Consider the following 115343-nt stretch of genomic DNA (forward strand, 5'->3'; position numbering starts at 1 on the left):
CGGCGCCTACGCCCGCGCCACCGCGTCGCTCGCCGGCAGCACGTCCCCGGCCGACAGCAGCTCACCGGCGACCTGGAGGAGCGCCGCCCGCTTCTCCTCCGGCGGCTCCGGGAACTCGCGCGAGGCGAACGTGCCGAAGTAGACGGTGAAGAGCGCGCCGATCGCGCGGATCCGATCGACCAGGCCGGCGTCGTCGTCGCTGAGCAGCCCGCTCATGGCGTGCATCCGGGTCTTGAAGCTCTCGCCCACGCTCAGCGCCCGCAGCGCGGCCTGGTTCTCCTGCATGAACCGGATGATCTGCTCGGCGTCGACGAGCGCGTCGGTGAGGCGGCCGAGCATCTCCATCCTGGTCTCGGCGGTGCGCGGCTGCGTCTCCGCCCAGGCGATCAGGTCGTCCATCGGCGCGGTGAGGCGCTCGACGAGCGCGACGACGATGTCCTCTTTGGTCTTGAAGTGGTAGTAGAGAGCCGCCTTGGTAACCTCGAGCCGCTCGGCGATCTCGCGGAGCGAGGTCTGGTCGTAACCGCTGTCGAGGAAGAGTTCGAGCGCGACGTCCTGAATGCGCTGGCGCGTGTCCGTGCGGCGCGTCTGCGTCTTGGCCACCGTCAGCCTCCTGCCGTTCCGGGCCGAGACTCCAGTCTAACTTACTTGACGGCCGGTTAGTTTGTGATCTGCGCCCCTACCTCGGTGATCATGCCGTCGTTCAGATCCAGCACCCGGTCGGCCACGTCCAGCAGCGCCCGGTCGTGCGTGGCGACCAGCACGGTCACGCCCTCGCTCCGCGACACCGCCCGCAGCAGCGGCATGATCGCCCCGGCCGTCTCCGAGTCGAGCTGGCCGGTCGGCTCGTCGGCCAGCACCAGCCGGGGCCTGGCCGCCAGCGCGCGGGCGATCGCGACCCGCTGCTGCTGGCCGCCCGACAGCTCGTACGGCCGCTGCGCCGCGTGCTCCTCCAGGCCGACCAGCCTCAGCAGGACGCGGACCCGCTCGTCACGCTCGGACGGGGCCATCCGGGCCAGCCGCAGCGGCACCTCCACGTTCTCGGCGGCCGACAGCACCGGGATCAGCCCGAACGACTGGAAGACGAAGCCGATCACCTCCCGGCGCAGCCGCAGCCGGTCGTCCTCGGCCATCCCGTTCACCTCGCGCCCGGCGATCCGGACCGTACCCGCGTCCGGGGCGTCCAGGCCGCCGATCAGGTTGAGCAGGGTGGACTTGCCCGATCCCGAACGTCCCCGGATCGCGACCAGCTCGCCCGTGCTCGCGGTGAACGAGACGCCGCGCAGCGCCGCCACCTCGATCCGTCCCGTCCGGTAGGTGCGGGTCAGCCCCTCGACCGCGACCATCGGCTGCTCATCCATCGCCGTCCTCCCCTTCCGCCTCGCCCGGCCCCGACCCGGGCTCGGGTCCGCGGCGGCGGCCGGGCTCGCGGCGGCGGTCGGGCCAGACGCCGACGTGGTCGTTCTCCAGCTCCAGCCGCACGCGGTCCCGCATGTCCAGCGCCTCGGTGAAGTCGCGCGGAAGCTGCACGCGCCCGGCCCGGTCCAGCACCGCGTACTCCTCGCTGACCCGGGTGCCGTCGGTGTCGTCGCGGCGCCGGATCTCGCTGCTGGTGCGCCCGTCGCGGATGCCGACCGTGCGGTCCACCTGCTCGGACACCTGCGCGTCGTGGGTCACCACGACCGTGGTGGTGCCGAGCTCGGCGTTCACCCGGCGCAGCGCGTCGAAGACCTCGGCGGCGGTCGCGGTGTCGAGCTCGCCCGTCGGCTCGTCGGCGAGCACGACCTGCGGCTCGCACGCCACCGCGACCGCGATGGCGATCCGCTGCTGCTGCCCGCCCGACAGCTCGCCCGGACGGCGGCGCGCGCAGTCGCCCACGCCGAGCATGTCCAGGAGCTCGGCGGCCCGCGCGGCACGGGCCCGCCTCGAACGACCGCCGAAGCGCATCGGCAGCTCGACGTTCTGCTCGGCGCTGAGGTAGGGCAGCAGGTTGCGCGAGGTCTGCTGCCAGACGAAGCCGACCCGTTCGCGGCGGAACTGCAGCCGCTGCCGGGACTTCATGGTGAGCAGGTCTGCCCCGGCCACCCGCGCCACCCCGGCGGTCGGCACGTCCAGGCCGGACAGGATGTTGAGGAGCGTGGACTTGCCCGAGCCCGAGGCCCCGACGATGGCCACCATCTCGCCCGCCCCGACGAGCAGGTCCAGTCCCTGGAGCGCGACGACCTCGATGCCGTCGGTCTTGTAGATGCGGACCAGGTTGTCGCACACGATGTGGGCGTCCGCGCCGTAGACGGGGCGCTGCTCCCGCGCGGCCCGCCGTTCCAGTTCGGCGAGGTCGGGTGTCTCGGTCATGGGCTGTTCCCCGTTCTCAGCGCTCCGGCAGGGCCGCGGCGGCGCGCGGCGGAGACTGCGTCGACGACGGCGGCGAGTGCGGCCGCCAGGACCAGCGCCCCGGCGGGCGCGAGCAGCGTCACCGGTCCCGCCAGGTGGCGGGCGGCGGCGACGCCGTGGGTGTAGGGGCGCAGGTCGACCAGCGGGCCGAGGATGCCCGGCAGCGCGAGGCCGAGCGCCCAGCCGGCCACGACCGCGCAGCCGATCGCCGGCGCGATCTCCAGGACGGCCAGGCCACGGCTCTGCCGCCGGCTCAGCCCGAGCACTTGCAGGTGAGCGACGAGGCGGCGTGCACGCGCCTCGACGAGCAGCATCAGCAGCAGGGTGAGGGCCCCGTACGCGGCGACGACGATCCCGGCGCGGGCGAACTGGTCGCGGACGACCTTGGTGAGCGGTACCCCGGTCAGCTCGTTCAGCACGGCGGTCCGCGTCCACACGTACCGGCCCTGCAGGCTGCTGCTCGCCCACAGCGGCGTGGCCGAACGCGCGGTCGCCTCCAGCGTCTTCTGGTCCAGGCCGCGGCCGCGGATGAAGATGGTGGTCGGGAAGCGGTCCGACCCGGCGAGCAGCCCGTACGGGATGATCACGTACGACGGGCCGAGGTCGGGCCCGGGGAAGCGGGACGCGACGCCCGCCCCGCGGACGGCGATCGGCTGCACCCCGCTCGGCCAGCGCACCTCCATGCGGCCGTTCCCGACCTCGCGCGCCGCAGCCGGGGACAGCAGCGCGCCCATCGGGTCGCCCGGCGCGGCCGGGACCAGCCGTGCCGCGCCGCCCGCCATCCGCCGGTACGCGTTCAGGTCGACCGCGACGACGTTGACGCCGGTCGAGCCGGTAGCCGATGTGAGTTCCGCGCTCAGGACCGTGCGGGCGGGCGTGACGGCGGTGACGCCGCGCAGCGCGCGCAGCTTGGTGAGGACGCCCGGGTCCATCCCGTCGTTCTGGATCCTGGCGTCGGCGCCCACCTCGTAGGCGGTCGCGCGTCGCTGGGCGTCGCGCAGCGCGGCGTCCACGGTCACCGCGAAGCCCGCGACCGCCGCCACGAGCAGCAGCACGACCAGCGGGAGCGCGGCGGACCCGCCGCGGCGTCCTGCGTGGGCGACGCCCAGGAAGCCGACCGCGGAACGGCTGCGGCGCAGCAGCCTGCCGAGCAGCCGCAGCGGGTACGGGTAGGCGCGCAGGACCAGCAGCCCGAGGGCGATCGCCAGCAGCACCGGAACGGCCGCGATCAGCGGATCGGTGCCGAGCCGCGCCTGGCCGGACAGGGCGCGCTGCCGCGACAGCGCCACCCCGGTCACCGCCAGCACGACCGCCAGCCCCTCCAGGACCAGGCGCCGCTTGGACGGCCGGGCGGTGGCCAGGTCCGCACGCCGGTCGGCCTGCCCGGAACGTTCGCGGACGCCATGGTCCAGGACGACCAGCGCCACCGGCAGCGCCAGCACGACCAGCCCCAGCGCGCCCGTGAACACGATCGACGATCGCTGCTGCGGCCCGCCGTTCAGCAGCCGGCCCAGCCCGTATCCGGCCACCGCCGCCGGTACGACCGCGAGCGCGGCCAGGCCGCACGCCGTCGCCGCGAGCTGATGGATCGCCGCGCCCCGCGCCCGCATCAACGCCAGGATCGGGCGGACGCGGTCGGTGAGGAGCCCGGCGGCCAGCAGCATCACCCCGGCGGCGGCCGCGGCCAGCCCCGCCAGGACCAGGCTGAGGATCACACGCGCGACACCGAGCTGCTCCGGCTGGTCGGCCAGCCGCTGGCTGATCTGCGTGACGACCTTCCAGCCCAGGACCGGGCTGCCCGCCGCGGCCCGCGACCTGAGCGCCTCGACGTCGGTCGGCAGGTGCCCGGCCCGTTCGCTGGTGACCAGCGAGGCGCGCACCGGGAAGCGCCAGGAGTAGGTCAGCTGCAGGTCGGGTCCGCGCGTCAGGGCCCGGTAGCCGGTCGCGTCGATCAGCATGGCCCCGACGTCCACGACCGTGCGCTCCCGCCCGACCTCCATCTGCCTGGAGGTGACCAGGTCCTGCCGGGTGCGCCAGAACGGGTCGGCGGCGTTCAGCGGCTCGTAGATCCCGCTGACGCGGACGCGCAGCGGCTCGCCGGAGCCCGCGAGGGTCAGCTCGGTCCCGGGCCGGTAGCCGAACGCGGCGGCGGCCTTCTTCCCCAGCGCTACCTGGAGCACGTCGCCGGGCGACGCCCCGGTCGCCGGCGCATCGCCCGCGACGTAACGGACCCGGCCACCGGCCTCCACGTCCCAGGACACGTTGAACAGGCGGCGGCGCAGGGCCGGGCGCGGGACCACGTCGAGCATGGCGGCCGTGCTCACGGCGGCCTCGGCAGGACCGGTCACCGCCCTGAGGTCGGGCGGCAGCAGCCCCTCGAAGCGCGCCGACAGCGCGGAGATCCGGTTCGGGTCGGCCGCGATGCCGCTGCCGCCGCCGGACGAACCGAGGGTGTTCTCCACGACCACGTCGGCGTCGTCGCCGATCGCCGTGGCGGCGGCCCGGTCGTAGCCCGCCGCCACTCTCGCCGGGACGTCGGCCGTGAGCAGCGCGGTGATCAGTGTCAGCACGGCCAGCGCGACGATCGGCGCCCATTGCGTGCGGACCAGCCGCCGCCAGGGCCCGCTCACCGGTCCTCACCCGCCCTCAGCGTCCCGGCCACCACGTTCCGCCGCAGCACGAGGACGGTCACGGCCAGCACCAGCCCGAGCAGCACGGCGACCCCGGCGAGCACCGCCAGCACGATCGGCCATCGCACGACCAGCTCGGCGGGCGGGTAGGGCGGCGCGGCCTGAACGGTCAGCACGACGTGCGGCACGACCAGGCGCGCCACCGCCAGTCCCAGGACGAGGCCGCCCAGCAGCCCGATCGCGATGAGGAACGTCTGCTCGACGGCCAGCATCGCGGCGACCTGCCGTTCGGGCACGCCGAGGGCGCGCAGCACCGAGAACTCGCGGGCCCGTTCGCGCGCCGCGACCGCCGCGTTGACGCTGAACGCGATGACGGCGAACGCCAGGGCCGCGCCGAAGCCCATCACCAGCGCGCCCTGCAGCGCGGCGCCGAGCGGGGCGTCCCGGAGGCGGCGGTGCAGCTCGACGCGGTCGCCCGCGACCTGGCCCCACTCGCGGTGCGCGGCGAGCGCGGCGGCGGCCGGGGCGGTGCGTTCGCCGGTCACCGAGGCCCACCATTCGCGTGGCGGGTCGACGGCGTCGCCGCGCGCGAGCCTGCGTTCGGCGAGGGTCGGCAGGTCCACGAGCGCGGCGGGACGTCCGGGCGGGGTCGCGGGCAGCGCGGGCACGATGCCGATGACCTTCACGGGCTGGTCGCCGTCGGACATCCGGATGCTGACCGTGCCGCCGACGCCGACCTCGGCGCGCTGGGCCAGCTCGCGGGTGATCACGCCGGGCACGGGCGTCCGCGCCTCGCTCGGGACCGGCGCCGTTCCCCGCGAGACCAGCACGTTCACGACGGCGCCGCCGCTGCCGGACTTGTAGTCCAGCCCGTTGGTGAGATCGGGAAGGGTCACGGCGGGCATGCCGCCGCCGCCCGTGACCGTGACTTCCTGGGCGGGGTTGCCCGGGAGGTCCAGGAAGGCGCCCCATCCCGCCCCCGCGGGCGCGGTCGCGTTCCCGGTGCCGTCGCCGCGCACCGAGCGCACCTCCAGGTTCAGCTGCCTGAAGAACGGGTTGTCGTCGTAGGCGAAGCCGAACCCGCGCACTGACAGCGGGTAGGTGATGATCCCGCCCGGCCCGGCGAGGTCGGCGGCGTTCACCGCGTACGTGCGGGTGCCGCCGTCGGGGATCGCGCCGGGCAGTCCCACCCGGTGGAACTGCCCGCGCCCGTCGGCGATGGTCACGCTGACCTGGAACGTCCCGAAGCTCGCATCGGGCTTGATCGCACCCGGCGGGACCGACAGCCGCAGCCCGATCAGCACCCGCCGCGGCCGCCCCGGAACCGCCAGCAGCGGCGTCTCGGGCCTCGACCGCGCCAGCCCGGCGAGGTCGAGGTCGCGGGTGAGGCCGTGCCGCACCCTCAGCACCCGGCCGAACGCCCGCGCGTCCACGCCGAGCAGCGTGCCGGGGCTGGTGCCGACGGTGAAGTCCTGACGGCTCACGGCGGTGATCGAGGAGACCCCGGGCAGCGTCGCCAGGCGGCCGCCCTGCCCGAGCGGCGCGGGCGCGCCGGCGAGGCCGTCGGGGACCTCCAGGCGCAGGTCGGCGCCCGTCTGGAAGTCGGCCTGGTCCGCCTGCGACAGCCGCCAGGTCCCCATCGTCACCACCGACAGGACGCCGACGGCCGTCGCCATGACCAGCAGCAGCGCGGGCCCCGCGTACCGCAGCGGGCGCCGGCTCACCTGCCGCGCGCCGAGCACCGGCGCCAGCCCGCGGCCGCCGGAGGTCACCCGTTCGGCGCCGCGCGACAGCACCGGGATCAGCCGCAGCAGCACGACGCCGCCCGCGAGCAGCGCCAGCGCCGGGCCGGAGACGATGAACGGGTCGACGCCGCCGCCCCCGCCGCCGTCGTAGCGGTTGAGCTGCCAGAGCGCGAGCCCCGCGACCAGCAGCAGCGCCGCCTCGACGCCCGAGCCGCGCAGGAACCCGCGGCGGCCACGGCCGAGCCCGGTCGCCACCTCGGCGAACGGCCGGGTCGCCGCGTGCAGCGTCGGGACGGTCAGCACGAACGCGCAGGCCAGCGCGGCGGCGATCGACACGGCGTACAGCGGGGCGAGCGGGCCCGCGTCCAGCCGCAGCCCCGACGCGCGCACGGCCGGGGCCCATCCGGCCGCGCGCAGCAGCGGTCCGGCGAGCAGCGGTCCGAGCACCGCCGCGGGCAGCACGATCAGCAGTCCTTCGGCGAGGGTGAGCCCGCCAAGCCGGCGCAGGCTCGCGCCGCGCGTGCGCAGCAGCGCCACCTCGCCGCGCCGGTGCCCGGCCAGCAGCCGGGCGACCAGGACCAGCGCGTACCCGGCGAGAAGGATGAGCTGCAGGACCGGCATCAGCATCGTCGACCGCGCCACCTGCACCGCGTCGTGCATCTGGACGGTCAGCGCGGGCAGGTTCGACTCGAACGTGAACTGCGTGCCCGGCTCCAGCCGCCGGAAGGTCTCGGCGCCGTGCCGCACCCGTTCGCCGACCGCGACCATGCTCGCCGTGTCCAGCCTCGTCAGGTCCGGCATCACCCGCCAGCGCAGGTAGCCGCCCGAGGTCGTGAACCGTTGCGCGAACGCCTCGGGGCCGACGACGAACGGCCCGTAGGTGGTGTACTCGTGCCGCTCGACGCCGGTCGTGACGAGCCCGTCCCCCTGCCAGATGTAGTCGTCGGCGTTCAGCGGGTGGAACAGCCCGACCACCGTGACGCGGACGGACGCGGAGGTGTCGACGCGCCCGTGCAGGGTCACCCGGTCGCCGACGCGCAGGCGCATCGCGCGGGCGGCGGCGGACGGCAGTACCGCCTCCAGCCCGCTGGTCCCTTTGGCGGGCCAGCGGCCCGCGTCCAGGCGCGCGTGGCCCTCGATCCCCGTGTAGGTCGCGAACGCGGTGAGCTCTGGATGCTCGCGCCGCTCCTGTCCGGGCATGGTGAACGAGTCGCTGCGCACGGCCACCGACACGGTGATCGGCACGCCGCGGTAGACGTCCCGCAGCGCGCCCTCCACCTTGCGTTCGGTGGCGGCGGCCCCGCCGGGCGGAACGGGCGCGGAGACCGCGGCGCCCGCGGACTCGAAGGTGGCGTCGGCGAGCGTGCGGCGCAGCCCCTCGCGGGTGACCGACCCGGCGTACCCGGCGAGCGCGGCCAGCACGGTGGTCGCGAAGAGCGCCGTAGCGCAGGCGGCGAGCACCAGCGCGCGATCAGCCGCCAGCCGCCGCACCACCATGTGCGCCCCCATGACCGCCGATGATCAACCATTGGACCGCATGTCGACAAGAGGCGGAAAAAAGTTCGCGCGTCGGCGATGAGTTCTGAACGGGGCTGCGGTCTACCTCTTCAGAACGCGACAACAACCGGATGCACCCCTGAGCATCCGACACCCCTCACGTCCCCGAAGGGAACAGTCATGACCGCCACGCACGCCGCCCCCGCCCGTACCACCGCCACCGACGCCCCCGCTGCCACCGAGCGCAAGACCCTGAACCGCGTGGTCTGGGGAGTCCAGATCTTCCTGGCGCTGTTCTTCATCGTCGCGTCGGGACTGCCCAAGTTCGTCGACCAGAAGGACGCCGTCGAGTCGTTCGTCAAGATCGGCTGGGGCCAGTGGTTCCAGTACTTCACCGGCGCGTGCGAGGTCGCCGGCGGCATCGGGCTGCTGGTCCGCAGGCTGTCGGGCGCCGCGGCGCTGGGCCTGATCGGCGTGATGATCGGCGCCACCATCGCCAACCTGACCGTGCTGGTCCCCGCGTCGGCGGTCCTGACCGTCGCGCTCGGCGTGATCTTCGCCGGGATCGCCTGGTACCGCCGCGAGGAGACCAAGGCGCTGGTCCGCGGCATCGCCCGCCGCTGACCCCCTGGAACCCCGCCTGGAACCCGCCAGGTGCCCGCCTGGAGCCCGATGCCGAACGAACGAAGTCGTCGACCACCCCGTGCCCGCGGAGGCGCACGGGGTGTTCGTCGTGTCCGCTCGTCCGGCTGTGGCCGCCCGTCAGAGAACTCATTGACTTGATGTCAACCCGTCTGTAACAGTCCGGCAATGCGCGGCGTTCACCCTGCCCTCATGCTCCAGCACCGCGAGGTTCACGGGTACCGGCGAGCGTTCCGGATGACGGGCGACGGACCGCCGCTGCTGCTCATCCACGGGATCGGCGACAGCTCGCAGACCTGGGAACCCGTGCTCGCGGCGCTGGCCGAACGCCACACCGTCATCGCGCCCGACCTGCTCGGCCACGGCGAGTCCGCCAAGCCGCGCGCCGACTACGCGATCGCCGCCTACGCGTGCGGGATGCGCGACCTGCTGACCGTGCTGGGCGTGGACCGGGTGAACGTCGTCGGGCACTCGCTCGGCGGCGGGGTCGCGATGCAGTTCGCCTACCAGTTCCCCGAACGCTGCGAACGGCTCGCGCTCGTCTCCAGCGCGGGCCTCGGCCGCGAGGTCCATCCCATCTTCCGGCTGGCGTCGGTCCCGGGAGCGCCGACCGGCATGGCGCTGATGACCAGCCTGCCGGTACGCGCTGCCGTCGGCCTGTCGGCGCCGGTCCTGCGGCGCACCGGCGGGGCCGGACTGGGCAGGGATCTGGACTACATCCTCGGCCGCTACCACCTGTTCGCCGACCCGCGGATGCGGCGCGCGTTCATGCGCACCGCCCGCGCGGCGCTCGACCTGCGCGGCCAGGCCATCACGATGCTCGACCGCGCCTACCTCGCCGAGAAGCTGCCCGCGCTCATCGTCTGGGGCACCCGCGACGGGATCATCCCGGTCCGGCACGCGGAGATCGCGCACAAGGCGCTGCCGGGCAGCCGGATGGAGATCTTCGAGGGCGCCGGGCACTTCCCGCACCACGACGATCCCGAACGCTTCGTCGCCGTCCTGGAGGACTTCCTCGCCACCACGCCGCCCGCCGCGTTCGATCGGACCGGCTGGCGCGAGGTGCTCGCCGCCGGCCGGCCCGATCCGGTGCCCGTGGAACCGTCCAGCGGTTCGTGAGGGTCAGGCCTCCGGCTTCCGGGTCACCGGAAGGGCGCCCTCCTGGTAAGCCTTGCGGGAGGCCGTACGGGCGATCTTGGCGCTGGTGGTGCGCGGCAGGCCGCCCGGCTCGATCAGCACGAAGTCGTGCACCCGCAGGTCGTGCTTGCTCATCACGGCGGCCCGCACGGCCAGCTCGACCTCGTTCTGGTCGAGCAGCTTGATCGGCACCCGGCGGTTGCGCTCGGCCACCAGCACCAGGGCCTCGCCCTGTTCGGTGTCCACCGAGAACGCGGCGACGTACTCGTTGCGGATCGCCTCGTGCGCCTGGTACGTCGTGAGCTCCAGGTCCTGCGGGTAGTGGTTGCGGCCGTCGACGATGACCAGATCCTTGATCCGGCCGGTGCAGTACAGCTCGCCCTCGTACCAGATGCCCAGGTCGCCGGTGCGCAGCCACGGGCCGTCCGGGACGCCCTCGACCGGCTCGGCCAGCATGGCGCCGAACGTCTCGGCGGTCGCCTGGGGCCGGCCCCAGTAGCCTCCGGTGACGTTGGGCCCGTGGATCCAGATCTCGCCGACGTGCCCGTCCGGCTGCCGGACGGAGGTCTTCTGGTCGACGATCAGGACGTGCTGGCCGTACGGCTGGCCGCAGCTGACGTGCACCGCGGACCGCTCGTGGTCGGCCGGCACCGGCACCGCCACGCCCTCGTTGAGCCGGTCACGGTCGAAGGACGTCGTCACCGGAAGCTGGTAGCGGGACGACGAGGAGACGTACACCGTCGCCTCCGCCAGCCCGTAGGCGGGGACCTGGACCTCCGGCCGCAGCCCGCAGCCGCGGAACGTCTCCAGGAAGCCCTCCATGGTGTGCGGGCGGATCGGCTCCGCGCCGTTCATGAAGACCTGCACGCCGCTGAGGTCGAGCTTCTCCTTCTCCTCGTCGGTGACCGAGGTGGCCAGGTACTCGTAGGCGAAGTTCGGCGCGCAGGTGAACGCCTCGTCCTGGGCGCTGAGCAGCTCCAGCCAGCGGGCCGGCCGCATGATGAACGCGACCGGGTCCATGATGTGCGCGGGGCTCCCGTACGCGATCGGCAGCCCGACCGCCGTCACCAGGCCCATGTCGTGGAAGAGCGGCAGCCAGTTCACCCCTGTTGAGCGACGCGGCACGCCGTCGAAGGTGCCCCAGCACTGCTCGGCGTTCACCGCCACGTTCCCGTGGGTGATGATCACACCGGCGGGTGCCCGGGTGGAGCCCGAGGTGTACTGGAGGTAGGCGATGTCGTCCGGGTCGATCGGCTCGGGTTCCCACGGCAGGGACAGGTCGACGTCCTCGGTGACGATGATCTCCCGGGGCCGCAGCTCCGGGTGCTGGTCGAAGAACGCACGCACCGGCGCCAGCGCCTCGTTCGTGGTCAGCACGCCGACGGGCTTGGCGTCACCGGCGACCGAGATCAGCCGGTCGGCGTAGCCGGGCAGGTCGGGCGAGAACAGCGGGACCCCGACCACCCGCGCGTACCACGTGCCGAGCAGGGCCGCGATGTACTCCAGGCTCGTCGGGGCCAGGAGCGCGACGATCTCCCCCGGCTCGATGGACCGCCGGATCGTCGCGGCGATCGCGCGGGCCTTGCGGTCCAGCTCACCCCACGTGATGTCGATGTGTACACCGTCGACGTCCGCGGTGTAGTCCACGAACGTGTAGGCGCGGTCGTCGGGATACTTCTCTGCCCACCGGCCGAGCCGCTCGATCAGAGGGGTGCGGTCCAGGGTGCGGTCCACAAGATCCATGTGCTTCTTTCTCTCTCGTACTAGATCCGCTTTGCGGCGAGGCGTTCCTCGTCCGGCCAGCGCACGTCCCAGACCCAGCCGAGCTTCTCGAACAGCCAGATCACGCGGGCGCTGATGTCGATCTGGCCCTTCAGCACCCCGTGCCGCGCGGAGGTCGGGTCGGCGTGGTGCAGGTTGTGCCAGGACTCGCCGAACGAGGGGATCGCCAGCCACCAGACGTTGCGCGAGTGGTCGCGGGTCTTGAAGTGGGTCTTGCCGAAGACGTGGCAGATGGAGTTGATCGAGAACGTGATGTGGTCGCCGGCGAACACGCGCAGCAGCCCGGCCCAGAAGAGCGCGGTGACCGCGCCGTGCCACGACCAGGTGAGCAGCGCGCCGAGGCCCATCGGTACCAGGATCGTGGAGGCCACGATCAGCAGGTACACGTCGTTGCGGCTCATGATCCGCAGGTCGCGGTCGGCGAGCAGGTCGGGGGCGTATTTGGTGCGCGAGGTGCGCTCCTTGCGGAACAGCCAGCCCATGTGCGCGTGGAAGAGTCCCTTGGAGAGCCCCCAGACGCCGGGGCCGAACGCCCACGGCGAGTGCGGGTCGCCCTCCTGGTCGGCGTACTTGTGGTGGCGCCGGTGGTCGGAGACCCAGAAGATCACCGAGCCCTGCCAGGCCTGGCCGCCGAGGATCGCGAGCACGATGCGCAGCCAGCGCTTGGCCTTGAAGCCCTTGTGGGTGAAGTGCCGGTGGTAGCCGACGGTGATGCCGAGCGCGTTGAACGGGTAGAGGAACGCGAAGATCGCGATGTCCGTCCAGCCCAGGCCCCAGCCCCAGAAGAACGGCACAGCGGCGAGGAGGGCCACGACCGGGCCGACCACGAAGAAGACCACGCTGATCCGCTCGACCAGCGGGACGGCCTTGGGTGAGATGTCCGGCAGAGGGGCTCGGTTGCCGACCTCGGCGACGCCCGCTGTCATGTCGGGGAACTCCTTTGCGGGGGTGATCGAATCATGGTTGATCGGTTCACGTGGGCATGACCGTACGGTCGGGCGGACCGTCACTCTTGACGTTGGAGACGTGAATTCGCTTCGGCATTTGGCAGGCGGTTGACAATCGCGAGGCCGTTTGTCAGCGGTGTGCGAGAACGCGGCTGCCGTTTATCAATGGCCGACTGGGTGGGCCCGAAAGCGAGGCCAGGCGGTGGCCGAACGCCATGGCGGGCGGTGGCCGAACGCGATGGCGGGCGGTGGCCGTGGTGATGGCGAGGCGGTGGCTGAAGGCGGTGGCCCTGACGCGGTGAGGGCCACCGCCTTCGGCTCGCGGGAGGCTAGGTCAGCCTCAGCAGTTGCCCTTGAAGGGCTTGTCGTTGAAGCGGTCGTCGAGGAAGTTCAGCACGTCCCCGGCGGCCCCCGGAATCGTCGTGGCGTGCTCGGTCGGGTAGCTGATGTTGTAGTTGGTGGCGATGCCCGCCTTGCAGTACGCGGCGTGGACGCCATCCTCGGTCTCGTGGGGGATGATCTCCTCCAGCCAGCCGCGGTACATGAAGACCGGGAACCCGACCTTCCACTTGGCGCTGGAGTTGGCCGGGCCGATGTCCCTGCCGGCCGCGAGGCCGTCGACGATCTGACCCCACGTGGTGCCGTCCGGGCCCTTGAGCGCGTAGATCTGGTCGAGGGTCAGCTTGTCCTTGGAGAAGTTCTCGACCTTGGCGCCCGCGAACACCGAGAGGGTGCCGAGCAGGCAGTTCTTCTTGACGTCCTCGATGGCCTTCTTGCCCTGGTCGTTCATGAGCTCGTCGAAGGGCATCTCGGGGTACTGCTGCCGGAAGCCGACGAGCGCGTCGGCCAGGAAGCCGGCGAAGAAGCCGCCGTTCAGCTGCTTGGCGGTGATCTTCAGGTCGGCGGGGATGCCGCCGGACGCGTCGCCGACGACCTTCAGGTCGGGGGCGTACGACGCGGCCATCTGCGCGGCCCACAGCGAGGTGTTGCCGCCCTCGGAGTAGCCGTGGATGCCGACCTTGCCGTCGGGCGCGAGCGCGCCGCCGGGGATCTGGGCGGGCAGCTTGCGCGCCGCGCGCACCACGTCGAGCAGGGCGTGACCGTTCGCCACGCCGTTCACGTAGTAGTGCGTCTGGCCGTCGAGGTAACCGACCCCGTCGGTGGCGGCGAGCGCCCAGCCCTTGTTGAGGAAGCCGGACAGGTTGGGGGCCTCGTACTGGTCGTTGAAGCCGGTCGTCATCTGCTTGGACAGCGAGCACTGCGGGCCCGAGCCGTGCGTGAACGGCGCGTAGTTGACCGTGGGCCGTGCGCCCTTGGTCCACGCGGCGTCCGGGATCGCGACCGTGCCCGAGGCCGCGACCTTGGCGCCCTTGGCGTCGGTGGTGACGTACTGGACCTTCCAGGCGTGCAGCTTGGGCAGGTTGGGGACGTAGTTCAGCGTGGTCGGGCTGCAGGCGAGGACGTCGCCGGGGTTGCCCGACACGGTGGCGGGAGCCTTGTAGATGTCGGCGTCGGTGGCCGTACAGCCCGAGGGGGCGGCGCCCGGCGCGTTCGGCGCCGCGTTCGGCGCGGCGGACGCGGTGGCCGGCACGCCGACCAGCGACGCCGCGGCCAGGGCCGCGCCGGCCGTCGCCGTGAGCGATGCTCTGAGTTTCATCACCACTCCAGGGGTGGGGACGAGCCGCCTGGCCCCTGGGCGTCCTTGGTACCAGAAAGGCCGGCGACGTTCCGGAAAAGTGAACGCTGACGACTTTTCCTCAGCCCCGATGCGGCGAAAATGAAGTCTCCCCACACATTCGGAGCTTCTCTTATCGGCAGATCACAAGTTTTCAGTGATCTCGCCGGCCATCGGGACGTTCCAGCAGGCCACGTTCGAGCGCGACGACAACGGCGTGAGTGCGGTCACTGACGTCGAGTTTGGCGAAAACGCGCAACAGATGGGTCTTCACTGTCGCCTCGCCGATGATGAGCCGCCCCGCGATCTCGGCGTTGGAGAGGCCGTCGGCGACGGCGTTCAGCACGTCCTTCTCGCGCGCCGTGAGAGCCGCCTGGGCGGGCCGCCGCATCCGCGCGACGAGCTTCTCGGCGACCCGCGGGGCCAGCACGGTCTCGCCCCGGGACGCGGCGTGCACGGCCTCGACGAGCTGCTCGCGGGTGGTGTCCTTCAGCAGGTAGCCGATCGCGCCCGCCTCGACGGCCCGCTCGATCTCGGCGTCGGTGTCGTAGGTGGTGAGGATCAGCACCCTGGTCCGCGCGCCGCGCACGATCTCGGCGGTGGCCGCGACGCCGTCCAGGACGGGCATGCGCAGGTCGAGGAGGGCCACGTCGGGGGCCAGCCGTTCGACCAGCTCGACGGCCTCGGCGCCGTCGCCGGCCTCGCCGACGATCGCGATCGTGGGCTCGTCGGCCAGCAGCGCGGCGACGCCGGCGCGCATCACCGTGTGGTCGTCGGCGAGGATCACGCGGAGCGGCTCGTCGGTCATGTCACACCCGATCGTTGGAGGCGAGGCTGGCGGGGAAGGCGGCGAGGACGCGGGTGCCCTCGCCGGGAGAGCTGGTGACGGTGAGCTCGCCGCCGAGCTCGGCCAGGCGGCGGCGCATGCCGTCCAGCCCGAACCCGTGCGCCTCGGCGGGCACGAAGCCCTTCCCGTCGTCGGTGATCTCCAGCTCGATGCCGGAGCCTTCGCCGTACGGGTCGGCGGCCAGGAAGACGCACACGGTCGTCGCGTCGGCGTGCTTGCGCACGTTGGCCAGCGACTCCTGCGTGCAGCGCAGCAGCGCGACGCGGGTGGTCTGGTCGCAGTCGAGGTCGGGCAGCTCGGCCTCGACGGCGATGCCGGTGTCCTCGGTGAAGCGGTCGAGCGTACGGCGCAGGGTCTGGGCCACCGAGCCGGCCGCGGGAGCGGCCTCGGGCGCCGAGCCCGCGCCGACCAGGATGCGCGCCTCGGTGAGGTTCTCGCGGGCGGTGTTCTCGATCGAGGTCAGCTGGCGGGCGCTGCGGTCCGGGTCGGAGGCGAGGCCGGACCGGGCCGCCTCGGCGAGGACGACGATGGACGCGAAGCCCTGCGCGAGGGTGTCGTGGATCTCGCGGGCGAGCCGTTCACGCTCCCCCGCCGCGCCCTCACGGCGGTGCGCCTCGGCCAGCTCGCGCTGAGTGACCTCCAGCTCGGCCGCCAGCCGCTGGGCGCGTTCGTCGGCCCGCCTGACCATCTGGTGAACGGACAGCCCCAGCAGGACGCTGGCCGGGTAGGCCAGGAGCGTGACGACGTTGTTGCCGGAGCCCGGCTCGGCGCCCGCGACGAGGGCCCCGGCCACGGTGGCCACGGCGCCGGCGCCGCTGAGAACGATCGCCCGCCGCGTGCTGCCGGCGTAGAGCCAGAAGTGCGGGAGAGCCACCACGTACAGAGCCGCGTCGCCGGTGCGCAGGAACGACGCGACGGCCAGACCGGCGACGAGGATCAGCAGGAAGGGCGTCCGGGCGGCCCGGAACCGCAGCGCCGCCGCGAACGACAGGCCGAGCACCAGGACCAGCGCCAACGACCAGTACGGGCGTGTCCCGGGGTCGTCCCGCCCCGCGATCATCGTGGGCGAGAGCCCCACGAGGACCCACGAGGCGGCGTTCCACCAGGCGATCCGGTACCGGTCGTTGACCTGCGACATGTCGGTCAGCCTACGTTCTGGAACGATCGGCCCGGACCGTCGGTGATCTCCGTTCCCCGGCCGTGGCCGTGGCCGGAGCCGGGGCGGTCGCCGCGGCTTCCGGGCCAGGGCCACCAGGTGCGCTCGCCGAGCATCAGCAGCGCGGCCGGCAAGATCACCAGGCGGATGATGAAGGCGTCCAGCAGGACCGCCACTCCCAGCGCGAAGCCGAACTGCTTCATCTCGATCAGGTGCAGCGGGATGAAGCTCGCGAACACCGTCACCATCACCAGCGCGGCGCTGGTCACCACGCCCGCCGAGGCCCCGATGCCCTCCAGCACGGCCTGCCGGGTGGGCACGCCCTCGTCCACGGCCTCCCGGATCCGGCTGAGCACGAACACCTGGTAGTCCATGGACAGGCCGAAGAGGATCACGAAGAGGAACAGCGGCACGCGGGAGCCGATCGAGCCCATCGAGGTGAAGCCGAGCAGGCCCTCCGCCCAGGTGCCCTGGAAGACCACGGTCAGCAGGCCGAGCGAGGCGGCGGCCGACAGCAGGTTGAGCAGCGCCCCGATCGCGCCCAGCATCACCGAGCGGAACGCCCAGACCGTGATCGCGAACGTGACGAGCAGCAGGGTTCCGAGGATCATCGGGATCCGCTTGCTCTGGTGTTCGGGGTAGTCGGTGTAGCGGGCGACCTCGCCGGTCACCGCGACCTCGGCACCCTGGATCTTGCCGACGGTCTCGGGCACGTAGCGGTCACGGACGTGGTCGAGGGACGCGTGCGCCTGGTCGGTGTTGGCCGCGTACGGAACGCCCACCTCCAGCCGGCTGATCCGGCCGTCGGGCGAGACGCGCAGCTCGGGCTTGCCTGCGAAGAGCTTGTCGTTGTGCGTCCGGGCGGCGAGGTCGTTCAGTGCCGCCTTCACCTGGTCGGCCTGGCTCGCGTCCGCTCGGACGACGATCTGGTTGTTGGCCTTCAGCTCGGGGAACGCGGCGTTCACCCTGTCGTAGGCCTGCATGGCGGGCAGGTCTCGCGAGTAGGTCTCCCTGCCGACGTCGGTCAGCTTCATGCCGAGCAGGGGTGCGGCCATGGCGAGCAGGGCGACCACGGCGACGGCCAGGGTCACGGCAGGCCTCTTGCTGGTGGTCCGCATCAGCGCAGTGGTGAGCCGTCCGGCCTTGGTCGAGTGGGCCTTGTCGTCGCGACGTCGGGCGCCAGGACGGCCGACCCGGCGGCCTTCCCGGCTGCTTTCCCGGCGGCCTTCCCGGCGGCTTTCCCGGCGGCGGCCGCCGAGCTTGGTCAGCAGTGCGGGCAGGATGGTCAGCGAACTGATCACGGCGGCGAGGGTGACGACGATGGCGCCGGTGGCCAGCGAGGCGAAGATGACGTCGTCGGCCAGGTAGAGGGTGGCGCTGGAGACCGCGACGGCGAGGCCGGAGACGACGACCGCGCGCCCCGAGGTGGCGGCGGCGAGCTCGACGACCGCCGCCGGGGAGAGCGCCCCGCCCGAACGGCCGCGTTCCTCGCGTTCACGCTTGAGGTAGAAGAGCGTGTAGTCCACGCCGACCGCCATGCCGATCAGCAGGATGACGTTCGCGCCGACCCCGGCGTCGGGAACCAGGTGCGAGGCCAGCATCGACAGGCCGATGGCCGACGCGATCGAGGTGACCGCCAGCAGCACCGGCACGAACGCCATCACCAGCGAACGGAAGACCAGCAGCAGCACGATCAGGGTGACGGGCAACGCGATCATCTCGGTGCGGGACAGGTCCTCGCCACGCTGCCCCTGCACGTCCTTGCTGATGGACGGGCTGCCGGACTCGTCGATCCGCAGGTCGGGGTGCGCCTTCTGAACGACGGCCGTCTGCGCGAGCAAGGGATCGACGTGCTTCTTGCCCTCAAGCTCCGGGCCCTTCAGCGTCACGTCCACCCGCAGCGACTTTCCATCGGCGGAACGGACGGGCGGGGCGACCGACTCGACCTCGGCGAGCCCCTTCATCCGGGCGGAGACGTCCTGTGCCGCCGCGGTGGCCTTCTGGAAGTCGCCGGTGATCAGGACTCGTTCGAGCGGCCTGCGCTGCATCCCGCCCTGCTCGGCCATCGCCTCGGCGCGGCCGGCCTCACCGACCCGGTAGTCGGCCGAGGTCGCGGCGTGCCCGCCGACCGAGATGCCGGCGCCGAGGCAGACCATCACGAAAAGGAACCAGGCGGCGATCGCCCGCCAGGGGTGGTGGGCGCTCCACCGAGCCATGCGCACTGGGAGGTTCGTCATGCCATCAATGCTGGTCGGAGGGCCTGTGCCGCCGACAGCCTCGACCGGTTGAACCTCGTGTCCACCAGTCGGTGGACACGGCTGGGCTCCGGCCGCGCTCCGGCCGCGCTCCGGGCGGGCTCCGGGCGGGCTCCGGGCGGGCTCCGGGCGGGCTCCGGGCGGGCTCCGGGCGGGCTCCGGGCGGGATTCGCTCTCGCGGGTGAGGCGCTTCGGCCGCTCGGGGGAAGTCCGGCGTACGTGCTGCTTGGGAGCTTTGAGGCGCGGGCAACAGGGCCCGCACGAGCCCGAGGAGTCACTGAAGATGGCACTCAACCGCGTCGCCAGAGTCGTCACCGGAGCGGCGGTCGCCGCCACCGCGCTCACCGCGACCGCCCTCGGTGCGGACGCCGCGCTCGCCTCGGCCCCGCAGCACAGCGCCAAGCCGGACAAGGCCAAGGAGTCGCACGTCACCGGGGACGCGTGGGTGAACTTCCCCGGCGACACCGAGTACCCGTACCGCCGCTTCATCGTGGACGCGCACGGCGCCCCCTGGCGGTACGAGGGCAAGAAGATGGTGATGGGCGACGCCCACGGCACGATCAAGATCAACCACTTCTCGCCCGACAAGCTCGGCAGGCCGTCGGTGGACCACTGGTTCACGGTCAAGGTCGACTACCTGATGGCCACCGGCCCGACGGCCGTCGTGTCGGGGATCTGGCAGGCGGACGTGCCCGCCAACCAGAAGCGCGCGAACCTGACCTTCTACCAGTCACCACTCGGCCACAAGTACGACCGGATGGGCTTCTCCTGGGGAGTCGTCGACGCACGCTGCCAGCAGATGGGCACCGGCCCCGCGCCGTTCAGCCCTGCCAGCCCAGGGCCGTACGACCACTGGCTGAAGGGCTACACGATCAAGGAGGCACCGCTCCCGATCCGGACCGACTTCGTCCCGCCGGACGCCCCGGCCGACTGCACGTTCAAGGACCCGGCGTAGCGCGAGCCGGCGGCCAGGCAACCATGGCGCGAATGGTGGGGTGCCCGTCGTTGACGCCATATTCGGCAGGGGGCAGCCTGGAGGCATGCACCGCGTCGTCTTCGTGATCTACGACGGGTTCCACCCGATCGACCTGGTGGGACCGCACGAGGTCTTCGCGTACGCCGGCCGCCTGACCGGCGAGTACGCATGCCAGGTCCTGGCCCCCGAGGCGGGGCCGGTGAAGGCGCACAGCGGGCTGCCGATCCACGCCGCGTACGGCACCGGCGACCTGGACCCCGGCGGCATCGACACGCTGCTGATCTGCGGCGGCCTGGGCGTGGACGAGGCGCGCCACGACCGGGCCCTCGTCGACTGGATCGCCGCCGCCGGAGCGACCGCGCGGCGCGTGACCTCGGTGTGCAGCGGCACGTTCCTGCTGGCCGCCGCCGGGCTGCTGGACGGCAGGCGCGTCACCACGCACTGGGGCCGCGAGGCGCAGCTCACCCGCGAGCACCCCGAGCTGACCGTCGACTGCGACCCGATCTTCATCCGGGACGGGCGGGTCTGGACCTCGGCCGGCGTGACCGCCGGGATGGACCTGGCGCTCGCGCTGGTCGAGGAGGATCACGGCCGCGACGTGGCGCACGCGGTGGCGCAGGAGATGGTGATGTTCCTGCGCCGCCCCGGCAGCCAGTCGCAGTTCAGCGTGCCGCTGTGGTCCGAGCAGCCCGCGACCGACCCGATCCGTGCCGCCGTGGCCTCGGTGCACGCCGATCCCGGCGCCCGGCACTCGATCGGCGACCTCGCCGAGGCGGCCGGGCTGAGCCCGCGGCATCTGCAGCGCCGCTTCACCGGCGAGCTGGGCGTGCCGCCCGCCTCGTACGTCGAACGCGTCCGGATCGAGGCGGCGCGGCGCGCGCTCGCCGAGACCGGTGAGCCGCTCGAGGCGATGGCCCGGCGGCTCGGGTTCGGCACCGCCGAAACGCTGCGCCGCGCCTTCCACCGGGCGCTCAGCGTCTCCCCTTCCGACTACCGAGATCGATTCCGCGCGATGAACGCGATGAACGCGATGAACTCGACGAACGCGATGAACTCGACGAAGGAGCACGCATGACGACCTATGGCCTGCTGGTCTTCGAGGAAGCCGAGGAACTGGACTTCGTCGGCCCGTGGGAGGTGTTCACGGCCTCCTCGATGATGCGCGAGAACGCCGACAAGGCGGTGCTGATCGCAGAAGGCCCCGGCCCCGTCCGCTGCGCCAAGGGCCTGCGGGTGCTGCCCGACCACACGCTGGAGGACCACCCTCCGCTGGACGTGCTGCTCGTGCCCGGCGGCATGGGTACCCGGCGCGAGGTCGACAACCCCGTGCTGATGGAGTGGATCAGGAAGGTGGACGCGGGCACCGAGTGGACCACCAGCGTGTGCACCGGCTCGCTGCTGCTGCACGAGGCGGGCCCGGCCCGCGACCGGCGCGTCGCCACCCACCACGCGTTCGAGGACACGCTCCAGGCACGCGGCGGCATCACCGTCGTCCGAGACGCCCGCTACGTCGTCGACGGCAAGCTCGCCACCAGCCAGGGCGTCTCGGCCGGGATCGACATGGCCCTGTGGCTGATCGGACGGCTGCACGGCCGCGACCACGCCCGCGCCGTGCGCCGCTACATCCAGTACGAGCCCGCGCCGCCCTACCTGGCCGACGAACCCGAGTCCGAACCCGCCTGACCGGCCGCGACGTGATGCGGCGGGGTCCGGTCGCACCAGGGCATGGCCTCCTCGAACCTGGCGGCCAGCCGCAGCAGCAGGTCTTCGCGCCCGTACGGGGCGACGAGCTGGACGCCGATCGGCAGCCCGCCGCTGCTCTGCCCGAGCGGCAGGCTGATGGCGGGTTGCCCGGAGACGTTGAACAGCATCGTGAACGGCCCGTACTGGAAGATGCTCTCCAGCCAGCCCGTCGTGGTCTGCTCGGCGTCGTCGAAGTCGAACGTCCCGTGCGGCGCCGGGGGCCATGCCAGCGTCGGAGTGACCAGCAGGTCGTAGCGGGTGAAGAACGCCCCGACCTTGCGGGTGAGCGCGTTCTGCCGCGCGAAGCCGGCCAGCAGTTCCATCGCGCTGAGGCTTCTCGCCTCCTCCACGACCTTCCAGGCCACTTCGGCGAACACCTGCTTCGGCAGGTCGACCGGGGCCATGAGATACGGAGCCGCGACGGCGGCCAGCTGGTGCCGGCACCCCTCGACGATCTCCTCCGGCGTGACCTCGGGTCCCGCCTCCCCGACGTCGTGCCCGAATTCCTCCAGCAGCCGGGCGGCCGCGATCGTCGCCTCGGCCACCTCGGGGTCCACGGTCCCGCCCGACCACGACCGGACCGACAACGCCACCCTGAGCCGCTCGGGCTCGGCGCCCAGTTCGCCGGCGTAGGGGCGAGCGGGCCTCGGGACCTCGTACTTGTCGCCGACCCCGGGACCGGCGACCGCGTCGAGCAGGTGGGCGGCGTCCCGGACCGTCCGGGTCAGCGCGAAGTCGTAGGACATCCCGAAGCCGTGCTCGTCGGCGCCGGGACCGGCCGGGGTGCGGCCGCGCGTCGGCTTCAGGCCCACGAGCCCGCAGGCCGAGGCCGGGATCCTGATCGAACCGGCCCCGTCGCTGCCGTGCGCCATGGGTACCGCGCCCGCGGCGACCAGCGCGGCCGAGCCGCCGCTGGAGCCGCCCGTGCCCCGGTCGAGATCCCAGGGATTGCGGGTGATCCCGTACCGGGCCGACTCGGTGGCGAAGCTGATCGCCATTTCCGGCGCGGTGGTCTGGCCGAGCGTCACCAGCCCCGCCGCGCGGAACCGGCTCATCACCTCGGTGTCGCGCTCCGCCGTGATGTGCGGCGGGATCGCCCGGGTGCCGATGGAGAACGGCACGCCCTCGGCCAGCGGAGCGCTGTCCTTGATCAGGAACGGCACGCCCGCGAAGGGTCCCCGTCCGGCGTGCTCCAGCGCGGGCGAGAACAACGGCATCGTCAGGGCGTTCAACCGGGCGTTCGCCAGCTCCAGGGCCCGGCGCGCGACCTCCTCGACCTCCGCCGCGGAAACCTTGCCCGTCGCGATCAGCTCCCTGAGTGCGATCGCGTCAAGCCTGGCGTACTCGTGGATCTCCATCGCTGCGTCCTCTCCGGCCGTGCCCCCGCGACAGGCCGTCCCCACCTTGCACCAGCGGGGGCCGTGAACGCATACGGTTTTCCCTGCCCTCAATCCCGCGAAAGGCATGCAGCATGATCACCAGCTTCGACGCCCGGACGGCCGCCTCCCGGATCGCCGGGCGGGTGCGCCGGACCCCGGTCGCCGACGTCGACTCCGGCGGGCAGCACGGCTCCCGGCTGTGGTTCAAGCTCGAACACCTCCAGCACACCGGCTCGTTCAAGGCGCGCGGGGCGTTCAACCGGCTGCTGTCGGCGGCCGAGGAGGGCGGCCTGCCCGCCGAGGGCGTGGTGACCGCGTCCGGCGGCAACGCCGGGCTGGCCGTCGCGTACGCCGCCTCCGAGGTAGGCGTGCCCGCCGAGGTGTACGTGCCGGTGAACGCCCCCGCGACCAAGGTCGCCAAGCTCCGCGCGATCGGCGCGACCGTGGTCCAGGTGGGCGACCGCTACGCCGAGGCGGCCGAGGCCGCGACCAAGCGGGCCGCCGACACCGGCGCGCTGTTCTGCCACGCCTACGACCAGCCCGAGGTCTGCGCGGGCCAGGGCACGCTCGGCCTGGAACTGCTGGAGCAGACCGACGGCGAGGTCGACACGATCCTGATCTCGGTGGGCGGCGGCGGCCTGATGGCCGGCGTCGCGGCGGCGGTCGAGGGGCACGCGAACGTCGTCGCCGTCGAGCCCGAGGCCTGCCCGACCCTGAACCGCGCGCTGCGCGCCGGGCGGCCCGTCGACGTGGACGTCTCCGGCGTCGCGTCCGACTCCCTGGGCGCCACCCGCGTCGGCGAGATCGCCTTCCGCGTCGCCTCCCGTTCCGGCGTCCGCTCGGTCCTGGTCACCGACGACGCGATCGTCCACGCCCGCCGCCGCCTGTGGGACCGCTACCGCCTGGTCGTCGAACACGGCACCGCCGCCGCCCTCGCCGCCCTCCAGTCCGGCGCCTACCGTCCCGCCCCCGGCGAACGCGTCGCGGTAGTCCTCTGCGGCGCCAACACCGACCCCACCGACCTGGTCCAGCCCTGACCGCCCTCCCCGTGCACCCCGCCCCGTCTGCAGCACTCTCGCCGGACTCGCCAGCGGCGCTCCGGCCGGGTAGACCGGATTCGTCGGCGGCGCTCTCATCGCCCTCGCCAGCGGCGCTCCGGTCGGGGAGACCGGATGTTTCAGCGGGGCTCTCGCCGGGCTCGGCGGCACTCTGGCCAGGCAGGCCGGGCAGATCGCGTTCGGCGGCGGCGCCGTCACCGGACTCGTCGGCGGCGCTCTGGTCCGGCAGATCGGACTCGTCGGCGGCGTTCTGGCCGGGCTCGGCGGCGGTGGGCTAGTCGGGCAGGTTGGATTCGTCGGCGGCGCTCGCGTCGGACGCGCCGGACACTTCGACGGCGCTCTCTTCGGGCTTGTCTCCCTCGCGGGTTGCTACGAGGAAGCCGCTGCGTGAGGCGGTGGGCGGGGTGCGGCCGTACGACTCGGCGAGCGAGCTCAGATCGTGCTGCTCGACCGACCAGCCGTTCCCCTCCAGCCAGCCGCCCGTATCGTCCCCGAGGCCGCCCTTCCACAGGCCGACGGCGCGCGACAGTGCGGGCACCTCCTTGGCCTGCTCGCGGAGCCAGTCGATGCCGTCGCCGCGTTCACAGGCGAGCCGGCTGCCGGGCGCGGAGAGATCGCCGATGCGGGTGAGCAGCTCGGCGGCCTCCTCAGCCGTGAGGTAGATGAGCAGCCCCTCGGCCAGCCACGCGGTCGGCTCGCCGGGCGCGAAGCCCGCCTCGGTCAGCGCCGAGGGCCAGTCCTCGCGCAGGTCGGCCGGGCATGAGACGCGCGTGCACGCGGTCACCGCGTCCGCGCCGCTCATCACGTCGTCCTTGAACTCCAGCACGGACGGCAGGTCCACCTCGTACAGCCGGAGCCCGACCGGCCAGCCCAGCCGGTAGGCGCGGGTGTCCATGCCCGCCGCCAGCAGCACGATCTGGCGGATTCCCCTGTCGCACGCGTCGAGCAGGTAGTCGTCGTAGAACCGAGTGCGGATCACGGTCTGGTAGGCCATCAGCGCTCGGAGCGAGCCCGGTTCGGGCACGCCCTGCTCGGGCTGTGGGGAGCTTGAGGTGTCCGCGGTGGCCTCCCCGATCGCGGCGGCCTGACTCTGTGCTCCGGCCGCGACGAACGCCTGCGCGTAGGGATCCTCGAACAGCCGGTCGGGTCTGGCGGACTCGGCGGCGCGCATTCGCGCCACTCCCAGGGCCGTTCTCGCAACGCCGTGAAGCGGTCGCGACGCACTCATGCACCGTCTCCAAGTCCCGCGCCCTGCGGTCACAGTACCGCTCACGGGCCCCATCGAGGGGACCCGAATTTCAAGTGAAAAGGACTTCGTTGACTCAATATCCAATAGCTCCGCATACTGGCGCAGGCAATCGCGCGAATGCCGAATCCCCTTCCTCACCCAGCCGGGCCCCGGCGATCCCGGGCGTTCCGGCGCACCCCCTCGGAGGAACCGCGCGATGCTGCGTCGAATCGGACTCACCCTGCTCGCGGGAACGGCCGCTGTCGCGGTCGCTCCCTCGCACCCCGCCCTGGCCCAAGCCGCCTCGCCGCCCCACTCGCCGGCCCAGCCATCGGCCCAGTGGACGGCCCACTCACCGGCTCATTCGTCGGCCCGGTCACCGGCCCACGCACCGAATCCCTCATCGGCCCCCGATCCGAACGCTCCGAAGGGCGGCCGGGTCGTCGGGGTCGAGGCGTTCACCCCCAACGCACGCAACGCCAAGGCCGTGCGCGCGTTCGCCCAACTCCACCAGACGCGGCGGGCGGGGGTGCGCGAACAGATCCACCACTTCTGGGGCGTCGAACCCGCCGCCGGAACGCACGACGGCATGATGGCCTCCCAGAGCGTGGACCCGAGCTACAAGGTGTCCTACAGCCAGGACTTCACCTACACCCCGACCATCAAGGCCGCCGCGTCCTGCATGGAGATCACCACCGTGTACTCGCAGGCCGTGGGGAACGAGCTGTGGGCGTGGGACTGGTGCGGCGGCGACGGGCCCAAGGTCGAGAAGAAGATGGACGCCACGTTCATGTCGACCTACACCGCCGACGTCAACGGCCTGCGCGCCTACTCGGTCCAGCTCGTCCGCACGAACGCGGGCACCAACGCCTGGTCGTCCTACCTCTACAACTACACGACGGCGAAGTGGGACCTGTTCTTCAGCAAGTCGGGCCGCGACACCAGCGGCCTCTCGTACGGCTGGAACATCTTCGAGATCTACGCCAGCCGCAACCCGCGCACCGGCACCGCGTACTACTGCACGGACGCCGCGAAGACCGTCTTCGAGAGCAGCTCCATCAAGCTGCGCCGGGGCGGCGCCTGGACCCCCGCCACCCCGACCGACTCTCCCTGGCAGCCGTACACCGACCCCGATCCGTCCGACTACCTGTGCCCCAGCTTGAAGTTCATCCGAGCGGGCGCGAACGACCACTGGATCGTCCGCCACTGAGCATGACCATTGCTGGCGCCGTCGCCATCGTCGACGCCCGCGCCATCATCAACGCCATCGCTCGCGCCATCGCCGACCCTCGCGCCATCGCCGACCCTCGCGCCATCGCCGACCCTCGCGCCGTCGCCGCGATCGGCGCCCCGGCCCGGTGGTGGGCCCTGGCCGGGCGTGGGCTCTGGAGGGCTCGCTCAGGTGGTGAGCAGGCCCTCCAGCGCCCGCGCGCGGGACGGGTGGCGCAGCTTGTGCATGCCCTTGGACTCGATCTGGCGGATGCGCTCGCGCGTGACGCCGTAGACCTTGCCGACCTCGTCGAGGGTCTTGGGCTCCTCGCCGGCGAGGCCGAAGCGCATCGTGATGACGCCGGCCTCGCGTTCGGTCAGCGTCTCCAGCGCGGCGTCCAGGTGCACGCGCAGCATCGAGGCGGCGACCGCGTCGGCGGGGCCTGGCGAGTCGTCCTCGATCACGTCGCCGAGCTCGCCGTCGCCGTCGTCGCCGAACGGGGTGTGCAGCGACACCGGGTCGCGCGCCCAGCGCAGCACCTGGTCGACCTTCTCGGGGGTGATGTCGAGCTCGGCGGCCAGCTCCTCGGAGGTGGCCTCGCGGCCGAGGTCCTGGAGCATCTTGCGCTGCGTGCGGGTCACCTTGTTGAGGACCTCGACCACATGCGACGGGATCCGGATCGTGCGGCTCTGGTCGGCCAGCGCGCGCCCCACCGCCTGCTTGATCCACCACGTGGCGTACGTGGAGAACTTCAGGCCGCGGTGATGGTCGAACTTCTCGACCGCGCGCATCATGCCGATCGTGCCCTCCTGGACCAGGTCCAGCAGCGGCAGTCCCCCGCCGACATAACGCTTGGCGATCGACACGACCAGGCGGAGGTTGGCCTCGACCATCCGGTCCTTGGCGAGCTGACCGTCAGCGACCCTGAACTCCAGCACGCGGCGCTCATCGAGGGTCAGGCTGCCGTCCTCGTTCTCGAGGCGCAACGCGGCGAGCGCTCCGGCCTCGATCCGTTCGCCCAGTTCCACTTCCTGCTCGGCCGTGAGCAGGGGGGTCCGCCCGATCTGCTTGAGGTAGTCCTTGACCGGGTCCACGCCGCCGATGGCGACGGAGTTGTTACGAGTGGTGCGGGCGGTTGCGGTCAACGGCAAGTCCTTCCACTGGGGGCGTTGAGGGGAACACCGGGCCGGGAACAACCATTCCCGGACCGGCGACGAATCATCCACATCAGGCGTAAGTAACGCGCAGGTTCATCACTGCCTCCATCCGGTGAGCCGGTGGACCTAAATTTAGGTCAGACCTAGAGATGTGTCAACAATAAACTTAGGTCCATCTCTGCTAAGGTGGGGACATGGGTGAACGCAAGGCCGAACAAGGCATGGGGCTCAGGGAGCTCAAGAAGCGTCAGACCAGGGAGAACATCTCCCACAACGCCACCCGGCTCTTCCTTCAGCACGGCTACGACAAGGTGACGATCGCCGACGTCGCGGCCGCCTCCCAGGTGGCCAAGATGACCGTGACGAACTACTTCCCGCGCAAGGAGGACCTCGCGCTCGACCTGCACGAGGTGTTCGTCGACATGCCCGCCAAGGCCGTACGGGAACGCGCCGAAGGCGAATCCGCCCTGGCCGCCCTGCGCCGCGACACCCTCACCCAGATCGTCGACCACAACGCGATCATCGGCTTCTCCGGCCCCGCCTTCGCCGCCATGATCACCGGCAGCCCCGCCCTGGTGGCCCGCCTCCGCGAGTTCCACGAGGAGCGGGAGGAACGCCTCGCCGACCTGCTCGCCTCGGAGACCGGCGCCGCCCCGTACGCCATCCGCCCCCGCGTCGCCGCCGCCCAGCTCATCGGCGTCCTGAAACTGCTCTTCAACGAGACGATGCGCCTCACCCTCGAAGACAAGACCCACGACGAGATCGAGATCGTCCTCGCCGACGAAACCCAACAAGCCTTCGACGCCCTGGCCCCCTCCCTGGCCACCTACGCCACCCGCTAACACCCATCCCCACCCCCCCCAAAACGCCGATCTTGCTCTCATGGCCCTTGGAAACGTTTCCAAACGGCGCTGAGAGCAAGATCGGCGCGATGAAGCGGGTCAGGTGATGGCTAGGAGGAGGTCGCCGGCCTGGACCTGGGTGGCTACGGGGACGGCGAGGCGGGCGACGGTGCCGGCCACGGGGGCCGTGATGGAGGCCTCCATCTTCATCGCCTCGATGGTGGCGACGACGTCGCCGGCGGCGACCTGGTCGCCCTTGGCGACGCGGAGGGTCACCGAGCCGTCGAACGGGGCGGCGACGTGGCCGGGGTCGCCGGGGTCGGCGCGTTCGACCGGCGGGGCGTCGGAGGCCACGGACTTGTCGCGGACCGACAGCGTGCGGAGCTGGCCGTTCACGTTGCAGATGACCTGGCGGACGCCGGCCTCGTCGATCTCACCGACGGCCTCCAGCGACGCGAGGACTCGGACGCCCGGTTCGAGGTCGAACGAGAACTCCTGGCCGGTGCGCAGCCCGTACAGGAACGCGCTGGTCGGCAGCAGCGACAGGTCGCCGTACGCGGCGCGCGCCTCGCGGTAGTCCTTGGCGGGGCCGGGGAACAGCAGCCGGTCGAGGGTGTCGCGGACCTCCGGGCCCGCCAGCGCCTTCTCCTCGGCGCCGGTGAGCTCGGCGCGCGCGGGCGGGTGGTGGCGTCCGGCGAGCGCGGCGCCGCGGAACGGCTCGGGCCAGCCGCCGGGCGGGTCGCCCAGTTCGCCGTTCAGGAAGCCGATCACGCTGTCGGGGATGTCGAAGCGCTCGGGATGCGCCTCGAAGTCGCCGGGGTCGGCACCGGCCGCGACCAGGTGCAGCGCCAGGTCGCCGACGACCTTGCTGGACGGGGTGACCTTGACCAGGCGGCCGAGGATGGCGTCGGCCGCCTCGTACTGCCGTTCGATCTCCTCGAACCGGTCGCCGAGGCCGAGCGCGACGGCCTGCTGGCGCAGGTTGGACAGCTGCCCGCCGGGGATCTCGTGCCGGTAGACGCGGCCGGTCGGCGACGGCAGGCCCATCTCGAACGGCGCGTACAGCTTGCGCACGGCCTCCCAGTACGGCTCCAGCGAGGTGAGGGCGGCCAGGTCCAGGCCGGTGGCGCGCTCGGTGAAGTCGGTGTGCGCGACGATCGCCTGCAGCGGCGGCTGGCTGGTCGTTCCGGACAGCGGCGCGGCGGCGCCGTCGATCGCGTCCACCCCGGCCTCGACGGCGGCGAGGTAGGTGGCCAGCTGGCCGCCCGCGGTGTCGTGGGTGTGCAGGTGAACGGGCAGGTCGAACCGTTCGCGCAACGCGGTCACGAGCGTGCGGGCGGCGGGCGCGCGCAGCAGGCCCGCCATGTCCTTGATGCACAGCACGTGCACGCCCGCCTCGACGAGCTGCTCGGCCAGCCGCAGGTAGTAGTCGAGCGTGTAGAGCTGCTCGCCCGGGTCGGACAGGTCGGCGGTGTAGCAGAGCGTGCCCTCGGCGATGGCGTGCGTCTGCAGAACGGCGTCGATCGCGGGGCGCATCCGGTCGATGTCGTTCAGCGCGTCGAAGATCCGGAAGATGTCGACGCCGGTCTTGGCGGCCTCGGTGACGAACGCGCGGGCGACGGTGTCGGGGTAGGGGGTGTAGCCGACGGTGTTGGCGCCGCGCAGCAGCATCTGGATGCACAGGTTCGGCGCGGCCTCGCGGATCGCGGCGAGCCGGTCCCACGGCGACTCGTTCAGGAAGCGCAGCGCGACGTCGTAGGTGGCGCCGCCCCACGCCTCGACCGAGAGCAGCTGCGGCGTCATCCGCGCCAGGTAGGGCGCGGCGGTGAGCAGGTCGAACGTGCGGACGCGCGTGGCCAGCAGCGACTGGTGCGCGTCGCGGAACGTGGTGTCGGTGACCGCGAGCGCCTTTTGCGCGCGCAGTTCGGCGGCGAACGCCTGCGGGCCGAGCTCCATCAGCCTGTCGCGCGACCCGGCGGGCGGCGCGATGTCGGGGAGATCGGGCAGCTTGGTGGCCGGGTCGAGGTCGGTCGGCGCCTCACCGTGCGGCTTGTTGACCGTGACGTCGGCGAGGTAGCGCACCAGGCGGGTGGCCCGGTCGCCGCTGGAACGGGCGGTCAGCAGCTCGGGATGGTCGGCGATGTAGGACGTGCTGACCCCGCCCGCGCGGAAGTCCGCCTCGTCCAGCAGGGCCTGCAGGAACGGGATGTTGGTGGAGACGCCGCGGATGCGGAACTCGGCGACCGCGCGCCGGGCCCGCCGTACGGCGTCCTCGAACGTACGGCCGCGGCAGGTCAGCTTCACCAGCAGCGAGTCGAAGTGCGGGGTGACGACGGCGCCCGCGTGGGTGGTGCCGGTGTCCAGCCGTACGCCCGCGCCGCCCGGCGAACGGTACGCGGAGATCTTGCCGGTGTCGGGGCGGAAGTCGTTCGCCGGGTCCTCGGTCGTGATGCGGCACTGGACCGCGAACCCGGAGACGGTGATGTCGTCCTGGGAGATGCGCAGGTCGTAGAGCGTCTCGCCGCCCGCGATGCGCAGCTGGCTCTGCACGAGGTCGATCCCGGTGACCTCCTCGGTGACCGTGTGCTCGACCTGGATGCGCGGGTTCATCTCGATGAAGACGTGCTCGCCGGCCGCGTTGACCAGGAACTCGACCGTCCCGGCGTTCACGTAGCCGATCTCGCGGGCGAACTTCACCGCGTCCTCGCACAGTCGCTCGGCGACCTCGGGCTCCAGGCGCGGCGCGGGCGCGATCTCGACGACCTTCTGGTGGCGCCGCTGCACCGAGCAGTCGCGTTCGCGCAGGTGAACGGTATGGCCGGCGGAGTCGGCCAGGACCTGGACCTCGATGTGGCGGGGCCGGTCGACGGCCTGCTCCAGGAAGACGGTCGCGTCGCCGAACGCGCTCTCGGCCTCGCGGCGGGCCGTCTGGACGGCGGCCTCCAGGTCCTCGCGGCGGTCGACGCGGCGCAGCCCGCGCCCGCCGCCGCCCGCCGCGGCCTTCACGAACAGCGGGAAGCCGACCTCGTCGGCCGCGGCCAGCTCCTGGCCCTCGGCCGGGGTCGTGGACCGCAGCACGGGCAGCCCGGCGCGCCGCGCGGCCGCCACCGCCTCGATCTTGTTGCCCGCCAGGCTGAGGGCCTGGCTGGGCGGGCCGACGAACGTGATGCCGTTCCGTTCGCACGCCTCGGCCAGCTCGGGGCTCTCCGACAGGAAGCCGTAACCGGGGTAGATGGCGTCGGCGCCCACGCGCAGCGCGGTCTCGACGATGCCCTCCACGTCGAGGTAGGCGCGCACCGGATGCGCGAGCTCCCCGATCTCGTACGCCTCGTCGGCCTTCTGCCGGTGCAGCGAGAACCGGTCCTCATGGGCGTAGACCGCCACGCTGGAGATGCCCAGCTCGTAGGCGGCGCGGAACGCCCGTACGGCGATCTCACCACGGTTGGCGACGAGCAGCTTCTGGATCACGGTGGTTCTCCCGGGCGCCGGCGACCTCTTTCGGGGGTGTTCCTACCCAGTTGATCGGCAGGTGCGGGGGAACACAGCCCACGGATACGTGAACAAACCACAAGATCCTCGGGCTGGAAAAAAGCGACGATCGTTCCCACCGGTGTCCATTGGCCCCGGACAGGACGCGCTGACCCCGGGAAACCTCTAGGCTTTTGCCCCGGTTCGTACAACGGGGTTGAACACGGGGTAACGGGGAGGACGCGCGGTGCGACTGCCGGAGCATCTGGAATCGCTGGTCACCGATGAGCCGGTCCTGGACGTCTATGCGCACGGTCCCTGGCGCGTGCCGGACGGCCTCTACGACGAGATCCGCGAGCGCCTGGACCGGCTGGTGGCCGATCCGCGCTGCGAGCACCTCACCGCCGACCGGCACGGGATGCTGGCCACCCCCGCGTCCCTGGTGGTCGCCGATCTGCTGCTCACCATCGACTTCCTGACCGGGTCGGCGGCGATCGTCGCGGGCTCGCAGGCGGCACTGTCCGGGCACCTGTTCGGCCACTACTACAGCGAGAAGCCCGACACCTTCCGCGAGCCCGCGTCCTGGGGCGCGGGCTCCGGCTCGTTCCGGCCGATGGACTGGCTGCGGGACGCGCCCGACCAGAGCCTGGCCATGCCGCTGTACCGCGAGTCGCTGGACATCTTCGAGGGCCTGGAGCCGCTGGAGAAGCGGCGGCAGGCGATGATCCGGCTGTTCGACGACCCGCCGCCCGACCTCGACCTGGACGCCTCGTCCGCCGACCAGCAGGCCCTGTGGGCCGCCCGCGCCGACGACGAGACCCTCGCCGCGCTGCCCGAGCTCACCGGCCCGATCGGCTACCTGGAGTGGGTGTGCGCGGGGCTGCTGCCCGTGCACGAACGGCTCCTGGAGGTCGCGCCGCACGACCAGCCCGAGCTCACCCTCTTCGCCAACCTCGTTCTGCAGGCCGAGCTCACCGAGGTCCCCGCCGAACTGGCCGTCGTCCTCGGCGCCGACCGTTACGGCGAGCTGCTGGAACGGTTCGCGGCCGCACGGGCCACGTTCAAGCCGAACGAGTGGTTCCAGGAGTCGCGGTCGTGGCTGAGCCGCTGCCTGGGCGCGGGCGAGGCCGACGCGTGCCGCGCCTGGCTCGACATGACGGTCCGCTTCACCGGCATCGTGCAGGGCCTCCCGGAGGAGGTGACCGCGCCGAACCCCGTGTGGATCCCGGTCAACCAGTTCCAGACCGACCTGCGCCGCCTCTTCACGCCCCGCCGCCGCGTCGTCAACCCGCTGGCCGCCTCGCTGAGCAAGAGCGCCGCCCCGTCCCGCCCGGCCCGCAAGCAGGAGGTCGGCTCCGGCCTGGTCGGCCAGCCCGAGGTGGTCGCGGCGCTGGAGGAGATCGCCGCCGGCGGCCCGCCCGTACGGCTGCTGCTGGTCGGCCCGGACGGCACCGGCAAGCGCGACGCCGCGCAGGAGATCGCCAGGCTGCTCCAGGAACGCGGCATCAGCGGCCCGCCCGTCTGGCTGGCCGACGACTTCTTCGCCGGCAAGACCGTGTCCGCGGCCACCAACAACATCTACATCGACGCGCGCGACTGCAACGGCTCCAACCTCATGGTGATCGACGGGCTGGACGACATGTCCCGCGATCCCCGCAGCGGCGAGGCCATGCTGGAGGAGCTCCACCGTTCCCTCGACGTCTTCGAGGACCTGCACGTCGTCGCCCTGTGCGAGCCCGGCGGCGACGAACGCGTCCGCGAGGTCAACCCGGGCCTGTCGCTGCGCTTCAAGGTCGCCCGTACACAGCCGTTCACCGCCGAGGGCTACGCCGAGCTGTTCAGCCGGGCGCTGCACGAGCGCGGCGCGCGGGCCCACAAGCACGCGCTCACCGCCGCCGGTCGCCTGCTGTCGGCCACCCCGCCCGTACGGAACCTGCGCAACGCCCGCATGGCCCACCGCCTCGCCGATCTCGTCGTCGAGTCCGTACGGAAGCACACCGAGACCGGCGCCGAGCTGGTCGTGAAGCGCGCCGACATCCCCGCCACGTTCGACGCCGCGGGCACCTCCGGCGACCCGCGCGCCGAGCTGGCCGCGATGACGGGCCTGGCGACCGTCAAGCACGAGATCGACCTGATGGTGGCCAGCGCCCAGGCCGCCAAGCTCCGCCGCGACTCGGGCCTGCCGGTCTCGTCCCCCGCCCGCCACATGGTCTTCACCGGCAACCCTGGCACGGGCAAGACCGCCGTCGCCCGACTCCTGGCCCGCATCTACAAGGACCTCGGAACGCTGCCGTCCGGCCACCTCGTCGAGGTGTCCCGCGCCGAACTCGTCGGCGAGTACATCGGCGAGACCGCCGTGAAGACCCGCGCCGTCGTCCAGCGCGCCGTCGGCGGCGTGCTGTTCATCGACGAGGCCTACTCCCTCACCTCCTCCGACTACGACGGCGACTACGGCTCCGAGGCCATCGCCGAACTGGTCAAGATGATGGAGGACCACCGCGACGACCTCGTCGTCATCGTCGCGGGCTACGACCGCGAGATGCGCCGCTTCATCGGCTCCGACCCCGGTCTGGCCTCCCGCTTCCCCACCACGATCCGCTTCCCCGACTTCACCGACGACGAGCTCACCGAGATCTTCACCTCCATGGCCTCCCAGGCCGGCCTGGACGTCACCGCCGAGGCCCGCCACCGCATCGCCGACCTGCTGCGCCGCGCACCCCGAGGCCGCTCGTTCGGCAACGCCCGCCTGATGCGCAACCTCTGCGAACGCACCACCGCCCTCCAGTCCCGCCGCGTCGTCTCCAAGAAGCGGGTCACCCCCGCCGAGCTGTCCGCCCTGCTCCCCGAGGACTTCCCGGCCTCCCTCATGGGTGACACTCCTGTGCCCTCCTCCGGCGACCCCATCGCCGAACTCGAATCCCTGATCGGCCTCGACGCGGTCAAGGAAGAGGTACGCAAGCTGGTCGCCGAGGCCCGCAGCCAGGACCTGCGCCGCGCCGCCGGGCAGCCCCAGTCGTTCCCCACCCGGCACATGCTCTTCACCGGCAACCCCGGCACCGCCAAGACCACCGTCGCCCGCCTGATCGCGCGCATCTACGCCCAGCTGGGCCTGCTGTCCTCAGGCCACCTGGTCGAGGTCGGCCGCAGCGACCTGATCGGCCCCTACCTCGGCCAGACCGCCCCCAAGGTCCAGGCGGCCGTCGAACAGGCCCTGGGCGGCGTCCTGTTCATCGACGAGGCCTACTCCCTCACCACCGACCGCGACACCTACGGGCAAGAGGCGATCTCCGTCCTCGTCAAGCTCATGGAGGACTACCGGGGCGACCTGCTGGTCATCGCCGCCGGTTACGAACGCGAGATGACCGCGTTCATGAAGGCCAACTCGGGCCTTGAGTCCCGCTTCGCCAAGCGCCTCCCCTTCCCCGACTACGCCGACAACGAGCTCGTCGCCATCTTCGAGCACCTGGCCGCCGCCGAAGGCTTCACCCTCGCCGACGGTCTCCCCGGCGAACTCCGCAACCGCCTCCGCGGCACCTCCCGCGGCCCCGCGTTCGGCAACGGCCGCCTGATGCGCAACCTCCTGGACGCCGCCGTCGCCAACCAGAGCCAGCGCATCACCACCGCCGCGAGCCCCACCGACGCCGAGGTCCTCACCCTGCACCCCGAGGACCTCCCGCCATCCCCGGCCCCCGACTCGAACCACTATGGCCTCTACCTCTGACATCTCTCCCAATCACCTAACTCTTTCCGCACGAGACATGACTAGACTCGTCAGAACCGGGTGTTACGCACCGCTTTGAGGAGATCGGTGTCCGATCGCAACTGGCAGCACGACGTGCTGCACGAGCTCGAGGCACTCGATACCGGCCTGACCCCGCCCAGCCCGCGCCCCGAGACCGTTCCCCTCCGCGGCCCCGAACCCCCGCACGATCTGGCCCCCATGCTGGACCTCTCGGAGACCTTCAAGGTCCCCTCCAGCGAAGCTCCCGCCACGCCTGCAACTTCTCACCCCCACATCCCCGTACCGCCGCCCGCAGGCACCCCGGCACGCGCCAACACGCCCTGGCCCACCGCCCCGGCGCCGACGCAACCCGCGCCCCAACTGGCGCCAGCCCCGGCCCCCGCACCCGCCTCCTGGCCCTCCCCCGCCCAACCAGCCGCCGCGCACCTGCCCCCGCAGACCCCCTCGGTCGCGTACGGCCAGCACCCCACTTCCCCTCCCGCTCCCACCGCGCCGCCACCTGCGCCCTCGTTCCCGCAGAACGTCAACGGCCTCCCCGCGCCCCCACCGCCCGCCGCCACTCCACCCGCAGCCGCCCAGCCGCCCCTGCCCGCGCTCAGCCAGGAACCCGCAACCGCACCAGACCACCCGCCCGCCCCCGCGCCCGGTCACCGGGGCGCACCCGGCCTACCCGCGTACGGACAAGCGAGCCCGAACGCCCACCCGCCACAGCCCAACGCAGCCGAGACCGCAACCGGGCCAGGAAGCAACGTCGCCCCTGCCGAGCAAGTCCCATGGCAGGAGCAGCGCCCAGCCCAGCAGGCGCCGCGTGCCCCGAAGGCCGCCCCGCAGCCTGCAGCACTACCCGCACCCGCGCCTCAGCCCGCGCCAGCACCCGCACCTCAGCCCGTAGTGCCGCCCGCGTCTCAGTCCGCGCCGCCTGCAGCTCAGCCCGCAGCACTTGCCGCGCCCGCGGCTCACCCCACAGCCGCACCACAGCCTGTAGCGCCGCCCGCACCTGAGTCCACGCCGCAGCCCGCACCCGCGCCTCAGCCTGCGCTGTCACCCGCGCCACAGCCCACGCCCGCAGCTGCGCCGCCAATCGTTGCGGCCCTGCCCGCTGTACGCAGCGTCCCCGAGCCACCGTCGGCCGCCGCCCCGTCCGGCCCGCCACCCACGGCACCACGTTCGCTCCCGCCCGGCCGGCAGCACGCAGGTCCCGTCTACGGTCAGCCTCCTGCGGCCGCGCACGGACAAGCGCAGGCGAACGTCCACGCGTCCCAGCCCAACGCCCTGCCCCAGCCCACGCAGCCGAACGTGATCCAGGGGACAGCGGGCACCAGCGTCGTCCCGGCCGCGCAGTCGCCGGCGCGAGAGCAGCGGCCAGGCCCGCGTCCCCAACCCGCGCCGGGCGCAGGTCAGCCCACGCCTCAGCTACCGGCCGGCCCGCCTCCTGCAGCACCAGGCTCACTCCAGCCCACCTCCCCCTCCACCGCGCAGCCCACTCAACAGACGACCCCCGTGTACGGCCAGGAGGCTCGTGCGCACGGGCAAGCGCGCACGAACGCCCACGCGTCTCTTCCCAACGCCCTGCCCGCTGGCCCAGCCCAACCCGTTCACCACAACGCGAACGAGGGGGCTGCGGGGTCCAGCATCGTTCCGGCTGCGCAAGCACCATCGCGAGGGGGTCAGCCGTCCGCGTCTCCTCCTACGTCCGTGGCTCCGGCCCCGCCCAGCCCTTCGCCTGCAGCACCGCGTTCACCCGAGACCACCGCCCCTCCCGCTCAGCAGCCAGCCGTCACCTATGGCCAACAGCCTGATTCCCCTCACGGGCAGGCACCTGCGACCACGCACGGGCAACAGGGTGCGGACGTTCAGCCTCAGCACGGTCAGCCCAACGAAGGAGGCAGTGTCGTTCCTGTGCCTAGGTATGGGCCGCCGCCTGCCTCTTTTGGAGCGGGGCCTGTTGCGCAGGTGCCGGGTGAGGTTGTCCAGGGAACGGCAACGCCTGCGGACGCGGCTTTTCCCCTTGATGACTTCGTCAAGCGCAAGCCTCATGGCGACCGGGCCGTACGGCGGCTAGGGCGCGGCATGCGCAAGATGGTGGGCGCTTCGGCGGCAGGGGACGTGCGCAACGTGTCCGAGCTGACAGCTCAGCTGGGGCGTCCCGTGCCCTCGTGCCGCCGGATTGTGGTGACGAGCATCAGGGGTGGCGCGGGGAAGTCCTGTGTGGCGGCGCTTGTAGCTGATGTGCTGCGGCGGCATAGGGAAGACCGGGTGCTCGCGATCGATGCTGATCTGGGGCTAGGGTCTCTGCCGCTTCGGCTAGGCGTGGCCCCTCCGCGTTCGCTGCACGACCTGGCGGCGGCCCGGCCTCGTTCCTGGGAGGAAGCGGCGGCCTACCTGGCGCGTACGGAGGACGGGCTGTGGGTCTTGTCGGGTGCCTCGGAGGGCGGGGTGAACGAGGAACTGAGCCTGAAGACGTTCCAGGCAGGGGCGGGGCGGTTGGGCCGCTACTTCGCAGCGGCCGTCGTCGACTGCGGTGCCGGGTTGGTATCCGCACTACACAGGGAGATCCTCGGCTCGGCCCACGCACAGGTGTTCGTGGTGCCGGGAACGAGTGAAGGCGCGCTAAGCGCTCGGGCGGCGCTCGACTGGTTCGCGCAGAACGAGATGGGTGGGCTGCTGTCCCGTACGGTCATCGCCCTGGTGGCGCAGAACGCGGGCGGCGACATGGACCGCGCCAGGGAAGTGCTCTCCGACGGCGGTCTGACGGTGACGTCCGTGCCGTGCGACCGGCATCTGGCCTCGGGCTCGGCCATCACGGCGGACCGGATCGGCACAGGAGCCCGTACGGCCGCGACCCGGATCGCCGCCGAGGCGTTCGGGCACACGCTGACCTGGGGGCCGCAATGAGCAGGGAGTTCGTCGCGCTGCTGCGGGATCGGCCCGAGATCAGGTCCGCGCTGGAGGGCCTGGAGACCGCCGCCGGAAGCGTGCTGTCGGTCGGCGAGCAGCCGGGCGTGACGCAGGTGTTCGACGGCGCCGGACGGCTGCTGGTGATCGTTCGGAACCCGGTGCTGATCGCCGTGCCGAGCGAGGCGGAACGGCTGCTCGGCACGACCGTGACGACGCCGGTGTGGTGGGTGGAGCTGCGCGCCGCCGGTGGCGTGGACGAGGCGGTACGGATCGCCGAGGAGTGTGCGGACAGGTTGGCCGCCGATCATGACGGGCTGGTATGGAACGAGTCGAGCCCGTGAGCACCCTCACCCGCCCACGCCTGGCGGGCGGGGCGGACGTCCTGACCGGCCGCGCCATGGTCGTGCTCGCCGACCGTCCCGTCGTACCGATGAGCCCGCACCTGGTCGAGGCGGCGCGCGAGTGCGCGCTGTCGGAGCGGCGCCTGCAGATCGTCACGCCGGTGGGGAGTCGGGTGACCTCGGCGCTGCGCACCCACATGATCGAGGGCCGGGCGGAGTGGATCGTACGGGCCGACGGCGGCTACTACGCCGGGCTGAGCGGGCGGCCGTCGCACTGGGACGGCCAGGCGTTCGTGCCCGTACCGGACGCAATGGACTACGCGCGCCCTTACAAGCTGAAGTCGAGCGCGTCGCAGGGTCTCCAGGTCACGCTCGTTCTGCGTGCCAAGCATCCGGCGAACGGTCCGCTCGGCGGGCCAGTCGAGCACCTGATGCGGCTCTTCACGTCCGAGGCGCCGGCCGGTTGGGGCCGGGCCGAGCCGGTCGAGCATCTATGGGACCCGACCAGCCTGGGCGTCTTCGTCCGCGGCGACGCCAGCAGCCCGATCACGGTCGTGGGCGGCGGCGAACGCGCGGCCATCGCCGTCCTGGACTTCTCCTCGACAGACGACGGTGGCGGTGGGGGCGCTGGCGGCGGCGGTGGCCGGTCGGAGTTGACGACCTTGACCATCGGATACGGACCTGGCGAGGTCCCGCCGCTCGCGCAGCTGCCGAACATGGTCGGAACGGTCGGAGGCGTTCATCCGCTGCAATCCGTACTCGTGCACGTCTGCGCGGGCCGAGCCGACCTGACCGTCGAACCGCGATGGGCAGGAGCGCCTGGCGTAGTCGGCATGGCGCTGAACGGCGCAAGGACCGGCCCGGCAGAAATTCCGGGTTCACAGGTAGGCCCGCAGCATTCCCCGATGACTTGGTTCGCCTTGGGCGACGGCCGTGCCCCAGAAGGCTGGCAGCGCTACCAGCAGCTACTAACCCACCTCCGCGCCGCATAGACCGGAACGGGCTTAGCGCGCTTAGCGGGCTCAGCCGCCTTAGGTGCGAATGCGGATCTCGTTGATGAGCTTCTGCATCGTCTGCTTGGTGTCGGGCGGCCCGGTCAGCTGAACGGCGATGGCGGTGTCGGGCTGCCCACCCGGCTTGGACGCGAACACGTGGCTCATCGCGACCCGAACGGCCTGCTTCCCCTTACTGTCCTTGCCCTCGATCTCGGCGTACATGGTCGTTGAGTCCGTACGCTTCCAGTCGCCCTCATCGACCACGATCGCCTTGCGCAGCGCCTTGCGCTCACCGTCCCCACAGGGCGCCGCGCACGTCTGGAGCCCGACCATCCCGCCCGCGCCGTCCTTCTTGGAGGGCGGGAACGTCCCGCCATCGTCGACGCAGATAAAGCGGGTGACGAAGGGTTCTTTATCGCTGCGCATGCACCCCCACGTGCCGGGTGCGTCGAACTCGAACGGGAGGCCGCTGAGCTTCATGTGGTACTTCTTCTCGCCCTTGCCATAGGTCGGTCCTGCAACGGGACCCGGAGCCCCGGGCTTGGGCACGTTCGTGGGGCTCGGCAAGGGTGAGATCGACGGCGGAGGCGTCTGGTCCTGCTCGGCAGGCGGTTGTGTCGCGCTGGTAGGCACCGGCGGCAGAGGTTCCTGCGTTGGCCCGGCTTCAGACTTGTCATGCTTCGTCGTCGCGTACACCACCACGCCACCGATCATGAGCAGCGCGATGAACGCGACCACGCCCGCGATGACGATGGCGGGCGCGGACGACTTGGACGAGGCAGCAGCGATCGGTGGAGGCGGCTGGGCCGCGTTCCACCCGGAGTTCGGCTGACCCGACCAGTGCGGCGCGAACGCGGGCCCACCAGAGCCCCGCGTTCCAGGGACTCCTGGCGTCCCCAGAGCGCCAGAGGAGTCGCCGGCCCCGACCGCGGCCCCCGCGCCACCGGCGGCCCCCGCACCACCCGCAGCGGCTGCGGCACCCGATCCGCCCATGAGCGCAGCCGCGTCAAGCAGCCCGATCGCGTCCTGGAGTCGTTCATCGGACTCGTAGCCGACCGCCGCCCAGGCGGTCGGGTCGCGAGGCGCCGAAGCCAGGACCCGGCCATACCCCGCAAGCCGTTCGACCGCGGCCTTGAACCTGTCCCGCACGGCCGGATCCGCGCCCGCGGCGGTACCCAGGACGGCCACGGCGGCCCTCAGACCGAACGGGTCCTCGCCGAGGAACACCGCGCCGGCCTCGTGATCCCCCAACCGGGACCGCAGCTCGAACGTTCCGAGGACCCGAGGGTCCGCCGGCCGCAAAGCCTCCACCTGTCTCCTCCCCCGGCCCTTCAGCGGCCCGGCCTGAACCCCTGAACCCCCGTGGCATCGTTCATCGTCGCTCTATCCGACCGGCACCTTCGCGAGATCGACCGGCGTCTCATGTCCCTGCGCATCCCGCACGGTCAGTACGGCATCCGTGTCCTGGCCCTGCTTGCTAGAGCCAACCAGCACAGTCTGTCCATCAGCCACAACGGCCCCGGCAAGCGTCTTCCCCTTAGGCCAGCGCACCTTGGGAGGGGTAGGCGCGGCAGGCGGCGGCTTGGCCCCTCCGGTATCCGCCTTGGTCCACGTACGCCCACCATCCGCCGACTGCCATGCCATCTGGCGCTTGTTGGGACTCCGCCGATCGGTGTGCTTCACCCGAGAGCCACGCAAAACCAGATTGCTCCCCTCAAGCGTCAGCCCGTCGAAGCGCACTTCACCACTACTGGCCGGAAGCTTCAGCTTCCCCGCCTCAAGCCGCTCCCAGCGGCTCCCATCGGCCGAACTCCACACCACAGGCCCGGACGAGGCCGTACCCACGGCCACCATCCCAGCCCCGTTCGCGGCCAACCCGGTCACCTTGTCGTTCTGCCTGAACGCATCCGAAGGCCCCCCGAACACCCAGGCGGCCCCATCGCGGCTGCTCCACACCACCGACTTGCCCGCCGAGTCCCCCAAGGCCAGCCAGGCCCCCGGGTTCCCGACAACCTTCTTAGGCCGAGCCCCTGCAACAGCCCCCTGCACACTCACTCCCCGCCACGTCCGCCCCCCATCATTCGAGGTCAGAAACTGAGCCTGATAACCCCCGGCCCCCTGCTCCCCACCAGCCGCGACCACAGTCGTCCCCGCCGCCGCAACGGCAGTGAGCTCCTGATTACGAGGCGCCCCGGCCGCATCAACCAGAACCCCCGCCTTGGGCGGCGCCACCGATGCCTTACCCCCCGCATCCGTAGCCGATGAAGGAGTACTGCTGGCCGTGCTCTTGCCGTCGCCGCCCGAGGAGACCATTCCAACCCCGACCCAAGCGATCCCGGCCACCGCCGCACCCGCAGCCAGCCCGGCGACAACAATCCCGATCCCCTTCTTCCGCCGAGGCTGAACAGGCCCAGCGACCGGCCGTTCCCAAGGCACCGCCTCCGCCCCACCAGGAGGCCCCGCCACAGCCGGAGGCCCAGCAGGCACCACAGCCCTCACCCCCGAGGACCCGCCACGCCCAGCAGACCGAGCAGGCGCCTCACGATCCGCCCCACCAGGCCCCCCTGACCTAACAGGCGCTCCAGCACCCGCCGCCGCAGCCCCGGCAACCCCAGGCCTATTCGCCGCAGCCCCGGACGCTCCAGACCCGCCGGCCCGCGGCGCTGCCGCCGCACGACCAGGCCCCCCAGGGCCCGCCGCACCAGGCCCGGCCGCACCAGGCCCGGCCGCCGTAACCCCCACCGGCGCAGGCCCGGCCGTCACAGGCCCACCCGCCGCAGGTTCACCATCCTCAAGCCCTGCCGCCGCGCTACCGGGCGCACGAGGGCTCGCCGTCCCAGGACCCGCCGCAGACCCTGCTGCACCAGACACGCCAGCCCCCGAACCAGACGCCGGACTACCGGGCAATCCAGGGCCAGCCGCTCCAGGGCCAGTCGCGGCGGGCACTGGTGCCCCAGGCCCGACCGCACCAGGCAGGGCCACCGCACTACCAGGCACCCCAGCATCCGCCGCCCCAGGCCCGCCAACTGTGAGCCCAGACGCCGCAGTCCCGGCCACCGCAGGTCCACCCGCTGCACGCCCACCCGGCGCACGCCCGGCGGTCCTAGGCCCGGCCGCTCCAGGACCAGATGTACCCCCGGACGCCCCAGCCTCGGACGCTTCAGGACGGGCGTTAGGCGCGTTCGGCTGCATCTGAGGTGGAGCCGGCGGGCCAGCTGGTGTCGCTGGCGCAGCTGCTTCCGGCGGCGATGGCCGAACGGCCTGAGACGTAGGGGCACCCCCCGCTGACGCGTCAGCGCGGCGCGCCGGAGCCACATCCCCCTCGGGCCCCGCTTGAAGCCCCACCTCGCGTACACCTGCCCCCGCAGCACCTGCCTCTCCGCCACCAGACGGCGCACTCTTCGCAGCAGGCACTCCGCCGGCGCTAACCGCAGCCTCCATCCCCGGCCTAGCCCCCTGAGGCTTCCGTGGCGCGGCGGCCCTGGTCACCACGGTCTCCGGCGCTACCCGCTTGTCGGGCGGCAGCCCAGGAGTCTCCGTGTACTTCCGCTCCCCGAAACTGCGCGGCGGTGACGGCGCTTCAGACCGAGACTCGGCCGGAGGCTGGGGCGCGGGCTCAGCAGCGGGCGGAACGGCCGGATCCGCCTCCGGGGCAGCGGCAACGGCCGCGTCGCGCCCTGAGAGCCAAGGCGGCGGCGGAAGATCCGTCGCCTCCTCGTCCAGAGTCCGATCCCCGTTATCCGACGTCACCGGCTTCCCTCCCAGCACCTGTCCCGTTCGGACGTCTCAATGACCACAGCGGTTCCGATGATCCCAGAGCAGAAGACATATCGGTACGAAAGCCTTGAATACCGGCAGTCACGGATGACAAGAAGCCATTCAGAACATGTGCCATGATTCCGCGATGGCTCACTGGCGAGATCAGCTGGCGACCGCGCCGCCGTGGCAGTGGGGAATCGGCGTGGCAGCGGTCACCGTGCTCGCCTTCGGCCTGGGCGCTCCCCTGGTTCTCCACCGACCCGCCCACCAGGAGGCGTGGCTCATCGCGCCGATCGCAGGCGCCCTGGTCGGCCTGGTCACCGCAGTCGCCATCAACAGAGTCCGCTATGCGGATGAGGCCGCCACCGGCATGCTGACGAGGGCGGAACGCATAGAGCTCAAGCGCGCGACACGCACGGGCCGGGCCCCGGCTGATCCCAACCTCGCGTACCAGGCGATGGCACTGATCGAAGGCCGCCGCCAACAGATCCGCGTGGCGACCAGGTGGGGACCGTGGATCTACGGCGCGTTCGCCCTACTGAGCATCTTGCAGGCACGCGCCAATCCATGGTGGTACGCCCTCACCGTCTTCTGGGCCCTATGGCTCGCCTACGCCCTCGTCGGGGGGCGTTATCAGCGATCCCGGCTCGACCGCATCGAACGCGCAGTCACCATCCAACTGGAAGACCTCCGCCAAAGCCGACCCCCACAGGCCCCCCAATGACAAGGATGCGGCAGCGGCGCGACGGCATCGAATTCGGACCGAGCCGTGGAAGCCGTTTCACCACCCTGTTCGTCATCACCTTCATCCTGGCCTTAGTCTTCCTTGTCCGATTCCTCATCTCTTCAGACCTAGCGCCGATCCTCTTCACCCCCTTCATCATCTTGCTGCCCTGGCTGTTCGTGCTGTCGACGCAAGCGGTCCAGCCATCCACCGTCCTGACGGCGACAGAGCTGCGCTTCGCGCGCCTCTCATGGGCCATCCCCGTCCGCCGCGAACGCATCCCATGGACGGCGATCACCCACATCGATGCCATCCGTTCGGGCCCGGGCCACTACCCCCTCATCCATCTAACGGACGGCACCGCACTCAAGGCTCGCTACCCCATGGCCAAGCGCAACACCGCCGCGTTCAATCAGGCCATAGCTCTCATACAGCAGCACCACCTAGAGGCATGCCAGGGCGTTCTCCCACTGCCCTCCGCCGCCCCGCTCCCCTACAACAGAGTCCGCGTCTGGGTACGTGTTGTCTCCATAGCCCTGCCGCTGAGCCTCATCCCTATCCTCGGCATAGGAATCGCTGCGGTCGTCAACGCTCTGCACACATCACCCGACGTCAAGGTCTGCGACTACATACCCCGAGACCTGGCGGCCCGATTCATCCCGAACGGCCAGATCGACGACTTCGGAGGCGGCGGCGCCGGATGCCAGTGGATCGCCGGTACGCCCGAGCAATCCGGCACTTGGCTGGACGTTCACATCGCCAAGGCGGGCCTCCATGACCCCCACGACTCCTTCACCATCACCAGACAGTCCCAGACCCGCCCCGTGCACCGCCTCAAAGGCGACGCGTACACCATGGCCTGGCAAGACAGCTGGGGCTACACCTCTCAAGGCCGAGCGCGCGTAGACGACTACCTCGTCATGGTGGCCATCCACACCAAACGCGCGACTTCCCCTTCCGAAGCAGAGACCCAAGCGGCCGAGATCCTCCGCGCCATGACCAAGAAGCTGGCGGCACAAGCATGAGCCTCTGGCCGAACCCCCGAGAAGCCTCCTGGCTCGCAACGAGCCTGGCCCTCGTCCTAGCCGTCGCCATCCCTCTCCTGGCCTTCTTCATCCCCTTCCCCAGCTCCGACGATGACGACCACCCACCCGACCACACGCCGATAGTCGACCTGTGCTCGTGGTTCCCGGCGCCCAAGGCCGCCGAGCTGGTCCCCGACCATCGTCCGCCCAAGGGCCAGACCATCTTCTACGGCGAAGTCCAATGCACCTGGCAAACCGAAGCTCCCAGAACCTCCCTAGAGCTCTCCGCCAGCCGCATGACCACCGCAGCCACCACCACCGAAGACGAGATGCGCAAAGCCCGGGAGGACTACGCCCAGAAGAACGACGCGATCGAAGGCAAGTCAGAGACCGTCACCGGGCTAGGCGACGAGGCCACGCTCACTTACAAGACCGACCGGGACAGCACTCAGGCAGTAGTCGCGGCCCGCGACGGCATCCTGGTCATCCAGGTCAGATACTCAGCCAAGACCAACCCCGCCACGGTCATCACCAGAGCCAAGGAAGCCGCTACCGAACTCCTCCGCGTCCTCCCACCCAAGGGCCACTAGCAGGCAAGCCCCCGCATCATCCCCACCAGAACGAAGCGGCGATGATCGCGTACAGCACGATGAGCGCCGCACCCTCCAGCCAGTTCGACTCACCATCAAGCACCACAATGATTGTGACAACGACCGCCAGGATCAGCGCCGCGATCAGCAGCGGCGACAACACAAGCGTGAACGAGGCACCCACTAGCGGCGACAACAACACCAGCGCAGGCGCGACAACCAGCGTGATCTGAAGCGGGCTCTGCAGAATCACCGACAACGCATAGTCGGCCTGGTTCCGCGCCGCGAGCTGGATCCCCACCACGTTCTCGACCGCATTCCCGGCGATCGCCACGATCACCAGACCGGCGAACGCCTCCGAGATCCCCAGCTTGTCCATGGCCGGAGTCAGCCCAGCGACAAACCAGTCGGACACGAACGCGGCCCCGACCCCCGCGACCGCCAGCATCGTGATCGCCAGCCAGAGCGGCCAGCCAGGCCCTTCGTGCCCGCCCTCATGAGCCCCCTCAGCCTCCGCCGTCGCCTCCGCCGCCTCCGTGCCTTCCTCCGACTTCTGCCGCTTCAACGCGGCCGGCAACGACGCGATGAACAACCCCAGCAGCAGGATCGACACCACGATCGACAGACCACGCTCGTGCCCCGCCGCAGGCGAATGAAGCGCGGCCGTCAGCGCCGGAACGACCAGCGCCGCCACCGACAGAACCAGCAACATCGAGATCGTCCGAGCCGCGGACTGCTCGAACTTCTGTGACCCGTTCTTAATCCCGCCGACCAGGAACGCCAGCCCGAGCACCAGCAGCACGTTCGCCAGGATCGACCCGACGATCGTCGCCCGAGCCACCTCGTACAGCCCACTCTTCAGCGCGAACAGCACCACGAACAGCTCCGGCAGGTTCCCCAGCGCGCTCTGCACCACCCCGGTCGCCCCCGCGCCCAGCCGTCCCCCGAGCGCCTCAACACTGCGCCCTACCAAACTCGCCAGCAGCGCGAGCGCCACCCCGGACACGATGAACGGCACTAGGTCGCCACCGAGCCCGCCGTAGTAGGTGATCGCGGCGCCAAGGACCACGACCACAGCCAGCCCAGTCATCCGGTAATCAGAACGCGTGAGGCCCATGGGGACGATGATGCCGCAAGCAACCCCCGAGTCCAGTCATATCCACAGCCTGGCTAGAGCTCCACCGCCGACTAAATCCGCGCCGGTGGGTCAGTTCCTGCTCGCAAGCTTCATGCCCCGGGGGCGGGGGCCTGGCAAACCACCCGTGGTCTTCCGATCAGACCGGATTCGGGCAGAGGAACCGGTTCAAGCCGACGCGGTACCCCCACGACAGCGGCCATCCGCTCACTGCGGAGACCATGGAGTGATTCGGCGTGTAACGGCTCCCAGACCCACTCGGTGAAGGTGAAATGGGGCTGTCTACTCGGTCTCGGCCCGCCCGGTTAAGGTCGCCATCAAGGTGATGCGTCACGGCCGCGCTGTCGGCTCGTCGTTCCGTGGGAGTTTCAACATCGAGGCGGTCACGTGTCGAGGGGCACTGGGTTCTGTACGGCAGTGTGCTCGACCACAACGAGGCGATGGGCGCCCCATTCACAGTCATCGAGACATTCACGGCCCCTCGCACGCCGACCGTATCGAGGCGCACTGAGTCCGCCCGGCTGAAACCCCGCGCAGCCTCTCGACCGCGCTCCATGCCATCCGGCTCCTACGCCGAGACCTCAGCCGCGCAACGGCGTGCCCTTCACGTCCGTCCCCCGCGTCATCAACTCCAGCATCGCCTGACTGGGATGCTGAATAATCTTTCGAGAGAACACCACTTGCCTGGACGACGCCACCCTCTAAGGGTGCGAACCATTCAATTCATTGAGAATGGCCACAAGAATCGTCTGAGCGTCCTTCTTGGCCTGTCCGGATGACAGCCGCACAGCCCTCTGTCCTGCGTTAGGATCCGGAAGATAGTTCATCCCCTCCCAAACTATCTCAACCAAGATGTTCTTTGTCCGGCAAGCCACGAGTCCTCCACCAAGGTCATACGTTGCCTTTGCGGCACCATACCCCCTGATGACATTCCCCTCTTCTACCGTCGAAAAAAATGCCTCGTCACCCAATCCATGCAGGGATTGGGAATTGCCGATCACAAGCAGTCCTTCGGCCCGCCCTTTTGGATGGCGATCTGAGCGTTTCACCACCTCAGAAGAATAGGCACTCTTGGCCTTCGCCAGGCCATCCAGTCGTTTTATGACGATAGAGAGTTTGCGTCCCATCGAGCGATTAAACGACTCCCCAACATAGTCTTGCGCGGTAGGAGTGTTGTCAGGGTTGAATCCTTCGAGGGTGACCTCATGCGGTACCGATGAGCGAATAACTGGCAGCAGATCGGGCATTGCAGAAACGACACCGTCAGCATCGGTAATAACACTGCGCGGAAAGTTTCCAGATGGAATTATCTGGGCAGTCTTCGGCGCCTCATCGCCCTTTTTATTCGCAGTATTGCCATCATCAGAGAAGACGATCGTCGCGAGCCCGACAGACAGCGCGATTACAGCCACCCCGCAAAGCAATACAATCCATCTACGACGCATACTTCAGAGATCCGTATCTTTTAACCATCCGCCAACTACTTGAATATTTCAAGAAGACCCCCAAGGTCGTTGAGGATTGTCCCAAACTCACCGACCCCTTTTCCAACCGGCTTGAGCGGGGGGATCTTGTCCAGAACCCCACCAACAGATTGGGCTCCACCACCGATCTTCTTCAGGTCATCGGAAACATCTCCTACCGTCAGTCCCGACTTGTCGTCTTTGCTCTCATCTTGTAGTTCTTTTAGCAGTTTGTCTATTCTAGGACCATACCACGCCGCCTGGCCTGGACTCAGCAATTGATTGGCAGGAAGGGCACCCGAAATATTTGACTGCCCCTTAAAGAAGTTCAAGCCCTGCCCCAGAATCTGGGCCAGAGTTGTCATTTCTTTCGCAGCGAGCAGTCTCGCTCTCTTTGCGGCCCCCTGTTTCTCTAGGTAGAACCGCTGCAGGGCACGGTATTCATCCTGAAACCTGCCGTCGGGCTGCGGTTGAGGGAAGCCGTTGCTCGTGGCCTGAACATTCTGTAGCCAATAACCGGCACTAACCCCTTCATCTACTCGCTGGTCGAAATCATGCTCGATCTGAGCAAGTGTGATTCCAAGCCTATCTATCACTGCAGCAGCTGCCGATGCAGTGCGATTGAGAGCGGTCATTATCACGGCATTCTGACCAAATTTTCTCTTGAACAGTCTCAGTGATTCGCTATCGCTCTGGTCATCTCGATCACCGATGAGAGTATTTACCTCTCTCCTCAGGCGATCTACGCTGGGATTTCCTGCCTCGGCGAACTTGTAAAGCTGTTCAGCAAGAATGTACAGACCCGGAAAGTCACCCTCTATGTACCCTCCCCAATAGGAGGGCAAAGGAGATCGATATGCCGGAGCCTCTGCTTTAGGAAAGCTAGCTAGCGGAGGCACGGAAGAGCCGGTTGGATCAGGTGCCATGGCGCACTATTCTCCTGCCTAGTTCTTGGGTGTAAGAGTCCCGTTATCCCAGTTATCGGCCCAATTGGGCAGCGTTGCCATTACATCCTGAACGATTGCCGCTTGGGTAATGACCGTCGCATCCGTTTCCGCGACACGAATTCTTTCTGCGGCCAGGATAAGCTTTTCTCCGTGGGACCATGTAGCATCAGCTACGGCTGAATGCAGCAATCCAATCATCTGCAGCAGGGTTTCCAAGGCACTGTCCGATTCAATCCCGCCCGTATCAGGCCGGTCGAGACCTCCGTCCGCCATTGTGCCCTTATACTCTTGTGCGACACTCCTAATGACGATTCCGGAGCGGAACATCTGCTCCTTGTAGGCCTTGACCCAATCCAAGCTCACGATTGCTCCTTCTTCGACTCGTCAAGGTCGGACCGAGTCCATACTTCTGCTCCTGGTGCCAACATTGGGTTAACAATGATCGGTGACCTGCCGGCAACCTGAATCAGGAGCTCAAGCAGGGGGAGGTGAATCTTCGGTTGATACTGACCTAGGGTGCGGACAAGCAGTTGCTCATCAGTGAAGATTGGCAACACCGCAGAGCCGTTGCTTTGCCGCCTCAGCTCAAATTGATAGTTTCCGTTCGAAGATTTCTCTGGGCTGACAGGCGCATAGACTGCTTGCTGTTCCTGCGCGTGACCCGTCTGAGATGGCGAAGTTTCGTCTCTCGGATCAACCGGACGGTGCTGATCTAGCTTAAGCGTGGCGAGCCGTTGCGCTGTCTCATCGGCGTCTGCGGGCGCATGGGGTGTACTCTGATTAACGATGCTGTTGAGGGAGTTCTCACTTCTGTCCTGCATCTACCCCTCGAGTCTTCATTTGGCGGAGCATAAAGAGCGCGATGAATGTGACCAGGCCGAGCACTACGGCCGCCACCACCAACAGACCAAATTCACGATGTGTACTTTTGGTGGCTACACCTTTCCCTTTTGATTCATTCACAGCCTGCGGCGAACCGCCCTTCTGGGCCTGCAACTGCTGATCATAACGCCCATATACAGGGTTGGCAGCTCCAGGAAAAACGTTCGCGGTTAGGGCAGCGTAGGGAATTACGGCGCCGTTGCCGGTTTTGTTGTCCCAGCCTTTGGGGCCCACGTCTTTGGTGGTGTTGAGGATCCGTTGGACGATCTGGCGTCCCGACATTTGGGGGAACCGGGCACGAAGGAGAGCTATCACTCCTGAGGTGAGAGCCGAGGCTTGGCTGGTGCCGGATGCACGTTCGCGGAAGCTTCCATCCTTTTGGGTCACACCAACCATGACGGCAGGAGCAGCCACCATGATGTTCTTACCCGGCGAAGAGAAGTCGGCAATTCTCTTCTGATAGTCAAGACCGCCTACAGCCAGTACGCCCTTGCAGTCCGCGGGAGTCTGATCGCCGTCGTTCGGGCTGTTGCCGGCGCCCGCGACAACTACGACGTCCTTCGAGATCGCATAGTTCACGGCGTCCTGCATGGACGTTATGCAGTCGTGGGGTGCGCCCAGGGATAGGTTGATGACTTTTGCCCCGTGGTCGACCGCGAATCGTATGGCTTCATCATTTTGGACTTCACTGGTGACTTGGATGGGGAGGATCTTTGCCTTTGGGGCGACTCCGACCATGGAATCGCCGGGGCCTTGGCCGGCGATGAGAACGGCCATCGATGTTCCATGGCCGTCGAACTCGCGGTCCACATCTTTGCGACCGTCGCCCCGGCCTTGAACGGCGCCTTCGAAGTCGGTCCCCGGCAGAACGACCCCTTTGAGCTGAGGGATCGTCGCTTCGACTCCAGTGTCAATAAGGCCGACAGTGACACCCTGGCCCTGGGTTAGCGGCCAGACCTTACTCTCGATCTCCCAGACACTGAGCCACCACTCCTTTGAACGCGGCGAAGACTCAGCTGACACCGGGAGAGCATGCAGCAAGCAGACTGCCAGACATGTGCTCATGGCCAGCAGCCGCTTGCTCGAGGCTCTCAAGTTCATGCCCCTCGTCTCAGGTCACGGCTCATCGTCGCCGATGATTCGAGGTGCGACGCCATCGTCGTCCGTCCACAGGTCTTCATCATCGACCAGCCACGACGAGCGTTCGCGTTCTTCTTGAGAGCGTCTTCGGGAGCCGGAACCCGTCGTTGCCGGCCCCCGCGTTCCAGACCGGCCTCCGATGGTCCGAGATGCTCGTGTACCGGCTGCCCCTTCGTTCTCAGCGGGTGCGCCCCAGCTCGATCCACCTCGGCCCAGCACGCTATTGGACCGCCCGCCTTCTGCGTTAGGTGCGATGCCCGCTTCGGGTGAAGCCCCCCCGAGGCGTTTGGGGCCGATCGCTCCTGATCTGGGTGCCGAAGCCCCAGGCCTGCTTGGACCGAACTCGCCTTCCCCTCGCGGTAGAGGAGCAGAACGCCCAGGGCCGATCGCTCCCGGCCGCGGAACTCCGCCACCCGGGCCACCTGATTCTGAGAATCGCGGCCTGGGAAAGGCATCTCTTGGCTTCCCTCCGCCGGGGCCCGGCCGTGGCCCTGAAGGAACTGGTTTTGGTGGAGCCGTTCCGCCTGGGACGGGAGGGACCGGCATGCCTCCGCCAGGTGACGGAGACGGAATACCAGGGGTCGGGCCAGGGGGAATGCCGCCCGGTCCAGATCCTGGCGGGCCAGGAGGAGCCAGGGCGGGCCCACCTCCACGCCCGTTAGGAGGTAGCCCTTGAGGGTGCGAAGGGTTCCCCCCGCCGTGATGGTCACCGGGACTCGGCACACCAGGGTGGTCCGGGACGCCCGGCAATCCGCCGTGGCCATGAGGACCAGGTGCTGCACCGCCTGAGCGAGGTGTTCCGCGTCCAGTACCTGGAGCCGGTGAGGCCCCTCCTCCGTTGGTGTTCCCGCCTCCACCATCGCCTGGCGCCTGAATGGTCTTGTCGCCAGGCAGGTCGAGAGAGAGATTGCTGGGGATCTTGTCGAAGGCGGTGGCGAGGCCGGCGTTGGTCTTGGCCAGGTGCTCCTGGGCGGCCTTGTCGTCAGTGGCGGCATAGGAGTTTCCCAGACCAGCCGGGGACGGTGATGGCTTGCTACCGGGCATGAACGCGGAAGGGCCCGGCATGTCGCTCTTCGCATCGGCGAGTGTCGAGCCAACGCCGGCGAGAGCAGTGTTGTACTGCTCGACAATGTTGCCTAGAGACCTCGCGCCCTCGGTCAGGCGCTTGACATCGGCGATGCCCAGCTCCTGTGCGTCGCTCTTCCAGACGACGTTCAGTCGCTGCATGTGGCTTACCAGGTCCTGCTCTGCCTTCACGAGCGCAGCTTGAGCGTTGGCATAGGCAAGGCTGAGCGACGGCAGAGTGAAGGTGTCCGCGCCTTCTAGGTATGCCTTGATCGCGGCATAGTCATATTGCTTGGGGTTGCCCTGACCGAGGTCGCTCGGCCTGAGGGGTGTCTCATGGACACGACCACCCATTGTCTAGGTCCCTCCTCCAAGAGCGATCGTCAACGCGGTCACCATGGACCGAGGTTCGACGGGGGCGTGGGCACCTGGCTACCGGCTCGCTCGCTGGCCGCCTTCGCTCTGGCGTCACCGTGGCTGTAGTTCCTGGCCGTACGCTCGACTCGTCGGATCACAATGTCGTACGCGTCGCAGTAAGCCTGCAGAACTTGCACCAAGTTCCCGTGCGCCGTAGTCATCTTCGTGCTGAGACTCTGGGCGACATCCCATTGGCCGAAAGCGTTCGAGGTGCCCTTCAACTGGTTCAGTGTGTTGCGCAAACCCGCCAGGTCCTTGGACATCTCGGCGGCGACCTTCTTGATCTCTTCAGCGCGGTACTCGGCCGAGCGACCGCCCCTGCCGGCCGCCGTGGGGGCGACCGGCTGAGGGCTCAAGGGACCCATGAGGAGCTTGCGCAAACCGCTGTCGTCATCTGGTTCTGACATGGTCCATGTCTCCTCTCAAGCTGACTCTGAAGATCTCAAGCCCACTGGGCAGTGTTGATCTTCTCTGCCTGGAGGTGGATGTCGTGGGCGTCGCCGATCGACTTGCCCATGGCCTGCACGGCGAAGGCCATGCGCTGCGAAGCAATCTTCCACTCGCGGGACTTCTGCTCGTACGCCTGCTTGGCGTCGCCGTCCCACTCGGCAAGGTGGGTCCGAACCTGGGAGTCCAAGGTCTGCAAGATGTTCTCGTAGTTCCTCAGAGCCTTGACGAAGTCCGCCTGGCCCTGCGACATGCCGCCGAAGTTGACGTAGGTGTAGCTCATGATCATTCCTCCACGTTGTTAAACAAGTCCTGGTTGAGCCAGCAGGTCAGCCGTTGACGAGGCCCTTCATGTGGTTGACCTTCTGGGTCTTCTCCTGCTCGGCCTGCTCGTACTTCACCTTGGTGTGTACGAGCTTCTCGTGGATGTCGTTCAAGTCCTTGAGCACCTTGGCGAACTCCTGCTGGAACATGCCGAAGACCTCGGTGAACGCTGCGGAGGACTCGCCCTTCCACTGGCTCTGCAACTGGGAGTGGTGGGCGTTGAGCTCGTTCTTGACGCCGTTGATCTGGCCGTGGGCGTCGTTGACCTTGGTGGCCGCCTGGGCCATGTGTTCCCGGTTGACTGATGACTGGTTGGCCATCTCGTTCCTCCTGGACGTCGGTTAGCTGAGGCATCACGACGCGTGGAACGCACCTGGCGGACCTAAACAGTCTGTGGCCCACATACTGCGACACACCCCGTGACTGCGAGCAAAGGAGAGCGTAGGGGGACAGTCAGATTGCTGTCTATGGCCTTGTAGTACGTATGAATGAAGTTGTCAGAGATGCCTGTGAGATCCCGAATGAGTTCGCGCAGGTCGGGCATGTCAAGAGGAATCACGATCTATCGGTCATGTGGCCGAAACCGGCCGTAGTGCTGCTGCCGTGGAGAGGATGGGTCCCTCACGGAAGAGCTGCAGGATGTCGGCCGGTACGGGGACCGCTTTGTCGGTCGAGTAGCCCAGTTTTGCCACCTCATCGGCGGTCGGGATCGGGTAGCGGATGCCCTGGTCGGTGATGATGGCGAACGCCTGAGGACGCTGGCCTGGGCCCGAGAGCGTTCCGGCGAACGTTGCTCCGCCGGAGAGGACCACCTGGTCAAGATTGCCTTGACTCGTGCGAGCGTCGGGGAGGGTGCCGCCGATGGTGAAGCGGGCATCGGTGGAGAGCTTGCCGGTGCCGGTGTAGACGGCGCATAGCGGTGTTGCGGGGTCGTAGGTGACCGTGCTTGGCGGGCTGTCGGGCAGGCCGTTCCGGAGCAGATTCGTTCGGGAGGGCTGCCCTGCCGCGGCGCTGAGGCTGATCTGCTTGGGGTTCCGCAGGGCGTTTGGGAAGGCACCGATGAGAAGGCCGGCCTGGGTCTTGGTGATACCGGCCAGGCCGTCGTCGAGGAGGACGAAGTAGCGTTCGGCGCTCCCCGCCACGGCCGGGGCCAGGAAGACCTCCCCTACAAAGCTCCGTGAGCCGTCCGGGCCGGGCCGGTCCTTGCCCGGGTCCGTGAGGGGCGGGGCCGCGTAGTCGGGTCCCTGAGGGAGGCCGTTCAGCCAGCGCTGGTCTACGGCGACCGGTTGGAAAGGGAAGACCGAGCGGGCGGCTTGGGGAGTGATCCGCAGTCGCTCGTTGTGCCAGACGACCCACAGTTGGGGTCCGCTCCGCACGAGGATCGACTCTTGGTCTGTTAGGGGGCGGCCTCCGACATCGTGGCCGCCGATGAGGGAGACCCGGGAGTCTCCTACTCCGGCGTTGCGGACGCAGAGGGACCACGGGCCGCGAGAGAGTTTGCCTGGGTCGGGAAGGGATTCAGGCGCTCCCTGGATACCGGTCATGGCACCGCGGGGGTATTTGGCGAGAGAGCGGCTGGACACCAGTTTGCGCTTGACCGTGGTGGTGGACATCGCCAGGCGTGCGGACGCGTAGTTGAGGAACGGGATGAGCTTGTGGTCCTGAGCGCTGTAGGAGTACGAGGCGCCCGTTTCCTTCTCGATGATGACCAGGCCTGGCTCTTCCAGGTGGCGGGCACCGCCCTTGAAGAGCAGGCCTGAGATACCAAAACCCGTCGCCACAAGGACGACGACCATGACTCCGCAGAACGTGCCTACCCACGTTCGGCGAAGAGGGGACTCTGCGGCGCCTGGCTGCCCTTGGAGGAGCGCCAGGGCGACGCGCTGAGTCATCAGCTTGTGTGCCTGGTAAAGGTCCTTGCGAGTCTGCATGGCGTCAATCCGCCAGGCCGCGGAGCGCGGTGTACAGGTTCAGCAGGCCCATGGCCAACGGGAAGAGGCTGAGGATAAGGAAGAGGTCGAGGATGTCTCCGGCCCGTCCCCAGAACGGCGAGGGCTTACGGGTGGGCAGGCGGATCGCCATCGTCATGGTGATGGCCACACCGAGCAGAAGTGGGACGGCGAAGAACAGGATCGCTCTGGCCGGAGTCTCGGTAAGCGCGTCACGCATGCCGAGGAGGACCAAACCGGCCAAGCCGCTGCCGAGCATCCAGATGCGCTGGGCACGTCCGTGAAAAACGCGGGCGCGCAACAGCAGTACCAACGAGAGGCAGAGGCTCATCGCCACCTCGAGCCACCCGCCTGTGGGCGACAGGCTGAGCTGTGCGGCGAGGCCTGTCAGGCCTACGCCTGCGATAAGTCCTGTGGCGAATCGATCGGCATCGCGCGTGCGCCTCAGCAGAGACGGGCCGTCGAAGGTTCGGGCGGCGCTACGCAGTTCCTCTGCGTTCTCCGGAACGGGAGGGAGCGGGAGGCGCGCAAGACGGAACGAAATCGAAGGGATTAGTGCGGTCAGGCCAAGGAAGAGTGATGCGACGAAAGCGGCTGTGCCCTCAGGTGATAGGCCGAAGCCCTGTACGGCGCCGGCAGCAACCACGCCTATGAGTGCCGTGAAGGCGACGCCCAGGAAGATGGGCAGCCCTTCTTCGATGGCAAAGGCGGCCACTACGCATACGAGCGTGACCGCGGCCAGCGCGGCTAGTACGTGCAAGGCACCCAGACTGGTCAACGAGATGGGACGCGCGGGTGCTAGCAAGCCTGCAAGGAACGCATAGGGCACCGCGCTGTAACCAAGGACCGCTCCAGCCACCGCATCGCCGAGGGCTCGTGACAACACGATTCCGGCGAGCAGCAAGAGGGCGGCCATGACACCCGCGGCGATCGCAATGAGTTGCCAGGGTGGGCCTACGAACGCCAAGCCGAAAGCTCCAAAAGCCAAGGCCGCCGCGCTGGCCGTCAGACCAAAGCGACGTGTCAGCTCGGGTCTCCAGCGATCGGCATGCTCGTTGATCCCGGTCGCCACGACGTCCGCCACGTCGTCAAAGACAACTTCAGGGAGCTGCGACATCTCTGGCCGGAAGTAGAGCACCTCGCCATCGCGTACGCCCAAGGCGGCGAGCGACTGCGATTCGTCAAAGGGAGCCTCGTCCAGGCGTTGCAGCACCCACCCCGAGTGGGCGAGTCCGGCGTTGGCGAGGTTGCGGCCCGCGGCTTGCAAGAGCGTGGGCAGCATGTGGGCGAGAGGGACGTCGGCGGGGAGTGACAAGTCGATCCGCCGTCCCGGCGCCACGAGCGCGATGCGACACAGGTCTGCGCCGGTCGTCGGGTTCACGTGGCCTCCGATCCGCTTGGATGAGCACGATGGGACCGCACATTGACTACCAGTCTCGACCGGTCTGCGCCACATCGTCAGGAATCCTGAGCGGATTTCACCTGCGCACTAATCACCCTTCAGCATCGCCCGATTCGCGCTCCGAGCTGCGCGTTTCATCTCCAGACTCACCCGCACCACCCGTACCGTCCTCGCGGCGCCTGACCAACACGGTGGGCAGCCGGCTGCCCAGGTCCCAGGACACCGCTTCCCAACCCCGTTCCTCGACAAGCTCGACCACTGCGCAGAACGCGGTGAGCGCACTGCCCGCGCGCTGCCACCAGCGCAGTCTGTGTGCGATCACCACGTACCTGTGCGGATAGTGGTCGAGCCGCTCAGGAGAGTCGCGCAACTCGTGCAGCCATGCCGTTCTCGTGTGAGCCAGTTGGTACGCAGATGTGAGAACCATGGCGCGCGAGTGTCGCACAGAACCGCGAGTCCGCCCCATAGGTCGCTACGCCGCGAATGTGGGCATGGGGGCGATCGTGACAAGTACCAGTCCGAGATGTTGAGGCCGCTTGTCACCTTCTCGATGCGCGTGGACTATGGCTGCTCTCCAGGCACTCTTGCGACAGCAGCCGTTGACGGGAGTTGCGATGAGCGGGAGCTGGTTCGAGGTACGGCCGCAGAGCCTGCTGCAAGCGGAAGCCGGCGCAGGTGCGGTGGGCGGGCGCGTTCAGTCGTCCGTCGGCTCCGCGAAGAACGGGTCCCACGGTGCGATCTCGATTCACGCGGGCTGGGAGTCGAGCGCGGCGCTCCAGCAGTGCCTGACCGCCTGGGAAGCCCGCCTGCAAGCGCTCAGCAGTGAGATCAAACAGTTGCAGACAGGTCTCGGCTCCGCCTCCCGCGAGTATTCGGAGGCGGAACGTAAGGCCGCTGCCCTCGCCGAACACGTCGCCGGTGAATTGCGTGAAGGCCGGGGTTGACCGCCATGGTGGATTTCAGGCAACTGAACTCGGCCGATCCGGATAGCTGGCGGGCCGCGAGTCAGGAGTGGGCCGCACTCGCCAAGGATCTCGGTAGGGCCGCGGCGGATCTCGACCGCGGGACACGACGGCCGCTTCAGAACGGTGGCTGGTCTGGAGCCGGCGCCGCCATCGCGGCCATGAAGAAGATCAAAAACACCATCGGGGCCTTGGAGGCCGCCGAAGGCGAGCTCACAGCGGTTTCCATGGTCTTGGCGGGGCTGGCTCAGGCCACCGAGGTCTCGCAGGTGACGCTGCGAGAGGCCAAGGACCAGGCGGCGCGGGAAGGCCTGGTGATCGGCCCTGACGGCAGCGTGTCCCGGAACCCCGGAACCGGTTTCGCGCCGGCACCGGAGACGATCCTCAGTGTCACGCAGGAACAGCAGATCTCCAAGTTGATCGGCGAGGCGTTGCGCGAGGCCACCCAGTCCGACCAGAAGTCCGCTGCCGAGCTGCGGAGGTTGGCGGGCCGGACAGGCGAGACCGATCCGGAACGTGCCTACAACCTGGACGTCAACGACGCCAGCCGTACCGAGCTCGAAGCGATCGCCGGAACGATTCCCACTGGGCCGCCTGAACAGGTCGCCCAGTGGTGGAACAGCCTGCCCCCTGCCGAGCAGCAGAAACTCATGCTTGCCGCACCCGCGGCCTTGGCCGGAGTCGCCGGAATTCCTGAAGAGATCAAGGCGCAACTGCGCGGGTTCGACGGCGTCGACCGCACCAAAGTCGTCCAGTTCGCACTCCAGAACTGGGACCGTCCGGTTGGTCGCACCTATCCCGACGACTGCACCAATTTCGTTTCTGAAGCGCTGCGCTCGGGAGGGCTGCACCAGAAGGGTTTCGACATCGCTCCGTTCGCCGGTCAGAGCGATACGGAGCACACCTGGTACGGGGGGCAGTTCGGTAGCGGGGACCCGATCAGCCCGCGCAGCCACTCGTACACACTCGCGCGGGGCCTGCATGAGTTCCTGACCAGCAACAACAGCAGCGAAGTCCCGCTCACGCAAGCACGCCCCGGAGACGTCATGTTCTGGAAGGACCCGCATGAGGGCATCCATCACACCGCAGTGGTGACGGCAGTGGTGGACGGGCACGTCTACTACACGCAGCACTCGGGCGGCGCCCAGAATGCTGACTGGACCGCGCGCCAGACGATGTACAACGAGCTGGGCGACCCGCAGGGCGCATCGGTCATCCGGGTCCGCCAGGATGACTAGCAGCAAGAACGCGGTCATGCGGGATTCGACATTGCATCGCGTTGCCATGTCCGGGTGGACCTATGCGGGGGTCGATGCGCTGTGTCTGGTCGTGGCGATCGGTCTCGGGGTTGCGGTGAACGACCGTCACTCTGGCGAGTGCGGGGCCGTTCTTACTACGCCCGGCTGGATCCTGGCCGGGACATGGGTGGCGCTGGTCGTGGTGGCTATCAGCACGTTGCTGGGCATCGCCTTTCCCGTGTGGAAGGCCTCGCGAGGTGAGGCGGGGCCGGTTGAGGCGCTGCTGGCGCCGCTCGTTCTGGTGGTCGTAGGCCTGCCGGCCGTGGCCGCCTTGATTCTCGTACTGAGACTCGCGGTGCCGTTTCACGTCACCTGTGAAGGACTGGCAGAACTGACAGCTCTTCTGGGGCCTGCGGCATCGATTTGAGACCACTGCCACGGATCACATGCCCGACTTGACTGGAAGTCACTACTATGACCGGTCGTTGACAGCCGGGTCATGCCGAGTGTCCTGGCGAAGGGGGTCGAGCGCGGTGGGGACAGTCATCGTTCGACGGCCGGAACGGCGGCCGCCACCGCAGTTGCCCGAGGGCGAGATCATGATGGAGCCGCCCCCCGAGGTGCCCGAGTCGATCAGTCAGGGCTTCGCCAACGCGCTGATGTACCTGCCGATGGCGGCCAGCGGCGGCGCCATGGGATTGATGTTCATGGGCGGCGCGGGTGGGGCGGGCGGCGGCAACCCGATCATGTGGGTGGCGAGCGGCCTGTTCGTGCTGTCGATGGTCGGCATGGGTTTCGGTCACGTGGGGCAGGGCGCGGGTGAGCGCAAGCAGCGGCTGAACGGGGCCAGGCGCGATTACTACCGCTACCTCGACCAGATCCGGGCACGGGTCCGCAAGGCCGCCAAGCAACAGCGGGAAGCGCTCGAATGGAGCGGTCCCAGCCCGCGGACGCTGTGGTCGCTGGTGATGAGCCACCGGCTGTGGGAACGGCGTCCTGCCGACGAGGATTTCGGCCACGTCCGGATCGGTAAGGGCAGGCAGCAGCTCGCTCTGGAGCTCGTGGTGCCGGAGACCAAGCCGATCGAGGACCTGGAGCCGATGTGCGCGGGCGCGCTGAGGCGTTTCCTGCGTGCTCATTCGACCGTGCCCGATCTGCCGGTCGCTGTGTCGCTTCCCGCGTTCGCGCGGATCGTCATGACCGGCGAGCCGGACGTCATCCGCGCGATGGTGCGGGCGATGGTGGCTCAGATCGCGGCGTTCCACACACCCGACGACATGCGGGTCTCGATCTGCGCGTCTCCGGAACGCATGCAGGAATGGCAGTGGGCGAAATGGCTGCCACATTCCCTGCACCCGACCGAGCAGGACGCGGCAGGTCCGGTACGGCTGCTGGTCAACACGTTGAGCCAGCTGGAGCAGCTCATCGGGAAGGAAATCAAGGATCGTCCACGTTTCAGCGTCGGCGTGGGCAAGGAGGACCTCCCGTACCACGTGGTAATCGTCGACGGTGGAACGGTCACGCCCGACTCCCAGATCGGCGCGGACGGTATCAAGGGCGTTTGCGTCATCGACCTCAATGGAGCGGTGGCGCCCACCGCGGACGCGACGATGCTCCGGCTGCACGTGACGCGCGACGGCCTGGAAATGCTGGAGAACGACCGTACCGGCAAGGACATCTCCACGCCGTTGGGCAATTCAGACGGCCTGAGTTACGTCCAGTCCGAGGGATTGGCGCTCAAGCTTGCGCCATTGCGCGCAGGGGCCGCAGAAGAGCCCGAGCAGAATGCGCTGGCCTCCAATCTCACGCTTACTTCTCTCCTTGGACTGACCAGTCCGTACGGCATCGACCTGCGAGCGACCTGGCAGGTACGCGCACCGCGCAACCGCTATCGCGTGCCCATTGGCGTCAATGCCGAGGGCCGCCCGGTCGAGCTGGACATCAAGGAGTCGGCCCAGGGCGGAATGGGGCCGCACGGCCTGCTCATCGGTGCCACCGGGTCCGGCAAGTCAGAGTTGCTGCGCACCTTGGTCCTCGGCCTTGCGGTGACACATTCTTCGGAGACCCTGAATTTCGTGCTGGTCGACTTCAAGGGCGGAGCGACGTTCCTCGGCCTTGAGCAGTTGCAGCATGTCTCCGCGGTCATCACCAACCTTGAGGACGAACTTCCGCTCGTCGACCGCATGTACGACGCGCTTCACGGGGAAATGATCCGTCGCCAGGAGCTGCTGCGCGCCGCGGGCAACTATGTGTCGATCCGGGACTATGAGAAGGCACGTGAGCAAGGCGCCGCTCTCAAGCCGATGCCGACCCTCTTCGTCGTTCTGGACGAGTTCTCCGAATTGCTCGCGGCCAAGCCCGAGTTCGCCGAACTCTTCGTGATGATCGGACGCTTGGGGCGTTCACTCGGCGTCCATTTGCTACTGGCGTCCCAGCGTCTTGAGGAAGGCAAGATGCGCGGCCTCGACACGCACCTCTCGTACCGCATCGGACTGCGCACCTTCTCCGCGATGGAGTCGCGCGTGGTGCTGGGTGTGCCCGACGCGTACGAACTGCCCTCGCAGCCGGGGAACGGCTACCTCAAGGTGGACGTCACCGAGATGACCAGGTTCAAGGCCGCGTACGTCTCCGGACCTGTGAGCGGTGAGCAGGAGGCGCGGACCAGCAGCGGTCCGGTCGCGCAGAGGCGAATTCTTCCGTACAGCGCCGCCTTCATCCCGCGGCAAGCGGTCGAGCAGCCTCAACAGGAGGCCGGCAAGACGAGCGAGGAGAGCCTGTTCAACGTCGTCATCCAGCAACTCGCCGGAAAGGGCCCGGCGGCCCACCAGATCTGGCTGCCGCCCCTGGACGTACCGCCGGCGATCAACGAGCTCCTGCCGCAGCTGTCCACCACGCCTCACCATGGACTGAGCACCTCGGGCTGGGAAGGCCGCGGCAAGCTGTCGGCCGTCGTCGGGATCATCGACCGGCCGTTCGACCAGCGGCGCGACCCGTTCTGGGTCGATCTCTCAGCAGCCGCCGGGCACGTCGCCATCGCGGGCGCGCCCCAGACCGGCAAGTCGACGATCCTGCGGTCGATGCTCGCCTCGCTCGCACTCCTGCACACTCCGCAGGAAGCACAGTTCTACTGCCTGGACTTCGGCGGCGGAACGCTGAGCGCGCTCGCCGGGCTGCCGCACGTCGGCGGCGTCGCGAGCAGGCTCGACGGCGACCGGGTCCGGCGTACGGTCGCGGAGGTCTCCACGCTGCTGGACCGCAGGGAGCAGGAGTTCACCGAGCGCGGCATCGACTCGATCGCCACGTACCGGCGCCTGCGCGCGGCCGGCGAGATCGAGGGCGACGGGTTCGGCGACGTGTTCCTGGTGGTGGACGGGTGGATGACCCTCCGCCAGGAGTACGAGCAGCTCGAAGAGGTCATCACCGATCTCGCACAGCGCGGGCTCGGCTACGGCGTCCACATCGTCGCGACCGCGGGAAAGTGGTCGGAGTACCGAATGGGCATCCGGGACGTCTTCGGCACGCGGCTCGAGCTCCGGCTCGGCGACAGCTACGAGTCCGAGATCGACCGGCGCCTGGCCGAGAACGTTCCGGAACGCCGCCCGGGACGCGGACTGACTCGCGATGGCCTGCACTTCCTCGCCGCGCTCCCCCGCATCGACGGACGCGGCACCGTGGACGACCTCAGCGATGGCGTGGCCAAGCTGGTCGAGGCGGTGAACGGCGCCTGGCAGGGGCCCAAGGCGCCGCCGGTACGGCTGCTGCCCGACCTGCTGCCGGCGTCCGCGCTCGCCGAGGCGCCGCGCGGACGCTGGCGGATCCCCATCGGAATCGACGAGAACTCGCTGTCCCCCGTCCACGTCGACTTCCAGGCCGACCCGCACTTCGTGGTCGTCGGGGACACCGAATGCGGCAAGACCAACCTGCTGCGCCAGATCGCCGAGGGCGTCGTCGCCCAGCACCCGCCCTCCGAGGCGCGGCTGGTCTTCATCGACTACCGGCGTTCACTCCTCGACACCGCCGACACCGAGCACCGCGTCGGCTACGCCGCCTCGTCGTCGGCCGCGGTCGAGGTGATCGACAACCTGGTGGACGCGCTGAACGACCGGCTCCCGCCCGCCGACCTGACGGCCGAACAGCTGCGCAGCCGCTCGTGGTGGAAGGGCAGCGACGTCTTCGTCTTCGTCGACGACTACGACCTGGTCGCCACGGCCAGCAACCCGCTGCTGCCGCTGGTCGAACTGCTCCCGCAGGCCCGCGACATCGGCGTTCACCTGGTCCTGTCGCGCGCGATGGGCGGTGTGAGCAGGGCGCTGTACGACCCGGTGATCCAGCAGCTCAAGGACATGGCCTCACCCGCCCTGATCATGTCGGGCAGCCGGGAGGAAGGGCCCCTGTTCGGCGAGGTCCGCCCGATGCCCATGACCACCGGCCGCGGCACGTTCTTCGAACGTCGCAGCGGCGCGCGCCTCGTTCAGACCACGCTGCGAGACCACTGAGAGGACACGGCCCCGAGCAACTGAGGGACCGCCCAGGCCACCGCGTGCCGGGCCACGCGCGTGCCGGGCCACGCGCGTGCCGGGCCACGCGCGTGTCGAGCCGCCGCGCATGACGGGCCGCGCGTGACGGGCTGCCGCGGGTGAGGGGCCGCGCCAGCGCGCGTGTCGGGGCGTCGGGGAGGGCTGGGGGCGGGGCTCGTACGGGCTGTGGTCAGGAGCGGGAGCCGATGGTTCCGCCGTCGGGACCTACGCTCTCGACCTCTTCTTCGGGCTGCCGCAAGGGGAAGGTGACCCGCCCGGCGCGCCAGCCGCGACGGCGGCCCATGGGGAGCACGACTCCGGCGACGGCGGCGAGGCCGGCGAGGCCCAGCGCCCCTCCGGTGACCGCGACCGCGAGGTTGCGCGTGCGGTGGTCCGAGGGCGCGGGGGCGGCGAACCGAGCCGGCGCGGCGGGCGGGGCGCTCGCCGGTCCGTTCTCCTCGGGCAGTACGGCGGTGACGGCCTGCATCGGATCGACCATGCCGCGGCCGGTGAAGTCGCCGACGTTCCCGTCCGCGGTGATCACGATCCTGTGCACGACCTGATCGGCGGAGAGATCCGGGTGCCGGGAGATGACGAGGGCGGCGACGCCGGACACGAACGCCGCGGCGTAGCTGGTGCCCTGTGCGGCGAGGTCGTAGCCGCCCTGCATGGTCGCCGCGTAGACGTCCTTGCCCGGCGCGGCGACGTCCACCTTGGAGAGCAGAGTCGAGGACTCGGCGCGGGCCCCGTCGCGGTCCAGCGACGCCACGGAGATGACTCCCGGGTAGCTCGCCGGGTACGCCTTGCCGTTCTCTCCTTCCGGGATCTCCTGATTCCCCCCGGCCGCTACGAGCACGACGTTGCGCTTCTGCGCGAAGTGCACGGCCTCCAACAGCTCGGGGGTGTTCTTGACCTTGAGGGACATGTTGATGACCCGCGCGCCGCCGTCCACGGCCTTGTGAATGGCCGCAGGCAGCAGCGCCCCATCGTTGTTGTTCGGCGCGTCCTGGTTCTGGAGCTTGATGATGAGGAGCCGCGAGGCCGGGGCGACGCCGCTGAGCGGGATCCGGCGGTCGATCATGTTCCGGCCGCCGATCAGGGACGCGATCTGGGTGCCATGTCCGGCGCAGTCCCTCTTGCCGGTGTGGGTGAGGTCGATGAACTGGCCGGGCGGTACGCGGCCGGCGAGCATCGGGTGGTCGGGCTGGACGCCGCTGTCGATCACGGCGACGGTGACGCCCTGGCCCTGGGTCAGCGGCCATACACGTTCGAAGCCGAGCCGCTTCTGCGCCCAGGATTCGTCGGTCGGGGCGTGTTCGGGCTTCGTCTCCGGCTGGCAGGACTGATCTGACTGGGCGGCGGGCGGAGGACTTGACTGCTTCGGCGTCGGCGGGGCGTACGGGCGGGAGTCGGCCTGCGCCGCCCCGAACGTCGACGCGGAGGACGATGCGGAGGCCACACCGGGGACTGCCGATCCGAAGATCGCCAGGGATGTCAGGGCCGCGCATCCGCAGGCCGTTGCTAGCCCCGCCGTGCGCATTCCACAACCTCCTCTGACGGTTCGGTCAATGACTGTAGACGAACGGCGTCTCACATGTCCGACTTGTTCGACGGTCGGTCAAGGGGCGCGGGGAGGGGTGGCGATCTTGGGGGGATCGGCCGGATTCGGTCAGGGGTCTTTGTATCCGGGTGGTCATGGGGGTGGGGTGCGGTGGACTTGGTGTTTCGCCTGCTACGGAGGCGGGGGTTCGTTAGCATGGAAAACGAGACCGGACGATCCGGAATATAGGCGTGGATCTTGGGGTTGTGACCAACAAGATCCCCGACGGTCTCCTTGGAGGTAGGTATGAAGAGCAGCATTCCCCGGCCTCGCAGCAACGCCGGACGGTCGCATGTGAAGTCGACGTCCCTGCGCGCTCTCGCGGTGGCGGCCCAGCTGGAACGGCATCACGCCCCGGAGGGCCCGCCAGGCCATGAGAACGGCCGGAGGGAGCGCCCTGCGCGGCGTACTCCCGACCCGGCCTAACAACAGATTTCAGGAAGCCTCCGCGTGTCTCACGCGGAGGCTTCCTGCATGAGGGCATGGATCGCGGCGCGGGTGCGGGCCTCCCCTAGAGCGTCCAGCATGGCCGTTAGATGTTCGGCGGAAAGGGGCGCCAGGAGGGTGTGGGCCCTGGCTTCGGGGTCGTTCTCCGCCAGGAGGATCGATAGGTGGCGATGCCAGAAGCGGTAGGCGCCGATGCGGTAGCGGGCCCCTGGGGATGCGGTCTCGGACATGCGGACCAGGGGCAGGTGGGCCAGGGCGAAGTCGAGGTAAGCGGAGGAGAAGGCTTCTAGGCGGGCTTGAGGCGGAGCGCCGGGGCCTAGGGGTGGGGGGCCGGAGAGGATCGCGTTCTGGAGTTCGCGCTCGCGTTCGTCCAGGAGGGCTGCGGCCAGGCCGGACTTGTCGCCGAAGCGGCGGAAGAGGGTGCCCTTGCCCACGCCGGCGGCGGTGGCGATCTGGTCCATCGAGACCGATTCGACTCCGTGGGCGGCGAAGAGGTCGGCGGCTGCCGTGAGGACCTTGGCGCGGTTGCGGGCGGCGTCGGCGCGTTCCTTGGGCGGGGGCGTCCGCATCAGTTCCAGATCCACGTAAACGGACTGTAGTCCAATTGGGTGCGCGGAGGGAAACGGGCGGTGTAGCCGATGGTTAACGCTCTGAGGTCGTGTGGGGGCGGACGATCAGAACGTTCCGGAGCACATACCATCGACGGGAAATAGTCTGGCAACGTAGGAGCCGGAAGCGACGGAATGAGAGCGGTGTGACGGACAGGACGATGCCGGACGCCCACCCTCTGCGGTCGGGCGACCCGGAGCACCTCGGCGCGTACGAGGTCCTGGGGCGGCTGGGCGAGGGCGGCCAGGGGGCGGTCTTCCTTGCGCGCGGAGCCGGCGAGTACGTCGCGATCAAGCTGCTGCACGCCGGGCTGAACGCCGACGACACGGCACGGGCGCGGTTCGTGCGGGAGCTCGAGGTCGCCAAGCGGGTGGCGCGGTTCTGCACGGCGGCCGTGATCGATGCCGATGTGGCGGGCGACCAGCCGTACATCGTGAGCGAGTACGTGCCCGGGCTGTCGCTGCACAAGCTGGTGGCGGCCGAGGGGCCGCGCAGCGGCGGGGCGCTCGAACGGCTCGCGATCAGCACGTTGACCGCTCTCACGGCCATTCACCAGGCCGGGATCGTCCACCGCGACTTCAAGCCGCACAACGTCATGCTGGGCCCGGACGGCCCGCGCGTGATCGACTTCGGGGTCGCCCGCGCCTATGCGGCCGCGGGCGAGACGCAGAACGTCGGCACGCCCGCCTACATGGCGCCTGAACATTTCACCGGCGGCAACGTTGGCCCCGCGGCCGACATGTTCGCCTGGGGCACGACGATGGCGTACGCCGCCAACGGCCGCCCCGCGTTCGGCAACGACGAGATGGCCGCGGTCATGCACCGGATCTTGACCGGGGAGCCCGATCTGGGCGACCTGCCGAGCCCGCTGCGCGACGTGGTCGTCGCCTGCCTGTCCAAGGACCCGGACCAGCGGCCCTCGGCGCGCGAGGCGCAGGAGATGCTCGTCGGGGCTGCCAGCGGCGCGATGCCCGCCGCGGGGGCGGCGGGTGCCGGGGCTGCGGCTGCGGCCCCTGCGGCCTTTCCTACTGAACGGACTGACCCCGGCGAGGCTCCGAGAGGGAACACCTCTCCGCAGCCCCCGCCGTACGACAGCTTGAATCCGCCGGTGGCTGCGGCCGCCGAGGGGCCGAGTGGATCTGGTGGGCCGGCCGGGACGTCCTGGCCTGGCGGACCTGGCGGCATGGCCGAAACGTCCTGGCCCGGCGGACCGGGTGGGCAGGGTGGACCGGCCGGGGCGTCTTGGCCTGGCGGACCGGGTGGACCTGGTGCCGCGATGCCCTCTCCGGCGCCGCATCCCCCGGAAAAGAAGGGGCGTAAGCGCCTCGCGCCGCTGGTCGCGGCCGCCGCGGTACTTGTGGTGGCGGCGGGCGGAGCGGCCTGGGCGGCGACCCGTTCCGGCGACGACGGCAACAAGAACGACCAGAAGGCCGCGATCGCCGACCAGAACACGCAGAACGGCCAGGACGGGCAGGCGGGCAACCCGGCAGGTGCGGGCGGCCAGTCCAAGGGCCCGAAGAACCCCAAGGCGCCAGGCAACGGCCAGGGCCAGCAGGGCAACGGGTCTGGCGGCGATGACCAGACCGGGGGGAACGACCCCAAGGGTGGCGGCGGCAAGAGCAAGCCCGGCACCAAGCCCAGCAAGGGCGGCGGAGGCGGCGGGGGCGGTGGCTCCACGCAGGAGCCCGCGAACAAGTTCACGCCCCAGTCCGCCTGCGACAGCGGCGGCCATGGTGGCGGCTACTACGTGCAGAGGTCGCTTTCGGTCTCCGGCGGAACCGCCTACCTGCTGTACAACAGCTCGGGCTACAACTGTGCGGTCACGATGAAGACCAAGAGCGTCGGCACGAGTTCCGGGGTCTCGGTCTTCATCCAGAAGCAGGGCGGAAGCCCCGTCGCCGACAGCGGCTCGTTCTCCTGGTACGCGGGGCCGGTCTACGTCTCGGCCAAGAAGACCTGCGTGCGCTTCGGCGGCAACGGCGCCAGCGCCCCGTACGGCAACTGCGGCTGAGCCAGAACGGACGGGCCGACCGTTTCCCCGAGCTTGGCGCGTGGCGCGGCCATGCATGGGTGAACGGGGCTAAGGCCTGAAGGACGGGCTGCACGCGCGCCGAGAGCGCCGCGAGCGCCCGAGCGCTGTGCGCGCGACCGGCACCGCATGCGCTGTGCGCGCGACCGGCACCGCACGCGTTGTACGCGCGACCAGCACCGCACGCGTTGTACGCGCAACCGGCGCTGAATGCGGGCTGCGTGTTGGCTGACTGGAGGCTGAAGGCGGCTGAGAGGCCTTGGGAGGGGCTGGGAGGCGGGGATCCGGCGGTTGGGGCGGTCTTCCGATCGGGCCGGCCCCTCCAGTGCCGAAGGGGCGGCTCGACGGATCGCCTGGACCCGGGCAGAACGGGGACGGCCGGGTCCTGGGGATCAGTTGCTGGCGATGATCAGGTGATCGAAGTCGCCATCTTTGGCGCCCAGGATGAGCGCCTCGATCTCGTGTCGGGTGTAGATGAGGGCCGGTCCCTCGGGATGCCGGGAATTGCGCATCGCGACCCGCCCACCGGGCAGTTCGGCGATCTCGACGCAGTTTCCCTGGGAGTTGCTCCTACGGGACTTCAGCCATTGCGCCCCGGGGAGATTGGTCGCGGGCATTCCGTTGTCGTATGTGTCCGGCCGAGCCTCTGAGCGGCCGTTGTCGGTCTGAAGCATCATGTCTCTCTGAGAAGATCGCCGAGAAGCTCGACGGTGCGCTCCGGGGTCGCGCTGTCGACGCACAGGCGCTCCATCGCCTGAAGATAGGTGTCGACGTCGTCGCGCTTGTCCAGGTACATCGCACCCGTGAGGTTCTCGACGTAAACCACGTCCGGCAGGTCCTGCTCGGGAAAACGCAGGATGGTGAAGGCCCCACCCTCGGCGGCGTGGCCGCCGAACCGGAACGGCATGACCTGAATGGTCACGTTGGGGAGCTTGCTCATGGTGATGAGGTGCTCGAACTGGCCCCGCATCACCTCCGGACCGCCGATCGGGCGCCTGAGCGCGCCCTCGTCCAGCACGGCCCACAGCCTTGGTGCGTTCGGGCCGGTGAGCCGCTCCTGCCTCTGCAGGCGCAGCTCGACGCGCTGGTCGATCTCGTGCTCGGTGGCGCCGGCGTTGCCCAAGCGGATGACCGCGCGGGCGTACCCCTCCGACTGCAGCAGTCCGGGGACGAACTGCAGTTCATACGTCCGGATCAGTGTCGCGGCCTCCTCCAGTCCCACATACGTCTGGAACCAGTTGGGAAGCACGTCGCTGTACCGGTGCCACCAGCCCGGGGTGTTGGCCTCCCGTGCCAGCTGCAGCAGCGCCTCGCGCTCGGCCTTGTCGGCGACGCCGTACAGCGTGAGCAGGTCGTCCACGTCACGTTCTTTGAAGCTGACCCGACCCAGCTCCAGGCGGCTGATCTTGGACTCCGACGCACGGATGACGTATCCGGCGTCCTGGCGGCTCACGCCGCGCGCCTCTCTCAGGCGACGCAGCTGCGAGCCGAGCAGGATGCGACGGACTGTCGATCCGGTTCCCGGCGTCTCTGGAGTCACGCCCAACCTCCCGGCTGGATGTCGTTCAGCGAACTTCTCCCGGCGAGCCGGGAATCCTACAGCAGTGTGCCACTCGGCTGTCTCTCCTGCTCTTACCTCCGATCATGCGCGTCTGCCGCGCCGCCCGCCCCTTCGATTCGCCCGCCCGCGCCGGATTCCCGAGCGGATGCACGTGCATTGGGCCTTGCATTCGCACGCTACGATGCGCAGGATAACGCACGAGACTTCCGAGCCACGGCTGCACAACGAGATCACTCTTTGGGGTCCGGGGAATGACGTCACGCCACGCGCACGACGACACGCGCTGGGGGGTAGGCCGCGTCTTCATGAACGAGACCGGGCCCACGGAGACACAAGGCGATTCCGTGCACTCAACCCCGATACCCGAGTCTTCCGACCTGCCAGAACGCCTCGACAAGGCACTCACCGCGCTGATCGAGGCGACCAACTGCGCGGTCTCGTTCACCGTCCTGCCGGAGCCGGAATCGGTCACCGAGGCCCGCCACTTCGCGCTGTCGCGCCTGACCGCCTGGGACATGGGCGAGATGACCGATGACGTGGGCCTGGTGGTCTCGGAACTCGTCACCAACGCGCTACGACACAGTGGCGGGAGCGTCATCGAGGGCTACTCCGCCGTTCACTGCGGCGATCCCCTGGGCTCCGCGCCGACCGCGATACGGCTGCGGCTGATCCACGAGGACCCCTGGCTCCTCTGCGGGATCCTGGACGCCAGCCCGTACGCCCCCCGCCGCAAGGAACCCGACTACATCGCCGAGACCGGCCGCGGACTCCACCTCGTGGACTCCTTCAGCACCCGCTGGGGCTGGCGGGCCGTACCCGGCGGAAAAATCGTCTGGGCCCTCTTCCGTCGCCCGTCCTGATCCCTGGGGCGGGCGTCGACTGCGTAGATCGCACCACAAACGGGGATAACACGCGTGACGCGGGGTATAAGGCCACCTCGTCTCACCGGCCGTGCCGAACCGTGACAGGAGATCTGGTGGAATTCGCCGTCGAGCATAGAAAAGAGCGAGACGACCTCACCGTCGTCAAGATCAGCGGCGAGATCGATGTCTTCACCAGCCCCCGGCTGCGCGAGATGCTCCTCGACATCATCGAGAACGGCGGCCTGCACCTCGTCGTGGACCTCGGCGACGTCACGTTCCTGGACTCGACCGGCCTCGGCGTCCTCGTCGGCATCTACCACCGCCTGCGCGCCCGCGGCGGCTCGATGGCCTTCATGGGCGTGAACGACCGCGTCCGCCGCGTCTTCCACGTGACCCAGCTCACCAAGATCTTCGTCCTCCACCGCACCCTCGAGGACGCCATCGCGGCCTACGAGACAGCCGAGGCCGCCCAGCAGTCCGGCGCCCCGCGCCCCAATTCCCGCCCCACCCCCTAAGCACCCCACCCCCGCCGCGCTCCCCGCGCCCCGAAGCTCCCGCGTTCCCAAGCTCCCGCTCCCGAACGCCCCACCCCCTGCGTTCCCAACGCTCCCGCTCCCGAACGCCCCGCTCCCTGCGCTACCCGCTCCCTGCGCTACTGGCCTCTCATTCCAGAACGCGTCGCTCCCCTGCGCCACCCACGCTCCGTTCTGGAACGCCCTCTCCTCGTGCCTGCTCACGCGCCTCTGTGCGCACCGCGAGCGCGCTACCTGTCGCCGCGCCCTAAGCCGAAGGCGAGGGCTCGGCGACAGATCGCGAAGCGATGTCGCGCTCGCCGCTTTGCGGTTCGCTCCGAGCCGCCAGGCGAGGGGCGAGGCCGCGAAAGCAATGAGCGCTGCGCTTACCGCGTAAGGGCGGGCGGACCGGCTTCTTGACGCGCTGAACCCGGTACGGTGAGGAAGAGATCAAGCCCGCCGCCAGGGCTCCGTCCGAAGGACCTGAGGACGTGCGGTGCTTTCCGCCATCGACCGGACGGGAGCGCTCCGTGGCAGAACAGCCGCTGCATGAGCACACGCTCGGCAATGGCCTGCGCGTGGTGGTCTGTGAGGACCATGTCGTACCGCTGGCCGCCGTGAACATTTGGTACGGCGTGGGCTCGCGGCACGAGCGGGCCGGCCGGACCGGGCTTGCACACCTCTTCGAGCACCTGATGTTCCAGGGGTCGGCCAACGTCGCCGAGGGCGAGCACGCCGCGCTCCTTGAGAGCGCGGGCGCCACGTTCAACGCCAGCACGAGCTTCGAGCGCACCAACTACTACGAGACCGTGCCGGTCAGCCATCTGGAGCTCGCGCTCTGGCTGGAGGCCGACCGGATGGGCACGCTGCCCGCCGCGCTCACCCAGGCCAACCTGGACAACCAGCGCGACGTGGTGAAGAACGAGCGGCGCCAGCGTTACGACAACCAGCCGTACGGCACCGCGTTCGAGCGGCTGTGCGCGCTGACGTTCCCCGAGGGGCACCCGTACGCGCACACCCCCATCGGCTCGATGGAGGACCTCGACGCGACCACGCTGGAGGACTGCACCGACTTCTTCGGCACCTGGTACGCGCCGGGAAACGCGGTGCTGTCGATCGTCGGGGACGTCGACGCCGCCAAGACGATCGCGCTGGTCGAACGCTACTTCGGCGGCCTGCAACTCGGCCCCGAGCAGCCCGCGGCGCGCAACGGCGACCTCGGCCCGCTGGGCGAGATCATCGGCGAGGAGATCGACGAGGACGTTCCATCGCCCGCGTACTTCGCGATGTTCCCGCTGCCGACCGACGGCGGCTCGGAGATCGAGGCGGCCGAGCTGGCCGTGGAGATCCTCGGCGGCGGCTCGGGTTCGCGGCTGTACGACCGGATGGTGCGGCGCGAGCAGATCGCGACCGAGGTCTGGGCCGGGGTCACCCGGCTGGCCGGCGGCCCGTCGCTGGCCATCGTGGACGCGGTCGGCCCGGACACCGAGAAGATCGCGGCGGTGCTGGACGAGGAGCTCGCGCGGTTCGCCGCCGACGGCCCGGACGCCGACGAGACCGCCCGCGCCACCGCTCAGGCCGAACGCGGCTTCCTGGAGCAGACCGAGACCGTCACCGGCCTCGCGAACGCGCTGTCGCAGAACGCCACGCAGTTCGGCGACCCGGCCCGCGTCTTCACGGCGCCGAAACGCGCCGCGGCCGTCACCGCCGACGAGATCACCGAGATGGCGGGGCGCTGGCTGGCGCCGGGCGCCCGCACCGTCCTCACCTACGGAGGCGCCAAGTGAGCACGCCCACCCTGCAGCCCCGTCCGGTGCCCGGGCCCGTCCCGGCCTGGGCGTTCCCGTCCGGCAGCGAGGGCCGGGTGGCGGGCGGTCCCGGCACGCTCCGCGTGGACCTTCCGGGCCGCCGTCTCGCCGCCGTACGGCTCGTTCTGGACGCGGGCGCGAGCCGCGAGCCGGGCGCCAAGGACGGCGTCGCCACGATGACCGCGCGCGCCCTGCTGGAGGGCACCGAGGCCGGCGGCGGTACGGCGCTGACCGCGGCGTTCGAACGCATCGGCGCGAGCCTCTACGCGTCCGCCGACCTCACCGCGCTGCGCATCGCGCTCGACGTCCCGGTCACCCGCCTGGACGACGCGCTCGAACTGTTCGCCAAGGTCCTGCGCGGCCCGGCGCTCGCCGACTCCGACGTGCGCCGCCTGGTGAACGAGCGGCTGGAGGAGATCGCGCAGGAGGACGCCGACCCCGGCTCGCGTGCGATGCGCGAACTGCGGGCCGTGATGTTCCCGGGCGAGGCGCGCAGCTCGCGTCCGACCGGCGGCACCAAGGAGTCGATCGCCGCGCTCGAGGGCGCCGACGTACGGGCCTTCTACGCGTCGGCCGCTCCGGCGGAGGCCACCGCTGTCGTCGCGGGCGACCTGGCCGGTACGGCGGCTGACCAGGCACTCGCCGCCGCGCTCGAAGGCTGGACCGCCACCGGCGAGGCGCTGGGCGCCCCGGACACGATCGCGCCCACCACCGGCCCGCGGATCGTCGTGGTCGACCGGCCAGGCTCGGTCCAGACGTACCTCAGCATCGCGCACGGCGTCCCGAACCGGTCGCACCCCGACTGGCCCAAGCTGATGGTCGCCTCGCACGTGCTGGGCGGCGGCCTCACCTCGCGGCTCAACTCCGTACTGCGCGAGGAGAAGGGCTACACCTACGGCGTGCGCGCCGGGCTGCTGCGGCTGCGGCACTGCGGGCTGTTCATCACGCAGGGCGCGGTGCACACCGAGGTCACGGCCGACGCCGTCGCCGACGCGCTGACCGAACTGCGCAGCGTCGAGGCCCGCGGCATCAGCGAGGAGGAGCACGGCTCGTCCGTACGCGCCCTCGCCGACCGCGCCCCCGCCGAATACGAGACGGCACGCGCGGTCGCGGCCGAACTCGCCGACGCCTCGGCGAGCGGGCTGGGCCCCGAGTACCCGCGGCGCTACCTGGAGGCCGTACGGGCGTCCACCCCGGACGGCGTCGCCAAGGCCTACACCGACAACGTCGACCCGGAGAAGCTGACGGTCATCGCCGTCGGCGACGCCGGGGAGATCCGCGAGCCGCTGGAGAAGCTCGGCTACGCGACCGTCACGGTCACCGCGAAGGACTGACCTCTTACTCTCCACGCTCTTTGAAGACACGCCGCGCGCGGACGACCTCGGTCGTTCGCGCGCGGCTGTCTGTGTGGATTGTTTGGGCGTAATGTTCCGCTGATCGGCGTGAACCGATGGCATGGTGGGATTCGTCTGAACGGATGCCGGGGAGCCTCCCCGCGCGCGGTGGCGAGAGGGGAACGTCCAGTGGCCTATGGGCATCAGATGCCGGGTGGATATGGACCTGGCGGCCCCAGCGGCCCTGCGTTGCCCCCGAACGGCCCCGCGCCCGGCACGCCCCCGCCTCCCGGCGGCCACGGCATGCCCCCGGTCCCCGGCCCTGGGGCGTCCGCGCCCCCGCCGCCCGGCGCTCCGGGGATGCCTCCAGGCGCCGCGGCTCCGGGGATGCCGCCTGCACCCGGGATGCCCGGCGCGCCCGGCATGCCGGGCGGCTCAGGCAGCGGAGCTCCGACGGTCGACACGATACTGTCCGCGCCGCACGCCAAGCCCGGCGGCGCGGTCGCCGGAAAAGTGCACCTGGTCGGCGGCGCGTCCGCCGTGGAGGTACGGCACGTCACGATCGCGCTGATGCCGCGCATGGACGACGGCTACGGCGGGCAGAGCGCGGGACCCGAGGTCTACCGCGGCGCGCTCACCCGCGCGTTCCGGCTGGAGGCGGGCCAGACGCGCGAGCTGTCGTTCTCGATCCCGCTGCCGTACGAGCTGCCGTTCACCACCGTGCTCGGCCGCGAACTGCCCGGGTTCACCATCGGGCTGTGCACCGAGGTCGACACCGTCGGCGTTCCCGACCCCGGCGACATCGACCCGATCTCGGTCGAGCCGCTGGAGTCGCAGCAGTGGGTGCTGGCGGCCATCGCGCAGCTCGGCTTCAAGATCCGGAACGTCGCGTTCGAGTCGGACAAGCTGCGCGGCGTCGCGCAGCAGCTGCCGTTCTACCAGGAGATCCAGCTCATGCCGCCGCAGCAGTACGCGGGCCGCATCGGCGAGGTCGGGCTCAGCTTCGTGGCGAGTCCCGGCGGGCTTGAGTTCGTCCTGGAGGCCGACCGCCGCAGCGGCGGGATCAAGACCGACGACGAGTCGTTCGGCCGCTTCAAGATCGGCCACAAGGAGTCCGCCGAGACCGACTGGGCCTCGAAGATCGGCAAGTGGCTGGACACCGCGGCCTCACGTTCAACCGGCCCCGGCGCCGCCCCCATGCACGGCCCGTCGGCCGGTCACGGCATGCCGCCCGTACCCCCGCCCGGCGGCCCCGCACCTGGCGGTGCCGTTCCGCTACCGCCCCCCGGCATGGAAAGCCCACTGGCCCCCGCCGCCGCGCACGGCCAAGGCGGCTTCCCACCACCCGCACCCGGCCACATGCCGGGCCAAGTGCCGCCGCCCCCCGCATACGGCCTACCCGGCACCCCACCCGCCCACGGCACCCCACCGCACGGCGCCCCGCCCGCGCCCGGCGCTCCGCCCCTGCACGGCGCCCCATCCGCGCCCGGCGCACCACTCGGACACAGCGCCCCACCACCCGCGCCCGCCGACCCGTTTGGACAAGGCACACCCGCGCACGGCGCACCGCTCCCGCACGGCGCCCCACCACCCACGCCCGGCGACCCGTTCGGGCACGGCGGCCCGCCTGCGTCCGGCGCACCTTCACCTCACGGCGCCCCACCCGCGTACGGCACACCGCCCGCGCATGGCGGTCCACTCGGGCATGGCGCCCCACCGCCCGCGCACGGTGAACCGTTCGGGCACGGCGCAACGCCACCCGCGCACGGCGCACCATCGCCGCACGGCGCCCCACCCGCGTACGGCACGCCACCCACGCACGGCGATCCGTTCGGGCATGGCTCGCCGCCGCCCGCGCCCGGCGCAGGGTTGCCGCACGGTGCGCCGCTCGCACATGGCGCGCCGCCGCACGCGCATGGCGCGCCACCGATGCACGGTGCGCCACCGGTCGCGCCCGGCTATGGCCCGACGGCCCCGCCGCCCGCGCCCGCCGGTCCCGTTCCGTACGCCCCGCCTGCACACGGGGCACCGCCCGCAGCGCCTTATCCCCCGGCGCCACACGGTCATCACGCTCCGCCGCCCGCACCCGCGTACCAGGTCCACCACCACGGCGGTCATCACGGACACCATGGCCACCACGGCTGGGGCGGCGCCGCGGCAGCGGGTGGAGTCGCTGCCGCCGCCGTCGGAGCCGCGGGTCTCGCCGGTGCCGCCTACGCGGCCGGGGCGTACCCAGGCCAGTGGGGCGACCCCGCGGGCCAGGTGGTCGACGCGGCAGCGGGCTGGGCCCTCGGCCAGGCCGGGCAGGTCGCCGGCGGGATCATCGGTGACGTCGCGGGCGACGTGGCGAGCGACATCGCCGGAGACATCGCGGGCGAGGCCGCGGGCGTCGCCGGGGACATCCTCGGCGGCCTCCTGGGCGGCCTGTTCGGCTGACGCAAGCCCGGCTCCGGACCCCTGCAAACGGTCTGGTTCGTTCGGGCCGGGTGGTCCCACAGGTCTCATCGGCGGCACGCACCTGACCGGACCACAAAGGAGGCCAAGCCTCCCAGCAACGGCAACCAGACCACGAGTCACGGCGCACTCGGCCAAATCACCTCTGGCCGCACCACCGTGGAAGCTAGCCTTTGCCTGAACGGTCCCCCCTTGATCGCCCCCGCGACGTTCGACACCATCAGGAGATGAGACGGCGCCCATGCCCCAGCGTCACCGGCCGCCCGTCTCCCTGCCCCCCGTCGAACGTCGGCCGGCTCCCTACGAGGTGGTCCGTGGCAGTCGTCCCGACGCAACGACCGGCGCATTTGGGGTTTAGTCGATGTTCACAACCGTGATCCTCTTGCTGATCTGCCTGGCCATCGGGGCCCGGGAGCTCTATCTGGCATCGGACAAGAGGCTCCCCCGCGCGCAGGCCGAGCTGCGCGACCTGCGGACCCAGGTGGCCGACCTCAACAAGCAGGTCGGCACTCTCGAGACCAAGGTCCGTGAGAAGAGCGGCATCCCGATACCGCAGCCACCCGCGCCAGGTACGCCCGCCGAGGTCCTGGACCAGGTCGAGACCATCGCCGACCGCGTCGACCGCCTCGAACGCGAGCTGAACCGCGTCTCGGCCGAGCTGGACGGCGTCGAGCTGGACCGCGAGTCGCAGCACGCCCTCGCCCGTTCGATGGACTCGGTCGAGCACGTGGTCAGCGAGCTGCACCGCGAGATGCTCGACCGCCTGTCCCACGAGGACGGCGTCGTCGTCGGCCTGCTGCTCAGCGAGGAGGGCGAGAGCGAGCCGCTGCTCTCCGACGCGTACGAGCGCTGCGTCGGTGAGTACGGCCTGCGCGTGCGGATCCGCGACCGCTACCCCGCCCAGGCCGCCAACGGCGGCTACTGGGGCACCGAGTACCACCTGTCGGGCCGCCGCGCCGACGCCCTCTCCGAGGAACTGTTCACGTACGTGCGCGGCCTGTACGACCCGCAGGACCCGTCCGCGCTCACCGCGCTCATGTCCGAGCTCGCGCACCTGCGCGGCGGCGGCGTCACCCGCATCGGCGCGTTCACCGCCGTACGGACGCCGAACGCGCTCATCTGCGGCCTGCTCCCCGAGGGCGACCGCGAGCCCTGGGAGCTCGCGGCCCAGCTCCGCGAGCTCCCCGAGGAGCAGCAGTGCGACCTCACCTGGCTGCGCAGCGAGGACTAGGGCCGTACGAACTGAGGCGCCCCCACGTCGACGCGGAACGCCAGCAGGCACCGCGGCCGCCGCACCACGTCGATCTGCAGGCACACGCCCAGCCCGAGCTTCGGATCCACGAAGACGACCCGCTGCAGCGCCCTCAAAGCGCGCCGCGTCTGCCCTCTCGTCTCGGGCCGCGCCGGATCGAGCAACGTGGAGACGACGATCTTCCCCGCGTACCGCCACAGCTCGGCCGAGTCGAGCACCCGCGTCTTCGCCGCCGCCAGCTCGGCCACGATCACCACACCGGTGTCACCGGTCGAAGCCGACGTCTCCCGCGGCTGATCCCGAGGCCCGAGCGGCCCGCCGACAGCCCGGTGATACCTGAGCGGATCGAGCGTGTCGATGACGAACGCCCCCGCGTACGGCCACGACGCCCGCGGCCGTGACGGCGCCTCGTCCTCCTCCCGCTGCCGCGCGCTGAGGTCGAACACCATCCCCGCGTCGTCCAGCCACGTCGGAACGCCCAGCTTCACCGACCCGGCCCGATCCAGCGTGTCCATCGTCCGCCACAGGTCGTCCGCCCGCCGCGACAGCATGGTGGCGAGCCCCAGCCCGGGGAACGCCCCCTCCAGAACGGCCAGCGTCGCCTGCCAGATCGCGCTGTCGACGAACCCGGCCACGAACGAGTCCACCACGACCTTCCGCCGCGCCGGATCGTCCATCTCCGGCCGCGGAACGTCCGGCACCGTCTCCGAGGACGGCGGCGGCTCCTTCGACAACGGCCCAGGCCGAGACGCCGTCCCGTACGACGGCTCGCTCGACGACACCCACGTAGGCCGAGGCCCCGAAGACGACGACCACCCGGCCGACTCCCCAGGCTCACTCAAGTCCGGCCGAGTCTCCGGACCCTCGCCGCCCCGAGAAGGCGCACCCGCTCCAGGCTGTATCTCCGCCCCAGGCTGAACGCCCCCAGCCGAAGCATCCGCAGGCCGCCCACCAGCGGGCGTATCCGTACTGCTCCACGCGCTCTGGCCTGGCTGCTCGCCTGCGGAGCTCCAACCACCCTCGCCAGGCTGCGCACCCGCGCCGGACACCGGCTCACCCGCAGGCCACGCCCCTTCTCCTGGCCGCGCACCCGCACCAGAGCCGCCCGCGTCTGGGGGCGCGCCAGCACCGGACTGCCCACTCTCCGCAGACCACTCACGCTCGCTCGCGCCAGGCCGGTCGCCACCGGCCGACGGCGCGTCCGTACTGCTCCACCCGCTCTGGGCTCGCTGCTCGCCTACCGCGTGCCAGCCGCCCTCGTCGGGCCGTGCACCCGCGCCGGACTGAGCGCTCCCGCTTGGCTGAACGCCACCAACCGGCGGTGTGTCCGTGCCGCTCCAGTCGCCTTGACCGGGCTGTGTGCCCTCTCCAGGCCGCGCGCCCGCACCAGGCTCCGCCGACCACTCGCGCTCGCCGGGCCACGCGCTCTCGCCCGGTCGCGGGCCCGCGCCGGACTGAGCGCCACCGGTCGGCGGCGTGTCCGTGCTACTCCACCCGCTCTCGCCAGGGCGCGCGCTTCCGCCTGGCCGGCCGCCAGCCGACGGCGGCGTGTCGGTGCTGCTCCACTCGGTCTGGCCCGGCCGCTCGCCTGCGGCGCGCCAGCCGCCCTCGTCGGGCTGAGCGCCCGCGCCGGGCAAGGTGCTTCCACCGGCTTGAGCGCCACCAGCGGGCGGCGCGTCCGTGCCGCTCCAGCCGCCCTGGGCTGACTGATCACCCGCAGCACGCCGTCCGCTCTCGCCGGGCTCGCCGCCAGCGACAGACGGCCCGTCGGTGTCGCTCCAACCGGTCTGCGCTGGCTGCTCACCTGCGGGGCGCCAGCCACTGTCGCCGGGCCGCGCACCTGCATGGGGCTGCGCGCCGCCGGCGGGAGGCGTGTCCGTGCCGTTCCAACCACCCTGGGACGGCTGCTCGCCAGCCGAGCCGGGCCTCGCGCCACCGGCTGGCGGCGAGTCGCTGCTCCACCCGGACTGGGGCGCCTGCGCCGACGGGTCGGGTTGGGGGCCTGCGCCGGGTTGGGCGCCACCAGAGGGTGGCGTGTCCGTGCCGTTCCAACCGCCCTGGGACGGCTGCTCGCCTGCCGGGCCGGGCCGCGCGCCACCGGTGGGCGGGGTGTCGCTGCTCCACCCGGACTGGGGCGCCTGCGCCAACGGGTCGGGTTGGGGGCCTGCGCCGGGCTGGGCGCCACCAGAGAGTGGCGTGTCCGTGCCGTTCCAACCACCCTGGGACGGCTGCTCGCCAGCCGGGCCAGGCCGCGCGCCACCGGTGGGCGGGGTGTCGCTGCTCCACGTGGACTGGGGCGGCTGCGCCGGCGGGGTGGGTTGGGGGCCTCCGGTGGGGGTGTTGCTCCAGCCGGACTGGGGTGGCTGGGGGCTCTCGTCGGGTTGAGGGGTTGGCTTGGAGGGGCCGGGTGGGGTGGCGGTGCGCCAGTCGTTGCCGGCTTGGCCGTACGGGCTGGGGGCCAGGGGGTCGTCTTCGGGTGGGTCGGGTGCGGTGGTGCCCGGGTCGGGGCGGGTGGTCTGGACCGGCTCCCAGTCGCTGGGGGGCGGCGGTTTGCGCCCGGCCACGTGGATATCGCCCGGGTGGGGGGTCTCGCGGACCGGCTCGTCGGGGTCTTCGGGGCTGTCGCGCGTCACGTCAACGATCCTCTGCCCAGGGGGCGATGTTGAGCAAGGTCATGTGACGCCGGTGCCGAAGAGGGCGGCGCACAGGATCTCTAGGCGGTCGGGTCCTTCGACGGGGGGCAGCACGGTGAGGATGTCGTCGTCCAGGCGCAGGCGGACGTTCACCTCGCGGCGCATGGTCTCTTCCGCGCCTTGGGCGGCGGCGACGTCCTGGAGGCCTACTGAGACGAGTCGTGGGAGCTCGACGGTGGTCGTTTGGCGGGACAGTTCGTTCAGCCAGAGGTCGAGGACGCGGCGGGCCAGGCCGTTGAGGAGGCGGCCCCAGGGTTCCAGGAGGTGGGGCGGAACGTTCTCGGTCTGGAGTTCGGGGAGACCGAATCTGGCCAGGCCCTTGGTCGTGAACCAGATGCCGTCGGGGCCCGCGGTGTGAGGCAGGAGGATCCAGTCGGTCAGGCGGATGTGGCCTGACGGGTCGGGGAGGGATCGCAGGATCTGGGCCTGGTCGAGGATCTGCGGGGTGAAGACGTCGATGACCGGGACGGAGAGGGCGGCGCCGACCATGCCGGCGACGGCGCGGGCGGACCACTCGTGGGCGGGCGGCCAGCCGGGGCGGTACGCGGCGCGGATCGCCAGGAGGTGGGAGGACGCCTCGATGGTCGCCAGGTCGCGTTCGGTCGCGCCGTAGACCGCCAGGAGGTCGGCGGGCAGCGGCGGGAACTCGACGGTCGGTCTCATGTCGACCGTGAGCAGCGGGCTGTCGAGCATGCCGAGCACCAGGTCGCGCAGTGGCGGCGCGATGCGCAGGGCCGCTTGTTCGCGTGCCAGTGCGCGTGGATCCGCGGGCGGTGCGGCGAGCACGACGGCGTACGTGCCGTGCAGCGTCTCCGGGACCGGAAGCGTCAGAACGTCACCCAACTCGTTCCCCCGATGGCAAGGGCCGACGGCCCTCCATGCATTCGACACTATCGATCTGATAGGGAATCGACGTTGGAAAGAATCTGTCGCCGTAGCGACAATTTCCTACCAATCGGGGCGATATGGGCCTTCTATAGCGGGTGTTCGAACCAGACGACCTTGCCGGTCTCGGTGCGGTGCGTGCCCCAGCGTTCGGCGAGGAAGCTGACGAGCTGGAGGCCGCGGCCGGACTCGTCGGTCGCGTCCGCGTGGCAGAGGTACGGGAGTTCGTGGCCGTCGTCGGCGACCTCGCAGAGCAGCGCGTTGCCGCGGATGAGCCGCATCGAGATGGAGCCCGCGCCGTGCACGAGCGCGTTGGTGACGAGCTCGCTCACCAGGAGCTGGACGTTGTCGCTCAGCTCCTCCAGGCCCCAGTCGGCGAGGCGTTCGGCCACCTGGGAACGGGCGCGCGAGACCATGCTGGGCTCGGCCTCCAGGTCCCAGACGGCGACCTCCTCCTTGGGGATGCCGTCCAGCCCGACCGCGATCAGGGCGACGTCGTCGGCGGGGTCGTCGGCGCCGAGCCCGTCCAGCAGGAGGTCGCAGGTCCGGTCGAGCGAACGGGTGGCGCCGGTGAGCTGGGCGCGGAGCTCGTCGTAGCCGTCTTCGAGGCTGCGGCCGCGGCGTTCCAGCAGCCCGTCGGTGAACAGTACGAGCTGCGAACCGTCCTCGACGACGGCTTCTACGGTCTCGAACGGTTCGTCGCCCACCCCGATGGGCACGCCGGACGGCACCGCGAGCACGGAGGTGTCGCCGAACGGGCTGACCAGGACCGGCGGCAGATGGCCGGCGTTGGCGAACTGGCAGCGCCGCGCCACCGGGTCGTACACCACGTACAGGCACGTCGCCAGGTAGTCCTCGCCGAGCCGCCGCGCGAGCGTGTCGAGCTGGCGGAGCAGCTGGTCGGGCCGCAGGTCCTGGGTCGCGAGCGTCCGTACGGCGGTACGCAGCTGGCCCATGATGGCGGCCGAGGTGATGCCGTGGCCCATCACGTCGCCGACGACGATGCCGAGCCGGCAGCCGGGCAGCGGGATGGCGTCGAACCAGTCGCCGCCGACCTGGGCGGCCTGGCCCGCGGGCCGGTAGCGGAAGCAGACGCGGGCGCCGGCGACCTTGGGCGGGTCGTCGGGCAGCATGGTGCGTTGCAGCTCCTGCACCATCTGCACCTCGCGGCGGTAGAGCCGCGCGTTGTCGATGCACAGCGCCGCCCGCCGGGCCAGCTCCTCGACCAGCGCGAGCTCGAGCTCGTCGAACGCGGGCCGGTCGGGCTTGCGCAGCAGCTTGAACGTGCCGAGCACCTGCCCGCGCGCGATCAGCGGCATGACCAGCAGCGCCCGGCCGGTGATCAGCGGGCGCAGGTCCCGGTCGGTGAACGGCGCGCAGATCTGTTCGGCGCGCTCACGGCTCACCCGCGGCACGTGCACGCCGCGGCCGGTGCGCATGGCCTCGACGAACGGGGTGTCGGCGGGCATCACCAGCGCCTCGCCCTCGGGCACGGTGTCGTCCCAGCGGCCCACCTCGTCGTCGTGCACGACCGCGACGCGGCGCATCGTGGTCGTTCCGTCGATCTCGCGCGCGGGGGGCTGCCAGTCGGCGGCCGCGACCCGCTCGAGCAGGTCGACGGCGACGAAGTCGGCCAGGTCCGGCACCAGCACCTCGGCGAGTGCCCGGGACGCCTGGAAGTGGTCGAGCGAGCTGCCGATCTGCTGGCCCGCTTCACCTAGGAATGTGAACCGCTCCCGCACGGCCATCGTCTCCAAATCCTTGGTAGGGCGCGGCTTCGGGACGGAGGAGGGAGTGCTTCGCCGGAGCCGCCGGTCTGCCTCGGCGGCGCGTGGCCTGATGCGCAGCGCGCGGGGCATCGCGCCCCAGTAGGGAACGATCGGGAGGCGGACGGTGACGCTCAGGTTGACCGCCGGATAGCCCATCTCCAGCACGCGTTCGGAGACGAACTCCGAGGCGACCGGGCCCATCAGCGGCAGCAGCTCGGCGAGCCGTCGTCCGAGCCGGGCGGTGTCGTCCTCGGTGATGGGCACGAGAGCGGGCTCGACGCGTAGCAGCCGGACGCCGGTGCTCGCGGGCAGCGAGCCCTTGGACGGCGAGACCACCAGGACGTCGCCCATCCCGAGGCCCGGCCCCTCGTCGCGCAGCCGCCGCAGGTCGGTCGCGATCGCCAGCACGCGGATCCCGGCGGCGCCGGGGTCGGCGTCGGCGGGCGGGCGTTCGATCGGGTAGACCCACCAGGCGACCTCGGTGAGCTCGCCGTCGTCGACGCGGGACACGAAGCAGGCGCCGCACCAGACGGCGGCGAAGGCCTCCGGGACGAACGCGCCGCGGTGCTCCTGCGGCAGCCTCAGCAGCGTGGTGAGCGACCGGCCCACCGCGTGTTCCTGGTCGACTCCGAACAGTTCCCCGGCCGCATTGCTCCAGTGGCTGACCCGGCCGTGCCCGTTCAACGCGATGACGGCCATCCGGGCCACACCCAGCAGATGTTGCTCGAGGAGGCGGGGCGCGCGCGCCTCGGCGTCACGGGCCGCGCGCGTTTCGGCGTCACGTGCGCCGGCGGCCTGCTGAACGGCAGGCACAGTCGGCTGACCTCGAGCGATGACCACGCGGACCCCTCCCTGGGCGGCCTACTTCTTTAATGCCCCCGACAACCCGCGGTAAAGAGGACGTTACCTCGCGTGAGCCCGGCGTGCCCGGCACTCCGACGAAGTCGGCCGCCGACGGACGCGCCTGGGCCGGGGACGGTCCGCGTGGACGCGCTCGTTCGCCGCAACGTTCTGGAGTTGCGCTTTGAGTGGGCGCTCACTCATACTGGTGGGTGGACCCCAGGAAGGGAGACGCGGTGGCACCGGCGACCGAGACGATGAAGGACCGCATCCTGGCCGCCGCGATCCAGGTGATCCGCGGCCGCGGGATCGTGGCCGCGACGACCAAGGAGATCGCCCGTACGGCGGGCGTCTCCGAGGGCAGCCTCTACAACCACTTCGACAACAAGACCGCCCTGTTCGCGGCCGCCCTGGGCGAGGTGGCGGGCACCGCCCGCGCCGCGATGATGGAGGTCGTGGGCTCGGCGGGCCAGAACACGGTCGAGGCCAACCTCACCCGCCTGGCCGCCCGGATGGTCGAGTTCTACGGCGAACTGCTGCCGATGACAGGCCCCGTCCTGGCCGACCCCGACCTGATCGCCTGGCTCCGCGCGGGCGGCCCCCAGGCCCAGGGCGCCCCTCCCGTCCCAGCCCCGCCGACCGTCCCCGGCGCTCCCCCAGCCGGAACAGCCCCGACCGCCGCCCCAGCCGCAGGCACCGCCCCGTCGGCCTCGGGCAGCGCCACCCCAGGCGCCGCTCCTGCCTCGGGTGGGGGTGGGCAGGTGGCTCCGCCTACCGCGGCTACCGGGCCTGTGTTGGGGCATGCGGCGCTGATCTCTTATCTCAAGGCGGAGCAGACGGGCGGGCGGCTGGCGGCGGAGGCGGAGCCGGCGTTCATCGCGGCGGCGCTGCTCGGCGGGTGCCAGCAGCACGCGTTCCTCACGCGGCTCGCGGGGCCGGAAACGGTCGCGGCGATGGCGCGGCTGCCGGAAGATCCGGAGGAGTTCGCGGCGGGCTTGGTACGCGCGATTCTGGCCGGAAACGTCCAATGACCCGGTCCACCCGCCCCTTTTTCCTCAGGCCCCACAAATGGCGCAATATACGCCTTTCACCCACAGTTCAACCCTAATGGCCTGACATGGCGCCTGACGTGCCGACGGTGCGCCCGGTGCACATAGATCCCGAAAACTGACCGAATGCGGCAACGGACGCTGTCGCCGCATTGACACCACAATCTCCCTGGCAGAGGATCACGCAGCCCCTCATTGTGATCCACGCCTCAGGGAGGCGCGAATGACGCGCATGTACTTCCGGCGAAGGACCGTCAGACCGGCGAAGGCCACGCCGATCATCGCAGCCGCGGCGCTCCTGATCGGAGTTCTCGCCGCGACCCCGGCCAACGCGGGGCCGAAGCCCGCGAAACCCTCCGACACCATCGACGTGTACTCGGGCGACCTCACGAGCGACCAGGTGAAGGAGCTGAACACCGCCGGGCTGGACCAGAAGGAGGACGTCTCCTTCGGTGCCCGGACCAAGGACGGCAGGACCCACGTCGAGGTCGTCATGAGCGGCGTGCAGGCGGCCGCGCTGGCCAAGCACGGCGTGACCCTCAGCGTGAAGAAGGTGAACGGCAAGGACATCAAGGCGCGCACGCTGGCCGCCCCCAAGGTGTTCAGGCCGTACAGCGGCGCGGGCAACATCCGTGAGGAGATCATCAAGGTCGCCACGGACCATCCCGCGATCGCCCAGCAGGTCGACTTCGGCAAGTCCGTTCAGGGCCAGCCGATGACCGCGATCCGGGTGAGCAAGGACGTCGGGAAGCTGAAGGACGGAAAGCGTCCGGTGGTCATCTACCAGGCCACCCAGCACGCCCGTGAATGGATCACTCCGGAGATGGTGCGCCGGCTTCTGCACTACTACGTCGACAACTACGGCACGAACGCCGACGTCACCAAGATCGTTGACACCACGGACCTGTGGTTCATCCCGGTGGTGAACGTCGACGGCTACGACCTGACGTTCAAGGACGGGTTCCGGCTCTGGCGCAAGAACGCCCGCGACAACAACGGCGACGGCCAGATCACCGGCGGGGACGGCGTCGACCCGAACCGCAACTTCCCCTACAAGTGGGGCTATGACAACGAGGGGTCCTCGGACAACCCGGCGAGCGAGACCTACCGCGGCACCGGGCCCGCCTCCGAGCCCGAGACCCAGGCGCAGGTCAACCTCTACAACAGGCTCAAGCCGAAGTTCCTGATCAACTACCACTCGGCGGCCGAGCTGCTGCTGCACGGCGTGGGCTGGCAGACCCTCACCCGCAGCCCCGACGACACGCTCTACGACGCGATGCTCGGTGACATCGACCACCCGGCGGTGCCGAACTACACGCCCGAGCTGGGCGCGCAGCTCTACACCACCAACGGCGACACCGACGGCCAGGCCGACCACGCCAACGCCACACTGTCGATCACGCCCGAGATGGCGACCTGCGTGACCGCGGCGAACTACCTGCCCGACGACCCGTACACGCCGGAGAACTGCGGCAGCATCTTCGAGTTCCCCGACGACGAGACGCTCGTCAACATGGAGTTCCAGCACAACCTGCCGTTCGCGGTGGCGACCGCCAAGTCGGCGCACACGCCCGACAACCCGGTGTCGGTCGTCGGCCGTACGGCGGCCGACTTCGAGGTCGACAAGTTCGGCACCTCGTACGGCTCGACGCAGGAGGTCGCCTCCTACGTGCGCCGCTCGCTGAACAACAAGGACCTCAACTACCGGATCAACGGCGGACCGGCCAGGCACGACGGCGCCCGCGAATGGCGCGGCGGCGAGCGGTACGGAACCGACAACAAGATCTACTACGGCGAGTACCGCGGCAAGGTCACCGGGCAGAGACCGGGCGACAAGGTCGAGGTCTGGTTCAGCGGCAACAGGGGCAGCAAGCGGGTCGAGAGCCCGCACTTCACCTACACCGTCCGCGACCAGAAGAACGCCGACGTGCTGGTGATCTCCGACGAGGACTACACCGGCATCAACCCCAAGTACCCGGCCGGCACGAACGCGCCGAAGTACGCCCAGCAGTACGCCGACCTGGTCAAGGCGGCCAAGCACAAGCCGGCCCTCTGGGACATCGACAAGGACGGCGCACCGCACGACCTCGGCGTCCTGAGCCACTTCAAGGCCGTGGTCTGGTACCTCGGCGACAACCGGCTCACCCAGGACCAGGCCGACGACCCGGTGCAGACCTACCTCGGGAACGTCCCCGACTCCCAGGTGGCCGACCGGGCCAAGGACACCGTCCTGAACATCCGCTCGTACCTCAACGAGGGCGGCAAACTGCTCTACACGGGCGAGACGACCGGCTACAACGGCCCGCTCAACCGCCTGAACGGCGGCGGGATCTACTACGGGCTGAAGGGTCACCCCGAGAAGCCCTGCGTGGTCACGAGCAACTTCCGCGACGACTGTGAGCTGCTCTCGGACGACTTCGTCCAGTACTACCTGGGCGGCTACGACCGGGCCGTGGTGGGCAACCCGAACCAGGTCACCGGGACCGACAGGCCGTTCAGCGGCGTCAAGGCGGCCCTCGGCGGCACGCCGTCCAACCCGGTGAACGAGGCGGGCGGCTTCCAGGTCACCTCGTCGGTGCTGCCGACCAGCCAGTACCCGCAGTTCAAGAGCTGGAAGGCGGGCGACTACCTGGGCGCGGCCGGGCCGTACGAGCCGGTCGAGGGCCAGTGGTACGTCGCGGGCACGCATCAGGACAACCTGTACCGGCGGCTCACCCGCACGATCGACCTGTCGTCGGTCACCGCGGCGCAGGCCCCGACACTGCAGGCGCAGCTGTCCTACAGCACCGAGACCGGCTTCGACAACGTGATCCTGGAGGCGCACACCGACGGCGCCGAGGACTGGACCACGCTGCCGGACAAGAACGGCCGGACCCGGAACACCGTCCCGACCGAGTGCGAGCAGGGCTACCTGCTGGCCGAGCACCCGTTCCTGCTGCACTACCTGACCGCCGGCAACCCGTGCACCAACACCGGTAGCAGCGGCCAGTGGAACGCCTTCACCGGCAACTCCGGCGGCTGGAAGCCCGTGGCGTTCGACCTGTCGGCCTACGCCGGCAAGAAGGTCGACGTCTCGATCTCCTACGTCAGCGACCCGGGTTCCGGCGGAACGGGCCTGTTCATCGACGACACCAAGGTCACCACGACCAGCGGCACGCTGGACGCGGAGGGCTTCGAGACCGGTCTCGGCCCCTGGGCGATCCAGGGCGCTCCGGCGGGCAGCCCCGGCAACACCGGGGAGTTCGTCCGGTCGCAGGCCTTGATCGACTCCGTCTCGGCGGTCGCGACCAAGGACTCGCTCCTGCTCGGGTACGGGCTGGAGCAGGTCACCAACGCCGCGGATCAGAAGGATCTGATGACCCGCGCACTGAACCATCTCATCGGGTAACACCGCACCCCAGCCGGCGGAAGCCACATGGCTGACGCCGGAACCCCAGGAGCCCTGGCCGCCTCCACCGGCCGGGGCTCTTGGCTTGCGGAACGCCTGAACTGCTCGCGGAACGCTGACCTGGAGGACAAACCGCCAAGAAGTCGCCTTTACCAGGTCAAACCCACTACCACAGCCCCCAGGGGGCCGAATGTGACGGACGCCACCCATTTTGGTGCCGTGTTCACGCAACCTTTTGGACCGCGCCAGGCGTCTTACATATCGGGAACACCACCGAAGAGTGGACTGCGCCCGACCGAGCACGGCCCGCGACGTCCCAACCCCTTGGGGTCGCCAGGCACAGCCGGCACGCGCACTCCCTCGGCCCACCCTCCACGCGCGGCCGAGACCCCCACCCGGCATAGACCGGCCTGCTAGGGAGCCCTCCAGCCCCCTCGAGAAGAACGCGGCACCGAGCCGCGTCACGGCCCGGCCTCGAACCCGTCGGGAACGGTGGAACGTATCCCATACACGGGGGGCGGCCGATCCGCCCGGTCCGCGCGGAAGCGCGGAGCAATCCGGCCCACCGGGTCACGACCATCGGGGAGCGAAGATGAGCGCCGTCGCCATGCCCGTCCGCGAGAACGCCGCCAGCGGCACCACCCGCGGCACCACCGTCAGCGGCCACACCGTCACTGGCCACGCCGTCGGCGGCCGCACCGTCAACACCGACACCGAGCGCTACGAGCGCGACGTGCTTCCCTTCGTCGACCCCCTGTACGCCAGCGCCGTGCGGATGACCCGCAACAGCGCCGACGCCGAGGACCTGGTCCAGGAGACCCTCGCCAAGGCCTACGTGAACTTCCACCAGTTCCAGGAGGGCACCAACCTCAAGGCCTGGCTGCACCGGATCCTGACCAACAACTTCATCAACACCTACCGCAAGAAGCAGCGCGAGCCCATGCGGGCCGGCTCGGAGGAGCTGGAGGAGTGGCAGATCGCGCAGGCCGAGTCGCACTCGGCCGGGTTCCGGTCGGCCGAGTCCGAGGCCCTGGACCGGATGCCCGACTCCGAGATCGTCCAGGCTCTGCGGAGCCTCCCGAAGGACTTCCGCGACGCCGTCTACCTGGCCGACGTCGAGGGCTACCACTACAAGGAGATCGCCGAGATGATGGGCTCTCCCATCGGCACGGTGATGTCCCGCCTGCACCGCGGCCGCAAGCAGCTGCGCGAGGCCCTCTCCGACCACCGCACGCACACGCTCGCCGCCTGACGGCGACCAAGGACCACGACCCCCCAGAACCATCCTCCCCACCCCCAGAAGATCCCGCGGCCACCATCCCCCGGCCGCGGGATCTTCGCCTTTCCGGCCCCGATCCTGCGTGTCCGAAAATCGGCAACCCGTGATTCACCGAACCTGCAACACATTCCGTATTCGTGTGGATACATTGAGCGACGATCAGGTACCGAACCTCGGGAGCCTCATATGTCACATCTCGTCGCCTCCGTCCTCGCCGGCGCCGCCCTGGCCATGACGCCGGCCGCGCCCGCCCTCGCCCACACCGAGCCCACCGGGCCGCTCACGCACGGCGCGCCGCCCACGGATCTGCGGCTCACCGTGACCGCGCCGGGGGCGAACGCCTCGGGCACCCACTCGGTCACGCTGCTCTGCGATCCCGACGGCGGCACGCACCCCAAGGCGGGCCAGGCGTGCGCCGAGCTGGCCCGGCACGGCGGGCAGTTCACCCACCGCCCGGCCGACGTCTTCTGCACGATGAACTACGCGCCCGTGGTGGCCGACGCGACGGGAGCCTGGCGCGGCCGGCCGGTCCACTTTCACCAGCAGTTCCCGAACGACTGCGACATGCACGCCCGCACGGGATCTCTCTTTGATTTCTGAGCCGGCTTCCGAGCCTGCCTCTGAGCCGGGCGAGCGGGCCGGAGCAGCCCTCTGATCAGGGCGGACTCCGGCCGTCCCGGCCCGCCTCGACCAGCCGTCCCGCCCCTGCCCGGCCCCTTCGGCCCGCACCGAACGTGCTCAGGTCTCATTTGAGTCTCATCCGGTCCGCATAGGACCGTTCTCTCCGGGTAGAGCGCCGAAACGAGCGGGTCACGCCGGGTAAGGAGCGGGCAAAGGAGTGCGAACGATGCCTCGCAAGGTCAGCGACATCATGACCACGAGTCCTCGCTCGCTTCCGCTTGAGGCGACGCTGTACGAGGCCGCGCAGGTCATGCGGGACTCGGGCATCGGCGACGTCCTCGTCACGTTCGCCGGCCGGCTGTGCGGCCTGGTCACCGACCGCGACATCGTCGTGCGCGGCGTCGCCGAGAGCCGGGATCCGGCGCTCACCCCCCTCAGCGACGTGTGCACGGCCGATCTGATCACCGTGCGCGCCGACGAGGACGCCCTCGCGGCGGCCCAGCTGATGGGCCGCCAGGCGATCAGGCGGCTGCCGGTGGTGGACGACGAACGCCGCCCCATCGGCATCGTCTCGATCGGCGACCTGGCGATGGTCGATGAAGGCCTCGACCGCAACACCCTCTCGGACATCAGCAAGGCGCCCCCCTCCCTGTAAGCCAGGACAGGCCGGACAGGCCGCCCGGGGGGCCAGGAACGACGCGAGGTGTGAGGCGACGATGAGGACGGTGGCTCGCTGCGGCCCGAAGACGGCCGACCCGACGACCGACCCGACGGCCAAGGATGGAACGGGGCGCGACAAGGGGCGAACCGAAGGCGACAAAGGGCTCCCGGAACCGGAGTACGGGTACGAATCACCCCGTGAGCGGGATAGCGTCGGAGATGTGCCGCTCGCGGAGACCGTACTGACCGATCAGCTCGCCATCGAGATCGCCCGGCTGGGCATCGTCGGCGAGTCCTCCGACGTCGGCACCCTCCATCGCGTGACCGAGCTCGCCTCGCGCGCCGTGCCAGGCTGTGCGGGCGCCTCCAGCGTGCGGTGGGCCCTGCCCACGGGGGACGACGAGCGTCCGGAGCCGCTGGCCTCGGCGGCCAGCCATCCCGATCTCGCCGAGCTGACCGATCTCCAGCTGCGGCGCGGCCACGGCCCGATCTACGACGTGGTCCGCGAGCGCCGGGCGGTCAGATCCGCCGACGTGCTGGCCGAGGCGCGCTGGGCCGAGACCACCGCGGACATGCTGCGGCGCGGGGTGCGGTGCTTCACCACGACGCCGCACCACAACCCTCCGGTGCTGGTGACGCTCACTCTCTACGGCGTGATGCCGCGCTCCCTGGCCCCCGAGCAGACGGCCCTGGCCGCGCTCCTGGTCGCCCAGGGCAGCGCGGCGGTGTCCAACTCCCTGCAGTACGACAACGTGCAGCGCACCGCCGTTCAGCTCCAGGAGGCCGTCGAGTCGCGTGCCGTGGTCGATCAGGCCAAGGGCATCCTGATGCACGCCCTGGGCTGCGACGCGGACGAGGCGTTCGCCGAGATGCGCCGGATCTCCCAGACCAGACACGTGAAACTCACCGCACTGGCCCAGCGGATCGTCGGTGACCAGGGACTGTCGTGAACGGCCGCCATTCCAGGTGAGCGCAACGGTATTCCTGGTGTGCGCAACGGGATTAAGCTGCGCACGGCGGCCGAAGGCGACCACACGGTCAGGTCGCGGGGAGCAGCCATGAGAACCACCAGGAGCACCCTAGATGGCCGATCAGCTCGAACCTGAGACCCTCCTTCGCGAGATCAGCGATCTTGAGGGCCGGATCGGCGAGCTGCGCCAGGCGGCCAACATGCCCGAGCCCGACCTGCGGGCCACGCTGGACGCGGCGCTGGTCGAGCTGGAGCTGGCGCTGACGGCGCTGCGCACGATGGGCGCGGACCAGAACGCCGTGACCGGGTCCTCGGCGGCGGCCGACGCCGAGCGCCGGGTGCTGCGCACGGTGTTCCAGGACGCGCCGGTGCCGCTGTTCCTGCTCGACCGGGACGCCAGCGTGCGCCGGGTCAACCGGCAGGCCGCCGCGCTGCTGGGCACCTCGCCCGGGTACGTCTCGGGCAAGCAGTTCATCGCGTTCTGCGATCTGCCGACCCGGGCGGCGCTGCGCTCCCAGCTGGCCGAGGTCGTACGGACGGGCCGCCGCAAGCGGGCCGACGTGCGCTTCCTCGGGCGCGAGCGGCCGGTCGAGGCCGCCGTCACGATGGCCCGGGTGTGGATCCGCGGCGAGGCCGATCCGATGGTGATCGCCGCCGCCGGGCCCACCGCCAAGTCCAAGAAGAAGGCCGAGGCCTCCCCCGCCAAGTCCGGCGCGAAGGGCGAGACCGCGACCCCGGCCACCGCACGGGGCGCCTCGCGCCGCACGGAGCAGGCCACCGCGCCGGAGACGCGCGACGACGAGGCCATGGCCGCGATCGTGCACCGGATGGACGTGCTGGCCACCGCGAGCGAGCTGCTCCTGGACGACCCGGTCTTCAACGAGACCGTGGCGATGCGCCGCTGCGCGCGCCTGCTGACGTCCGAAATGGCCGACTGGGTGTTCATCGACATTCTCGAGGGCGGCAGCGGCGGCGGGAACGGCCGGGGCGCCGAACTGCGCCGCATGGTGGTCATGGGCCCCGACAACGGCGACGACACCGGCGCGATCGCCCGCAGCCTGGAGGAGCTCCCGCCCGGCCCCGACACGCTCCCCCACACCGTTCACACGACCCGGCAGAGCGCCCTGCGCCCGCACGTGGAGAGCATCGACGTGCTCGGCGTCTGCGCCGACGGCCAGCCCGCCTGCGGCAAGATCGGCGCGACGTCGGTGCTGTGCGTGCCGATCGACGACGGCACCACCTCGATCGGCGCGATCACGCTCGCGGGCAGCGGTGAGCAAGGCCCGTTCGACCTGCTCGACCTCGGCGTCGTGCAGCGCCTCGGCCGCTACCTCGCGCTGGTCATCCGCGCCGCCCGCATCTTCCGGCGGCGCGCCGAGGTGGCCGAGTCGCTCCAGTCCAGCCTGCTGCCGCGGCACCTGCCGTCCATCCCCGGCCTGGAGCTGGCCGGCTCCTACCTCGCCGCGACGCACGGGGTCGAGGTCGGCGGCGACTTCTACGACGTGTTCCCGACCAGCGACGGCGGCTGGGGCATGGTGCTCGGCGACGTCTGCGGCAAGGGCGAGGAGGCCGCCGCGGTCACCGCGACCGCGCGGCACGGCTTCCGGCTGCTGTCGCGCTGGCAGCCCGGCCCAGCCGAGGTGCTGTCGATGGTGAACGACGTGCTGCTGGACGAGGACCGCTTCGTCACCGCCGTGACCGCCCACCTCAAGATCGCGGGCGACCGGGTGAACATCAGGCTCGGCTCGGCGGGCCACCCGCCCGCGATCGTGCTGCGCGCCGACGGCGTGATCCGCGCCGCCCCGGCGGGCGGGGTGCCGCTCGGCCTGTTCGAGGACTTCGAGGCCGGGCTGAACGACGTCGAGCTCGCCCCCGGCGACACCCTCGTCCTCTACTCCGACGGCATCCTGGAGGCCTGCGACATCGCGCGCCGCCAGTTCGGCCAGGAGAAGCTGATGGAGTCGCTGGCCGCGCACGCGACCGCGCCGGTCCCCGAGATGCTCCGTGCGGTGGAGGACACCCTGCGCGACTTCTGCGACGACGACCTCCGCGACGACGTGTCGATCCTCGCCGTCCGCGTCCTCCCACCCCCGAGCAACTGACCGCCCCCGGGCAGCTGACTAGGCGGCTGATCCGGGGGTAGGGCCTTGAAATGGGCACCGCACCCCGGCAGCGGAACGAGACCGAGCACGAACGCCTGGACAGGCAGCTCATGGAGCTCCTGCAGGGGTTCCGTGTCGCGATCACCGGTGTGCAGGTGCTGTTCGCGTTCCTGCTGACCGTCCCGTTCGCCGCGCACTTCGACGACGTGGACCGGGTCGGGCGCGGGCTGTTCTACGCGGCGCTGCTGGGCGCGGCGGTGGCCTCGATCTGCTTCATCGCGCCGGTCTTCCAGCACCGGATCCTGTTCCGGCTGAACCAGAAGCCGTTGCTCCTGCGCCGCGCCAACCGCTTCGGCATCGCCGGCGCGCTGGCTCTGGCGGTGTCGATCACGAGCTCCACCACGCTGATCATCCAGACGCTGGTCTCGGACACGGCCGCCGTGATCACCGCGGTCGCCGTCGGGGGGCTGGCGTCGTGGGCCTGGTTCGTGCAGCCGCTCATCTCCCGCAAGGCCGCCGAACGGGCCGAGCAGAAGGACTGAGTGCCTGACCGAGCCCGAACAGCGAAGAGCGCCCCACCGCCGCGCACGGTGAGGCGCCCCGCTCAAGAGAGCCGCTGCCTCTAGATCACTCGCCGATACGTCACTTGCCGACGTAGAGGAGCTTGTTCGGCGAACCGGTCCCCGGGTCGGTGACCACGTCCGGTGTGGCGTTCTTGGTCAGCGCGTCGGCCACCTGGGCGGGGGTCGCCTGGGGGTTGGCCGACAGGTAGATCGCCGCCGCGCCCGCCACGTGCGGGCTCGCCATCGAGGTGCCGCTGTGCGTGGCGGTGGCCGTGTCGCTGTCGATCCCGGCCGACACGATGTCCGACCCCGGCGCGAAGACGTCCACGCACTTGCCGAAGTTGGAGAACTCCGAGCGAGCGTCGGTGTCGGTCGTCGCCCCGGTGGTGAGCGCGGTCGGGGTACGGGCCGGCGAGGAGTTGCAGGCGTCGGCGTTCTCGTTGCCGGCCGCCAGCGCGTACGTCACGCCGGACGCGATCGACTTGCTCACCGCGTCGTCCAGGGCCTGCGAGACGCCGCCGCCGAGGCTCATGTTGGCCACGGCCGGCTTCTTGGCGTTCTTGGTGACCCAGTCGACGCCGGCGATGACGCCCTCGGTGCTGCCGCTGCCCTGGCAGTCCAGGACCCGCACCGAGACGATGCCGGCCTCCTTCGCCAGACCGTACTCGGTGCCGGCGACGGTGCCCGCCACGTGCGAGCCGTGGCCCTGGCAGTCGGCGGCGTCGTTGTCGTTGTCCACGAAGTCGTAGCCGCTGGTCGCCCGGCCGCCGAACGTCTTGTGCGTGAACCGCACGCCGGTGTCGATGATGTAGGCGTTGACACCCTTGCCGGTGGCCGTGGGGTCGTAGGACTTGTCGAGCGGGAGCTTGTGCTGGTCGACGCGGTCCAGGCCCCACGAGGGCGGGTCCGCCTGTGCCAGCGCGGTGCCGGCCTCGCCGGTGATGCGGAACGTGCGGTTCTGCTCGACGAACGCCACGTCGGAACGGGCCGCCATGCGGCGCGCCTGCGTCTCGTTCATCTTGACCGAGAAGCCGTGCACGGCGTTGCCGAAGACGCGGCCGACCGTTCCTTCGTGCTTGCCCGCGAGGGAGCGGGCGAGCGCCGAGACGCCCTGGTCGCGCACCTTGGCGTTGTCCTTCAGCACCACGATGTAGTCGCCCGCGACGGCGCCGGGGGCACCGGCACCGCGGATGAAGCCCTGCGGCGGGGAGCTCGCCTGGGCGGGGTTGGCGACACCGGCGACCAGTGCCGCGGCGGCGATGAAGACGGGCGCTGCCAGGGATTTCCTGGCGGTGGACGCCTTGCTCATCGGGGAGCCTCCTGTGTGAAGCGGGGGGTCTCTCCGCGTGCCTCCTCGCACACGGAGTCGATCACGAAGCACCACATGTTGCGCATAAGGCCCCAAAACGCGGCAAGGGTCCGTGCGTTAACAAGAGCCACTTTGGCCACATGCGGCCACATCACGCGGTAAACCAAAGCGATCACTCCGGCGACGCGCCCAGACCCCTCCGCCGCCCCGCCACGCTCCCGACGAGGGCAAGCCCGAGCTCACAAGAAATTTCTGAATTCAGCTGAACCCATTTCGCGGCGATGCTCGTGCAATTGGTCGGTGGGTCACGGGGGCCCATCCGACATCTAGGAGAACCTCGACATGTTCCGAATTCGTACCGCTGCGCTCGCGTCGGTCGCATTGGCCGGCGCACTCACGATGACCGCATGCGGAAACGCCGGCGGGGGCGGCAAAGAGGCAGCGGATGTGACCAAGGCGGGGCTCGCATCGCTGAACTTCATCAACGGCGGCGCCAAGGAGAACAACGCGCCTCCGAAGACCGGCGACTTCTTCATGGGAGGCCGGACCGACCCGATCGCGAAGAAGTGGGTCGAGCTCGCGGTCGGCTCGTCCAACGGGCTCAGCCCGATCGTGCACGACGGCGCCGGGTTCACCCTCTACCGCTTCGACAAGGACACGGCCAACCCGTCCAAGTCCAACTGCAACGGCGACTGCGCGGTGACCTGGCCGCCGGTGCTGGTCCAGCCCGGCTCCAAGATCTTCGTCCCGCCGAACGGCGTGCCGGTGAAGGCCGTCGGCGTCGTCCGCCGCGACGACGGCAACCTCCAGGTCACCCTCGGCGGCTGGCCGATCTACCGGTTCAGCAAGGACACCGCCCCTGGTCAGACCAATGGCGAGGGCGTCGGCGGCACCTGGTTCGCTGTCTCCCCGCGCGGCGGGAAGGTGCTCCCGCCGGCCGGTACGCAGACCACCCCGCCGAGCACCCCTCCGGGGAGCACCCCACCGTCCACCGGCACGGGCACCGGCCCCGGCACCGGGGCAGCGCTCGGCAACGGCAGCGCGATCCTGGACTCCGGCAAGAACTTCTCCGAGCCGAACGGCTCGGTCGGCGTGGCCGGTCCCGGCTGCCAGACGCTCGGCCGCCCGTTCCTCACCCTGTCCATGCAGATCGCCGGCGGCCCGATGAAGATCTGGACCGGCCCGAACTGCACCGGCACGTCGAAAATCATCTCCGCCGACGTTCCCGACCTGGCCGCCGTCGGTTTCAACCAGCCGATCGCCTCGATCCGCTTCGGCGGCAACTGACCCATGACCGAAGCAAAAGGCCCGCCCAGCGATTCCGCTGGACGGGCCTTTTTATACGACTTCAGGAGACCATTAATCACGGCCGGTTATCAGTGAGATAACCGCAGCCTATTTAATAGGCCTTGCCGAAGATGACGCGCTTGCCGTAGGCCGACGGCTGGCCGCATTTCACGCACGTGCCGGTCTCTTCCGGCGCGTCGGCCGGGATGACGCGCGGCGTCGCGGCGGTGTCGGCCTTGATCTCGTCCTCGCACTCGGCGCGACCGCAGTGGAACGCGCGCGCCCAGCCGGTGGCGACCTGCGCGGCGAACTCCTCCCACGTGCCGACCGTGGCGGTGCGCTCCTCGCGGAAGGACTCGGCCCGCGCCAGCAGGAACGCCTGGAAGTCCGACAGGATCCCGGGCAGCAGCTCGGGCAGCTTCTCCAGCGGGATCTGCTCCTTGCCCTGGCCCTCGACCGTCGGCAGCCGCCGCACGAGGGTGGCGACGCCGGCGTCGATGTCGCGCATGCCGAGCTCGATGCGGACCGGGACGCCGCGCATCTCCCACTCGTTGAACTTGAACCCGGGCGACAGCTGCGGCCGGTTGTCGTCGACGTGGACGCGGATGCCCATCGTCTTGATGGCAGCGCCGAGCTTGCGCGCCTCGGCGGCGGCCTGCTCGCCCTGCTCCTTGCGCCCGATCGGCACGATGACGACCTGGTGGGGCGCCATCCGGGGCGGCAGCACCAGGCCCTTGTCGTCGCCGTGCGTCATGATCACGCCGCCGATCATGCGGGTGCTCATGCCCCAGGACGTGGTGTGGGCGAGCTGGAGCTTGCCGTCCTCGTCCTGGTAGTCGATCTCGAAGGCCTTGGCGAAGTTGGTGCCCAGGTAGTGCGACGTGCCCGCCTGCAGTGCGCGACCGTCGCGCATCATGCCCTCGATCGTGTACGTGCGGACCGCGCCGGCGAACCGTTCGCCGGGGGTCTTCTCGCCCGCGACCACCGGCATGGCGGCCAGCTCGCGCGCCACGCCCGCGTAGGCGTCCAGGGCCCACATGGTCTCGCGCATCGCGTCTTCCTCGTCGAGGTGCGCGGTGTGCCCCTCCTGCCAGAGGAACTCGGTCGTCCGCAGGAACATCCGCGGCCGCATCTCCCAGCGGACCACGTTCGCCCACTGGTTCAGCAGCAGCGGCAGGTCGCGGTGCGACTCGATCCACTTGGCCATGTACTCGCCGATGACCGTCTCGGAGGTCGGCCGCACGACGAGCGGCTCTTCCAGCTCCTTGCCACCGGCGATGGTGACCACGGCCAGCTCCGGCGAGAAACCCTCGACGTGCTGGGCCTCGCGCTTCAGGTAGGACTCGGGGATGAACATCGGGAAGCACGCGTTGTCGTGCCCCGCGTCCTTGATCCGCCGGTCCAGGTCCGCCTGGAGCAGCTCCCACACCCGGTAGCCGTATGGGCGGATGACCATCGTGCCGCGCACCGGGCCACGGTCGACGAGCTGGGCCTGAACGACCAGCTCGTTGTACCAGGCGGAGAAATCCTCGCTCTGCGGCGTTACACCTTCTCGACTCACGAGAACGAGGGTACTAAGGACCCGACCCCAGCCTGGTACTCAATAAACCAACGGTGCCGCGCTGTTATCGTCCGCAGATGCGCTGGTCCCAGACGTTCACGCCCACCTTGCGCGACGATCCTGCCGAGGCGGAGTTCCCTAGCCACCGCTTGCTCGTGCGCGCCGGGTACATCAGGCAGCTCACCGCCGGTCACTACTCTCTGCTGCCACTGGCGGTCCGGGTGCGGGCGAAGGTGATCCAGATCATCCGCGACGAGATGACCCGGATCGGCGCCCAGGAGATGCTCCTGCCGACCATGCATCCGGCCGAGATCTGGCGGCGGAGCGGCCGCTGGGACCTGGTGGGCCCGGAGATGTTCCGGCTGAAGGACCGGCGCGGCGCCGACATCGCCCTCGGCATGACGCACGAGGAGATCTTCGCGACGCTGGCGACGGAGCTGAGCTCCTACAAGCAGGTCCCGCAGCTCTGGTACCAGTTCCAGACCAAGTTCCGGGACGAGCCGCGGCCCAAGGGCGGCCTGATGCGGGTCCGCGAGTTCACCATGAAGGACAGCTACAGCTTCGACATCACCGAGGAGGGCCTGGACGCCTCGTTCGACCGCCACAAGGAGGCCTACGAGCGGATCTTCGCCCGGCTCGGCATCCCGGCGATCCCGGTCGAGGCCTCCAGCGGCTTCATGGGCGGCCGTGACTCCACCGAGTTCATGTGCCCGGCCGAGGTCGGCGAGGACCTGGTCGTCCACTCCCCCTGCGGGTACGCGGCCAACATCGAGAAGGCCACCTCGCGCCTCCCCGAGTCCGGAGACGGCCCCGGAATGGCCGCGCCCGTCCCGTTCGACACACCGGGCGTCCGCACGATCGAGGACCTGGCCACCGGGTACGACGCGCCCGGCGACCGCCAGATCAAGACGCTGGTCCACATGATCGACGACCGGCTCACCCTCGTTCTCCTGCGCGGCGACCACCCGCTGAACGAGCAGAAGCTGATCGACGCCACCGGCGCGGTCGACCTCCGTCCGGCCCACCCGGACGAGATCCGCGAGGCGCTCGGCGCGCTGCCGGGCAGCCTCGGCGCGGTCGGCGTCACGGGCCTGCCGATCCTCGCCGACGAGGCGCTGCGCGGCCGCCGTGACATGTTCACCGGCGCCAACACCGACGACGTGCACCTGCGCGGCGTGGACGTCGAACGCGACATCGCGGTCGGCACCTGGGCGGACCTGCGCGAGGTCGCCGCCGGGGAGCCCTGCGTACGCTGCGGCGAGCCGCTGCTGGTGCAGAAGGCGGTCGAGGTCGGCCACATCTTCAAGCTCGGCGACCGCTACTCGCGCGCGATGGGCGCCGAGGTGCTCGACCCGGACGGCAAGCGGATCCCGCTGATCATGGGCAGCTACGGCATCGGGGTGGAACGGGCGATGGCCGCCATCGTCGAGGTCCACCACGACGACAAGGGCATCGTCTGGCCGGTGTCGGTCGCGCCGTTCCAGGTCACGGTGGTGATCGCGCAGCCGGAGGTGGCCGAGGCTGCGGAGGAGATCTACGCCGCGCTGCTGGCCGCAGGGTTCGACGCGGCGATCGACGACCGGGCCGAACGGGCCGGGGTGAAGTTCCGCGACGCCGAACTGACCGGCATCCCGTACCGCGTCACGGTCGGCAAGCGAGGCCTGGCCGAGGGCACCGTCGAGATCACCGACCGGGCGACCGGCGAGACCGTCAAGGTCGCTCCGGCCGAGGTCGTGGCCCATATAAAGGCGATCTTGTCCTAGTGTGCACGGGTGCGGGTGGTGGTGACGGGCGCGGCCGGGTTCATCGGGAGCCATGTGGCCGAGGCGATGGCGGGGGCCGGACACGAGGTCCTGGCCGTCGACGTGCCCACCCGCTCTCGCGCCGGAACGCCGGGGATCACGCCCGGGATCACGCCGGGGATCACGCCGGTCGAGGCGGATCTGGCGACCGACGACCTCACCAAGCTGGGCGAGGCGGACCTGGTGATCCACCTGGCCGGGCGGCCGGGCATCCGCAGCTCGTGGGGCCCGGGACGCGCCCTCGCCGAACGCGACAACGTGATCGCCACGCGCCGCCTCCTGGAGGCGTGCGCTGAGCGCAGGCCCAAGGTGGTCGTCGCCTCCAGCTCCTCGGTCTACGGCTCGGCCGGGTCCCGCCCGCACCGCGAGGACGACCCGCTCGCCCCGGCCAGCCCGTACGCGCTCAGCAAGGCCGAGGTCGAGCGGCTGACCGTACGGGCGGCGTGCGACGGCCTGCCAGCGATCCTGCTGCGCTACTTCTCGGTGTACGGGCCGCGCCAGCGCCCCGACATGGCCTTCCACCGCTTCATCGAGGCGTCGCTGGACGGGCGCCCGCTGCCGGTCTTCGGCGACGGCGACGGGCGCAGGTCCCGCTCGTTCACCCACGTCCGTGACGCCGTCGCCGCCACCGTGACCGCCGCCGTGACCGACCTCGCGCCGGGCACCGTGATCAACATCGGCCATCCCGAGCCCGCCCGGCTCCGCACCGCGATCGAGCTGATCAGCGGGGCGCTGGGCGTGCCCGCCCGCATCCACGCCGAGGATCCCGTCGCCGGTGACGCCGAACGCACCTGGGCCGATACTGAACGCGCGGAGCGCCTGCTCGGCTGGACCGCCACGACCGGCCTGGCCGAAGGCCTCGCCGACCAGATCGCCTGGCACCAGGAGCTACGGGTGGGGGCCGCATGAGTCACCGGGCCGCCTACTTCGCGTTCGACCGCTTTCCCTCCACCAAGGGCTCGGGCGTCCACATCGGTGAGATGGCCGACGAGCTGTTCACGCGCTTCGGCGGCGGGCTGCTGGGCGTGCTGGGCGGCGGCGGGCTGCCGCGTTACCAGCGCGAGGGCGACCGGGAGATCGCCCGGTTCGAGGCCGAGATCCCCAACCTGATCGACCGCGCCGAGGCGTTCTCCGGCTGGGTGGCCGACCATCTGAGCCCCCACCTGGACACCCTGGAGATCTGCCACGTGCGCGATCCGTGGGGCGCGCTGCCCGCCGTGACCGCGCCGGGCCGCCGCCACCGCGTGGTCTTCGAGGTGAACGGGCTCCCGTCGATCGAGATGACCCACACCTGGCCGCTGGCGACGCCGCGCGCGCTCGGCAAGATCCGCGAGCTGGAGCGGTTCTGCCTGGAACGCAGCGACGCGGTGGTGGTCCCGTCGGCCGTGATCGCGAACGCGGTGCGCGGCCTCGGCGTCCCCGACGCCAAGATCCACCTCGTGCCGAACGGCGCGGACGTCGTCAGCCGACCTCCAAGACCGGACACCGCACCCGACCGCTACATCATCTACGTGGGCGCGCTGCAACCGTGGCAGGGCCTGGACGTGCTGCTGCGCGCGTTCACCCGGCTCGCCGACCTGCCCGACCTGCGGCTGGTGATCTGTTCCTCGGTGCCCGAACGGCGCGCCAAGCCGCTGCGCCGCCTGGCCGAACGGCTCGGCGTCGACGACCGGATCGACTGGATGTTCACGCTGCCGCACCACGAGGTCGCCGCCTGGCTGGCGCACGCCGAGGTGTCGGTGGCCCCACTCACCGGCTGCGCCCGCAACCTCGACCAGGGCTGCGCGCCGCTCAAGGTGCTGGAGTCGATGGCGGCGGGCACCCCGGTGGTGGCGTCCGACCTGCCCGCCGTACGGGAGCTGATGACCGGCGGCGAGCACGGCCGGCTCGTTCCCGCCGACCGGCCCGCGCAGCTGGCCCGCGCCGTACGGATCCTGCTGGAGTACCCCGAGCAGGCCGCGGTGATGGGCGAACGGGCCCGGAGGCGGATCTCCGGCGGCCTGACCTGGCCGCACTCGCGCGCCCTGCTGGCCGCGGTCTACGCTGCGACAGCGCCTGGTCACGACGGATTGGCGGTGTAGGGCGGTGTTCTGGCGAAAGCAACGCGCGGCCATCGACGGGTTCCACTCGCTGCACCAGGCCCTGATCTGGCAGCAGGGGTTCTCCGCGTCGATGCTGCCGGACGAGTGGGGGCGGCTGGTCCACAGCCTGGCCGGGCACGGCGCCGCCGTCCGGCGCCGCAAGTGGGCGCCGCCGCAGCGCGCGACGACCGTGGTCGTGCCGCTGGTCCAGGTGCTGGCGGCCGACACCCGCGGCGACGGCACGCTGTCGGTCGCCGCCGACCTGCGCGGCCCGAACGCGCAGGGCAAGCTGTCGGCGCAGCAGACCTTCCCCGGTCAGCGGCGCGGCGTGCGCAAGATCGTCGAGTGGTGGTCGTACGACCCGTGGCTGTCCATGCGGGCCGAGCTGCGCGACGGCAGCGAGCTGGAGCTGGCCGTCGCCGACCGGACCCGCTTCCGCAAGATCCACAAGCGCAGCCAGAGCGGCAAGTACAAGACCAAGATGAAGACCAAGACCGTGCACCGGATCACCGTGACCCGGCGCCTCCCGGCCGGGACCGCCCTCCAGCGGCCCGCCTCCCCGCCGCCCGGCTGGATCTCGGTACGGGTGCGCGACGGCAAGCGGCCGGTGATCCGCGCCAGCGCCAAGGTCGAGGCGGGCAGGCAGCACGAGCGGATGCTGCCCGAGCAGATCCTGCACATGGCGACGGAGCTGTTCCGATGGAGCCCCGCCGATTCCGCGGGCGCCGCCGGAGCCGCGAGGAGGACGAGTTGACCCCTTGCAGCGTGACCACCGGCTTCTTCGTGCTCGGGCGATGCGGCAGCCCGGCCGTCGCCGCGTGCCCGCAGTGCGGCCAGCCGATCTGCCAGGCGCATGTGGACGCCGGCGGCCTGTGCCCCGAGTGCGCGGCCTCCGCGGGCTATGCGCCGCAGGACCCGCACGACCCGCGCTGGGTCGGCGGCTACCGGCGCTGGTTCCATCACCGCACGTCGCAGACCTACAACGACCCGACCTGGTACTCGAGCTTCGACTCCTACGACCGCGGCTCGTTCAACCCGGGAGACGACTGGAACTACGGCTCCGGCGACTTCGGCGGGGACGACGGCGGCGGCGGGTTCGTGGACAGCTGATGACGCGAGTGGACGGCTGATGACGCGCGTTCTGTGGCTCACCGAGCACTACCCGCCGAGCCAGGGCGGCATGGCCCAGTCGTGCGACCGGATCGTGCGCGGCCTGCGGGCGGCGGGCGCCGAGGTCGACGTCGCGCACCTCACCCGGCGGGAACGGCCGTGGCGGGTCGAGCGCGAGCACGGCGGCCGGCTGCTGACCGCGCCGCTGGAGGACGACCCGGAGAACGCGCTGCGCCGCCTCCTCACCGTGCTCACCGCCGAACGCGCCGCCTACACGCACGTCGTCGCGTTCGGCGGCACGTACTCCATGCTCGGCGCGCCCGTCCTGTCCGCACTGCTGCACGCACCGCTGATCACGCTGCTGCGCGGGAACGACATCGACATCGGCGTGTTCTCGATGCGGCGCCGCGGCGTTCTGCGCGAGGCGCTCGCCGCGTCGGCGCGCGTCTGCCTGGTCGCCCGCTCGCACGAGCCACTGGTCAAGGCGCTGGTTCCCGACGCGGCCGTGACGTGGGTGCCGAACAGCGTCGACATGGCCGACTGGCAGATCCTGCCGTCCGAACGCGAGCGCGCCCGCGCCTGGCGGGCCGAGCACGTCGCGCCGGGCAAGCGCACGATCGGCGTCATCGGCCAGCTGAAGAACAAGAAGGGCATCGGCTTCTTCCTCGACGCGCTGCAGGCGTCCGGTCATGCCGAGGCGTTCCACCTGCTGCTGGTCGGCGAGGTCGAGGAGAGCGTGCGGGCGTGGCTGGCCGAACGGGCCGACGGCCTCGCGCACTCCTTCCTGCCGTTCCTCGAACGCTACGAACTGCCCTCGGTCTACGCGTCCTGCGACCTCGCGGCGCTCCCGTCGTTCTATGACGGGATGCCGAACGTGGCGCTGGAGGCGGCGGCGCTGGGCGTGCCGCTGCTGGCCTCGGACGCGGGCGGCCTGGCGGACGTGGCCGACGACGAGATCGGGTTCACGTTCCCGGCCGGTGACCCGCACGCCTGCCGGGACGCGATCGGCAAGGCCGCGCGGGCGAGCGAGGAGGAACTGGCCGCGCTCGGCTCCGCCGGTGAGCAGCGCATCCGCAAGGACTTCACGCCCGCGAACGAGACCGCCGGTTACCTCGCGGTCTTCGACGAGGTCGCCGGGGTCTCGCGGCGGTGATCGCCTGCTACGCGCGCGGCGACGGGCTCGGCCACCTCACCCGCATCCGCGCCGCGCTGCACACGCTCGGCAGGGACGCTGAACCCGTCACGATCCTGACCGGCTCGGAGTTCGCGGCCGATCCCCGGGTCGTGGGCGACTGGACGGTCCAGCCGGTCGAAACGCCGGCCACCCTGACGGCGCCCGACGAGCTGATCGTCGACGCGTTCCCGGCGGGCCTGAAGGGCGAGCTGACCGCAGCGATGATCCCCTCCGGCACCCGCGTCACCCACCTCGCGCGCCGCCTGCGCTGGAACGCCTACCGGCCACTGGTCCCCGCCGACCCGCCCCACTTCGACCGAACGTTCGTCCTGGAGCCTCTGGAAGCCGACCACCTCGCCTACCTCCAGAAGGTGTCCGGCGAGATCACACCCTTGACGCTCGTCGATCCTCCGGCCAAAGGCGCGGAGATCTCTGGCTGGCTGATCGTTCACTCGGGTCCCGACGAGGAGATCCTGGAGCTGGTCGCCTACGCCCGGGAGACCGCGGCGCTGGAAGGGTTGAGCCCGGCGTTCACGCTCATCGCGCCGCACCGCCCGGACGACCTGCCCGCCGACGTCGCGCACCTGGACGTCTACCCGGCCTGGCCGCTCGCCGAGCACGCCGGCCGGATCGTCACCGCGGCGGGCTTCAACGCCGTACGGCAGTTCGCGGCGTGGCGGGACCGGCACCGGATCGTGCCGTTCCCGCGCACGCTGGACGACCAGTTCGCCCGCGCCGCAGCCCTCAGAAGTACTTGGAGTACAGGTCGCCGGCCGGCCAGGTCGTGACGGCGTTGGCGGCCTTGTGGAGCAGCCCGTCGATGTCGTCGTAGCTCGGCGCGCTGCCCTCCTGCCGCTGGTCGAACAGCACCGCCCAGCTCAGCCCGTCGAACCGGCGGACCATCAGCGTGCTCGTGCCGGACAGGCTGCCGTCGTGCCAGGTGTTGAGGCCGCCGGTGACCGGCCGGACCAGCCAGCCACAGCCGTAGTAGTAGCCGCTGGCGTTGATCCCGGTCTCGGGCTTGGCGAACGCCCGGCTGATCGACGCCGCGTTCAGCACCGAGGTGCCGCCGTCGTAGATCGAGGCGAAGCGGGTGAGGTCCATCGCGCTGGCCAGCCAGCCGCCGTGCGAGTCCATGTTCTCGAGGTTGAACGCGCCGTACGGGAAGGACACCGACGTGCCGGTGTTGTCGAAGACCGTCGGCCCCAGATTGGCCGAGTAGTACGGCATCTCGCCGGTGGTGTGGGTGAGCGTGTGACCCTGCTTCATCCGCGTGATGCCGCGCGGCGTGAGCACGGTGTCCTGCACGTACGTCGCGTAGCTCTTGCCGGTCACCTTCTCGATGATCCGGCCGAGCAGCATGAAGCCGTAGTTGGAGTAGGCGTAGGCGGTGCCCGGCGCGTGGTCGAGCTTGCGGCCCGACACGTACCGCATGATGTCCGCCTGCTTGATCGGCAGCGCCTTGCCGAGCGCGGTGGCGATCGTCTTGTCCTGGAACATCGGGTCGGGCGTGATGTTGCGGTCCCAGCCGCCCAGGTGCTGCAGCAGCCGGAGCACGGTGACGCTCTTCAGCCGCGGGTCGGCGGTCGTGGAGAGGCCGAGCAGCGTCGCGGCGCTGTCGGTGAGCTTCAGCTTGCCGTCCTGGACCAGCCGCAGCACGGCGGTCGCGGTGAGCGGCTTGGAGAGGCTGGCGATGCGGAACAGCGAGGTCGGCTGGGCGTTCAGCGTGGTGCTGCCACTCCAGGTGTAGCCGCGCGTCAGGACCAGCTTGCCCTTGCGGACGACCGCGAGCTGCCCGGCGGGGATGTTGCGGGCCTGCATGAACGACTTGAGCGTGGAGTCGAAGCCGCTGAGGCCCGCGAGCGCCGAGCCGCTGGTCTTCCAGGTGCGGGCGGCCGCGACGCGCGAGACGTCGGCCGAACCCGAGGAGCATCCGGCCAGTCCGGCGACGCCGGCGCCGACTCCGGCGATCCCGGCGGCCTTTCCGAAATCGCGGCGGGTGAGCGTCTCGCGGGGCATCGTTCCTCCAGGTACGGGGAGCAGAGGTGCCCGCAATCTAACGCAAAACGATCTTCATGGGGCGGGGATCGCGAGCTCGAAGACGATCTCCACGTCGTCGGCGAGCTTCAGCGCGCCGAAGAACGCCGAGTACGGCTTGATGCCCCAGCGGCTCTGCCGGACCGTCGCGCCGCCCGTGATCCGCCCGTCCTTCTCGCCGCCGCGAACGGTCAGTGACTGCGAACGACCCACGATCGTCAGTTCGCCCTCGACGGTGAAGTCCTCCGGCGTTCCCGACGCTCCACCGGCCTCGAACGTGATCGCGTGATGCCGGTCCGCCTGGAGCACCTTGCGCAGGTTCTTGCGGATCTCGGTCCGGTCGGAGTCCGACAGCGGCAGCACGCCCCCGGTTCCCTCCACGACCTCCAGGCCGTCCACCTCGACCGACACCTCGACCGACGAGGAGCCGGCGTCCGTCCCCAGGGTCACGGTCGCCGACCAGCGGGTGGCCTCGATCGTGAGGTCGTGGCCCGCCCGGCGTCCGAGGCCGCTGCGGCTCGTCTTCAGCAGCAGCCGCCCGCCCTCCGGTCCGAGCTCGTACCTACCTTCACTCAGCCCTTCACTCAGCGCCATGCTCCCCACCCTCTCACCCCACCCCAAGCCCCCCAATACGCCGATCTTGCTCTCAGCGCCCTCATTCGGGGCGCCAGAGGGCGCTGAGAGCAAGATCGGCGTGTTATTTGGCGCAGCGGACCCGGGTCTGCGGTTGGTAGGTGGTGTGGAAGCGTTCCCGGCGGATCGGGCGGCCGTCGGACTGCAGGAAGCGCCACACGTTGATCTGGAAGCCCTGCCCGCCGCGCATCGGCACGCAGCGCGCGCCGTGGTCGACGGCCGAGGAGTAGGGCTTGCGCGCGTACGGCTTGGACTCCTTGGACCTCACGCCGAAGCGCCGCGTGCCCCACAGGGTGATGGTGAGCGAGGTCGGGGTCGTCATGGCCTGGATCATCACCGGCCGCCCGGAGTCGTTCCGCCAGACGAAGTCGAGGCCCGGGTAGTAGACCGCGGCCTCACGTCCCTTGGGGTACTCGGGCATCCACAGGCTGTGGGCGCGCGCCTTCTTGATGCGCAGCCCGCTCTCGAAGACCGCGTTGAACAGCGTCGCCGAGACCTGGCAGATGCCGCCGCCGACGTCGTTCACCAGGCGCGCCCCGACGATCGTCGGGGCCGGGACGTAGCCGCGCCGGCGGGTGCGCGGCCCGACGACCCTGTTGAACGAGAACGTGGCGCCGGGCCGGACGACCTGACCGTTCAGCGCGGCCGCGCCGAGCCGGATGTTGCGCACGCGCGGCTCGCCCGCCTTGTAGCGGGTGCTGAACGCGCTGATCCGGCGCGTGATGCCGAGGGCCCGCATCTGAGGCGTGACGCCGTCGCCGCTCGCCCCGGGCGAGGCGGCGGGCGGCGGTGCCGCCGCGTCCGGGCGTTCGGCCGCCGACGCTCCCGGCGTGCTCGAGCCGGTGTCGACCACCATGTAGGCGCCGAGGAGGACCACCGTGACCGCCGTCGAACCGGCCACGTAGGGCCACGAGCGGATGGTGTACTCCCCCAGGTTCGGCTGACCGCCGCGGCTGTGCCGCCAGCGTCGCCTGATGCGGCGTCTGCTCCCACTCACGATCTCGCGTCACCTCCCCGAAAAGTGGTGAACCGTGGCACCCGGAGAAGGCCGGATGCCACGGAACGTCGTGACCGGGGGGTGTCATCGTTCGATCACGCAGAGTACACGAGTCACCACGCGCGGATGATGGTCTCCGGGTTGAAGACGGGACTGGTCGCGCCCTTCGGCAGTTCGGTCAGCGGGCGGCCGATCTCCTCCTCGCTCGGGCCGACGCGGTCGGCGTGCGGGCGCAGTGCCGCGAGGTCGAAGCCGTAGACCTGCGCGGCGTTGCCGGCGAGCATCGCGTGCAGCTCGTCGGCGGGCACGTCGTGGAACGTGCGGCGCAGCGCCTCGCGGCTGAACGGGAACGTTCCCTCGTCGTGCGGGAAGTCGCTGCCCCACATGATCCGGCCGATCCCGATGTCGTGACGCAGCGGAATCTCCGACGGCTTCATGAACGTGGCGCCGACATAGCAGTTGCGGGCGAAGTACTCGCTGGGCTTGAGCGACAGCTGCGACGCCGCGGGCCCGCCGAACTTGGCCTCGGCGGTCTCGTCGCCGGAACGGAAGCGCGAGTAGTAGTAGTCGAGCGTCTTCAGCACGCCGGGAATCCAGTCCGACCCCTGCTCGGTCAGCACGAACCGCAGGTCCGGGTGGCGCTCGAAGACGCCGCCGAAGATCAGATGCCAGAGCGCCCGGTGGGCGTACCAGCTCACCTCGACGATGAAGACCGCCAGCGACACCGGGTTCGGCTCAAGACCCGGCGCGCCCGTTCCGCCGTGATGGTTGACCGGCATGCCGAGCTCCGCGCACGTACGCCAGATCGGCTCGTACACGTCGGAGTGCAGCGGCGGCACCGGCGCGCCCGGCGCGACGCCCGGCAGCAGGATGCCGCCGGTGAGGCCCGCCTCGTGCGCCCAGCGGATCTCCTTCACCGCGTCGTCGACGTCGTTCAACATGATCTGCGCGACCCCCGCCCGGCGGCCCGGCGCCGCCGCGCAGAAGTCGGCCATCCACCGGTTGTGGGCCCGCAGCCCCGCCCAGCGCAGCGCGTAATCCTGCGCGGACGGGTGCGGCGCGGTCAGGTTGCCGGACGGGAAGAACGGCGGAACGGTGTTGGGGAAGAGGACCTCGGCGACGATGCCGTCCTGCTCCAGCTCCCGCAGCCGCAGGTCCGAGTCCCAGTTCCGCTCCGCGCCCTTCGCCTGGAGGTCGGCGAACGGGTTGACGTAGGCCTTGGCCCACGCGTCGAACTCGTCATGCCGGCTTGATTCCAAATAGGGGCGGTATTCGAGCAGGTCCGCGCCGGCGTGCGCGTCGGCGGAGATGACGAGATGGTTCATCGAGCCCTCCTCGCGGCCCCGACGACCGCCGGAACGTCCGGACCGGTGAGCCAGTGCCGGCCGGTCTCGCGGGCCGCGTCCCAGACCGACGTGTCGGCCTTGTCCTGGCCGAGGTTCTGGGGGGTGGGCCCGATCCGGTCGGCCAGCGGCCGGAGCGCTCGGGTGTCGAAGCCGTAGGTCTGTGCGGCGGTCAGGCCCAGCATGGCACGGGCCTCGCCGACCGGAATGTCCCCGAACGCGTGCGCCAGCCAGTCGCGGGTGTGCGGCCAGGTGCCCTCGGGGTGCGGGAAGTCGTTGCCCCACAGCAGGTTGCCGACGCCGACCTCGTAGCGGTGCGACAGCTCGCGGCGCTTCGGTGTCGACATGCCGATAAAGCAATGCCCGTCGAAGTACTCCGACGGGCGCTTCCTCATGTGCTCGCCGAACGAGGCGAGCTTCTGCGTGCCGTGCTCGCGGTCGTAGGCGACGTCCATCTGCCAGAGCAGGTTGCCCGCCCACCAGGCGCCCGACTCGGTGACGCCGAACCGGAGGCCCGGGAAGCGCTCGAAGACGCCCGTCCAGAGCAGGAACCACAGCGGCCGGGCCGACCACCACACGACCTCGGTCACGTACAGGCCGAGGTGGGTGCCGAGCTCCGCGCGCGGCGCCGCTCCCGAGTGCGTGTGAACGGGCAGGCCGAGCGCCTCGCACACCGCCCAGACCGGGTCGTAGCACTTGTCGTGGTACGGCTTCTGCCCCTCGCCCCACATCGACGGGATCATGATCCCGCCGCGCAGTCCCTCGCCATGGGCGCGCCGGATCTCCTTCACCGCGCCGTTCACGTCGCCGACGATCGGCGCGACGATGACGCCGCGCCGCCGTTCCGGCGAGTCCTGGCACAGCCCGGCCAGCCAGCGGTTGTGCGCCCTGGCCCCGGCGAGCGCGAGCTCGGGGTCGTAGTCCGCCCCGACCATCCCGAGCCCGGCGCCGAACGGCGCGGCGGTGCTGCCCGCCACCGCGTCGGCGTCGGGGAAGATGACCTCGCCGACCACGCCGTCCTTGTCGAGCTCCTCGTCGCGCCGCGCCGCGTCCCAGCCGGCCCGCAACTCCTCCTCGTGCTCCTCGAACCACTCCCCGGCGAACTCCTCGTTCTGCAGCCCGAGCTGCTTGCGCGCGTCGGCGATCGCGGCCTGCTGGGCGAGGAAGCCGTCGAACGCCTCGCGGTAGGCGGGATCGAGGAACTCGGCGTACTGCGGCGTCGGCAGCCCGGCGTGGGTGTCCGCGGAGATGATCAGGTACGGCTCGTGGGAAGCGGTCATGAGGCCCCTCGCAGGTAAGTCGGGGTGGAACGGGTGCGCATGGACTCGGTGCGGGCGTGGATCATCGCGTCGGTGCGGTCGCTGTCGGGCAGGATCCAGAACCGGTCTTCCCTGACCGCCTCCACCACCTGGTCCGCGACCTCTTCGACCGGCGTGAACCGCGGGTCGACGCCGTGCGCCCGCAACATCTCGGCCACCTCGTCGGCGTCGCGCGCGGGCGGTCCGGGGACGGTCCGGGCATAGCGCGCCGGCCGGTTGCGTTCGGCGGTGAAGATCCCTGTGCGCAGCATGTGCGGGCCGGGGAACAGCACGGACGCGCCGATCGCGGTGTCGCCGAGCTGCCCGTACAGGCACTCGGTGAGCGTGACGACGGCGGCCTTGGTGACCGCGTAGACCGCCGCCGACGGGATCGGCGCGACCCCGCCGTTGCCGGACGCGGTGTTGACGACGTGGCCCGGCTCGCCGGAGGCGATCATGCGGGGCAGGAACGCGCGCAGCCCGTGCAGGATGCCGAGCACGTTCACGTCCAGGCCCCAGCGCCAGTCGCCGGTCTCCTGCTCCCACATGGGCGGCGCGGCGGCCGGTCCGATGCCCGCGTTGTTGCAGAGCAGGTGCGCGGCGCCGTGCGCCTCGTAGACCCGGTCCGCGAGCTCGCGCATCGAGTTCTCCGACGTCACGTCGGCGAGGACGCCGAGCGCGCCGATCTCGCCGGCGGCCTTGGTCAGCGCGGGCTCCTCGACGTCCGCGAGGACCACCCGCATGCCCTGCGCCGCGAACGCGCGGCCCATCGCCAGCCCGATGCCGCCCGCGCCGCCCGTGACGACCGCGACCTTGCCCTCGAGCCGGTCAAGCATCGAGCGCCTGCATCGGGTCGTCGTAGCGCTGGTGAACGTAGGGCAGCAGCGACTCGGCGGGCACGCGCTCGACGATCCGGCCCTCCTGGACCGAGGTCCGCTCGCCCAGCGTGATCTCGACCAGCTCGCGCACCGGCAGGTCGGCGACCGGGTCGAACGGCGACTCGTTCAGGACGACGGTGCCCTCGACGCGGTGCAGGGAGCGGGTCCGGCCACGGCGCACGCAGTGCACGAGCGCGGCGTCGGAGTCCAGGCCGTCGCCGTCGGGAGCGGGCAGGAACTTGAAGTAGAAGTCGAGGTTCTCGTGGTCGGGCGGGGGCGGGAGCTCGCCGGTGACCTCGCCGCTCACCAGCACGAACGAGATGCCGTGCCGGGTGAGCCCGGCGCTGACGTGGTCGCCGTCGCGGCGGACGACGACGTCGCCGAGCTTCTTGGGCTCGCCGAACACCTCCCGTCCGCCGATCAGCGCCCGTTCGGTCGTCATGGGCATGACCAGCGGATAGTCGCCCTCCAGACCGTCGTGCACGGCCCGTACCGCCACCGATCCGGCGCCGAGCAGGTGCCCGCCGGGCAGGTCGACGCTGCTGATCGTGGCGCGCACGAGCGGGCGGGCGGCGGGTTTCAGCGGCGGCGGGAGGACCTGCGCGAGCGCGTCAGGGTCGGTCTCCCAGACGGCGATCACGCCGGTGGACCAGATGTCGGGGATGCGGGCGCGCGCCGCTCGGGCGCCGTCCAGTTCGTCGGGGGTACGCGGGCCGTAGCGAACTCGTGGCATGCGCACCACCGTTACAGAGACTCAAGTCCATACCAAGGTCCCGCGGCCGGATTCGGCCAAGCGCTTGCTACGACCAGGATCGGTGTTACGCGCGAGTGCTACGCGCCCGAGTGGAGGCGGAGCGGGTCGACCTCCCGGGACGGCCGCCGCCGCACGTACTCGGCCTCCAGCCGGTACATCCTCCGGGTGTGGTCGGCGAACGCCTGGTCCGCCGCGTGCCGCATCGCCGCCAGCCTCGTGTCGTACAGGTCGGCCAGCTCGCGCAGCAGGTCGTCGTCGGTGAGGACGCTCGGATCGATGCCCTCGGACATGGCCGCTCCCTCTGTGCTTCCCCCACGACCTCCTCTACCCGGTCCAGTCCAGCAGAATCAGCAGAAAAAGGCTCGAAAGCACGTGAAAACGGCAAGGGTCTTGATTACCGGACGTACACCTACCTAGCGTTTGCTCATGACTGAATCGATGGGCCCGCTGGTCGGATACGTGCACTCCGATGATCTTCCCTGGGTCAACGCCGGACCGGTAGGCCTGCAGGTCCTGCGGGTGTCCGCGGACACCTGGGTGGTGCGCAACCGTTTCCAGGCGGGCTTCCAGCTCCCGACCCACAAGCACACCGGAAGCGTGCACGCCTTCACCTTCTCCGGCCGCTGGCGCTACAAGGAGTACGGCGTCGACTACGTGGCCGGAACGTTCATCCACGAGCCGCCGGGCTCGATCCACACGCTCACGATCGAGGAGGACAGCGACATCCTCTTCATCATCGAGGGCGCGTTCATCGAGTTCGACAAGGACGGCAACATCAGCGGCATCGTGGACGGCGAGTCGACGCTGAACGCCTACTTCGCCCTCTGCGACGCCGCCGGCATCCCGCGCCCGGACGGCATCCTCCCGTGAGCGAGCCGCAGGGGCGCGGCGCCCTACTCATTACTCCGCGCCGACCTACCTCGACTGACGAGCGACGAAGGAGCGAGGAGGGAAGGCGGTGGCAAAGAGCGCCCCGAAGGCGAGCGGGGGAAGCGTGACCGAGGTCCCCAAGGACTTCCCCGACGGGTGGTTCGGCGACGGGCACCCGCACGAGCTGTACGCGCGATTCCGCGCGCACGGCTCGCCGCTGCGCCACCCCGACCTGCCGCTCTGGGTGGTCTCCGCGCACGCCGACGTGCACGCCGCCGTCACCGACCCGGAGGCGTTCCGGTCGGCCGACGGCATCCTCATCTCCGAGCTGGTCGAGGGCGTCACCTACGACGCGCCGCCGACGATCATGCACCTCGACCCGCCGGACCACACCCGCTACCGCGGCCTGGTCGCGCCCGCGTTCCGGCCGTCGGTGCTGCGGCGCCTGGAGGACGCGGTGCGCGAACGCGTCGCCGCGCTCCTGGAACCCATCGCACCCGGCTCGCCGGCCGACATCGTGACCGAGCTGGCCGTTCCGCTCCCGCTGCAGGTGATCTGCCTGCTGCTCGGCATCCCCGAGGAGGACTGGCCGAAGTTCCACGCCTGGTCCGAGGCCATCGTGCCGGGCGCCAACCCCGACCTCACCGAGGAGGAACGCAACGCGCTGCGCATCGAGTGCGGCACGTACCTCATCCAGCAGGCCCACGCGCGCCGCGCCGACCCGCGCGACGACGTCATCTCCCAGCTCGCCACCCTGGAGCTGGACGGTGACGCCCTGACCGACCTCGAACTGGTGATGTTCCTGATCCAGCTCCTGGTCGCGGGCAACGAGACGACGCGCCACTCGCTGTCGGGCGGGCTGCTGGCGTTCGCCGAGAACCCGGACCAGTGGGCCGCCCTGCGCGCCGACCCGGCCCGGCTGACGCCGACGGCGGTCGAGGAGATCCTGCGCTGGACCTCCCCGGTCGTCTACTTCCTGCGCACGGCCACCCGGCCGGTGCCGCTGGGCGGGGCCGTGGTGCCCGAGGGCGAGAGGGTCATGCTGCTGTACGGGTCGGGCAACCGCGACCAGGCGGCGTTCGGCCCGGCCGCCGGGGAGTTCGACATCTCCCGGCGTCCCGACGCGCTGAACCTGGCGTTCGGGTTCGGGCCGCACTTCTGCCTGGGCGCGGCGCTCGCCCGGATGGAGATCCG

The 115343-nt window shown here is 70.4% G+C and carries 88 protein-coding genes and 1 pseudogene (1 of these 89 running past the window's edge); 44 read left to right on the top strand and 45 right to left on the bottom strand.

All coding sequences use genetic code 11. The features are described from left to right. Positions 1 to 6 precede the first annotated feature (6 nt). Genes J4573_RS56910 through J4573_RS09090 form a run of 5 tightly spaced genes read right to left on the bottom strand, consistent with a single transcriptional unit; the run spans position 7 to position 8275 of the window. The gene (locus tag J4573_RS56910; RefSeq protein ID WP_307796561.1) at positions 7 to 603 is read right to left on the bottom strand and encodes a TetR/AcrR family transcriptional regulator; all 597 of its coding nucleotides are present in this window, start codon (positions 601 to 603) and stop codon (positions 7 to 9) included. A 56-nt stretch (positions 604 to 659) separates the two neighbouring features. Continuing rightward, the gene (locus tag J4573_RS09075) at positions 660 to 1361 is read right to left on the bottom strand and encodes an ABC transporter ATP-binding protein (RefSeq protein WP_243772669.1); all 702 of its coding nucleotides are present in this window, start codon (positions 1359 to 1361) and stop codon (positions 660 to 662) included. Continuing rightward, positions 1354 to 2352 (bottom strand): ABC transporter ATP-binding protein, encoded by a 999-nt coding sequence (locus J4573_RS09080; protein WP_208254828.1) that lies wholly within the window; start codon positions 2350 to 2352, stop codon positions 1354 to 1356. Before J4573_RS09080 ends, J4573_RS09075 begins: the two co-directional genes overlap by 8 nt. Beyond that, on the bottom strand, positions 2349 to 5021 hold the full coding sequence (locus tag J4573_RS09085) for an FtsX-like permease family protein (protein ID WP_208254829.1): 2673 nt from the start codon (positions 5019 to 5021) through the stop codon (positions 2349 to 2351). Before J4573_RS09085 ends, J4573_RS09080 begins: the two co-directional genes overlap by 4 nt. Further along, entirely contained in the window at positions 5018 to 8275 is a 3258-nt protein-coding gene (locus tag J4573_RS09090; RefSeq protein ID WP_208254830.1) for an FtsX-like permease family protein, read from the bottom strand. The genes J4573_RS09085 and J4573_RS09090 overlap by 4 nt, the downstream gene beginning before the upstream one ends. Before the next feature lie 168 nt (positions 8276 to 8443). Between J4573_RS09090 and J4573_RS09095 the strand changes: the two genes are divergently transcribed. Together J4573_RS09095 and J4573_RS09100 are read left to right on the top strand one after the other, a co-directional pair. Then, positions 8444 to 8887: a DoxX family protein gene (locus J4573_RS09095; RefSeq protein WP_208254831.1), complete on the top strand. Its 444-nt coding sequence runs from the start codon at positions 8444 to 8446 to the stop codon at positions 8885 to 8887. 210 nt (positions 8888 to 9097) lie between these two features. After that, on the top strand, positions 9098 to 10024 hold the full coding sequence (locus tag J4573_RS09100; protein WP_208254832.1) for an alpha/beta fold hydrolase: 927 nt from the start codon (positions 9098 to 9100) through the stop codon (positions 10022 to 10024). Between the two features lie 3 nt (positions 10025 to 10027). Here the strand turns inward: J4573_RS09100 and J4573_RS09105 are convergent, their stop codons facing one another. From J4573_RS09105 to J4573_RS09130, 6 genes are all read right to left on the bottom strand, one after another. After that, positions 10028 to 11785 (bottom strand): fatty acyl-AMP ligase, encoded by a 1758-nt coding sequence (locus J4573_RS09105; RefSeq protein WP_208254833.1) that lies wholly within the window; start codon positions 11783 to 11785, stop codon positions 10028 to 10030. A 20-nt stretch (positions 11786 to 11805) separates the two neighbouring features. Next, complete coding sequence (locus J4573_RS09110; protein ID WP_208254834.1) at positions 11806 to 12750, bottom strand: acyl-CoA desaturase; 945 nt, start codon at positions 12748 to 12750, stop codon at positions 11806 to 11808. A 361-nt stretch (positions 12751 to 13111) separates the two neighbouring features. Continuing rightward, positions 13112 to 14428 (bottom strand): lipase family protein, encoded by a 1317-nt coding sequence (locus tag J4573_RS09115; protein ID WP_208254835.1) that lies wholly within the window; start codon positions 14426 to 14428, stop codon positions 13112 to 13114. A gap of 172 nt (positions 14429 to 14600) precedes the next feature. Then, positions 14601 to 15254 carry a response regulator gene (locus J4573_RS09120; protein ID WP_208254836.1) on the bottom strand — a complete coding sequence of 218 codons (654 nt, stop codon included), beginning with the start codon at positions 15252 to 15254 and terminating at the stop codon, positions 14601 to 14603. A 1-nt stretch (position 15255) separates the two neighbouring features. Next, entirely contained in the window at positions 15256 to 16431 is a 1176-nt protein-coding gene (locus tag J4573_RS09125; RefSeq protein WP_208254837.1) for a sensor histidine kinase, read from the bottom strand. A gap of 5 nt (positions 16432 to 16436) precedes the next feature. Next, on the bottom strand, positions 16437 to 18686 hold the full coding sequence (locus tag J4573_RS09130) for an MMPL family transporter (RefSeq protein WP_208254838.1): 2250 nt from the start codon (positions 18684 to 18686) through the stop codon (positions 16437 to 16439). Positions 18687 to 18987: 301 nt separating this feature from the next. On the opposite strand from J4573_RS09130, the gene J4573_RS09135 reads away from it, so the two are divergent. The 3 genes from J4573_RS09135 (at position 18988) to J4573_RS09145 (ending at position 21363) form a co-directional block, all read left to right on the top strand. Beyond that, positions 18988 to 19659 (top strand): hypothetical protein, encoded by a 672-nt coding sequence (locus J4573_RS09135; RefSeq protein WP_208254839.1) that lies wholly within the window; start codon positions 18988 to 18990, stop codon positions 19657 to 19659. An 85-nt stretch (positions 19660 to 19744) separates the two neighbouring features. Then, the gene (locus J4573_RS09140; protein WP_208254840.1) at positions 19745 to 20755 is read left to right on the top strand and encodes a GlxA family transcriptional regulator; all 1011 of its coding nucleotides are present in this window, start codon (positions 19745 to 19747) and stop codon (positions 20753 to 20755) included. Continuing rightward, on the top strand, positions 20752 to 21363 hold the full coding sequence (locus J4573_RS09145; RefSeq protein WP_208254841.1) for a DJ-1/PfpI family protein: 612 nt from the start codon (positions 20752 to 20754) through the stop codon (positions 21361 to 21363). The genes J4573_RS09140 and J4573_RS09145 overlap by 4 nt, the downstream gene beginning before the upstream one ends. Here J4573_RS09145 and J4573_RS09150 read toward each other — a convergent pair. Beyond that, entirely contained in the window at positions 21327 to 22781 is a 1455-nt protein-coding gene (locus J4573_RS09150) for an amidase (protein WP_208254842.1), read from the bottom strand. The two genes, J4573_RS09145 and J4573_RS09150, sit on opposite strands and share 37 nt — an antisense overlap. A gap of 113 nt (positions 22782 to 22894) precedes the next feature. Between J4573_RS09150 and J4573_RS09155 the strand changes: the two genes are divergently transcribed. Next, positions 22895 to 23839: a threonine/serine dehydratase gene (locus J4573_RS09155; RefSeq protein ID WP_208254843.1), complete on the top strand. Its 945-nt coding sequence runs from the start codon at positions 22895 to 22897 to the stop codon at positions 23837 to 23839. A gap of 295 nt (positions 23840 to 24134) precedes the next feature. On the opposite strand, the gene J4573_RS09160 is transcribed toward J4573_RS09155, so the two are convergent. After that, complete coding sequence (locus J4573_RS09160) at positions 24135 to 25142, bottom strand: SAM-dependent methyltransferase (protein ID WP_307796562.1); 1008 nt, start codon at positions 25140 to 25142, stop codon at positions 24135 to 24137. 163 nt (positions 25143 to 25305) lie between these two features. Between J4573_RS09160 and J4573_RS09165 the strand changes: the two genes are divergently transcribed. Further along, complete coding sequence (locus tag J4573_RS09165) at positions 25306 to 26298, top strand: carbohydrate-binding protein (RefSeq protein ID WP_208254845.1); 993 nt, start codon at positions 25306 to 25308, stop codon at positions 26296 to 26298. Positions 26299 to 26486: 188 nt separating this feature from the next. On the opposite strand, the pseudogene J4573_RS09170 reads toward J4573_RS09165, so the two are convergent. Beyond that, positions 26487 to 27407: pseudogene (locus J4573_RS09170) on the bottom strand (RNA polymerase sigma factor); the annotation flags it as partial. Between the two features lie 242 nt (positions 27408 to 27649). Here J4573_RS09170 and J4573_RS09175 point away from each other — a divergent pair. Continuing rightward, positions 27650 to 28297 carry a TetR/AcrR family transcriptional regulator gene (locus J4573_RS09175; RefSeq protein ID WP_243772670.1) on the top strand — a complete coding sequence of 216 codons (648 nt, stop codon included), beginning with the start codon at positions 27650 to 27652 and terminating at the stop codon, positions 28295 to 28297. Positions 28298 to 28396: 99 nt separating this feature from the next. On the opposite strand, the gene J4573_RS09180 is transcribed toward J4573_RS09175, so the two are convergent. Then, positions 28397 to 31765, bottom strand: coding sequence for a pyruvate carboxylase (locus J4573_RS09180; RefSeq protein WP_208254847.1), 3369 nt, complete (start codon positions 31763 to 31765; stop codon positions 28397 to 28399). Positions 31766 to 32012: 247 nt separating this feature from the next. On the opposite strand from J4573_RS09180, the gene J4573_RS09185 reads away from it, so the two are divergent. The 4 genes from J4573_RS09185 (at position 32013) to J4573_RS09200 (ending at position 39738) form a co-directional block, all read left to right on the top strand. Continuing rightward, entirely contained in the window at positions 32013 to 35486 is a 3474-nt protein-coding gene (locus tag J4573_RS09185) for an AAA family ATPase (protein WP_208254848.1), read from the top strand. A 2331-nt stretch (positions 35487 to 37817) separates the two neighbouring features. After that, positions 37818 to 38402, top strand: coding sequence for a MinD/ParA family ATP-binding protein (locus J4573_RS09190; RefSeq protein ID WP_208254849.1), 585 nt, complete (start codon positions 37818 to 37820; stop codon positions 38400 to 38402). Beyond that, on the top strand, positions 38399 to 38746 hold the full coding sequence (locus tag J4573_RS09195; RefSeq protein ID WP_208254850.1) for a hypothetical protein: 348 nt from the start codon (positions 38399 to 38401) through the stop codon (positions 38744 to 38746). Before J4573_RS09190 ends, J4573_RS09195 begins: the two co-directional genes overlap by 4 nt. Next, entirely contained in the window at positions 38743 to 39738 is a 996-nt protein-coding gene (locus tag J4573_RS09200; RefSeq protein ID WP_307796563.1) for a DUF6177 family protein, read from the top strand. Before J4573_RS09195 ends, J4573_RS09200 begins: the two co-directional genes overlap by 4 nt. Before the next feature lie 39 nt (positions 39739 to 39777). Here the strand turns inward: J4573_RS09200 and J4573_RS09205 are convergent, their stop codons facing one another. Further along, positions 39778 to 41052 (bottom strand): hypothetical protein, encoded by a 1275-nt coding sequence (locus tag J4573_RS09205; RefSeq protein ID WP_208254851.1) that lies wholly within the window; start codon positions 41050 to 41052, stop codon positions 39778 to 39780. Between the two features lie 2593 nt (positions 41053 to 43645). On the opposite strand from J4573_RS09205, the gene J4573_RS09210 reads away from it, so the two are divergent. Genes J4573_RS09210 through J4573_RS09220 form a run of 3 tightly spaced genes read left to right on the top strand, consistent with a single transcriptional unit; the run spans position 43646 to position 45839 of the window. Beyond that, positions 43646 to 44224: a hypothetical protein gene (locus tag J4573_RS09210; protein WP_208254852.1), complete on the top strand. Its 579-nt coding sequence runs from the start codon at positions 43646 to 43648 to the stop codon at positions 44222 to 44224. A gap of 5 nt (positions 44225 to 44229) precedes the next feature. Beyond that, complete coding sequence (locus J4573_RS09215) at positions 44230 to 45249, top strand: hypothetical protein (RefSeq protein ID WP_208254853.1); 1020 nt, start codon at positions 44230 to 44232, stop codon at positions 45247 to 45249. Next, a complete protein-coding gene (locus tag J4573_RS09220; RefSeq protein ID WP_208254854.1) occupies positions 45246 to 45839 on the top strand; it encodes a hypothetical protein in 594 nt (197 codons plus the stop codon). The genes J4573_RS09215 and J4573_RS09220 overlap by 4 nt, the downstream gene beginning before the upstream one ends. A 16-nt stretch (positions 45840 to 45855) precedes the next feature. Here J4573_RS09220 and cax read toward each other — a convergent pair whose 3' ends face one another. From cax to J4573_RS09280, 12 genes are all read right to left on the bottom strand, one after another. Beyond that, positions 45856 to 46956 (bottom strand): calcium/proton exchanger, encoded by a 1101-nt coding sequence (cax, locus tag J4573_RS09225; protein ID WP_208254855.1) that lies wholly within the window; start codon positions 46954 to 46956, stop codon positions 45856 to 45858. Positions 46957 to 47675: 719 nt separating this feature from the next. After that, positions 47676 to 48386: a hypothetical protein gene (locus tag J4573_RS09230; protein ID WP_208254856.1), complete on the bottom strand. Its 711-nt coding sequence runs from the start codon at positions 48384 to 48386 to the stop codon at positions 47676 to 47678. Positions 48387 to 48454: 68 nt separating this feature from the next. Next, positions 48455 to 49363 carry a hypothetical protein gene (locus tag J4573_RS09235; protein ID WP_208254857.1) on the bottom strand — a complete coding sequence of 303 codons (909 nt, stop codon included), beginning with the start codon at positions 49361 to 49363 and terminating at the stop codon, positions 48455 to 48457. Positions 49364 to 49381: 18 nt separating this feature from the next. Further along, a complete protein-coding gene (locus tag J4573_RS09240; RefSeq protein ID WP_208254858.1) occupies positions 49382 to 49747 on the bottom strand; it encodes a DUF6317 family protein in 366 nt (121 codons plus the stop codon). Further along, positions 49744 to 50205, bottom strand: a complete 462-nt coding sequence (locus J4573_RS09245; RefSeq protein WP_208254859.1) for a hypothetical protein — start codon at positions 50203 to 50205, stop codon at positions 49744 to 49746. The genes J4573_RS09240 and J4573_RS09245 overlap by 4 nt, the downstream gene beginning before the upstream one ends. Beyond that, positions 50189 to 51289, bottom strand: a complete 1101-nt coding sequence (locus J4573_RS09250) for a S8 family serine peptidase (RefSeq protein WP_208254860.1) — start codon at positions 51287 to 51289, stop codon at positions 50189 to 50191. The genes J4573_RS09245 and J4573_RS09250 overlap by 17 nt, the downstream gene beginning before the upstream one ends. A 1574-nt stretch (positions 51290 to 52863) precedes the next feature. Continuing rightward, positions 52864 to 53295 carry a DUF2563 family protein gene (locus J4573_RS09255; RefSeq protein WP_208254861.1) on the bottom strand — a complete coding sequence of 144 codons (432 nt, stop codon included), beginning with the start codon at positions 53293 to 53295 and terminating at the stop codon, positions 52864 to 52866. 35 nt (positions 53296 to 53330) lie between these two features. After that, a complete protein-coding gene (locus tag J4573_RS09260) occupies positions 53331 to 53618 on the bottom strand; it encodes a WXG100 family type VII secretion target (RefSeq protein ID WP_208254862.1) in 288 nt (95 codons plus the stop codon). Positions 53619 to 53664: 46 nt separating this feature from the next. Then, positions 53665 to 53979 carry a WXG100 family type VII secretion target gene (locus tag J4573_RS09265; protein WP_208254863.1) on the bottom strand — a complete coding sequence of 105 codons (315 nt, stop codon included), beginning with the start codon at positions 53977 to 53979 and terminating at the stop codon, positions 53665 to 53667. A gap of 249 nt (positions 53980 to 54228) precedes the next feature. Continuing rightward, positions 54229 to 55590, bottom strand: coding sequence for a type VII secretion protein EccB (gene eccB, locus J4573_RS09270; protein WP_208254864.1), 1362 nt, complete (start codon positions 55588 to 55590; stop codon positions 54229 to 54231). Between the two features lie 4 nt (positions 55591 to 55594). Continuing rightward, the gene (gene eccD / locus J4573_RS09275; protein ID WP_208254865.1) at positions 55595 to 56989 is read right to left on the bottom strand and encodes a type VII secretion integral membrane protein EccD; all 1395 of its coding nucleotides are present in this window, start codon (positions 56987 to 56989) and stop codon (positions 55595 to 55597) included. 112 nt (positions 56990 to 57101) lie between these two features. Next, on the bottom strand, positions 57102 to 57437 hold the full coding sequence (locus J4573_RS09280; RefSeq protein WP_208254866.1) for a hypothetical protein: 336 nt from the start codon (positions 57435 to 57437) through the stop codon (positions 57102 to 57104). 187 nt (positions 57438 to 57624) lie between these two features. Between J4573_RS09280 and J4573_RS09285 the strand changes: the two genes are divergently transcribed. The 4 genes from J4573_RS09285 (at position 57625) to eccCa (ending at position 63706) form a co-directional block, all read left to right on the top strand. Then, positions 57625 to 57954 (top strand): hypothetical protein, encoded by a 330-nt coding sequence (locus J4573_RS09285; protein ID WP_208254867.1) that lies wholly within the window; start codon positions 57625 to 57627, stop codon positions 57952 to 57954. A gap of 5 nt (positions 57955 to 57959) precedes the next feature. Next, positions 57960 to 59210, top strand: a complete 1251-nt coding sequence (locus tag J4573_RS09290; RefSeq protein WP_243772766.1) for an amidase domain-containing protein — start codon at positions 57960 to 57962, stop codon at positions 59208 to 59210. Then, the gene (locus J4573_RS09295) at positions 59203 to 59637 is read left to right on the top strand and encodes a hypothetical protein (protein ID WP_208254869.1); all 435 of its coding nucleotides are present in this window, start codon (positions 59203 to 59205) and stop codon (positions 59635 to 59637) included. The genes J4573_RS09290 and J4573_RS09295 overlap by 8 nt, the downstream gene beginning before the upstream one ends. Positions 59638 to 59809: 172 nt before the next feature. Continuing rightward, positions 59810 to 63706 carry a type VII secretion protein EccCa gene (eccCa, locus tag J4573_RS09300; protein ID WP_243772671.1) on the top strand — a complete coding sequence of 1299 codons (3897 nt, stop codon included), beginning with the start codon at positions 59810 to 59812 and terminating at the stop codon, positions 63704 to 63706. Between the two features lie 211 nt (positions 63707 to 63917). On the opposite strand, the gene mycP is transcribed toward eccCa, so the two are convergent. Both mycP and J4573_RS09310 read right to left on the bottom strand, forming a co-directional pair. Further along, on the bottom strand, positions 63918 to 65267 hold the full coding sequence (mycP, locus tag J4573_RS09305; RefSeq protein ID WP_208254871.1) for a type VII secretion-associated serine protease mycosin: 1350 nt from the start codon (positions 65265 to 65267) through the stop codon (positions 63918 to 63920). A 515-nt stretch (positions 65268 to 65782) separates the two neighbouring features. Beyond that, a complete protein-coding gene (locus J4573_RS09310; protein ID WP_307796565.1) occupies positions 65783 to 66358 on the bottom strand; it encodes a TetR/AcrR family transcriptional regulator in 576 nt (191 codons plus the stop codon). A 170-nt stretch (positions 66359 to 66528) separates the two neighbouring features. On the opposite strand from J4573_RS09310, the gene J4573_RS09315 reads away from it, so the two are divergent. Then, complete coding sequence (locus J4573_RS09315; RefSeq protein ID WP_307796566.1) at positions 66529 to 68394, top strand: serine/threonine protein kinase; 1866 nt, start codon at positions 66529 to 66531, stop codon at positions 68392 to 68394. Positions 68395 to 68804: 410 nt separating this feature from the next. Here the strand turns inward: J4573_RS09315 and J4573_RS09320 are convergent, their stop codons facing one another. Continuing rightward, positions 68805 to 69089: a DUF397 domain-containing protein gene (locus J4573_RS09320; protein ID WP_208254872.1), complete on the bottom strand. Its 285-nt coding sequence runs from the start codon at positions 69087 to 69089 to the stop codon at positions 68805 to 68807. Next, on the bottom strand, positions 69086 to 69952 hold the full coding sequence (locus tag J4573_RS09325) for a Sco1979 family transcriptional regulator (protein ID WP_504740195.1): 867 nt from the start codon (positions 69950 to 69952) through the stop codon (positions 69086 to 69088). The genes J4573_RS09320 and J4573_RS09325 overlap by 4 nt, the downstream gene beginning before the upstream one ends. A gap of 365 nt (positions 69953 to 70317) precedes the next feature. Between J4573_RS09325 and J4573_RS09330 the strand changes: the two genes are divergently transcribed. From J4573_RS09330 to J4573_RS09355, 6 genes are all read left to right on the top strand, one after another. Beyond that, positions 70318 to 70833 (top strand): ATP-binding protein, encoded by a 516-nt coding sequence (locus tag J4573_RS09330; RefSeq protein WP_208254873.1) that lies wholly within the window; start codon positions 70318 to 70320, stop codon positions 70831 to 70833. Between the two features lie 116 nt (positions 70834 to 70949). Further along, positions 70950 to 71351: an STAS domain-containing protein gene (locus J4573_RS09335; protein WP_208254874.1), complete on the top strand. Its 402-nt coding sequence runs from the start codon at positions 70950 to 70952 to the stop codon at positions 71349 to 71351. Positions 71352 to 71878: 527 nt separating this feature from the next. Then, complete coding sequence (locus tag J4573_RS09340) at positions 71879 to 73135, top strand: M16 family metallopeptidase (protein WP_208254875.1); 1257 nt, start codon at positions 71879 to 71881, stop codon at positions 73133 to 73135. Continuing rightward, entirely contained in the window at positions 73132 to 74490 is a 1359-nt protein-coding gene (locus J4573_RS09345; protein ID WP_208254876.1) for a M16 family metallopeptidase, read from the top strand. Before J4573_RS09340 ends, J4573_RS09345 begins: the two co-directional genes overlap by 4 nt. Positions 74491 to 74877: 387 nt before the next feature. Continuing rightward, entirely contained in the window at positions 74878 to 76926 is a 2049-nt protein-coding gene (locus J4573_RS09350; protein WP_208254877.1) for a sporulation protein, read from the top strand. A 379-nt stretch (positions 76927 to 77305) separates the two neighbouring features. Beyond that, a complete protein-coding gene (locus tag J4573_RS09355; RefSeq protein ID WP_208254878.1) occupies positions 77306 to 78175 on the top strand; it encodes a hypothetical protein in 870 nt (289 codons plus the stop codon). Here the strand turns inward: J4573_RS09355 and J4573_RS09360 are convergent. The 3 genes from J4573_RS09360 to J4573_RS09370 form a co-directional block, all read right to left on the bottom strand. Then, positions 78172 to 78930 (bottom strand): hypothetical protein, encoded by a 759-nt coding sequence (locus J4573_RS09360; RefSeq protein WP_208254879.1) that lies wholly within the window; start codon positions 78928 to 78930, stop codon positions 78172 to 78174. The genes J4573_RS09355 and J4573_RS09360 overlap by 4 nt on opposite strands. A gap of 1938 nt (positions 78931 to 80868) precedes the next feature. Then, a complete protein-coding gene (locus J4573_RS09365) occupies positions 80869 to 81732 on the bottom strand; it encodes a hypothetical protein (RefSeq protein ID WP_243772673.1) in 864 nt (287 codons plus the stop codon). A 131-nt stretch (positions 81733 to 81863) separates the two neighbouring features. Continuing rightward, the gene (locus J4573_RS09370; RefSeq protein WP_208254880.1) at positions 81864 to 84383 is read right to left on the bottom strand and encodes an ATP-binding SpoIIE family protein phosphatase; all 2520 of its coding nucleotides are present in this window, start codon (positions 84381 to 84383) and stop codon (positions 81864 to 81866) included. A 236-nt stretch (positions 84384 to 84619) separates the two neighbouring features. Between J4573_RS09370 and J4573_RS09375 the strand changes: the two genes are divergently transcribed. The 8 genes from J4573_RS09375 (at position 84620) to J4573_RS09410 (ending at position 94994) form a co-directional block, all read left to right on the top strand. After that, positions 84620 to 85414: a TetR/AcrR family transcriptional regulator gene (locus J4573_RS09375; RefSeq protein ID WP_208254881.1), complete on the top strand. Its 795-nt coding sequence runs from the start codon at positions 84620 to 84622 to the stop codon at positions 85412 to 85414. Positions 85415 to 85655: 241 nt separating this feature from the next. Continuing rightward, complete coding sequence (locus tag J4573_RS09380) at positions 85656 to 88820, top strand: M14 family metallopeptidase (RefSeq protein ID WP_208254882.1); 3165 nt, start codon at positions 85656 to 85658, stop codon at positions 88818 to 88820. Positions 88821 to 89412: 592 nt separating this feature from the next. Next, entirely contained in the window at positions 89413 to 90072 is a 660-nt protein-coding gene (locus J4573_RS09385; RefSeq protein ID WP_243772674.1) for a sigma-70 family RNA polymerase sigma factor, read from the top strand. Between the two features lie 213 nt (positions 90073 to 90285). Continuing rightward, positions 90286 to 90699: an SSI family serine proteinase inhibitor gene (locus J4573_RS09390; protein ID WP_208254883.1), complete on the top strand. Its 414-nt coding sequence runs from the start codon at positions 90286 to 90288 to the stop codon at positions 90697 to 90699. Positions 90700 to 90946: 247 nt separating this feature from the next. Next, positions 90947 to 91375 (top strand): CBS domain-containing protein, encoded by a 429-nt coding sequence (locus J4573_RS09395; RefSeq protein WP_243772675.1) that lies wholly within the window; start codon positions 90947 to 90949, stop codon positions 91373 to 91375. A gap of 226 nt (positions 91376 to 91601) precedes the next feature. Next, positions 91602 to 92330: an ANTAR domain-containing protein gene (locus tag J4573_RS09400; RefSeq protein WP_307796567.1), complete on the top strand. Its 729-nt coding sequence runs from the start codon at positions 91602 to 91604 to the stop codon at positions 92328 to 92330. A gap of 133 nt (positions 92331 to 92463) precedes the next feature. Then, positions 92464 to 94452, top strand: a complete 1989-nt coding sequence (locus tag J4573_RS09405) for a SpoIIE family protein phosphatase (protein WP_208254886.1) — start codon at positions 92464 to 92466, stop codon at positions 94450 to 94452. Between the two features lie 50 nt (positions 94453 to 94502). Further along, the gene (locus tag J4573_RS09410; RefSeq protein ID WP_208254887.1) at positions 94503 to 94994 is read left to right on the top strand and encodes a DUF6328 family protein; all 492 of its coding nucleotides are present in this window, start codon (positions 94503 to 94505) and stop codon (positions 94992 to 94994) included. 100 nt (positions 94995 to 95094) lie between these two features. On the opposite strand, the gene J4573_RS09415 is transcribed toward J4573_RS09410, so the two are convergent. Further along, entirely contained in the window at positions 95095 to 96324 is a 1230-nt protein-coding gene (locus J4573_RS09415) for a S8 family peptidase (protein WP_208254888.1), read from the bottom strand. A gap of 447 nt (positions 96325 to 96771) precedes the next feature. On the opposite strand from J4573_RS09415, the gene J4573_RS09420 reads away from it, so the two are divergent. Then, positions 96772 to 97611: a hypothetical protein gene (locus tag J4573_RS09420; RefSeq protein WP_208254889.1), complete on the top strand. Its 840-nt coding sequence runs from the start codon at positions 96772 to 96774 to the stop codon at positions 97609 to 97611. A 112-nt stretch (positions 97612 to 97723) separates the two neighbouring features. Here J4573_RS09420 and proS read toward each other — a convergent pair whose 3' ends face one another. Then, positions 97724 to 99172 carry a proline--tRNA ligase gene (proS, locus tag J4573_RS09425; protein ID WP_208254890.1) on the bottom strand — a complete coding sequence of 483 codons (1449 nt, stop codon included), beginning with the start codon at positions 99170 to 99172 and terminating at the stop codon, positions 97724 to 97726. Positions 99173 to 99249: 77 nt separating this feature from the next. Here proS and J4573_RS09430 point away from each other — a divergent pair, with 77 nt between their 5' ends. From J4573_RS09430 to J4573_RS09460, 7 genes are read left to right on the top strand one after another with little or no spacing between them, the layout of a single operon-like run. Next, positions 99250 to 100935 carry a proline--tRNA ligase gene (locus J4573_RS09430; RefSeq protein WP_208254891.1) on the top strand — a complete coding sequence of 562 codons (1686 nt, stop codon included), beginning with the start codon at positions 99250 to 99252 and terminating at the stop codon, positions 100933 to 100935. Between the two features lie 9 nt (positions 100936 to 100944). Beyond that, the gene (locus tag J4573_RS09435) at positions 100945 to 101883 is read left to right on the top strand and encodes an NAD-dependent epimerase/dehydratase family protein (protein WP_307796568.1); all 939 of its coding nucleotides are present in this window, start codon (positions 100945 to 100947) and stop codon (positions 101881 to 101883) included. After that, the gene (locus tag J4573_RS09440) at positions 101880 to 103055 is read left to right on the top strand and encodes a glycosyltransferase family 4 protein (protein ID WP_243772676.1); all 1176 of its coding nucleotides are present in this window, start codon (positions 101880 to 101882) and stop codon (positions 103053 to 103055) included. Before J4573_RS09435 ends, J4573_RS09440 begins: the two co-directional genes overlap by 4 nt. A gap of 4 nt (positions 103056 to 103059) precedes the next feature. Next, positions 103060 to 103809, top strand: a complete 750-nt coding sequence (locus tag J4573_RS09445; protein WP_208254892.1) for a hypothetical protein — start codon at positions 103060 to 103062, stop codon at positions 103807 to 103809. Beyond that, positions 103806 to 104165, top strand: a complete 360-nt coding sequence (locus J4573_RS09450) for a hypothetical protein (protein WP_208254893.1) — start codon at positions 103806 to 103808, stop codon at positions 104163 to 104165. Before J4573_RS09445 ends, J4573_RS09450 begins: the two co-directional genes overlap by 4 nt. A gap of 19 nt (positions 104166 to 104184) precedes the next feature. Beyond that, positions 104185 to 105318 carry a glycosyltransferase family 4 protein gene (locus J4573_RS09455; RefSeq protein ID WP_208254894.1) on the top strand — a complete coding sequence of 378 codons (1134 nt, stop codon included), beginning with the start codon at positions 104185 to 104187 and terminating at the stop codon, positions 105316 to 105318. Beyond that, positions 105315 to 106127, top strand: a complete 813-nt coding sequence (locus J4573_RS09460; protein ID WP_208254895.1) for a hypothetical protein — start codon at positions 105315 to 105317, stop codon at positions 106125 to 106127. The genes J4573_RS09455 and J4573_RS09460 overlap by 4 nt, the downstream gene beginning before the upstream one ends. On the opposite strand, the gene J4573_RS09465 is transcribed toward J4573_RS09460, so the two are convergent. From J4573_RS09465 to J4573_RS09500, 8 genes are all read right to left on the bottom strand, one after another. Then, the gene (locus tag J4573_RS09465; protein WP_208254896.1) at positions 106084 to 107358 is read right to left on the bottom strand and encodes a serine hydrolase domain-containing protein; all 1275 of its coding nucleotides are present in this window, start codon (positions 107356 to 107358) and stop codon (positions 106084 to 106086) included. The two genes, J4573_RS09460 and J4573_RS09465, sit on opposite strands and share 44 nt — an antisense overlap. A 54-nt stretch (positions 107359 to 107412) precedes the next feature. Then, complete coding sequence (locus J4573_RS09470; RefSeq protein WP_208254897.1) at positions 107413 to 107970, bottom strand: YceI family protein; 558 nt, start codon at positions 107968 to 107970, stop codon at positions 107413 to 107415. A gap of 103 nt (positions 107971 to 108073) precedes the next feature. Further along, positions 108074 to 109006, bottom strand: coding sequence for a VanW family protein (locus J4573_RS09475; RefSeq protein ID WP_208254898.1), 933 nt, complete (start codon positions 109004 to 109006; stop codon positions 108074 to 108076). 113 nt (positions 109007 to 109119) lie between these two features. Next, on the bottom strand, positions 109120 to 110331 hold the full coding sequence (locus J4573_RS09480; protein WP_208254899.1) for an amidohydrolase family protein: 1212 nt from the start codon (positions 110329 to 110331) through the stop codon (positions 109120 to 109122). Next, positions 110328 to 111629, bottom strand: coding sequence for an amidohydrolase family protein (locus tag J4573_RS09485; protein ID WP_208254900.1), 1302 nt, complete (start codon positions 111627 to 111629; stop codon positions 110328 to 110330). Before J4573_RS09485 ends, J4573_RS09480 begins: the two co-directional genes overlap by 4 nt. Continuing rightward, positions 111626 to 112483: an SDR family NAD(P)-dependent oxidoreductase gene (locus tag J4573_RS09490; RefSeq protein WP_208254901.1), complete on the bottom strand. Its 858-nt coding sequence runs from the start codon at positions 112481 to 112483 to the stop codon at positions 111626 to 111628. The genes J4573_RS09485 and J4573_RS09490 overlap by 4 nt, the downstream gene beginning before the upstream one ends. Then, entirely contained in the window at positions 112476 to 113258 is a 783-nt protein-coding gene (locus J4573_RS09495) for an acetoacetate decarboxylase family protein (protein ID WP_208254902.1), read from the bottom strand. The genes J4573_RS09490 and J4573_RS09495 overlap by 8 nt, the downstream gene beginning before the upstream one ends. Positions 113259 to 113356: 98 nt before the next feature. Continuing rightward, the gene (locus J4573_RS09500) at positions 113357 to 113569 is read right to left on the bottom strand and encodes a DUF6158 family protein (RefSeq protein ID WP_208254903.1); all 213 of its coding nucleotides are present in this window, start codon (positions 113567 to 113569) and stop codon (positions 113357 to 113359) included. Positions 113570 to 113705: 136 nt separating this feature from the next. On the opposite strand from J4573_RS09500, the gene J4573_RS09505 reads away from it, so the two are divergent. Next, positions 113706 to 114149 (top strand): 2,4'-dihydroxyacetophenone dioxygenase family protein, encoded by a 444-nt coding sequence (locus J4573_RS09505; protein ID WP_208254904.1) that lies wholly within the window; start codon positions 113706 to 113708, stop codon positions 114147 to 114149. 88 nt (positions 114150 to 114237) lie between these two features. Further along, a protein-coding gene (locus J4573_RS09510; RefSeq protein WP_208254905.1) for a cytochrome P450 crosses the window boundary here: on the top strand, positions 114238 to 115343 show its 5' portion. 124 nt of this gene lie beyond the right edge of the window; 1106 of the gene's 1230 nt are visible here — the first part of the coding sequence; the start codon lies at positions 114238 to 114240; the stop codon falls past the right edge of the window.

Origin of the sequence: Actinomadura barringtoniae (assembly GCF_017573505.1) — a bacterium.
Taxonomy (GTDB): domain Bacteria; phylum Actinomycetota; class Actinomycetes; order Streptosporangiales; family Streptosporangiaceae; genus Spirillospora; species Spirillospora barringtoniae.

Bases quoted from the DNA above. Each gene is read 5' to 3' on its own strand.
- J4573_RS09105 (WP_208254833.1), bottom strand. From the start codon at position 11,785: ATGGATCTTGTGGACCGCACCCTGGACCGCACCCCTCTGATCGAGCGG.
- mycP (WP_208254871.1), bottom strand. From the start codon at position 65,267: ATGCGCACGGCGGGGCTAGCAACGGCCTGCGGATGCGCGGCCCTGACA.
- J4573_RS09395 (WP_243772675.1), top strand. From the start codon at position 90,947: ATGCCTCGCAAGGTCAGCGACATCATGACCACGAGTCCTCGCTCGCTT.
- J4573_RS09090 (WP_208254830.1), bottom strand. From the start codon at position 8,275: ATGGGGGCGCACATGGTGGTGCGGCGGCTGGCGGCTGATCGCGCGCTG.
- J4573_RS09165 (WP_208254845.1), top strand. From the start codon at position 25,306: ATGCTGCGTCGAATCGGACTCACCCTGCTCGCGGGAACGGCCGCTGTC.
- J4573_RS09255 (WP_208254861.1), bottom strand. From the start codon at position 53,295: ATGTCAGAACCAGATGACGACAGCGGTTTGCGCAAGCTCCTCATGGGT.
- J4573_RS09350 (WP_208254877.1), top strand. From the start codon at position 74,878: ATGCCGCCTGCACCCGGGATGCCCGGCGCGCCCGGCATGCCGGGCGGC.
- J4573_RS09235 (WP_208254857.1), bottom strand. From the start codon at position 49,363: ATGGCACCTGATCCAACCGGCTCTTCCGTGCCTCCGCTAGCTAGCTTT.
- J4573_RS09100 (WP_208254832.1), top strand. From the start codon at position 9,098: ATGCTCCAGCACCGCGAGGTTCACGGGTACCGGCGAGCGTTCCGGATG.
- J4573_RS09410 (WP_208254887.1), top strand. From the start codon at position 94,503: ATGGGCACCGCACCCCGGCAGCGGAACGAGACCGAGCACGAACGCCTG.
- J4573_RS09285 (WP_208254867.1), top strand. From the start codon at position 57,625: ATGAGCGGGAGCTGGTTCGAGGTACGGCCGCAGAGCCTGCTGCAAGCG.
- J4573_RS09295 (WP_208254869.1), top strand. From the start codon at position 59,203: ATGACTAGCAGCAAGAACGCGGTCATGCGGGATTCGACATTGCATCGC.
- J4573_RS09220 (WP_208254854.1), top strand. From the start codon at position 45,246: ATGAGCCTCTGGCCGAACCCCCGAGAAGCCTCCTGGCTCGCAACGAGC.
- J4573_RS09470 (WP_208254897.1), bottom strand. From the start codon at position 107,970: ATGGCGCTGAGTGAAGGGCTGAGTGAAGGTAGGTACGAGCTCGGACCG.
- J4573_RS09355 (WP_208254878.1), top strand. From the start codon at position 77,306: ATGTTCACAACCGTGATCCTCTTGCTGATCTGCCTGGCCATCGGGGCC.
- J4573_RS09080 (WP_208254828.1), bottom strand. From the start codon at position 2,352: ATGACCGAGACACCCGACCTCGCCGAACTGGAACGGCGGGCCGCGCGG.
- J4573_RS09150 (WP_208254842.1), bottom strand. From the start codon at position 22,781: ATGGAGATCCACGAGTACGCCAGGCTTGACGCGATCGCACTCAGGGAG.
- J4573_RS09385 (WP_243772674.1), top strand. From the start codon at position 89,413: ATGAGCGCCGTCGCCATGCCCGTCCGCGAGAACGCCGCCAGCGGCACC.
- J4573_RS09495 (WP_208254902.1), bottom strand. From the start codon at position 113,258: ATGCCACGAGTTCGCTACGGCCCGCGTACCCCCGACGAACTGGACGGC.
- J4573_RS09140 (WP_208254840.1), top strand. From the start codon at position 19,745: ATGCACCGCGTCGTCTTCGTGATCTACGACGGGTTCCACCCGATCGAC.
- J4573_RS09120 (WP_208254836.1), bottom strand. From the start codon at position 15,254: ATGACCGACGAGCCGCTCCGCGTGATCCTCGCCGACGACCACACGGTG.
- J4573_RS09405 (WP_208254886.1), top strand. From the start codon at position 92,464: ATGGCCGATCAGCTCGAACCTGAGACCCTCCTTCGCGAGATCAGCGAT.
- J4573_RS09440 (WP_243772676.1), top strand. From the start codon at position 101,880: ATGAGTCACCGGGCCGCCTACTTCGCGTTCGACCGCTTTCCCTCCACC.
- J4573_RS09160 (WP_307796562.1), bottom strand. From the start codon at position 25,142: ATGGGGCCCGTGAGCGGTACTGTGACCGCAGGGCGCGGGACTTGGAGA.
- J4573_RS09430 (WP_208254891.1), top strand. From the start codon at position 99,250: ATGCGCTGGTCCCAGACGTTCACGCCCACCTTGCGCGACGATCCTGCC.
- J4573_RS09125 (WP_208254837.1), bottom strand. From the start codon at position 16,431: ATGTCGCAGGTCAACGACCGGTACCGGATCGCCTGGTGGAACGCCGCC.
- J4573_RS09480 (WP_208254899.1), bottom strand. From the start codon at position 110,331: ATGAACCATCTCGTCATCTCCGCCGACGCGCACGCCGGCGCGGACCTG.
- J4573_RS09465 (WP_208254896.1), bottom strand. From the start codon at position 107,358: ATGCCCCGCGAGACGCTCACCCGCCGCGATTTCGGAAAGGCCGCCGGG.
- J4573_RS09075 (WP_243772669.1), bottom strand. From the start codon at position 1,361: ATGGATGAGCAGCCGATGGTCGCGGTCGAGGGGCTGACCCGCACCTAC.
- J4573_RS09115 (WP_208254835.1), bottom strand. From the start codon at position 14,428: ATGAAACTCAGAGCATCGCTCACGGCGACGGCCGGCGCGGCCCTGGCC.
- J4573_RS09265 (WP_208254863.1), bottom strand. From the start codon at position 53,979: ATGGCCAACCAGTCATCAGTCAACCGGGAACACATGGCCCAGGCGGCC.
- J4573_RS09455 (WP_208254894.1), top strand. From the start codon at position 104,185: ATGACGCGCGTTCTGTGGCTCACCGAGCACTACCCGCCGAGCCAGGGC.
- eccCa (WP_243772671.1), top strand. From the start codon at position 59,810: ATGATGGAGCCGCCCCCCGAGGTGCCCGAGTCGATCAGTCAGGGCTTC.
- J4573_RS09290 (WP_243772766.1), top strand. From the start codon at position 57,960: ATGGTGGATTTCAGGCAACTGAACTCGGCCGATCCGGATAGCTGGCGG.
- cax (WP_208254855.1), bottom strand. From the start codon at position 46,956: ATGGGCCTCACGCGTTCTGATTACCGGATGACTGGGCTGGCTGTGGTC.
- J4573_RS09505 (WP_208254904.1), top strand. From the start codon at position 113,706: ATGACTGAATCGATGGGCCCGCTGGTCGGATACGTGCACTCCGATGAT.
- J4573_RS09490 (WP_208254901.1), bottom strand. From the start codon at position 112,483: ATGCTTGACCGGCTCGAGGGCAAGGTCGCGGTCGTCACGGGCGGCGCG.
- J4573_RS09175 (WP_243772670.1), top strand. From the start codon at position 27,650: ATGGGTGAACGCAAGGCCGAACAAGGCATGGGGCTCAGGGAGCTCAAG.
- J4573_RS09155 (WP_208254843.1), top strand. From the start codon at position 22,895: ATGATCACCAGCTTCGACGCCCGGACGGCCGCCTCCCGGATCGCCGGG.
- J4573_RS09380 (WP_208254882.1), top strand. From the start codon at position 85,656: ATGACGCGCATGTACTTCCGGCGAAGGACCGTCAGACCGGCGAAGGCC.
- J4573_RS09390 (WP_208254883.1), top strand. From the start codon at position 90,286: ATGTCACATCTCGTCGCCTCCGTCCTCGCCGGCGCCGCCCTGGCCATG.
- J4573_RS09110 (WP_208254834.1), bottom strand. From the start codon at position 12,750: ATGACAGCGGGCGTCGCCGAGGTCGGCAACCGAGCCCCTCTGCCGGAC.
- J4573_RS09500 (WP_208254903.1), bottom strand. From the start codon at position 113,569: ATGTCCGAGGGCATCGATCCGAGCGTCCTCACCGACGACGACCTGCTG.
- J4573_RS09130 (WP_208254838.1), bottom strand. From the start codon at position 18,686: ATGACGAACCTCCCAGTGCGCATGGCTCGGTGGAGCGCCCACCACCCC.
- J4573_RS09215 (WP_208254853.1), top strand. From the start codon at position 44,230: ATGCGGCAGCGGCGCGACGGCATCGAATTCGGACCGAGCCGTGGAAGC.
- J4573_RS09415 (WP_208254888.1), bottom strand. From the start codon at position 96,324: ATGAGCAAGGCGTCCACCGCCAGGAAATCCCTGGCAGCGCCCGTCTTC.
- J4573_RS09320 (WP_208254872.1), bottom strand. From the start codon at position 69,089: ATGATGCTTCAGACCGACAACGGCCGCTCAGAGGCTCGGCCGGACACA.
- J4573_RS09260 (WP_208254862.1), bottom strand. From the start codon at position 53,618: ATGAGCTACACCTACGTCAACTTCGGCGGCATGTCGCAGGGCCAGGCG.
- J4573_RS09485 (WP_208254900.1), bottom strand. From the start codon at position 111,629: ATGACCGCTTCCCACGAGCCGTACCTGATCATCTCCGCGGACACCCAC.
- J4573_RS09135 (WP_208254839.1), top strand. From the start codon at position 18,988: ATGGCACTCAACCGCGTCGCCAGAGTCGTCACCGGAGCGGCGGTCGCC.
- J4573_RS09145 (WP_208254841.1), top strand. From the start codon at position 20,752: ATGACGACCTATGGCCTGCTGGTCTTCGAGGAAGCCGAGGAACTGGAC.
- J4573_RS09280 (WP_208254866.1), bottom strand. From the start codon at position 57,437: ATGGTTCTCACATCTGCGTACCAACTGGCTCACACGAGAACGGCATGG.
- J4573_RS09095 (WP_208254831.1), top strand. From the start codon at position 8,444: ATGACCGCCACGCACGCCGCCCCCGCCCGTACCACCGCCACCGACGCC.
- J4573_RS09245 (WP_208254859.1), bottom strand. From the start codon at position 50,205: ATGCAGGACAGAAGTGAGAACTCCCTCAACAGCATCGTTAATCAGAGT.
- J4573_RS09195 (WP_208254850.1), top strand. From the start codon at position 38,399: ATGAGCAGGGAGTTCGTCGCGCTGCTGCGGGATCGGCCCGAGATCAGG.
- J4573_RS09210 (WP_208254852.1), top strand. From the start codon at position 43,646: ATGGCTCACTGGCGAGATCAGCTGGCGACCGCGCCGCCGTGGCAGTGG.
- eccB (WP_208254864.1), bottom strand. From the start codon at position 55,590: ATGCAGACTCGCAAGGACCTTTACCAGGCACACAAGCTGATGACTCAG.